Origin of the sequence: Clostridium thermosuccinogenes (assembly GCF_002896855.1) — a bacterium.
GTDB classification, from domain to species: domain Bacteria; phylum Bacillota; class Clostridia; order Acetivibrionales; family DSM-5807; genus Pseudoclostridium; species Pseudoclostridium thermosuccinogenes.
The window spans coordinates 692,058-807,400 of record NZ_CP021850.1; the positions used below are offsets into that span (position 1 = coordinate 692,058).

Genomic DNA, 115,343 nt, shown 5'->3' on the forward strand with positions numbered 1-115,343 from the left:
AAAATCCGGGTTTAATAATACACACGGCAGCATATGATATATTATCTGTAGGAAAATAATAAAAGGTTATAATTATTAACCAATGGGAGTGTTTATCATTGAAGAGAAACAGAGGACTTTTGCTGGCTGCCATAATTTTGGTGGTTGTTACATCCATGGCAACCTTTGCTGTTTCAGCGCTTATCTTTCTGGGTTGGGGCAACATAAACCAGGGTGTGATATATTTTAACCCGGATACCGTTGATCAAAGCATAGTTGCCAAATTTAATAAAGTTCGCAGCATTTTGAAAAATGAATATTATGAAAATGTAGACGAAAACAAGCTTCTGGAAGGTGCCATCGCCGGTATGGCCGATTCTCTGGGAGATCCGTATACCGCATATTATACAAAGGAAGAATGGAAAATGTATTCCGAAAGCATAACCGGAAGCTATGTGGGTATCGGAGTGAGCATATCCTTAGGTGAAGATAACCTTGTCACCATTGTGGAGCCTTTTGAAGGTTCTCCGGCCGAAGAGGTAGGAATGAAGAAAGGAGACAAGATTATCAGGGTTGACGGCAAGGATGTAAGAGGCGTAAAGGACGGAGACGCGGTAGTCAACATGATAAGAGGACCGGAGAATACAAAGGTCAAAATTACCGTATACAGGCCTTCCAATGGCGAAATGCTGGAATTCGACCTGGCCCGCAAAAAAATAAAGATTGCCAACATAAAGAGCAGAATGCTGGAGGACAATATCGGATATATAAGGATTGTGAAATTCGATAGTGAAATTAACAGGTATTTCAACGAGCATCTGAACAAGCTCATAAGCAATGGAATGAAAGCCCTGGTGATTGATGTGAGGGATAATCCGGGAGGTTATTACGACCAGGTGGTAGCCATCTGCGATCGGCTGCTTCCGGAGGGTACCATTGTCTATACGGAGGACAAATATAAGAGGCAGGATGTTAAAAAATCGGATGCAAAAGAACTGGGCATGCCAATAGCTGTATTGATAAACAGCAACAGCGCCAGCGCTTCGGAAATTTTGGCCGGGGCCATAAAGGACCACAAGAAGGGCACGCTGGTGGGTACAAAGACCTTCGGCAAGGGTTTGGTGCAGGCATCCTCCACCCTGGATGACGGTTCGGGATTAAAGGTTACCATAGCCAGGTATTTTACACCGTCGGGCGTATGCATCCATGGTGCGGGAATTATGCCGGATATAGAAATCGATGTTCCGGAGGAATACAAGGACAGCCCGATATCTGACATACCTCCGGAGAAGGACATACAGCTAAAGGCAGCTGTGGAGAATCTGAAAGGAAAGATAAAATAATAAATTAGTGAATAAAAATTCCCCATCTCCATAAACTACCTTCTGAGGAACAGCTAGGAATGCCGGCCGGTGATCGGAGCTTAAAGCACCCTTTACCGGCATAAATACCTATCGGGAGGTGCAAATTGTGAAAATTGATGAAGAAAAGCTGAAATACGAAATTGCTGAAGAGCTCGGTCTGATTGAAAAAGTGAAGAAATATGGATGGAAGGGGTTAACTGCCAAGGAGACAGGCAAAATAGGCGGCATAATAACAAAAAAGAAAAGGCTGATGCAGGCGAAAGGCAATCAGCAGATGTAATAAAGTAGGACATATTAAAGCTGACAGCTATGATATGTCCTATTTTAATGGGCTCATTTCAATGGTATAATATCTGTATGTTTTCCCGATGCCGGTGCGGCAGTGGAAATTAAAATAATATAAAGAATTTGGTAATGCCGGCAGGATGCCGGTAACTACTGCTTTATTAATGCAGGGCACGCCGTTTAAAATTTCCTGGAGTGGAAAATCAATGCGTTCCTGTAAATTGCTGCTTGTGGGAAACTAAGGTATTTTCTTTTTGCTAAAAAGGAGCCGGACATATGGCATATACAAACTTTGCATATATCTATGACAGACTTATGTATGATATTGATTATTCAAAATGGGCAAATTATATTGAAGAGATTTTTAAAAGAAATAAAGCTGAAGTTTCGCTGCTTCTGGATTTGGGGTGCGGGACCGGAAGCTTTTGCCTTGAAATGGCCAAAAGAGGCTATGATATGATAGGTATTGATATATCTTCCGACATGCTGTGCTGCGCCAGAAAAAAGTTTGAAGACCAGGGAAAGGATATCCTTCTTCTTAACCAGGATATGACCCGTTTTGAGCTTTACGGTACGGTGGATGCCGTCGTATGTCTTATGGACAGCGTAAATTACATCACAAACAAGAGAGATTTAAAAAGAATGTTCAAGCTTGTGCAAAATTACCTAAATCCCCACGGCTTGTTCATATTTGATATTAATTCGGCTTATAAGCTTGAGAAGGTGCTGGCTGACAACGTTTTTTACGATGTGGGGGAGGATATTGCCTATATATGGCAGAACAACTATGACCGAAGGAACAGGATATGTGAGTTTGACCTGACCTTTTTTGTAAAGGAAGGAGAACATTATGAAAGATACGACGAGATTCACAGAGAAAGGGCTTATTTATCAGAGGAGATAATGGAATTAATTGACGCTTCGGGTTTGAAGCTTTTGGATATGTATGACCAACTGAGCTTTTCACCTCCTAAGGATGAGAGTGAAAGGATATTTTTTGTTTGCCGCAAAGAGTAGGGGGATGCAATCGTATGAAATTTTTTGAAGAGGTATATGAGGTTGTAAAGAGAATTCCGAAAGGGAAAGTGGCTACTTATGGCCAAATAGCGGCCATGACGGGGTATCCACGCAGGGCGAGAATGGTAGGATGGGCGCTGCATGCCAATCCATATCAAGGAATAGTGCCCTGTCATAGAGTGGTAAACAGGAAGGGTGAATTGAGCGGAGGCTTTGCTTTTGGAGGGCCTGAGGTCCAAAAAATGCTGCTTGAGAAGGAAGGAATAATATTTAATGAAGATGGTATAATAAATTTAGAAAAGTACTTATGGAAACCAGATAAAGCTTAGAAAAGGCTTTATGTAAAATTATTAATTGACAATGGGTCAAATATTGTGTTACACTTTTTATGTTTGATTCGGGCAAAGTGCTTTGAGGAGAACTAATGCAATTATTTCAGGAGGAGTGCCGTGATGGAAAGAGGAAGAGTAAAATGGTTCAATGCTGAAAAGGGATACGGGTTTATTGAAAGGGAAGATGGAAACGACGTATTCGTTCATTTTTCAGCAATAGCAATGGAAGGTTTTAAAACTTTAGAAGAAGGTGCCGAAGTAGAATTTGATGTTGTTGAAGGAGCTAAGGGACCTCAGGCTGCAAACGTTCAGAAAATACAGTAATTAAAGTTTGAATGAGCTTTAAATATAAAGTGGCCAAGTAAATTATCCCCGGTATATATTTATATATCGGGGTTTTTCAATTATATAAGATCAAGTTTCCGGTGAAAAAAATTCGCCGTAAAATGGAGCTTATGCTTCAAAATCGGATAATTTTCAAGCAAGAATGAAATATGCAGACTTTGCAAAATATACGAGAAAGTATTCAAAATAAACGATGGATGATATAAAATAGACGATAAAAGTAAATTGAGCTTTATAAGGAGTAGATTGCTATGTCGGATTACATTGTAAGAGCTACAGCTGCAGATGGAGCGATAAGGGCTTTTGCGGCAGTAACAACACGAATGGTGGGAGAAGCGGCTTCCATACATAACCTTTCCCCGGTAGCCTCGGCTGCTTTGGGTAGAACCATGACGGCGGCAGCGATTATGTCAAGAATGCGGCTTACCAGTGAGGAGGATGCCCTTACCATTCAGATAAAGGGAAATGGTCCTTTGGGGGGGATTGTTGTAGCTTCCGATTATGAATCAAATGTACGGGGATATGTGTACAATCCCGATGTGGATATTCCTCTGAATTCTATGGGTAAGCTGGATGTTGGCGGTGCCGTAGGCAAGGTAGGGTATATGAACGTTATTATGGATTTGGGATTGAAAGAGCCTTATATAGGGTATGTTGACCTGGTGACCGGAGAGATAGGGGACGATGTGGCGTACTATTTCGCAAAATCGGAACAGACCCCATCAATAGTGGCATTAGGTGTGCTTGTCGATGTGGATGGCTCCATATTGAATGCCGGAGGTTATATAGTCCAGCTGATGCCGGGAGCAGGGGATGATATCATAGACTACCTGGAAGAGAAAATCAGAACGCTGGCACCGGTCACTAAACTGCTTTCTGAAGGTAAAACTCCTGAAGATATTCTGGAAATGCTGTTTGGAGAAAAATCCCTGAAAATCGCGGAAAAATCCCCATGCAGATTTGTATGCAACTGTTCGAGGGAACGCATGGAAAGAAACCTTATCAGCCTTGGAAGAGATGAGCTGGCGGATATGATAGAGGAACAGCATGGCGCTGAGCTTCAATGCCATTTCTGCAATAAAAAATATTATTTTTCCGAGGAGGAATTGAAAAGTCTGATACATCAGGAAAATTAGCATAACCTTGTCATGACAAGCATTGGGGAGCAATAGCGAGGTTGCTAAAAATATTTTTGAAAATAGCGCATTTTATGTATTGACTTTGCTCCTTTGTTTCTGTATACTATTTATTGTCTTTCGGAAAGACAGCTAATTCGGGCGCTTAGCTCAGCTGGGAGAGCACCTGCCTTACAAGCAGGGGGTCATAGGTTCGAGCCCTATAGTGCCCACCAAAACTGATAAATTCATTAAGAAAAATTGATGTTTATAGTTGACAATTCAACGTTAAACACTTATAATAGTAAAGCAGCTTGTGATTTATCAGTTGATGAAATGGCCCGGTAGTTCAGTTGGTTAGAACGCTAGCCTGTCACGCTAGAGGTCGAGGGTTCGAGCCCCTTCCGGGTCGCCACTAAAATCAAAAGCTAGGATGGAAATATCCGGGGCGGTATAAAATCCGGTTCCGGTAAAGGAATTCTAACTTTTGAAAATGCCCAGATAGCTCAGTCGGTAGAGCAAGGGACTGAAAATCCCTGTGTCGCTGGTTCGATTCCGGCTCTGGGCACCATATGCGGGTTTAACTCAGCGGTAGAGTGTCACCTTGCCAAGGTGAAAGTCGCGAGTTCAAATCTCGTAACCCGCTCCAATTTTAGAAGCTAGAGGTGAAAATGAGAGGTTGGAGTTAAGATAATGCTTAAATCCAACTTTTCACATCTCACCTTCGGCTTCCGGAATGGCGCCATAGCCAAGTGGTAAGGCAGAGGTCTGCAAAACCTTTATTCTCCAGTTCAAATCTGGATGGCGCCTCCAGTAACCGTAGAATCGATGATTCTACGGTTTTTTATTTTTAGTTAAATTCTTTATTGAATCCTAGATTGTTCAAAACAGTTTAGCTTTAAAAAGAGAGGCATTGAAAGCTGCCTTTGCTGTTTTGAACTGTTCATTGACACCCCAATGTCCATATTTTAATATGTAAGTGAAGACTCTGACCGTGCTTGGCATACTCCTCTATAGCATCGCTTTGCCATCATGACCGAGAGGAGCTTTTTATCCCGGGAATTAAAATGTCGGAAAAAAGCATGCAAGGGATATGCACTCGATGCGTATAATGTAAAGAAATAATTGCAAAATGGAGAGCTGCTTATGATAAAGGGTAAAATGATAGGAAAAGGTATGACCGCAGAGGTATATGAGTGGGGACAGGATAAAGTATTAAAACTGTTTTTTGATAACGTCACCATGGAGCGGGTAGATTATGAAGCAAGCATTGGGAAAACCGTACATGAAGCGGGGGTGCCTTCTCCGGCAGTATTCGGAGTAATCGACGCCGAGGACCGTAGAGGTATCATATATGAACGTATTGAAGGCAAAACTATGTTTTTGCATATTCAGAAGGAACCCTGGATGGTATACCACTACGCTCAGCATTTGGCAAGGCTGCAATATGAAGTGCACAAATGCAAATTAAAAAATCTTCCTGCCCAAAAAGACAAGTTTACAGACAGGATAAAGAGCTCATCGCAAATATTGGGTGACCGGTTGGGAAAAATCCTAGACTATATGGAAAGCCTTCCCGACGGCAACAGTGTGTGCCATGGAGATTTTCACTTTAACAATATAATGGTTTCCGGGAACAGGTTAGTGCCTATAGACTGGACAAACGCCTACTGTGGAAATCCACTGGGTGATGTGGCCAGGACCTGCCTTATAATGCGATCACCTTTAAAGTACCCGGAATTTCCCGATATCATGATGCCTATAATCCAATATACAAAATGGCTGATCTGCTGGACTTACCTGAATGAGTACATGAGACTTTCAAAGGCAGGATACAAGGATATATATGCATGGATTCTCCCTGTGGCTGCCGCCAGGCTGAGGGACAAGGTACCCGGCGAGGAAAAGTGGTTGATGAGCGTAATCGACAAGCACTTGAGGGAGTAATCTATGGGTTAAAGCAAACCATTCCTGCTGCGATGAATCTTCTCAAAAGAGGAGGGTTCAACGTATTTCTGGAGAAGCAGATGACCCTCCTTTATATCCATATATTTTGAAGCACTGCTCTTAATGGGCAGACTATCCTCCATCCACCACCAAAGATGTGCCGGTAATAAGCCTGGAGGCATCGCTTAGAAGGAAAGCGACCGCACAAGCGATATATTCAGCATTTCCGATATCCATAATGTGGCTTTTTTTAAGTTCTGCTTCAAAATTCTTATTATTGACCGGCTCTTTTAAATCTTCAAAAATCCGGGTTTCCATAGTACCCGGAGCAACAGAATTTATCCTTATCTTCTTTGGTGCAAGCTCCAAGGCCATAACCCGTATTGCGCTTTCAAGAGCCCCTTTGCTGGCGCAGTATGCCGTAAGGCCTCGGGCAACCACTTTTTTAGATATGGAGGAAATAGCGACGATACTTCCGCCGTTATCATTATACTCCTTTTTTGAGAACTGCTTAACCATCTCCACAAAAGAAAAAAAGTTGACCGACATTACGTTTTTTATATCGCTCATTTTCAGGTATTTCAAGGGTATTGAGATTGATGTCCCGGCTGAATGAACCAATCCATTAAGTTTTAACCCGTTCCGGCAGACTTTCTCCATTAAATGCTCGATTTCGTCCAGGTTATTAAGGTCCATCGGATAATAGGAGTGATTGCCGGGTTTAAGCTCATCGCAGGTTTTCTTCAGGCGTTCTTCATTTTGTGCTATCAATATAATATTAGCCCCAAGCTTGCTTAAGTATAGGGCGATTTCTTTTCCGATGCCGGAGGAGGCTCCGGTGACCATTATATTTTTTCCGTTCAGATTTATCGGGTTAATCATTTATGCTCAGCTCCTACTAAAAAAGTCGTTGGTACATATCGTTGGAAGACATGCCGACTGCCCGGACTGAAACCTTCAGTTGTATAAAATGATCAGCGTAGTAATACACTTTACATAATAAAATATGCAGTTTGTGGAAAATGTGTGAAACCTCCGTCGGAGAGCATGGGGAGTTAAATGGCCAACGTTTTGGAATAGCAATCCCCAGTCGGTATGCTTCTTGAAAAGCTTATGATATCGAGAAGTTCATGGCGGAGGTTTATACCGGAGGCAAAAAGGGTAAATTATTAGAGACATTTATTGTTGCGAAATCCATATGTGACAGATGATTATATATTGAAATAGTCATAATTACTGGCGTTTTGAAAAGGATAATAATATCAAAGGCCGGCAGAGGTTATAGGAAGGACGTGCTATAAAAGCCATGAAAGGGGGAGGGATATGGAAAAAACAATAGACCTGTCAAAGACAGTATATGAACTTTGCAAGGATAACCCTGAAATTATAGAAATAATGAAGGAGTTAGGCTTTGAAAGCATTGGAAATCCGGCAATGCTAAATACTGCAGGACGCTTCATGACTATCCCCAAAGGAGCGGAAATGAAAAACATAAGTCTTGATAAAATCAAAGAAGTACTAATAAGCAAAGGATACGAAGTGATCGGATAGGAGTGGTTATATGAGTGAAATGATAAACAACCGTGAATACAGGCAGAAGGTGCTGAAAGAACTTATAATGGAGCTGCACCATGGAAAGACCGTCGATGAGGTGAAACCCAGGTTTGAAAAGCTTATACAGGGAATTTCAACCAAGGAAATATCTGAAATGGAGCAGTCCTTAATCATGGAAGGAATGCCGGTGGAAGAAATTCAAAGGCTTTGCGATGTGCATGCATCTGTGTTCAAAGGGTCCATAGAGGAAATCCACCGGCCTCAGAAGCCGGAGGATACACCGGGGCATCCTGTGTACATTTTTAAGCTTGAAAACCGGAAGCTGGAAAAGCTGATAAATGAGAGGATAAAACCGCATATTGATAATTTTAAGGCATCCGGCAGTCGGGAAAATGTCAATCAGCTGCTGGAGGATTTCAACGCTTTGTGGGAGGTGGATAAACACTATTCCAGAAAAGAAAACCTCCTGTTCCCTTTCATGGAGAAGTACGGCATCGTAGCTCCGCCTAAAGTCATGTGGGGTGTGGATGATGAAGTGAGGGATGAAATCAAGGAAGTCCTGGGGCTGCTTTCCGATTATCAGGGAGACAGGGATAAGCTGCTGGAAAAAGCAAACGGAGCGATAAACAAGGTTACAGAGATGATATTTAAGGAGGAAAATATCCTTTTCCCCATGGTTCTGGAGACTCTGGCCGAGGATGAATGGTTAAAGATCGCCGAAGAAAGCGGAGAAATCGGCTATTGCTTGATCGAAGCTCCAAAAGCAGCATGGAAGCCATCAAGGGTGAATGTGGAGGATAAGACAAAAGAACAAGTGAAAGAGGAGGGAGTAAAAAATTCTGGGGATGGCTACATACGGTTCGACACAGGTGTCCTTTCGCCCAAAGAAATAAACGCCATGCTCAATACCTTGCCTCTGGATATTACTTTTGTAGACAAGGATGGAATAGTTAAGTACTTTTCTCAGGGAAAAGAGAGGATATTTGCCAGAACCAAGGCTGTTATCGGAAGGCAGGTGCAAAATTGCCACCCGCCGGCCAGCGTGCATATTGTTGAGAAGATAGTGGAGGATCTTAAGGCCGGGAGAAAGGATCATGAAGACTTCTGGATCAAAATGGGCGATAAGTATGTGTTCATCAGGTACTTTGCAGTAAGAGACGAAAAGGGTGAATACCTGGGCGTTTTGGAAGTTACTCAGGATATAAAGCCTATTCAGGAGATTACAGGAGAAAAGAGGCTGGTATCGGAATAACCCGGTGCAGGCATAGGTTAAGACCATTTGAGGTGAAATGACAGAAATTTTACTCCGGAAAAATTCGGAAAAGATTTGATGAAAATCCGAAGATAGATTCTTGAATTACGAATTAAAATCCGAACATGAAAAGAAGACTGAAATACAGTCTTCCATAAGAGTAAATCCATAAAAGAAAAGAAACAGCTAAAGGTATTAGCAGTGGCTAATACCTTTAGCTGTTTATCCCAATGTTTATACCTTGAATTTGGATACCAGTTCGGTCAGTTTTTGCGAACTGTTTTTGGAGATCATGCAGTGCTTTATGACCTCGCTTGCTTTTTTAACCACCACCGATGTCTTTTGAGCTATGTTCGATGTTCCGTTTGCACCGTCATTGGTTGCCACGGTTATCTCGTTGATTGCCTTAATCATGTTCTGGACGGAAGCCGACAGCTGTTCCGAGGTGGCGCTGAAATCTGTTGCAATACCGTTTATAAGCTCGGCATCCCTGTTATACTGGTCGCTTATATCCACCATCGAGGCATAATCTCCGATCACCGTCTTGTCAATGAAGCTAAGGATTTCCTGCGAGCTTTGGGAGAGGTTTTCCACCGATAACACTACATTTTCGGTGACTTTTTGTATTTCATTAACAGCATTTTTTGAATTTTCAGCCAATGCCCTGATCTCGTCCGCTACCACGGCGAAACCTTTGCCTGCTTCACCGGCTCTTGCTGCTTCTATGGCTGCATTCAGGGCTAAAAGATTGGTACGGGAAGCTATATCCAGAATCGCATCCGACAGGACTTTGATCTGTTCCACAGCCTTTGACTGTTCAATGGCATTTATCAGCTTCCCATGGGTATTTGTATAGATTTCGGTTGCGCTTCTCTGCGATGCTACAGCCTTTGCCTTGAGATCATTAGCCCTTTTGCTTATTTCATCGGCAGCTATTGCGCTGTCCTGAGCCTTTGATGCTATGGAATCGATGGCATTTTCGATTTCTGAAGCTGTGGCGTTCATTTCCTGCGTAGAGGCGGCGGTTTCTTCCATGCCGGCGGACAGCTCTTCCGTTGTGGCGGATACCTCCTCTATTTGTGAATTGAGATCCTCCATGCTCCTGGTTGTAGCTGCAACAGCACCGGAAACATTGCCTGCTTCCTTGATGACGCCAGATACAACTTCCTTTATGGAGCTCTGCATTTTTTCAATGGATTTTGTCAACAGACCTATCTCATCTTTTCTCTTCATATCATTATAAGGTATTGCCTGGGTAAAATCTCCGGCCGCCGTTTGGCTAAGCAGCTTGGAAGCCCGTATAATCGGTTTTGTGATGCCGGATGCAACTAAATATGCTATGACTGCTCCTAATAGCAGAAATGAGGCTGATGTGATGAGAACATAAATCTGAAGCTTTTTTAAGCCTTCCAGGACTTCATCTTCATAAGCCTCTACGGTAAGATACCAGTCCATATCCTTAACAGGAGAAAATCCCATAATTATCGAAGTGCCTTGGGTTTCATATTTTCCGGACCCCTCTTTTTCTTCGATTACCCGCTGATGAAGCCGGGCGAGAGATGTAAGCGACAGATCATCTTTAGAGCTCTCGATTGCATTAAACATATTCAGCACCAGCTCTTTATTTTGGTGAGCTATGGTGACGCCTGACTTGTTTATAAGACTTGCCTTTCCGGATTGACCGAAAGTGATGTCATTGGTTATATTGCATAAAGAGGTACCGTCCCTGACAGCAACCAACACACCTACGATCTCGTCCTTGTCATTCTTTATCGGAACACCAAAAGACAATATTATAGAACCGTTTTGCTTGCTTATTATCGGATCGGAAACGGCCCTTTCCCCATTAATCGGTTTGGTGAAATGGATTCTGTCGCTGATATCTGTGGTTGTGTCGTTGGTCGCTTTCATCATGCCGTTAGTATCAGCTATACCCATTCTCAGATATCCTTCCAGTTCTACCTCTCTGCTTAGAAATTCCAATTTTTCCTCTATAGGAATGGTCATATCAGATATTTCGCGCATTGAGGCTATTACTTCAAGACTGTTGAGAGTGTCGTCAATATAACTTTTTACAACTTTTGCTCCTTGGGAGGCGATTTTTATAAGGGAGCTTTCCGCCTCTTGCCTGACTGCTTCTGCCGAAGTTGCGTACATAATTCCGCTTAGTCCCAGACATGTTACTACTATCAGTGGCAGATAGATTAGAACAATTTTTGTTTTCAGACTTTTCATAGAAATCCCTCACTTTTCTAATGCTGAGATTCGGATCATATAAACTGAAATCTTATCTTGAAAATTAAAGAAATCATATTTACATAATCCGGAAAGAAGATGCTTTGAACGTTGTAACTTTTTTGCAAAATCATTAAGTACGGCTTTTCTACATACCTTTCCTGCTGGTTTTCTTTACATCATTTAGAAAGAATTATGTATACATAAAAAATTATAGTACAAGGAAACTGATGATACAAGTAAAATAATGTCTAAATTTATCGTAGTTGTTAATAGTTGATAATTGTCTCCTAATGGCATATAATTTACTGATAATAGTATCAGGAGGTGTAAAAATTTTGCTTTTTAAGAAATCTCTTTTTGTGATTTTGCTTTTGCTGTTGCTGTTGGTAGCAGCCATTGCTCCCGTATGCTATGCCAATTCGGCAGAACCGCCGTCAATTGTGATTATTGTACCAGGCGTAAAAAAAGATCTTGAAATAAGCATAGGATCAGGCGATATCTTTTCTAAAGCCAGTAAGACGGTTAAAGCTTTTGAAAGCTATTATGTTTTTTATAACAGAGACTTAAAGGCGGATGGCGACTACACATTAAAAATCACTACCGAAGGCACTACCTACGAGATTGAGATGAATGACAAGCCATTGAAAAATTACAACAATATATATACTCTGAATTTGAAAAATAAAACTCTGACACGTGGAAAATCAACGTTAAGATCTATTCTCCTGGTGTCTTTCAGATTAATCCTTACCCTTTTCATAGAAGCTGGTGTCTTCACGTTGTTTAAATATAAGGAAAAGAGATCTTGGATTGCTTTCCTTATTATCAATTTGATCAGCCAGGGAGTTTTGAATATTTGGCTTAACACTGCCAGCCCCTTGGGTTCTTATTTGATCCTGCTCCTGATATTTGGAGAGATATTTGTTTTCATTTTTGAGATATTTGCTTTCCTGCTAACAGTAAAGGAGAGTAAAGCCGCAATTACGGCTTCATATGTAATAGTGGCAAATCTGTTCAGCCTGGTGGCAGGAGGTTATATTATCACATATCTTCCGATTTAAATGAGTCGACATTTTATATTTTTGATCTTTTATAAACTGTCAAAAAAATATAGTGTTCTGGACATGATATGATATAATTTTATATGTATATCATATTCCGGTATGCTTTTGCTTTTTGAAACACAGAAACAGCGGTACTGGTCTGTTTCATAGGAAGAAATCACAATTTTGTTATGGGAATGGTGCGTTATAGTTATGAAAGGTTCAGGTTTTTTATACCAAAAAGTTTATGAAGATATAAAAGAAGAAATTGAAAATGGAACACTGGCTCCGGGCACAAAAATCAGTTCCGAAAAGCAGCTGGCATCTAAATATGGTATCAGCACCATTACTGTAAAGACTGCTTTGGGACTGCTTACTGAGGAAGGCCTGGTAAAGAGGGTTCCGGGCAAGGGAACTTTCGTGGCTGGACACGAAAGCAATGCTGCTCCAAAGGATAAACATCATGCCGGAGATGCGGAGCACAGGCCCATCATCGGAGTGGTGCTGGAGCATGTCTCATCAACTTTCGGCCTCGATATGATGTATCATATGGACAGGATAGCCATGGAAAAAGGATATCGCTTGTGCATCCGTTTTTCTTATACAGATCAGGAAAAGGAGACGGAAGAAATAGATTTTTTGCTGTCCCTTGGGGTTTGCGGACTAATCATAATGCCTTCCCACGGCAGCCATTATAATACAAAAATACTCAAGCTGGTAGTGGATAAATTTCCGGTGGTGCTGATAGATAAAAGCCTGGAAGGTATACCTGTACCGTCGGTATGCACAGACAATGATCAGTGCTCAAGGGCCCTTGTGGATTTTTTGGTTGGCAGGGGATACAGGAATATAGGGATTGTAACGTCACAGAATGATGGAATAAGTTCCATAAAGGAACGAAAAAAGGGGTTTTATGACAGTCTGGCAGCTAATTCACTGCCGGTGAACGACGAATGCGTTATTCAATTAAAGGTGGACTCAATACAGGTAACCGGAAAGTCTATAGAAGAACAGAATATAAAGCATATTTCCAATTATTTAAAAAGACATCCTGATATTGATTCCTTGATATGTCTGGAAGGTGGATTTCTTCTTGATATATATAAAGCATGTGAAAATTTAGGGAAGAGGATCCCTGAAGATATCGCTGTGTGCAGCATTGATGAGGACAGCAATGCTTCTACAGGATTCTTTTTCACCCATGTCAAGCAGGATGAACTGGCTATTGCTGAAAAGGCTATGGAACTGATTGTTGCCATGTTAAACGGGGAAAATAATATAGAAATTACGAATTATAAGATCCCGGGAATATTTAAAACCGGCAGGTCTACCGGTACGAAAAATACCAAAGAACATGATCCGGTGAAAGACTAACCCATGCACAGGCTTAAAAATCGGAATGAGGCTTCTGCGCAAGCTTATTGGAGCCGGAAAAGACCGGGTAAGTGATAAAAATTTAGCAGTGGTAATAAAGGCTAGGCAAGAGAGTACTGATTGAGAGAGTAAAGGTATTGCGGCCGGGTATCGGGGTTTAATGCGATAAAAAACAGGTGGTATATGCCACCTGTTTTTTATATTTATATTTAATATACACATTATATGCGGAAAACATAGAGAGTATAATAATTATAGTAAATATAATGTATATAATAAATATAATGATTATATTTTTTTAACGAGTTTGAAATAATTCTTTGTTAAAAAAATATCGGAAATCCGATGAAAAATCATGAGTTTTTAAGAAGGGGTCTTTGCTGTCAAACATAGGAGAAAATTCAAATTTTATATCAGAAATTGATGCAAGCTTAAAATATGAGTGTACTGTAAGCCAGACAAGAAGCTGGTTTGACAGCTCTGGAAGTGATACATGGGACACATTTTGCTGGCTAATGCTGTCAGGTACTTTCGAGGTTTGTTTATTAAATTCAAAAATTTTTTTAATAATAAAAAATTATAGTTGAACATATGTGCAATACATGGTAATATATTAATATAATTTAACAACTGTTGCGTATTATATGTAATAGTTGTGCAACATCTTAAGTTCTAACCCGGGTTATACTTATTCTTACGCAAGATCTATCAGAATTTTCACAGCATTGGTGTGTCATTCAAGAAAAGACAAGTCAAAATGTAATTTTAAGGAGGTCTATTAAATGAAAAAGGTACTATCCATCCTTCTTGTTCTGGCGTTAGGTTTGAGTCTTTTTGCCGGTTGTGCAAAGAAAGAATCCAACTCTTCAGACACCGGATCAAGCACAACTCAATCCAATCAAACTGCTGACCAAACTCAAAAGACTGAAGAAACACCAAAGGCCGATGAAACATCGGAAGTAGGTGGAGAAATAAGAATGTTGACTAGTGTCACCGGCGGTAAAGATGATGAAGAGATGAAGTTGTTCGCAGAAGCTTTAGGTAAAGCTACCGGTATGAAAGTTACCATGGAAAAGCCCGCATCGGACTATACCAATGTAGTTATGCAGAAGCTTCAGGGCGGAGAAAAATATGACCTTATTTATGTCAACATGCAGCAGTATCTGAATCTGGTAGAACAGGGAGCTCTCCTGGATCTCACCGATTTTATCAAGTCCTCAAAGATCTTTTCTGATCCGGCATCTATAAATCCTCAGGAATTAAAGGACATCGAAGTGGATGGAAAGATTTATGCCGGCTTCAACAAAAAGGAAATTCACAGGGTAGTAGGTATGAACAAGATTCATCTCCAATCTGCACAAATTGATTATAAGCAGATTGATCCTACCTTGGACGGTTATTATGATGTATTTAAGAAACTGAAAGCAGCTATAAATACACCCAATTATTACCCCTTTAATGCTGTGGTCAGCGAAGTTTATGACCTCCAGCCATGGTTTGCATCATTAGGACTCAAGAGTGGCGTCGTAATTGACAGCGATGGAAAGAAATATGTACCGTTTTCAACAGATGCAGCAGCTCCGGTTTGGGAGTGGTTTGCAAAACTCTATAAGGAAGGTCTCATAGATCCTGCTTCCGCGGTAGATAAAACGAAGGATCTGAGAGCGAAGATGGGAGCATCATCTCAGCTTACCAGTGTGACCGTTGACTGGGCCGCATGGATTGGACTGCACAATGCCAATGCTTTGGCTGAAAACATAGGTCCGGATAAATATGAGATTGTTTCCCTTCCCGGAACCAAAACACCGGACGGCAACTACATGCTGACAAAAGGAAGCGCCAGCTTGTGGGTAATCCCGGCTAATGCTCCAAATCCTGAAGGGGCTAAAAAGATGCTTGAATTCTTTGCTTCCCAGGAAGGCGGAGAGCTTCTCTCAGTAGGTATTGAAGGACACGACTATACTGTCGAAAATGGAAAATATGTGCTGACAGAAATAGGTAAAGCTCACGGTAATGACCATGGAGCTCCTGTTCCGATATTTGAAAAATTCCAGCATCCGATAGGATTCAACCCTGGATTTGAAGAAGCTATGTCCTACGGAAAGTATGCTTCCATAGAGCTGCCCATATCTAATGAGGGAGACTACAAGGAAATTGTAGGCAAATGGGGTGTGCAGATTATGAAGGGTGAAGTTTCTGCCGCCGAAGGTCTGGCTTCCATGAGGGAAGAGCTTATAAGCAGGAAAGTAACTGATAAATAATGCTCTTAGCGCATAAGCAAATTTAAAGGAACATATATTTTGCTCAGAGGCTGGAAGCCTATGACTGATAGCTTCCAGCCTTAGTGCTTCTCAAATCTGCCGATGCAACAGTTCAACTTATCTTTACTGAAAGTGAGGTTAAAGGATGACCACAAGAAAGTTATGGAAGCAGGTTAAAAAATACAAATTGATTTATGCCATGCTTTTTCCAATAGCACTTTATTTCATAGTGTTTTCCTATTACCCCTTGGCTCTTGGAATCCTCAACAGCTTCAGGAAGTCAAAGCTCATAGGTCCTCCCGAATTTGTAGGCCTTGACAACTACAAGGAGGTTTTGGCCAATCCCTTATATTTGAATGCTTTGGAAAACACAGTCGTAGTAGGACTTTTTACATTTATTGTTCAGTTTGCTTTTGGGCTTTTAATAGCCTTGTCGTTAAATGAAGTAAGGATTAAGTTTGTCAAATCCGCCATCCAATCGGTCACTTACCTGCCCAATCTGCTTTCATGGGCAATAGTAGGAGGTATGTGGATTACAATTCTATCACCGTCAGGGATGGTGAATGCCATTCGACAGATAATGTATGGGGACGGAATAAATCCGATTATCTATATGTCTGAGCCCAAGTTTGCGAGGACAATAATGGTGCTTACCGGTGCATGGAAAGGAGCGGGATACTTTGCTGTCCTGTTTATAGCTGCAATAGTGAGCATCAACCAATCTATTTATGAATCGGCAAGAATAGACGGCGCTTCCAGATTCAAGCAGATCGTATATATAACCATTCCCAGTCTGGTTTCTACCATGAAGGTTATAGTTGTACTGGGTTCCATGAGTATCCTGAGAAATTTTGACCAGATTTTTGTAATGGGTAATTCAATGATTTATGATAAAGTCAGAAATCTTCTGTATCTCATATACACCGATGGTATAGTCAATTTTAAAGTTGGATTGGCTACAGCAGCGGCAACAATAGTGCTCATCGCCACCTTCTTGCTTTCAACTTTTGTGCGCAAGCTGACCAGATATGATGAAACATATAGCTGATAAGGCGGTTCAGGAGGTTAAAATGTTTAGAAATCGCAGTCTTAAAAATGAGTTATCATTCCCTCAGAAGATTATAAATTGGATATTCCTGGCTTTCATTTTTATAATAATGGTAATTCCGATGCTCAATGTCTTGGTCATATCCACATCTACCGCACTGGATGCAAGTCAGGCAGGCCTCAAGCTTTGGTGGACCAAATTCAGCATCGAGGGATATGAATATGTGTTTAGGGTTACAAAACTGGGAAGACCTTTTTTGAATTCCCTGTTCGTTTCCTTTACTTCTACAATAATACAGGTTATCATTTCTTCCCTGGCGGGATATATCCTTGTTCAAAGAGAGCTTCCTTTCCGGAAAGCCATAACTTCCTTCATTCTGCTTACAATGATGATTCCGGGGGATCTTACGCTTATTTCCATATATCAGGTAAACAAGCAGCTTCATCTGCTTAATTCATATACAGGACTGATTATAAATGGCCTTGTTTCAGGCTTTTGCATACTGCTCATGAGGAATTATTTCCTGTCGGTGCCCGAATCCCTGGCAGAATCAGCAAGGCTTGACGGTGCCAGTGAGCTGAGAATCTTTAGCGTCATTTATCTTCCACTGTCCATTCCCGGACTGGCCACCATTTTCTTCCTTGAATTTGTAGGCAAATGGAATTCCATGATGATACCGGCAACATTGATAACCGATCAGAGTTTATTTACTCTTCCCCTGATGTTGAAGAGCATGATCATCAATAATGCCTCCGTATCGGGAGCTCCACCGGCTCCGGAAAATGCGGTGATGGCTGCCATTGTTATTGCTACCGTACCGCTGATATTGATATATGTATTTGCCCAGAGATTTTTGCTTTCTGGAATGACGCTGGGTGCAAGCAAGGAGTAGTTGCTTTTATATAACCATTTGTGGAGGGGAAGTATGCAAACAAAGCAGAAAATTCAACTTTTCATTGATAAGGAAAAAGAGGGGCAGTATTTTGAACTCCCCTTTGATGTGCCGGAAAACATATCCAGAATAGATGTAAGGTACTCCTATCCAAGGCATGTGGAGGTCACGAAGGATGGAGAAACACAGCGCATAGAAAAAAATATAATCGATCTGGCGCTGAAAAATGCTGACGGGCAATTTATCGGGGCTTCCGGTTCAAACAGGGACCATATCTGGATAAGCGAGTACAACTCCAGCCTGGGATATGCCGAAACAGAGGTGAAAAAAGGCCGGTGGGCTGTTATTGTAGGAGCCTACAAGATTATGGATGAGGGTGTCACGGTTGAATATGAATTTACTTTCACCCATAAAGAGAGGGTTTTGCTAAAAGGTGACCTTCACATGCATTCTCTGGGCTCCGACGGCATACTTTCTGTGGATGAAATCGTAGATGTTGCAAAGAAAACCGGATTACAGTTCATATTTATAACCGACCACAACAATTATTTTCACAACAATCTGCTAAAGAGCGATGCGGATATAACTGTGATGCCCGGTGTGGAATGGACGCATTACAAAGGGCATGTAAACATGCTGGGAATTAAAGAGCCTTATGAGGGAGCTTGCTTTGCAAATACCATAGAGGAAACCCGTGAATTGATACAGACTGCCCGCCGGAAAGGGGCGATAATTTCAATAAATCACCCATTCTGTCCCAACTGCGGTTTTGCCTGGGGTCTTGAAAATGTGGAATATGATTGTATAGAAATCTGGAATGGCCCTATGAAAAAAGCAGAAATGGATTGCATCAAGTGGTGGCATGAACAGCTTTGCGCCGGCAAAAAAATACCTGTTGTGGGCGGCAGCGATTTTCATAAGTTTGAAATGGGGAGAGCAATAGGCATGCCTACCACTTGCCTTTATGCCTTGTCAAAAGCTCCATCAGATATATATGCTGCCATATTGGAGGGAAATGGATACGTCACCTATCAACCGGACGGCCCAGGGGTTTTAATAGAATGTGACGGAAAAATAATGGGACAGACTGTGGAAAGCAAACCGGACTTAAAAATAAGCTTTACCTTTTCACGGCTTAAGAGAGGCGATGCTATCAAGATTATCTCAGATTTGCAGGAGGAAGTGATAAAGTGCGATTCTGACAAGCAGCAGGTTGTAATAGAGAGACCGGTCGGAAATGCCATGTTTTACAGAACGGAAGTTCATAGAAGCTACGAAGAAAACTTTCCTGGCATACCTGTCATGATTTCCAATCCTGTATATATAAAAGAAGCAAAGGGATGATCAATTTTATATAAGCAGCATGCTGCAAACTATACAGGTGAAGGCAGAAGGATCAGCAATGAAAATGATACTTGTATCTTCATGTTAACAGATAGACTTAATAAGTTTATATAATTGAAACAAACCGATGCAGGCTTGACACAAGTGCTATAGAAGCAAGGAGTTTCAACTGAATTATATATGCTTATCCTTATGGCTGCTACACAATACGTTTATATTCCAACAACTGAAAGGAAGCAAGTACATGAGAAAAACTGAAACAATTTATGTAGTTTTTAAAACACATTTTGATATTGGATTTACAGGGCTTGCCAGCGAGGTAATCGATTCCTATCAGAAAAGCATGTTAAAAAGTGTGTTGGAAACCTGCGAAGCGACCTCATCCAATGATCAAAATCATCGGTATGTATGGACAATGTCATCATGGCCATTAAAGAAATCGTTGGAAACACCGGACATGGAAATTCGGAAGCAGGCAATGGATTTAGCACGGGACGGCAGACTTGCATGGCATGCGCTGCCCTTTACCACTCACACCGAATTTGCCGGTACCGAAGAATTTATCCGCAGCCTGGAAATCGGTAAAAAATTGAATAGAGAGTTTAATAAAAAATATAGCACGGCAAAAATGACCGATGTACCCGGACACACCCGTATGCTGCCATCGCTGTTGGCTAAAGCAGGAGTCAGGTTTCTGCATCTGGGCTGCAATTCATGCGCCAACCCTCCGGAAGTCCCAAGGTGCTTTTTCTGGAAAGGCCCTGACGGAAACGGTGTGGTAACCTTTTATACGAAAGGCGGATATGGTACCGACCTTGTACCTCCGGACGACTGGGATTATCCTGTGTGGCTTGCCCTTATGAATACCAGTGATAATTCAGGACCCCATTCTGCGGATGTCATCCGTGATATATTATCCACCGTCGAGGAAAAACTGCCCGGAGCTAAGGTTATCATCGGTACAATGGATGATTTTGCCGATGCTTTTCTGGCATGCAAACCTCAATTGCCGGTGATTGAAACGGATTTGGCAGATTCCTGGATCCATGGGGTTGCAACCTATCCCGATGAAGTTTCCCGGATACGGTCTCTTAGGAAGACTGCGATGAACGTAGAGGGGATTCTTGCGCTTAAAAAAATGTCGGAGGGTTATCGTATAAGTGATAGTGTCAAGGAGCTTATAGACAAGGCTTATGAAAATATGATACTGTTTGACGAGCATACCTGGGGTCTTGACACCAAGATAACCATATGTAATATGCCTGATAAAAAATCGAGGGTATACGAAAAGAAGCTGTTCCTGGAGGACAAAAAAACTCCTGAATATAAAAGGATTGAGCAATCCTGGCGGGAGAAGTCTCAATATGTGAAAAACGCAGAAGAAGCGGTATCAGGCATAATAAATGAGTTCCCAGTTAAAGAGGATAATCACGTTTCTGTTTATAATATATTGCCATGGCAGCGGGATGGAGAGGTGGATGTCACCGGTCTGGCTGCAGAGGGAGAAGTATTTGTGGACCGGGAAGGAAAAGCTTTCCCGATATATGAAAGGGATGGCCGGTGCATAGCCCAGTTGGAAAACCTGCCGCCTGTTGGTTGTAAAAATTATCGGATTGAAACGAAAGCCATCGAAAGCGATAAATGCCCTGTTGCATCCGGCGATGGCCACGGTGGAGCCGTACTTGAAAACTCCAGAATATCGGTTTCCATTGATGGGAAGACCGGCTGCATAAGAAGCTTTTATGATAAAATTAACAAAAAAGAATGGGTGGCATCCGGTGGTGGCTTTGGTGGATATGCTTATGATATACATGGAAAAGAGCGCATCATCCAATATCTGAAGGATTTTGCCTATGACTTGGAAGATTGGTTCCTTTTTGACAATGGACGACCAGGCTATCCATGGGTGAAAGACAAGACCTACCAGGCTGAGGATACCCGCATAGAGATCAGCAACTCCCATGGCTTAGGATCGGTTGAGGTTATATGGAAAATGCCTTCGGAAAGTGTAGAGAAGTATGGAAATGCGCCGGAAGTAAGGATGAAAATAGAAATGGGAGAAGATTCCGAATATGTTGATATCCAATACAGCATCCGGGGAAAGGAGGAGACTCCTTTCGTAGAGTCAGGGCATTTCATTTTCCCATTGAATGCGGAAGCGCCTCGATATGCTATACAAAAGATGGGCGCGGTGATAGACCCGGAAAAGGATATCCAATACGGCGCCAACACATCCCTGTATTGCTGTGACCGATGGGTAAATGTTTCGGATGGCGATCATAGTATAGCATTCTTTCCTAAGGATACACCACTGCTTTCCATAGGTGAAAACCGGGTATATATATATTCCAAGGATTATAAGCCCAAAAAGCCTGTGCTTTACTGGAATGCTTTCAACAACCAGTGGGCGACCAACTTCCCTCAGTGGATAGGGGGCGATTTTGGCTTCAGGTTCAGAATATATCCCTACGCAGGTGCGTGGAACGATGGTGACATGCCAAAAAGGGCAGAGGAATATGCAACGTCATTGCATCCATTAAAGGAAGCGGTTGAGTGCCGTCTGCTGGAGCAGGACATAGAAAATGCCAATATTCTCATCTTTAAAAATGCTGATGATGGAAATGGGTATATTTTGAGGCTTCAGGAAAACAGGGGCAAAGCCGGGGTAATAACCATAAAGCTCACCGATGGCATGGGCATTTACTCCACATGTATCCTTCCGGAAGAGGATGAGGAAATCTATAGCGATATTCCAGGCGTACTGGAGGTAAAAACCGCTCCTTTTGAAATTCATACTTTCAGAATAGTAGAAAGGAAATAAAGCCGAATCAATCCCATAGCTTTTAATATAAAGTGCTAGTGGTGCCACCACTAGCACATTTAGTTTAAGGAAAAACACCCTTCATTACAGCATGCAGCACTTGGTCTCATTGATTCTCATATTATAATCTGATACAATTCTATACATAAAACAGATGGATTCTTTCTGTTATAGCATATATAGCTAAGGAATGAATTCAGCCAATAATGGATGTATTGATTGATATGTGCTTTGAATCCTTTCGAAGCAGCAATCATCCATTTCAACAGCTGAATTCAAACCGGTTTTATATAGCCTGGAAAAACACGCGGCAGGCCTCATCCGGAGGATTCCCTGTGGTTTATCATAAAATGAAGGTTGGTGGATTGGCTTTAAATGGTTTTGATTGTGACGGCCCTTATGATAGAGGCCGCTCCCATTATAGAGCATTTCAGGTTAAAAAAGGACATGGCAATTCATGAGTTTCCTGTGTATAGAAATTCTGACATTGCCCTGATTGTCAGCGGTATAGGAAAAGTAAAAAGCGCCATGGCATCCGTGTACCTGTATTCGATTTATGGAAAAAAGGAAGAGGATATCCTGGTGAACATAGGTTTTTGCGGCGCCGGAAGCAGCCGTTACTCTCCCGGAACCATGCTGTTGATAAACAAGGTTACTGATATGGACACCGGAAGGGATTATTATCCTGATGTTTTTTTCGGACAGGATATGCCAAAGGAAAGCGTACGGTGTTATTCCAAACCGGTGATGAGGGAAGATGTAGGGGAAAATATTGATATCTTCTGCGACATGGAATCATCGGGCATAATGGAGGCTGCCAATAAGTTTGTCTATTCGCATAATGTGGCAATACTTAAGATAGTATCCGATTATCTCAATCCGCAAAATCTGGATAAAGAGCAACTGAAAAGCTTGGTTAGAGATCAGATGCCTCAGGTGGAGAGGATAATCGGCCAACTGAAGCAGCTTAATGAAAGCTCCGGTGATTTATCCCTTTCTTCTGAGGAGAGGGAGGGAGTGGAAGCCTTTTCAGACAGGATGAAGTTTTCAAAAGCCATGAAGCAGATGCTTTTAAAGGAAATGAAATATGCAAAACTAAGAGGAAAAGAACCCTTGAAGGTTCTTGAATCTTTCATGGACATAAAGGTTGAGTCCAGGGTTGAAGGGAAGAAGGTACTTGAGCAAATCAGACAAAAGATCAAATAACAGCATGTTCACTACAATATATGTTGAAGAGAAAGCGCTGGAATACCCGATCACCCGGCAGCTTTTGCAAAAATATGCTGATTGCCCGGTGGTTACCATAAGGCATTACAAGGATGTATTCAACCGTCCCAAGCAGCATTTTGCCCTCCAAAAGCAGAATCAATCCCTGATACTGGCTGTAAAAGAAGGACAGTTTTTATATAAAGGCCCGGAGGTTTGCCAGAACTTTGGGCATCCTAACTTTTATTACACATCTTTTGTGCTGAATTGTGTTTTCGATTGTGAATATTGCTATCTTCAGGGCATGTATCCATCAGCAAACATGGTGGCTTTTGTAAATGTCGAGGATTTTAAAAAGTCTATGGAGGAAGTATTGGTTGAAAAGCAGGCCTTTTTGGCTGCTTCCTATGATACTGATCTTATAGCGTTTCACAATATTGTGCCATATGTGGACTATTTTTATGATTTCTTTAGAGAGAATCCGGATCTATTGGTGGAAATCCGCACGAAAAGCACCAATCAATCTTTCTATAGAAATCATGAACCGCTGGAGAATATCATCATAGCTTTCACCCTCACTCCTGCTGAGGTAATAGAGAAGTATGAAAGGCATACTCCATCACTGGAAGCGAGAATAAAGGCGGTGAACACAGCCATATCGCAGGGGTTTAAGGTCAGGATATGCTTTGATCCCATATTTATCGACCCTGAAATTGATCATGCTTATGAGCCTTTTTATCGTTATATCTTTACCCGGATTGACCCCGGAAGCATTTTGGATGTCGGATATGGCTTTTTCCGGATGTCGGAGGATTTTTTCAAAAGGATAGAAAAGATCCGGAGCAGTTCCCTGCTTTATGCGGAGGATTACTGTAAGGACAACGGAGTCATATCCTATCCTTCGCATGTCATGGAAAAGATACAAAAGGAACATATGAGCATTTTATATGATTATATCGGCAAGGAGAAGATATTTACTTTATGAAGACTGCTATTTTAACCGGAGCATCCAGAGGAATAGGGCTAGAAATAGTTAAAAGGCTTATTGCCATGGACTATAGGGTTTATGGCTTGGCCCGGTCTTTTGAGTCTACAGATTTTTCCCATGAGAATTTTGTGCCGGTCCAATGTGATGTGCAGGATACGGAGAAACTGATAAAAGCTGTTGGGGATATTGAAGAAAAGGAGCCGGAAATTCACCTGCTGGTTAATAATGCAGGGTTGGGTTATTTTGGGCCCCATGAGCAAATACCGGTTAAGGGTATCCAGGCGATGGTGCGCACCAACCTGGAGGCTCCTCTGATACTGTGCCGGCTGCTGCTGCGATCGCTGAAAAAGAGCCGGGGAACGATTATCTCCATTTCCTCAGTGACGGCAAAAAAGATCAGCACCCATGGCTGTGCCTATGCGGCAACAAAAGCCGGACTGTCCCATTTCTTAAACAGCTTGTTCGAAGAGGTAAGAAAATATGGCGTAAAGGTTACAACCATCCATCCGGATATGACTAAAACCGGCTTTTATGATAATCTGGATTTTACTTATGAAGAAGAAGCCGATGCGGTTTTGATGGCAGAGCAGGTAGCCGATGCAGTGGAATATGTGCTAAGAGGCGGGGACAATCTTGTGATAAATGATATCACCCTGCGCCCGCAAAAGAACAGGATAAGAAGAAAGACGGCAAAGAGGGATGATGGCGTGTAGCCTCGAAGTTTTATATGAAAATGCTGGAGGAGTTCAAAAAATTATGCGTGATTATATTCGTGACATCCGGTATTTTTAAGGTTGCGAGTTGAAAACCTTTTTTTAATCCACCTTGTCACCAATATGAAAAATGGGTTGAATGCAGTTTTTAAAATGTATGATTGCCGCTAAAAGGATTCAAGGCATATAACAACCAGTAACACCTATTATTGGGCGAATTCATTCCAAAACCATATAATGCTGACTCCATTAATATCATGCGCTGCAGGCCTGAGCCTGCAGGGAGTTGATTGACCATGCCTGTTTCAACACAGGTTCAAGTGTTATATAATATTAATGCAACCTTATTATGTAGCGAGGAGAGAATGGAATGGAAAAGAATGAGGCAGCCAAAAAGGAATCAAAAGAAGACCTCCTAAAGCGCTTAAGGCGTATTGAGGGACAGGTAAAAGGCATACAAAGAATGATTGAGGAAGAAAAATATTGTGTTGATATATTGACGCAGGTGGCAGCGGTGCGTGCCGCCATAAACAAGGTAGGGACTCTCATTCTGGAAAAACACTCAATGGATTGCATTGAGAACATAGTCTCTTCGGAGGACAAGGAAAAAGCCCTCAATGAGCTTACAAAAACGATAAAAAGCTTTATGAAGTATTCGGAGTGATTGCTTTTGGCAGTTTGCCACAAAAAGCGCATCTGACAGGCTGGGCATCTTTTCAAATTTTCCAGTCTGTAAAAATCAAAATACCCAGCCTGCAGAAATATACTCATATTCGAAAACTCCTCCGGCGGATGAATTATGGAGCTAGTTCCTGTTATTACGTTTCCATGTTATCATGGAAGCTTTCTCTGGAGGATACGTTATCAGGCCGGCTCCCGTAATTTCGTTCCTATGTTCTTACGGAAGCTTTCCCCCTGGAGGATGAATTATCGGGCGGGTTCCCCTTTTTTTACTTTATCTATGATTTTTTCCAATATCTCTTTATTTGTAGCTCCCGGAATGTAACCGTACACAGTGCCATCCTTGTTTATTATAAAGGTATTGGGCAGCCCTGATATGCCATAGGTTTGGGCTACAGTGCCGTCTTCATCCATGAGGACGTTAAGACTGATATTTTCCGATTTCAGGTATTTGGTAACGGTTTCTCTGGATTCCTCAACGTTTACAGTCAGTATGACTACTTCGTCGTCTTTCTCCAGTTCCTTATTCAGTTCATTAAAGTCAGGCATTTCAACTTTGCACCATTTGCACCAGACAGCCCAGAAATTGAGAATGACTATTTTGCTCCTGTAATCGGAAAGCTTTACTGTTTCACCGTCCAGATTTTTCAGACTGAAATCCGGAGCCATTATTTTATTTTCATCCGATGCGGTATCCGTATTTCCTGACCCGGAACCATCCTCTCCGGAATCAGGCTTATCGGTTTTCCGGGAATCAGATGCCTGGGAATCGGAACTGCCTGCGTCCGGAGTATAGGAATCGTCAGCTTCTGTTTGCTGAGACTGTCTGGCAAAAGCTATATCCTTGTTCTTTGAGTAAAAGACATATGCTCCTGCCAAGAGGGCACATATCAGTATTGCCAAAAGGACTACGCCAGCTTTTTTACTCATTGAAAAACCTCCTCTTCTTTTGCTGTATAGCTCAGGATGGACACCAGCTGATATCAAAACCTAAAGGGTGATAGCCTGACAGATACTATCAGCAAATTCAGCATATTCTTACAAACACTATATTCTTATTTTAAATCATATTGTCTTATAGGCTTCATCCGATAAATTTTCGCTCTTTCAAAACAGTGCAGCTTTGCTTCTATTTGTAATACTAGTTATTAATAGTGCTGTACTTGGATAATACTTCTTATAATACTAACTATGATACTTCCTATAAATGCTTCACTGAAGAATCCTGTCTTACCTGGCACACAGATATGCATTCAAAGCGCTCTTGCACGCATTGTTTAAGTATTTTGTTCTTTCTTTGCTTCCTTTACCTGTTTGTCAAAGCTATTGAAAACTCATATATTTCAAACTGTCGGTGAAAACCAAAATACCTGCGATAACCAGCAATATCCCGGATACAATGCTTATTGTCCGGCTGTGTTTTTGGATCAGTTTGAAAGCTCCTTTTACTTTTTCAAATAAAACTGATGTGAGAATAAACGGTATGCCGAGACCTATGGAGTAAACCAAAAGTAAAAGCACTCCCTGGGTTATTGTCTTCGAACTGCTGGCCAGAGCAAGGGCGGAACCCAAAAAAGTACCCAGGCAGGGAGTCCAGCCGAAACCAAAAACCATGCCAAATAAAATCGAGCTGAAAAAGCGCAGCTTTTCGAATTTGAAATCCAGTCTTTTTTCCATATTTAAAAACTTTAAATTTAATATTCCCATAAAGCTCAATCCGAATACCATCATGATCAGCCCGCTGATTTTCTGCAGGAGACTGCGGTTATTTATAAGAAAATGTCCCAGTGTAGTAACAGTTGCTCCAAGAGCAACAAAAACCAGAGTGAAGCCCAGCACAAAAGCGAAGGAATTTGCAAGAAGATTGCTTTTACCAGCAGCATTTTGCGTCTTATCATTCCCTGAGGTTCCAGCCAGATATGAAAAATATATCGGAAGCATGGGCAAAATGCATGGAGAAATGAATGTAAGAACTCCTTCGGTAAAAGTAAGCAAATAGTAAACTGAGTTCAAGAAAACCCCTTCTTTCTTATAAAATAGCCGTATATCAACTCATATCTGCTATCTATTTATATACCCTATGTGGGTATATAATAACAAAAATTATAGAAAAGTCAATGCATTAATTTAACCCGTTATACTGGTATTTTCCAGGAGCAGGTACCGATTTGAAAATATTTGATCGACTATCCCCGATAACTTTCCGCAAGCGCCATCTCCAATTACTGGCACCGGAAAAATTTCTGGATTTATTTCAAATAAAATTATATCATAAAAATAAAAAATCTTGTTAATATATACCCATGGGGGGTATATATTATATTGAACAACAAATAAAAAAAGTAAGGAGTGCATATAACATGTCAGTTAAGGTTTATTCCACACCTACATGCCCATGGTGTACCGTGGCTAAGAATTATCTCAAGTCAAAGAATATCGAGTTTGACGATATTGACGTATCACGAGACAGAGAAGCAGCAGTAGAAATGATACAGAAATCCGGTCAAAGGGGTGTCCCCGTAATTGACATAGACGGGAATATAATTGTCGGTTTCAATCAGGCAGCTATTGACAAGTTCTTGAATATATAGAGGAAATTGATTTAACATCTGAGCAATGGATTATTTATAACAGGGGCAGCAACAGAAATGTATGCACTGGTGCAGCGCTATATTTCAAGAAAACAAGCTGCCCCCGGGCACATGCCCGGTTTCGGAGAAAGGATTGCTGCTGTTTGATGCTGTGGCTCTAAGCAGAGCTTCTTTTTTATTGTCCATTTTCGAGCATAACCATAGAATAAGCGAGAAGGATTGATACCATCTTTCGTTCATTTTATTTTAATAATTAGTGTTGTGCATTTAAAAGTAAATAATTGTATTACCAAATTAATGGTAAAACAAAAGCATAAGTTGACGTAATGTGGTAGCTTTGAATTGACCAAAAACAAAACTATTTCCACGGAGGTCAAACTTATGCCTGAGATAATAATAGAACAAAGTCAAGAAGTTATCAATTATATAAATATGCTAGATTTACCTTATTCTGAAGCCATACAAAATCACATGGTCCTTATGGTCTCAGGCATTATTACCACCGAGGGAAGCAAAAATGTTTCCAGGATCTATTCAAAGCATACCTGTAACCGGGATAGAAGCTGTGGTTCAAGATTCCTCGGACAGTATAAATGGAGTAACGATTATGTGGACCACAAGAGAATTAACCATTCTCTAAATGTTGTCCGTAATAGCGTGAATGAAGATACTTCAGGCTTTCTCATCATAGACGACTCTTTGAGTAAAAAAGATAAGTCTACCAAAAAGATTGAAGGCCTTGATTTCCACCATTCACACAGTGACGGAAAACCCATGTGGTCTCATTGCGTAGTTACTTCTCATTATAAAATTTCCGAATACTCACTGCCACAAAATTTCAGGCTCTATCTTAGAAAGCAGTTCTTTGGCAATAAAGCAAAGAAGCATTTTAAGAATAAACAAGAGCTTGCAATGCAGCTTATTGATGAATTTATACCGGTTACAGAAACAACGTACTTGTTGTTGGATGCTTGGTATACATCGGGTAAAGTGATGCTCCATGCCTTAAAGAGAGGATATCACACCATTGGAAGAATAAAATCCAATAGAGTGATTTACCCAGGAGGCATTAAAACAAGTGTTAGAGAATTTTCAACCTTTATCAGTAAGGACGAAACCAGCCCAGTTACAGCAGGTGACGATACTTACTATGTTTATAGGTATGAGGGTAAAATCAATGATCTTGAAAATGCCGTTATTCTGTTTTGTTGGAGCAAGCCCGATTTATCCGATAAACCAGCATTTATACTAAGTACGGATGTTAGCCTTACCACCTCCGAAATCCTTATATATTACCAGAACCGCTGGGATATTGAGGTAAGTTACCGGTATCAAAAAAACTCACTTGGTTTTGATAAATACCAGGTAGAATCCTTAACTTCAATAAAGCGCTTCTGGAGCATGGTCTTTATGGCCTACACTTTCCTGGAGCTTTTCAGGGTTTCAAACAAGAAATCCTTAAAGCTTGATACTTTGGGAGATACCATAGGGTATTTCCGCAAACAATACTTGGTTTCAATTGCCAAGTTTGCATATACTTGTGCAGTAAAAGGGGTAACTGTCGATGCTGTTATTACCAAATTAGGGATAGCCGCATAAACATTTACAATTTACTGCACGACACTAATTAATAAGCAAGTTTATACAAGTAAGTCTGCAGATGTATTTCAGCATAGATATTTTGAAAATAAATTTGAATATTGTCCTGATGTTTCATATAATACTCTTGTTATGATACTTAAGAGGTGAATACATTGAGGATTATTGATGTCATTATTATAGGAAAAGGACCGGCCGGGATTTCGGCTGCTTTATATACCCAGAGAGCCAACCTTGCAACATTGATTATAAGCAGGGATGGAAGCTCTCTGGATAAAGCGGCTAAAATCGAAAATTATTATGGCCTGGAGGAGCCCATCAGTGGCAAAGAACTTCTGGAAATAGGAGAAAAGCAGGCGCGGAGGTTGGGAGTAGAAATTCTGAAGGAAGAAGTTATAGGCATTACGTATCTGTATGATGAAAAATGCTTTAAAGTCTCCACAGAAAAGAGCGAACACTACTCTCGGACAGTCCTGATTGCTACAGGGCAACCGCAGAAAAGAATCGCCATTGACGGTTTGGAGGATTTTGAGGGAAAAGGAGTAAGCTATTGTACCACCTGCGATGGCTTCTTCTACAGAGATATGTCTGTGGGAGTGATAGGAAACGGTGCTTATGCAGTTCATGAGGCAATGGAGCTGGAGGCATTTACCAAGGATATCACTCTGTTTACCCACGGTGCGGACCTGGATATCACAGGAGAACTGGCGGATAAGGCAGGCAGATTTAAGATAAACACCCGTCCGATACTGAAGTTATCCGGGGATGAATTCTTACAGGAAATTCACTTTAAGGATGGGACAAGTCAGAAGATTGACGGGCTGTTTGTTGCATACGGCACTGCTTCCAGTGTGGATTTTGCGCAAAAACTCGGTATTATAACAGAAAACAATGCTATTGTGGTGGATAATGGGCAAAGTACAAACATAGAGGGGGTTTTTGCTGCCGGGGATTGCACCGGAGGTTTTAAGCAGATATCAGTGGCTGTAGGGCAGGGAGCAGTTGCAGGAAAGAGCATCATCGAATTTGTGAGGCATATGAAAAAGTAGAGTGTGCAGTATAAAAGGGAGGAAATGTCATTCGACATTTTCTCCCTTTTTATCCAGGTCGTACAAATTATAAGTTATACATTTGGACGCCCTTCGTGAGGAACTGCTTCTCGCAGTTTTCGTCACCTTCTCTGCTTTGTTGGTTTTTCTTGCGGGTTTGCTTGTGGTGGAATTAGCTGCTTTATTTTTGCAATTTTTATTGGTGCAGCTTCCGCCGATGATCAACGATCCGCAAATACAAAATTCCGCCAATATGAATCATCCTTTCTTCACATTTATTAATTATATCACAATCAAGGCGGAATAATTACCGGTAATTTAAATTCTTTTAAGAAGATATTGCCCGCCGCTTACTTTCGGCTTTTCAAAACCCAGTTTTTGATATATAATTCTTTCTGATAGTTAATAATATTAACTAAGCAAACCATATCAGAAAAGTAGTTTATGAAATCTAAAGGGAGTAATGGCATATGGATTATTTAAAAAAATCTTTAAGGGTTCTCGCGGATTATGCAATTTCACTGCTTATTTTTTCACTTTTTATACTGAATTTTTATGATTACAGGGTAGTTTACTCCTTTGTAATATTTGTAATAATGGCTTCTATTATTTATGCAGACCTAAAACAGCTGGCGATGAAAGAAAAAAGACCTCAGTACAATCTCAAGCCTTATCCCCTGAAAGGATTGGTGCTGGGATTGATAGGCTTTTCTCCCTTTATAATATTGACACTGGTTTATCCTCTTATCAATTTTAATAATGAAATATATGATAATGTAAAAAGGCTGATATTTAACGCGATACTGGGGCCGGTCTATTTTATTGCAAAGATGGGCAAAGGCTCATACGCGGCTTATATTGTAGCATCACTGGTAGTGCCGATAATATCGATGCTGTCGTATATGGCAGGGTATTATGGCTTTAATTTCCCAAAATTAAAGAAGTTTGACAAAAACAAAAAAACAGGCAATAAAACACCTGCCGGAAAATAAAGATATCGGGCGGCAGTAGAGAATTTGACGGAGGGAAGGCAATTGACAAGTTCAGAAATTATTTTTGAGAGCTACAACCGAGTGGTGGAGAGAAGCTATGACAGGGCATTTGAGGAAAGCGGCAAGGATGACCCTTTGAAGGTTAGGGAATCCAATGTTTCAAGGTTTTTAGATGAGGAGATAGGCACCTGGGAAACCACTCCCCTGGCAGAAATGGAAGGACTAACCCCGAAAGAATATTTTGGCAGGTTGGCGGATTTCGATGATGTGGTGGATCATGTGAAAATTGGGGCAAAGATGTGCGACAGGGGATTGCCTGAGCTTCTTGTGGACAAGCTTATGTCTTACGGGAGCCGGGCGGTGGATACTTTGCTTCAAATGGCTTCTGACAGGAATATGCTGGAAAATGAGGATGATATATACATACCCCTGATAGCCGTGAGGATTCTCGGGGAGAGAAGGGTAAGCACCGCTAATAATTTTCTCGTCGAGTTGATAAAGACGCTAAATGAGGACAAGGAACTGATGGTGGAGGAGATTACCGACGCTCTGATAAATATTGGAGAACCCTGTGTGGGAGTACTGATCTCTGAGCTCGATAATACCGACGAAATAGGCTATATCCATGAGTATCTGCTGACTGCCCTGGTTAAAATCGGAAAGGAAAGAAAGACGGATGAAATCTATCGCTGCATCAAAAATACCTTCTTAAAAATGGATGACAAGATCCTGGGGGCCATGTGCGTTGGCGATTATGGCGACGGACGAGCCATACCGGCATTAAAAGGCTATGTCAAGAAGAACGCTAGTAAGCTGGATAAGCAGACATTCCTGGAAATAAAGGCCGCTGTAAAGCGCCTGGGCGGCATAGTGGAGGATATGGATGGGGATTTTGCATGAACATACTGATTGTTGACGATCACCCTTTGGTATGCATCGGCATCCGGAACATACTTATTTCCGAAAAGGATATCGATAATGTGAGTTCCGCCAATGATGTAAAATCTGCATTGAGGCTGATGGCTGAAAACAGCTATGACCTGGCGCTGGTAGATGTCAGGCTGAAGGGTGAGAGCGGCATTGATTTTATACGCACCGCCAAGAATAAGTTTCCTGGGTGCAAATATGTAATTCTGTCGTCCTCATCGGCCTTCGACGATTTTGACAAGGCGATGCAGCTCAATGTCGATGGTTATATACTAAAAGATGCTTTTACTGAGGATATTGTATATGCAGTAAAGTCTGTTCTCAGGGGAAGGAAGTACTTTGATCCTGTTTTTTTGGAGAGAATGAAACCTTCCCAGCCAATACCGCAATCCGGCAAAAATGACGAGGAACAGTTGTCTCCCAGGGAGGCTGAAATTTTGGACTGCCTGGGAAAGGGCATGTCAAATAAAAGCATCGCAGATAAATTATGCATAAGTGAAAATACCGTCAAGAAACATGTGAGCAGCATTCTGGCAAAACTAAAATTAAGCGACAGGATACAGGCAGCACTTTATGCAAACAAAACCCAAAATGACAAAGGGGAATAACCTCCCTATCATTTTGGGTTTACTTTGGTACGGTTTTAATTCGCATGATGCCAGTTTTTGCATAATTTTAGATTACATATGATTTCAGTTTTCGTATGTTTTAGCTTTCGTGTGATTTTTGCTTTTGTATGTTTTTATTTTTCGTATGGTTCTACTTTTGCATGGCTTTAACTTCGTATCTTGCCCTTTGCTTTTATCTGTCATTTATCTTTATTGTAATCTATTTTCTTTTCTCCGGCGGCCCAGACGGCATTTACTGCCGTATAAAGCTCATTGTGCTTGGACCAGAGCTGAGTGTGCAGGCTCCATAAATTGCTGTGCTGGCTCCAGAAGTCAGGGACCTGCTGCTTTTCCTCTTCTGTGGAATTCTGGTAAAAGGCATTCAGATTCCTTATGCAATCGGCGTAAGTGTTAATGCAATTAACAAAGGCTTGTATGTCCACATCTCTGTACTGGTCAACTTCCGCTTTCAGCTCATCATAGGTGATGCCTCCGAAGGGGAGATTTTCCAACTCTTTTGCCCGCGCATTCAACTGGCCTTTAAACAAGTCCATATTGCCGTATATCTTTGGAAACTGTACATGCTTAAGAAGGTCAATACCTTCCTGTATGGTTGTGTATTTGCCGCAAATGCAGCAGCCGTTTTCCTGGGGAGGCTGCGAAATTGTAAGCGTGAATTTCACTTCGGCATTTTGCCTCCATAAGGCATAGCTTTTATTGATAACGGCGGCAGTCAATATTAAAATAAACGCAGTTAAAACCGCAATAAATCTTTTTATATATACCACTCCAATCTTTACGCAAGATAAAGATCATCCACTGTACCTCCAAGCCTGTTACCTGAGCTGAAATCAAACAGCCTGTACAAATCTTAGAAAAGTACTGAACTCAAAATTTTCAACATAACCTTTTGTTATTTTTACTTTGACGGGAGCGCTTTGGCCCGGTTCTATCCTGTCGGGGGCTGCAACCAACTCCACCCCAAGGCTGTCAGGTACGCTGGAATCTATCCCTTCACATATCACGGGAACAGTTCCGTTATTTTCCACAGTGAATACCAGTATGGAGTTAAAAGGGTTTGCTCTTGACACTACCCTCATATTGACTTCATCCACAACATTGCCGGCTCTATTGGTGTCGAAAGATAGGGATTCATAGCTGTCGGAGCTTTCCAGTGCCACATTCGTTATAATTATGCTTACTTCTCCCGTGGATATGGAGCCGAATAGGTTAAAAGACTGGTTCCAGGAAGCGTAGGTTGCACCGAGAAGGCCCAGCGATACAATAAGGGCAGCGCAAATGGTCCCTGTATGAAGAAGGTTTCCGAATCTTCTTTTTTTTCTGTATTTATAATGCTTAAATGCTCTCATATAATCAATCATTGCCCTTCAACCTAAATATCGTCTTTTCTTGGAAAATATTGTATAAACACCGGCACCAGCTTATAGGACAGACCGGCTTTTCCAGTGAGCTTGACCGGACCATCATCCAGCTGCTGGTTTAATTCCAGTACTAGTTTTTCGCCTGAATCAATTTTCCTATACTTCGTCAGAGATGTCAAATTGCCTGCCAGCTCTGAGAGCGTTATATTTCTGAAGGTTCCCAGGACATCATAATAGGTTCCGTTGTCCCTGTAAATTTTTACGCTCCCGGAAAAGTATATAAGTTCAGATATAGCGCTTTTATTGCCGTCAACATGCAGCACAAATTCATCCACCGATATGGGAATGTCGGCTATGTTCTGGGCTGTGATGCAAAAACCCGCGTTTGCGCCTGCATAGATATTCTTGGTATAAAGATTGACATAAGTTTTATCCGTAATATTGCCGAACTTGTCCCGTCTGAACGAAACTCCGGCTGTGACACCCTCACTTATGCTCATCACCCTGCACTCTTCCGGCAATAATTCCATAAATGTGGCATTGGTGAGGGAATTGTTTGCAAAGCCTTGCTGCATTGCTATGGAATAGCTTATACCAATAAGTATCAACGTTATTACTGAGATGATTAGAAGATGCCTGGTTTTGTCCATTTCTACCACCTAAATTCTGCAGCATGATATGTTTATTTCAAAGAATGGCACAAGCCTTTTGACAGACCTGTGCCATTCAATAACTTTTGCCTTTTACTCATAAATTATTTTTCTTAATTGTTATACTGTTGGAAAATGAAACTCATTGTCCACTGCAGATTGAGTTTTTCGGTTTCATTGGTGCTGGAAAGAGGCAATTCCTGGACGATTGTCACTGTTTTAGTTGCGCCCGGCTCCATTGCACCTATTTCGTTCATAATTGCATTGGCTATGCTTGTTTTTGCTGTTGCAGCATCGCTGACTATAACAGGTGTACCGTTTACTGTGAATACCAGGTCTTTCCACAATTCATTACCCGCATTGGTTATTTGGCTGGCAGCTTCGTTAAAAGCTATTTTTGTCCTCATTGTTCCCATATTGGTGAAGGTAAGAGTGGTGGTAAGCCTTGTGCCTGGGTAAACCTTGTCTATATCGTAAGAGAGCGTAGAAAGAGTTTCCTGAGTTCCGTCTGCGTTTCTGGCAGTTGTGTAATTGACCAAATTGCTTAGATCCAGATAGCTGTTTCCTGCAGTTGTATAACTGCCTTTGCCGTCATCTACTTCTACCTTGTTTACTTCAGATATTTTTACAAACAATTCACCGGTATCAACAGTGCTGCTGATGGTAAATGTCTGTGTCCAGGCCGCATATGCAGCACCCATGAGAACCATCGCTGCTACAGTTACCAGCAAGATAAATCTCGTTTTATTCATATCAATGACCCCCTATTTAAAAGCAAGTTGATATTTAATGTTAATTTTACATGTACAATTGTAACAGCTTGTCCCTGCTTTGCGAAACACCCATGATGATAATTTTGCTACACTGCGGGGATTACTTCTTGATACCTCCAGGGTAGTATGCCATACCACTTTAGTGTTATTATGCTGCTTTAGCGTTGCTGCTGGGACAGTTCTGTTGCCTCCGGATTGATTTCACCAAATATGGCCATGTAGTAGACCCTTCCGCTGTCAAACACAAAAAATTCGATTTTCCGCTCCATCGCGGTATCCACCTTGTAATAGAAGACAGGCTGCCCCACTTCATCGGCTATCTTTATCATATCCTCGATGGAATTGATGGATATGACATCGGAAAACTGGTATGATATGGTGTGGCTCATACCTGCCAGCCTTTCCGAATACTCCTTGAATATGCTGGCGATGGTCTTCTCGAAGGGATCCGGAGGAGGTACCTTTTTGGCAAAGGCAATATAAATGACAATAACAAGCAGTATGAAGGCTGCTCCGAACAATATGAAAATCTTTACGTAATTTATGGGTATGGGGGTTTTTATGTTTTCAGCAATTCGGTTTTCACCTTTAGCTTCCGGCTCTCCTTCCATTTTAAATACGCTGCTTCCTATGGGAATGACGAGATTTGGGCTCATGCTGTCTTCCAGGGTGCCATTCTTTGAAGCTGCCGATGTATTTACTGAGAAGACAACATTCAATACCACCGGAGCATTTACTTCCGAGTCCAGATAAATTGATTCCTTCAGTTGGAAATAGCTGTCCAGGTAAACCTGCTTGCTCAATTCAATAGATACCTTTGAGTCCTGCCTTTTTATGGTGCTCTCCGGAATCAAACTATATTCCTTGCTCCAGAGGACCTCATTTTCATCTCCATGAAGCCCTTGAAGATACGCGGTTACTCTGTATTTGGTATTGAGGTCTGCAACCTCCGTAGATGCAAAGTCATATTTCAATTTCAGATCCACATAATCTATATATTTAAATACATAATACCTATCCTTTCCGAGAAATTCCCCGTCATACATTATATTAGGCCTCAGGTGCACTTTATAATCTATGTATCCATTGCTGGTATAGGCATAATGCACTTTTTCTTCTTCCTTATATCTGGGGATCAGCAGTTCTGAAAGGGCATAAGCGCAGAGAGCAAGAATCAGTATAATTCCTGTTATTATGAGTATTCTTTTTTTGGCTGCACTTATCTTCAATGATTTCACCCTCCGATATTTAAATGTAAATTGGCAGCTTAGGCATAAGTCGAACACTGCTTGGTTTTTCAATAAACATTATCAATAAAAGTTTGCCGCAAAGTTCTGCATTATAATATCAACACTATAAAAATATTTTAAAACTCCACTTCTTCTCTAGGTATCTGCCTGCCTGAACGGAATAATACACTTATCATGCCGATCTTAGGCACCACCCCCACCATTTTGCCCCTTATTTGTCCTGCGTCCACCAGCCTCAAGTCAGGTGCGCTGTTATTATCACCCTTTGTCTGGTATCTTCCGGTTTTTTCGTCTATTGAAATGATACGGTGCACTATAAAGATATCACCAGTCCAGTACTGTATGACATCTCCGATGTTGAGATCCTTTCCATTGGTCTTTACCATAAGGGCGACATCCCCCGGATAAATAGTAGGCTCCATACTTCCTGTAAGAATTATGGTGGGGAAGATGGGAAATACTCCGGCGGCAAACCATATCAAGGCAATGCTGAATATGCTTACAGCTATCCAGGCAGCTGGTTTTTCCCGCTTTTGATCCCTGAGTTTCAGCTCCCTGGCCTGTTTCCTGTAAACCTGATGTATTGTAATGATAAAAACCGTAGGCATCATAATGCCTATAAAGGCTTTAGTAATCCACCTCAGGTTTGGAAGCACGGGGGATATCCATATTGGCAGGGTTGTCAAGGCTATATATATTATAGCAGGGTATGCACCGCCTATGTATACCATATATGTGAGCAGTATGTTTGTCATTATCTCCGGACCTGCAAATTCAGCAACATACTGCACCGCCTGCTGCCATGTCTCAATGCTCATCATGATTTTAAGATTCAGCCGGTACAGGCTGAAGACCAACACCACTAAGATGAAAAACAGGGGCACATACTTTTTCTTAACGCGGTTAATAATGTAGTTTCTCACCAATTCCATCATGAGCAGTACGCTTCCGAAGCTCAGTACATTGATCAGGATTCCGGTCAATTTTCTGGAATACGGACTTGCTCCGATGCCGTCCATAAAGCCTCCGGCAAAATAGACCGACATGTATGTGATCCCGCATATCGCAGACCATATGAGTATGAAACTATAAAGCTTTAGCTTGCCTTTGAACCTGATTCTAGGCTGCTTCCATATATAGATGGACATAGCAAGCCAGAAAACCGGCTTAAAAACGTTAATGTATATGGAAGACCCGAGGAGTACCGGTAAAACCGTATTGCCAAGAATTAATGACAACAGTATGATTGCAATTATTATCAGCGCTTCGTATTCTCTTTTGCCCATATCCTACATTGCATCCTTTGCCTTTTTGATATATGTTGTCCCTGCTTATGCATCTTCCGGTTTTTTTATAATATCTATATTTCTGAATACAATGTTAAAGGTCGTACCGGAATCTTTTTCCGAAAGAATTTCTAACTTGCCGTTATAAATCCTGACAAGGCTTCTGATGTTGTACAGCCCGAGGCCGTTATTGCTGCTCTGGCCGTCTTTCTGTTGCCCAAGCCCTATACCGTCATCCTTTATGACAAGCTTTGTCATTTCATCCCCCATATGCAATGTGACCCATATGTTCCTGCATTTGGAGTGCCTTACAGCATTCCCGGTGCATTCGGTTATTATTCTGTAAATAGCCTTCCGGGCATTGAGGGAAAGGCTATCCAGCTCTCCTTCTGCGTCCAGGCTTATATTTATGCCGCTGAGCCGTTCCATTTGTGACAGGTAGGAAGCTATGTTTTCTTTAAATAAGACTATGTTCTGCTTCTTGCTGCTGAGGTTGTATATGGTAGAGCGCAAGTCCCTCAGGGAGTCCTGGACGGTTTCCATTATAAGGCTTAGCTGCTCCTTCCTGCTGTCATCGGACAAATTATCCCATTTTTTCAAGGTATCATAAGCAAAGCAGGACGCAGCGAAAAGTCTTTGCATTATGCTGTCATGTATGTCATCGGCTATACGGTTTTGCTCATCTGCAACAGCCAGTTCGCATTCAATCTCTTCCGACTCTGCTTTTTCAAAAAAAGTCGATCCAAGCTGTGACATTAAGTGCAGAGTTGCTTCGTATTCTTCCTTGCCCTTGGCATATTGATCTTCAGGTATTATAAGGCCTATTACACCATAATTTTTTATATCGGATACTTTCGTTTGGATCACCCTAAGACCGGGCTCAAGAAGATTTGATATTACATAGGAGCTGCCGGCAGTGCCGTGCTTGTCCTTTTCAAAGCTTCTTATAACAGAAATCAGAGAGCTTCTTGCAGCCTCACTTAAAGGCTTCAAGGTAATCATGCTTTCGGCTTTCTCACTTCCATCAAGGTAATAAAAGGCATTGGATTCCGGAGAAATCCTGCCTGCAAAGTCCAGCAAAATAAGGGCGATGTCCCGCTGTACCGACAAGCCTGTGATGCTTTGGACCGCTTCATACATATGAAGGATATCGTGGGTCATTCCCTTGATTCTCGCATTGTAATTCTCAAGGTCTTGGTTTGCAAGGCTCAGTTCCCGCTGCTTTATTATCAGTCGGTTGTTATAGTATAAAAGTATGTTTATCAGAATCAACAAAAGAGTGAAGCTCAATATAATATTGGATTTGGACAATAAATACTGCCTGACCTCCGGTATCCCTTCAACAAAATATCCTATTATGCACAGGAGGACGATGCCGGCGGCAAGGGAGGGATACTTCTTCCTGGGAGGCAAGTAATAGGAAATAACCAGCAGGGGATTTAGGAAGCACCATATGAAAGGACTTTCCAGCCCACCTGTCAGCAGTATCAGCAAGGATATGCCGGTGATATCCATTATGAGCAGAAGGCTCATCCTCTTTCCGCTATCGAAGCTTATTTTGTAAAGATAATCAAACAAGAATGCGTATATGACAACACAGGATATCAGAATAAGCATCATGGGCACGGCATAACGCTCGAATATACCGTGAAAAATGTATATTGACAAAGTTAGAAAAATCGATATAAACCTGTATAATTCAAGCAAGCCTTCGATATTGCTTTTTATTGCTTTGGGCAACCTAAATTTCATCATTCCAGCCTTCTGTTTCTTAATGTTGTTCATCGCGCTCCACCGAAGAAGCTCTTTCTGTTTGCCATATAGTTCAATGCGCTTTGCTTTGTTATCTTACCGGCTGTATAAAGATCGTTGATGGAATCCTCCATTGTTATCATTCCTAGGGATTTGCTGGCTTTTATCATTGCCGGTATCTGGTGGATCTTGTTTTCCACTATCAGGTTTTTAATTGCCTGGTTGGCCAGCATTACTTCCACAGCGAGCTTGCTGCCATTGCCGTCGGCAGCGGGTATGAGGCACTGGGATACGATCGCCAGAAGTGCATTGCTGAGCTGTATCTTTATATAATTGCTCTTATCTGCAGGATACATTCCGACTATATATTCTATCGTGGATATGGAATCGTCCGTCTGCAATGTGGTAATAACCAGATGACCGTTTTCTGCAGCTGCCAGAGCGGCAGAAAATGTAGCCGGGTCTGTGGCAGAGCTTATCATAATTACGTCCGGGTCCTGTGTCAGGGCGGAGTAAACGCCTTCCTTGAAACTGTTTACATCCATGCCTACTTCTTTTTGGTTTACAATAGCCTTGTCATGCTTATATAAATACTCAATGGGGTCTTCAATTGTTATTATATGGCATTCCCTGGATGTGCTTATCTTCTTTACCAATGATGCCACAGTTGTGGATTTGCCGCTGTTCTTATTGCCACATACGAGTATAAGCCCGCTTTCCTGGCGGTGAAGATTGATAACTGCATCGGGTATGCCAAGCTCCTCGGGAGTTTTTAACAGCCTGTCCAACAGTTTGATGTTGATGGAATAGGAACCCCTTTGCATGAAAATATTTACCCTCAGTCTTCCGATATCATGCAGCGCAATAGGAAGGCTGATATAATGGGTGCTTTTTAATACATTTTTACGCTCTTGGTCCAAAATGTCGCTTATCAAGGCTTCTGTATCCTTGGGGAGCACCATGTCGAAGGGCATATACGAAAGACGCCCTTCAATGCGCATAGCCGGAACAGCGCCTGCGGCAACATGTATGTCAGTGGCATTGGCTTCTTTGGCATATTTAATTATTTTTATAAAATCGTCATGCGTGTACATACCAATCCCTGCTACATCAATAAATTTAACTGCCTATTTATAATGATCGCAGTTATATTCAAAAATTATACCCTAAAACATGATGCAATACAATTGGTTAAACTAAAGAATCACGGCAATTTCAGGAACTTACGATAGGATGAACACCACTTGATGATAAAAATAAAATTAAAACTTATGGGATTTCCTGCCATTATATGATCAGGCATTAAAACTTTCGCGAATATGACCAACCTGTTGCTGAATATCTTTATTATAGATTGAAAATCGGGGATGGGATAATATGATAGTGATAGTGAGAAAAAATAACATAGCTCTGATATTGTTGATTTTCCTGCTGTCGATAGTTATATATAGCCTTAACATCTGGAGCACGGATGCTGCCGTTACAGCCAATGACAGCAGCGTGCAGAGAGTGGTAATACTAGATCCCGGCCATGGCGGTGAAGATCCTGGGATGGTGAGTCCAGGTGGATTGAAGGAAAAGGACATAAATCTCATTATTGCTTTCAAGGCGAAGGAGCTGCTGGAGAATGACAACTACAAGGTCATAATGACCAGAACGGAGGATAAGCTGGAGTATCCTGAAGGCACTAAAGGTTATACTGCCAAGAGAAAGGCAGACCTGTTGAGAAGAAAAAATATAATGGACACTTCGGGTGCCGATATCGTAGTCAGCATACACCTTAACAGCTTTGTAAACGATACGAGCCAGAGGGGAGCCCAGGCCTTCTACCCGCATAATTCGCCGGAAAGCCAAAAATTGGCATTGTGCCTGCAAAAAGCCGTCAAGGAAATAGTGGACCCCAACAATAAACGAAATGCACTGGTAAGAGGCAAACCCAATGAAACACCTATAATAATCCTTCGGGACTTGAAAACGCCTACTGCCATTCTGGAATGCGGTTTTTTGTCAAACCCTGAGGATGAAAAACTTCTGGCCACTGATGAGCATCAGACCAAGCTGGCCATGGCGATTAAGGCGGCAGTAGACAGCTATTTTTCCGGAACTTGATTCGAGACAGTTGTAGTTACGCTCTCAACTCCCATTAAAAAATCACTTCTCGCTCCTTGGAACGGGAAGTGATTTTTAATGGAAAAATATTGCATCGTTTTCGTACCGGTGCTCCCGGCTTTGAACTCCGGCTAAGGAGAACCTGTAAGTTTACTGAGGAGCCATGTAACCTCATTTCGAGGTGAATTTGTAGTCCAACCCTACATTATGTCTTGCCTTATCAAGGTAATAGGATGCAATCTCTCTGGCCTTTTCCGCGCCCTTTTTCAAGACATCATATACATACTGCATATCATTTTCATATTTTTTTCTGTTGTTCCTGGCTTGTGAGAAATAATTCCAGATAACCTCAAAAAGCTCCTTCTTGACGTCCCCGTACCTGAGTCCGGGAGTCTCAAACCTTTGTCTCAGTTCTTCCTTGCCCTCGCTGTCAAGGAACAGAGAATATATTTCAAACAGCGGGTTGCCGTCGGTAGGCTTTGGTTCATCCACCGGGGTTGAATCGGTTTTTATGGACATTACCGATTGGCGAAGCTTCTTTTCATCGGCAAATATGTCAATGGTATTCCCATAGGATTTGGACATTTTCTGACCGTCGGTACCCGGAATTGTGGCAATGGTGCTTTCAATATCAGCCTCAGGTATTACGAAGGTTTCACCATAAGTGCTGTTGAAGCGCAAAGCCAAATCCCTGGCTATCTCCACATGCTGCTTCTGATCCTTGCCTACCGGAACCTTGTCGCAGCCGTATAAAAGTATGTCGGCAGCCATAAGAACAGGATATGCGAATAATCCATGGTTGGGAGATATACCTTTTGCAATTTTGTCCTTGTAAGAGTGGGCGCGTTCCAGCAATCCCATGCCTGTTACATTGGATAATAACCAGGCAAGCTCCTGAACCTCAGGTATATCCGACTGTACCCAGAAAATTGCTTTGTCCGGGTCAAGTCCCAGGGCAAGAAAATCCATGGCAGCGTCAAGGGTTCTGCTTCTTAAAGTGGAAGCATCATACACTGTTGTCAATGCATGATAATTGGCAATGAAGCACAGCAGTTCATTATCGTTTTGGAATTCAATCATTCTCTTTATCATGGCAAAATAATTGCCTATATGAAGAGAGCCTGACGGCTGGATTCCGGATAGTATCCTCAAATTAAACACTCCTTTAAAGTAATTCTGTTTATAGAAAACAAAGCTGCAGGTAGAAATTGCTCCCATCAAGCTTTGTGGGTATAATCGATAACCGCTTTTATATCTATCATGTTTAAATGGATTATCGATACTATTTTACATCATATTGCAATATAAATACAATATACTGAGCCTTTTTTGGCAGGATGCGCAAAAGCTCGCTCCGGCACCGAAGGGCAGTATGATACACGCTAAATCACATTATCATCATATAACGGTTATGAGCCGGAAGTTACAGCTTCTTTCTCAGAGGCGAGCTTTTCCCAAAGAGGGTAGAGCTCTTCCAGCTTTTTCTCCAGGAGGTTCTTTTCGTCATTGAGCTGCATAAGCTTCACATGGTCGGTGCACACTTCTTCCAGCAGCATTTCCGCCTTTATCTCTTCGAGCCTTTTCTCCGCATCGCTTATGGCCTGCTCGGTTTCTCTCAGGCGCTTTTCCAGCTTTCTTTGATAGGCTCTTTCCTCCTTGCTGGCGATATGCTCCTGTTTGGAGGCGGACATTTTGACCTCTCTGGCATTATCCGTATTGGAAACCCTGTTATTTGCCTTGTATTCCAGGAAGCTTGTATAGTTGCCCGGATAATCGAACAGGGAAGTACCCCTGAACTCAAGAATGCGGGTGGACAACTTGTTTATGAAATACCGGTCATGGGATACCGCCAGTATTGTCCCTTCAAATTTCTGCAGGGCATCCTCCAGCACTTCCCTGGAGTTTATATCAAGGTGGTTGGTGGGTTCGTCCAATATCAGGAAATTTGCCTGAGACAGCATGATTTTCGTCAAGGCAACCCTGCTTTTCTCACCGCCGCTTAAAACCGAAATAGGCTTAAAAACATCCTCACCGGTAAAAAGGAAGGAAGCGAGGGCATTCCTTATCTCCGTGTGGGTAAGATCATCATTCTCATCCCATACTTCTTCCAATACGGTGTTGTTTTCATCCAGGTCATTCAGTTCCTGGTCATAATAAGCCAGCAGTACATTATGGCCGAACTCATATGCGCCTGAGCTCTGCTCCACCTTTCCAACCAATATTTTGAGCAGAGTTGACTTTCCGCATCCGTTCGGTCCTAAAAGGAAAACATTCTCCTTCTTGCGAAGCTTGAAGCTTATGTCCTTGAAAAGTGGCTTGCCGGGGTATTCCTTGCTGAGATTTTCCACCGAAAGCACATCGTTTCCGCTTTCAATTCCTGCCCTCAGCTTCATTTTGATCTTTCCCGGCAAATCTTTGGGTTTTTCCACCTTTTGCATCCTGTCAATAGCTTTTTGCCGGCTTTCTGCCGCAATTATATTTCTCTCTCTGTTCCATCGCCTCTGCTGTTCAATAAATGCTTCCAAGCGGGCTATTTCTTTCTGCTGAAGTTCATAATGCTTTTGCTGAATTTCCCTGTCCAAAGCTTTTTGTCGGACATATTCCGTATAATTGCCGTTATATACTTTGCATCCATGGTTTTCTATCTCAATGGTCTTGCTGGTGACAGAATCAAGGAAATATCTGTCATGGGAAATGACCAGTACGCTGTTTCCGTAATTTTTCAAAAAATTCTCAAGCCACTCCAAGGCATCAATGTCCAGGTGGTTTGTAGGCTCATCCAGAAGCAGAATGTCCGGCTGCTCCAGAAGCAATTTTGCCAGAGCCATCCTGGTTTTCTGTCCGCCGCTTAAAGAGCTTATTTTCAAATCAAACTGGTCCTCGGTGAAGCCAAGACCCTTCAATATGCCCTTAACCCTGCTGTTATACTCAAATCCGCCGGAGCGGGAGAAATTATCGGCAAGGTCGGAGTACTCTTTCACCAGGGACTCAAGCCTTAATTCATCCTTTTCCCTGCTGATGGATTCTTCCAGCGCTTTCATACGGCTTTCCATCTCTATGAGGTGCGAATAAGCAGACATTACCTCATCCCAAATCGTATTGGATGAATCGAGCCCTGAATTCTGCTCCAGAAACCCTATTTTTCTGGATTTGGCAACAAATACCTCGCCGTCGTCAGGCTGCAGTGTCCCGGCGATGATTTTAAAGAGGGTGGACTTACCGGCGCCATTTACACCTACTATGCCAACTTTTTCTGATTCCTGAAGGTTGAAAGAAATATTTTCCAGTATTTTGTTTGTGCCGAAAGACAGCGATATATTGCTGCAGCTTAGTACAATCATAAGACATCTCCTCTTTATGACTATCAGTGCAATTTTATCAAAAAACTTGATTAGCGGCAACAGCTCTTTTTTTAATCAATATCGATTATTGACAATAAAATAACAATAATGATATAATCCATTTATAGTAAATGCTTATGTGTATTATGATTCCAAATTTTGTTTAATTATACCAGGTATTTACATGCAAATGAACTGCTATAGGTTTATTGCATGAATTTGCCAATTCTAACAGGGACATTTTGCTGTAAATTATGGTTTACAGCTTTTTGGTGCCTTTAAGGAGGAAGAGTTTTGGATTTGAATAAGAAGAAGATATCCATTGCCGTAATCAAACGTTTGCCAAGGTATTACAGGTATCTCTATGATTTGCTCAAACTGGGCATTACCAGGATTTCCTCGAAGGAACTGAGTGAAAGGATGAATATCACTGCCTCACAAATACGCCAGGATTTAAATTGCTTTGGTGGATTCGGTCAGCAGGGTTATGGTTACAATGTGGAATCCCTGTTCAATGAAATCAGCAATATTCTGGGAGTTAATGAAACCTTTCATACCATAATAGTTGGTGCAGGGCATATGGGGCAGGCTTTGGCTAATTATGGGAATTTTGAAAAAAGAGGATTCAAGGTTGTGGGTATTTTCGATGTGAATCCTGCTGTCGTGGGAACCGCTATAAATGGAATCGAGGTATTGCATATAGATAAATTGGATGAGTTTATTAAGCAAAACAAGGTAGATATAGGAATTCTCACCGTACCGTACGACCAGACTCCTGCAGTAGCTGACAGGCTGGCAAGGCTCGGAGTAAAGGGGTTGTGGAATTTCTCTCCTATGGATCTTGAACTGGAGCATGATGTAGTTATTGAAAACGTGCATTTAAGTGACAGCCTTATGGTATTGGGTTACAAGCTGAATGAGATGAGAAACAGAAACAAGTCTAAAAATTAGGAAAATACAGAGTACTAAATATCGACAAATAATTTTTGCGAAAAACATAAAATAAGGCATATTCAAATACAAGGTATATATAAAGTATGAATAATTCACATAAATAAAAGTTGGCTAAGCCAACTTTTATTTGTATACTCTATAACCTTTGTCGGCCAGCAGTTTGCCGGCGGCATCGACGCTGGCCGGGTCCGGCAGGGTAATTTTGAGGCATCCCTGCTCAAACTCCCTGCTGTTGGACACATTGATATTTTTAATATTGATGCCGCTATCTCCCAAGATGGTGGCAATTTCTCCGATTATGCCGGGTTTGTCCACCACATCCACTATCAGCTCATAAATTGGAGCTATAAGACCGGGCTTGCCGGCAGGGATGGAATCCCGGAAATGCTTCGCATCTTCGAAAAAGTGGTATAGTCCTGCAGAATTTTTTTGCTCCATGAGCCCGCTGAACCTGTTCAAAATCTCTATATAGTGCTCCAGTATCCTTTTTATTTCCATCCGGTTGCTTAAGACGATGCTTTCCCAAACTTCCGGGCTGGAGGAGGCTATCCTTGTAATGTCCCTGAAACCACCGGCAGCGAGCATCTGCATTTTACCATCTGGCGTTTCCATATCCTTTACCAGATTGACGAGGGCTGACGCTATTATATGAGGTACGTGGCTTATGCCTCCTGTTATTCTGTCATGTTCTTTTGCATCCAGTACTACGGGTATGGCACCTATTCCCTCAATGATCCCTTTCAAAACGGACATTGCCTGCGGTGTGGTGCTTCTGGATGGTGACAGAATGTAATAAGCATTTTCAAAAAGGTGTGCAGCACCGGAGGAATAGCCGTTTTTCTCTTTTCCCGCCATGGGATGACCACCGATAAAGCATGGGGGAGAGGCCATGCTGTTTACCTGGTCTATTATATCTGATTTGGTACTTCCCACATCTGTTATGATGCAATCCGCTTTTACTTTTCCTGCAATGCAGCTTATATACTCAAAAGTGTATTTAACCGGGGTGCATATGAATATGATGTCTGAATTATATACATGGTCATTCAGCTGCGTAAATCCCCGGCATATGACCTGGTCTTTAATGGCCGCGTCAATATCCTGCCGGTTGGGAGTAACTGCGGTAATATCCCGTATGCCCAGACGTTCTTTCAGGGCTCTTGCCAGGGAACCTCCGATAAGTCCCAGGCCAATTATTGTGACTTTCATATTATCCATATTCATATTATTCATGTTTGAATTCTCTCCCGACTATGTCAGCAATTTTACTGATGTCTGCGCACAGTTCATCAAAGCTCTCCGGGGTGAGCTGCTGCGAAGCATCGGACAAGGCACACCTTGGATTTGGGTGCACTTCGATTATGAGCCCGTCGGCTCCGGCGGCTATTGCAGCTTTTGACAGGGGGAGCACAAACTGGGTTTTCCCTGCAGCATGGCTGGGGTCTACGATTATCGGCAGGTGGCTTGTGCTTTTTACCACAGGCACCGCGCTGATGTCCAGCGTATTTCTGGTAGCGGTTTCAAAGGTTCTTATTCCTCTTTCGCAAAGAACTACATTGTAGTTGCCCTCACTCATGATATATTCGGCGGCATTCAGCCATTCTTCGATGGTGGTGGCTGAACCGCGCTTGTAAAGCACAGGCTTGCCGGAACGCCCGATCTCCCTCAAAAGATGGAAATTCTGAGCATTCCGTGCTCCTATCTGAAACATATCCACATATTTATAAGCTATCTCTACAGCTTTTTCGCTGGTTACTTCGGTTATCACCTGAAGACCGGTGGCATCCTTCGCTTCCTTCAGGAGCTTGAGGCCTTCTTCCTCCAGACCCTGGAAGGAATAGGGAGAAGTTCTGGGTTTAAAGGCACCACCTCTTAAAAATTGTGCTCCGGCTTTTTTAACAGCAAAGGCGGCATCCATTATCTGCTGATAGTTTTCGACCGCACAGGGACCGGCCATTATCACCAGCTCCTTACCGCCTATTTTCACACCATTCACATCTACTATGCTGGGCTCCGGTTTGAAAGTTCTGCTCGCCAGTTTGTAGGATTCCATTATCGGAACCAGCTTTTCTACTCCCGGCATGAGCTCCAGGGGGACATCGCTCAATACTCTCTTATCCCCGATAACACCGATAATAGTTCTTTCAGTCCCTTTTGAAATGTGTACTCCAAGCCCAAGGGACGACAGGGTCTTGGAAATTTCAGCTACATCCTTTTCCTGAGAGTCAGGTTTCATAACAATGATCATTGGCTATACTTCCTTTCTACACGATTATTTACAACAGGCGCGGCTGCCATAATAAATCCTGCATGAAACTGCGCACCCTTCACCGGCAACTGCCTTGTTCAATCTATCCTTGCTGTGTTGGTTATTCCAAGCACAAGTCCTGAGCTTATTAGCCTTTGAACTTTCCACAGCACCGTCTTATATTAACCGTCACAATCCTTCATGCTTGCAAAGAGCAAACAATGATGGAGAGGACATTAATATTTTTGCGTTGATAGATTAATTTTAAAGCACATTACCGGTATTGTTTTCCATACTACCGTATTACACTAATTACCCGGGATCCGACAGGGCTAAACCCTTTTGCTCCTGCATCGGTCCAGGACCTACGGCAATTCCCCGGGTTTATTCTAAATTTACATCTCCCCTGCCTAAAAGTCAAGGGAAACTAATTTCTGCCTATCTATTGTAATATATGATATGACCCACAAAAAATGAAAGCTCGAGTTTGTCGGATTTCGTTTGATTATCTTTGTAATCCACTTTTTTACTTGAAATTTATCCTTAGAAAATGATGGCAAAAAGAGTTAATTGCCCCACGGAAAAAAATATAAGTTAAATTATTATAATTAGTGTTGTGCATTTAAAAGTAAATAATTGTATTACCAAATTAATGGTAAAACAAAAGCATAAGTTGACGTAATGTGGTAGCTTTGAATTGACCAAAAACAAAACTATTTCCACGGAGGTCAAACTTATGCCTGAGATAATAATAGAACAAAGTCAAGAAGTTATCAATTATATAAATATGCTAGATTTACCTTATTCTGAAGCCATACAAAATCACATGGTCCTTATGGTCTCAGGCATTATTACCACCGAGGGAAGCAAAAATGTTTCCAGGATCTATTCAAAGCATACCTGTAACCGGGATAGAAGCTGTGGTTCAAGATTCCTCGGACAGTATAAATGGAGTAACGATTATGTGGACCACAAGAGAATTAACCATTCTCTAAATGTTGTCCGTAATAGCGTGAATGAAGATACTTCAGGCTTTCTCATCATAGACGACTCTTTGAGTAAAAAAGATAAGTCTACCAAAAAGATTGAAGGCCTTGATTTCCACCATTCACACAGTGACGGAAAACCCATGTGGTCTCATTGCGTAGTTACTTCTCATTATAAAATTTCCGAATACTCACTGCCACAAAATTTCAGGCTCTATCTTAGAAAGCAGTTCTTTGGCAATAAAGCAAAGAAGCATTTTAAGAATAAACAAGAGCTTGCAATGCAGCTTATTGATGAATTTATACCGGTTACAGAAACAACGTACTTGTTGTTGGATGCTTGGTATACATCGGGTAAAGTGATGCTCCATGCCTTAAAGAGAGGATATCACACCATTGGAAGAATAAAATCCAATAGAGTGATTTACCCAGGAGGCATTAAAACAAGTGTTAGAGAATTTTCAACCTTTATCAGTAAGGACGAAACCAGCCCAGTTACAGCAGGTGACGATACTTACTATGTTTATAGGTATGAGGGTAAAATCAATGACCTTGAAAATGCCGTTATTCTGTTTTGTTGGAGCAAGCCCGATTTATCCGATAAACCAGCATTTATACTAAGTACGGATGTTAGCCTTACCACCTCCGAAATCCTTATATATTACCAGAACCGCTGGGATATTGAGGTAAGTTACCGGTATCAAAAAAACTCACTTGGTTTTGATAAATACCAGGTAGAATCCTTAACTTCAATAAAGCGCTTCTGGAGCATGGTCTTTATGGCCTACACTTTCCTGGAGCTTTTCAGGGTTTCAAACAAGAAATCCTTAAAGCTTGATACTTTGGGAGATACCATAGGGTATTTCCGCAAACAATACTTGGTTTCAATTGCCAAGTTTGCATATACTTGTGCAGTAAAAGGGGTAACTGTCGATGCTGTTATTACCAAATTAGGGATAGCCGCATAAACATTTACAATTTACTGCACGACACTAATTATTATAATAAAAAAGAGGAAAAATTCAAAATTAATAGAATATAAAATAATATTGGTATGAGTTCTAAACAAGTGAAAAGATGAATATATAGGAAGTTCTGCAAATTTACGGCAACAGACATTTTTACTTCGCTCACAAAAAATTTCACAGTACCCCGACATTTTAACTTAATGCTGAATTTGATTTGATTATTAGAATTATTTTCCTAGAATTTAGGTAATATAATAACGATATAAATTAATTGGCAGCTAAGGAAAATTAAAATAAACTAAGGGGGAATTTCTATGAAAGATTATACCGGTGAAAGAATCCGGAATGTCTGCCTGATGTCCCATGGAGGGGCGGGTAAGACCACTCTGGCAGAGGCGATGCTGTATAACACCGGAGTTCTTGACAGGCTGGGAAAAGTAGTTGACGGAAACACAACCACCGACTTTGATCCAGAGGAAATCAAGAGGAAGATCTCCATAAGTACGGCAATAGCGCCCTGTGAGTGGAAGGATCATAAAATCAATGTAATTGATACTCCCGGATATTTTGATTTCGTGGGTGAAGTAAAGCAAGGCATACGTGTGGCGGACAGCGCCATAATACTGGTCTCTGCCAAGAGCGGAGTGGCTGTGGGAACAGAAAAGTCCTGGGCTTATGCCGGAGAACACAAGTTGCCCGTTGTCTTCTTCATCAATAAAATGGATGAGGAAAATGCCGATTTTTTCAAAGTTGTTGATCAGCTTATCAATACTTTCGGTAAAAAAGTAATTCCATTTCAGGTACCCATAATCGAGGGTGAAAAGTTTACCGGTTTTGTTGATATTATAACCATGAGTGCGAAAAAGTTCGACAAGGATAAGCTGGTAGATACAGCTATTCCTGCCGATTTAGATAATAAAGTCGCCGAGATCAGGGGAGTTTTGGCTGAAGCTATCGCGGAAACGGATGAGGAACTGATGGAGAAGTTCTTCGCCGATGAGGAATTTACCCCGGAAGATATTAACCGAGGCATTTGCAGCGGAGTGGCAGATGGCTCAATCGTTCCTGTATTATGCGGTTCTGCAGCAAACAACCTGGGAGTGCAGCCCCTCATGGATATGATAATTGGATGCCTGCCGTCGGCGGCTGCTGCTCAGACGGTTAAAGGAAAATTGCCCGAAAGCGATAAAGTGGTAGAATTTAAAACAGCTCCCGATGCTCCTCTTTCAGCTCTAGTCTTTAAAACGATCGCAGACCCATTCGTAGGTAAAATTTCGCTTTTCAGAGTGTACTCAGGTACTTTAAAATCGGATTCGGTAGTATTCAATTCAACAACCCAGAAAACTGAAAAGATCGGTTCTCTTTTTATAATGAGAGGCAAGAAACAGATTCCTACAGATAAGCTTGTAGCAGGCGACATCGGAGGTATTTCAAAGCTTCAGAACACAAACACCAATGATACCCTTTGCGAGCAGGCAAAACCCATCGTTCTTGACAAAATAGAATACCCCGAACCTTCGATATCCCTTGCAGTTGAGCCCAAGGCAAAAGGAGACGAGGAGAAAATCAGTGCAGGGCTTCAAAAGCTGCAGGATGAAGATTTGACTTTCAAGGTAACCACAAATACGGAGACAAAGCAAACCCTCATCTCAGGCATTGGAGAACAGCATCTTGACGTGATTACCAGCAAGCTCAAATCCAAATTTGGTGTTTCTGTTAACCTGACAGATCCGAAAGTTCCTTACAGAGAAACCATTAAGAAAAAAGTTAAAGTTGAAGGCAAGCATAAGAAGCAATCCGGTGGTCACGGCCAGTATGGTCATGTATGGATTGAATTTGAGCCCGGCGAGACGGAAGATCTGACCTTTGAAGAAAAAATATTCGGTGGTGCGGTACCCAAGCAGTATCATCCGGCTGTTGAAAAAGGTTTAAGAGAAGCCATCCAGCATGGTGTACTAGCCGGATATCCTGTTGTTAATCTCAAGGCTACGCTGGTAGATGGATCATACCATGATGTCGACTCATCGGAAATGGCCTTTAAGATTGCAGCAAAGCTTGCATATAAGAAAGGCCTGGCAGAAGCTTCTCCTGTGCTTCTCGAGCCTATAGCCCATGTGGAGGTTTATGTGCCCGACAGCTATATGGGAGATGTGATTGGAGATCTCAATAAGCGCCGTGGCAGGATTTTGGGAATGAATCCTCAGGAAGGGGGCATACAGCAGGTGGTAGCGGAAGTACCTCAGGCTGAGATGTTCAAATATGCCACCGAACTGAGATCCATGACTCAAGGCAGGGGATATTTCAAACTGTGGTTTGAAAGGTATGAGGAAGCTCCCGCCATGATAAGCCAGAAGGTTATTGAGGAAGCTAAGAGGAACATGGCTGAAGATAATATGGATGAATAAAATTAAAATAAGAGGTGCTGCCTTAAGTTTAAGGCAGCACTTTTTCATTTTGCTCACCAGATCCAAAGTATACCACGGTAAATACCATGGTTTTTGCTGGAACAAATTTTAAAGTGCTTAAGTCTAAAGTTACAGAATGATAATTTTGCTTTTAAACAGCGGCCAAAGCAAGGGTTTTACGCTGACACTGCCGATATATTTATACTCTGATCTCTTTGCAGCATTGAATCAAATCACAGCTTCCCTTACAGTTTTACTGATGCAAAATAAATGCACTAATAGCCTGGCCTTTAATGCCAAAGGAGTTGGAAACATAGAGATTATATAAATATTAAAAGGGGGACATGAAATGCTTAAAAGAGTGCTTTGCTTATTAATTGCAGCGGTTCTTGTCTTTTCATCCATGGCGGGATGTGGCAGTAAGAGCAGCAAAAAGACTGCTTCTTCCGTTGCATACGATAAGAGCTTAATGTCGAATTCGAAAGCTGACTACAATTCTGCAGGTTCCGATGGTGATGCAGGTAAAGCGGAAAATGAAACAGCGGAGGCTGATCAGGCTGCAAATGCTGATTCCATCAGTGGCGCGGGTATTTCTACTGCTTCTCTTTCCAATGCCATCTTATCCGAAAGAAAACTCATCAGGAGCGCTAATGTCACAGTGGAAGTGGATGATTTTGAAAAGGCATACGGGCAGCTTAAGACGCTTATCAACGCCATTGGCTTTATCCAGGAGTCAAGCATCAGGAAGGACAAAAGATATATTGATTCCCAAGAGGTGTTATTGACAAGGGCAGTAATCATACTGAGGGTGGACAAGGACAAGTTCGAGCAGGTGGTGGACGGGATAAGCGGATTGGGAACTCTTATCGATCAAAGCATTTATGGTGAGGACGTAACGGACAAATATTTCGACAAGGAAGCAAGGCTGAGGCTTTTAAGATTTGAGGAAAGCCGCATTGAGGAATACCTTAAGAAGCTTACCGACCTGGATGCGATCTTTCGGGTAGAACGCCAGCTTACCGAAATACGTCATGAGATTGAAAGCCTCACAGGCACGTTGAAAAAGTGGGATAACCTCGTGGAGCTTTCAACCATCACCGTCAACATGAACGAGAAAGAACCGGAAGCAAATGCTGGGGACAGTAAAGGTAAATCATATCTGACAAGGCTGAAGGAAAGATTTGAGGGAGGCATTAGAGGCTTGATTTCCTTCTGCGGCGATGTGGTGCTGTTCCTGGTAGGTATACTTCCGACCTTATTGCTTCTGGCAGTTTTGGGATTAATAGCTTATAAGGTTTACAGGGCATTTTCCAAAAAAACGCCCAAAGCTCCGGCAGATAAATCATCAGAGGAGAATACCCAATAAATGCGGTTAGGTATAGGCTGTAATCATCAGCAAAGACCTTATGAAGGGATTGAATCCATCCGGTTTCCAGTAAACCTGGTGGATTCTTTTATTTCTCTAAATTCTTATATCAAATTTATGCTTTATGTTTCCCTTGCTGTTTATATTAAAAAACTATGGATTGAAAAATATCTACAGGAATTGGAAATTATGGATTGAAACTCAGGTGCCAATTTTATATTTTTTTTCGAAAAAGAGTTGCAAAATATCCAGAACGTAGTACAATATAATTAACGGATGAAGAGAGCATTAATTATGAAACGCTATGCTGTGTTCAGTCATAAAAGCGCATAACATATCCACACCATGGGAATATTCAGATTAAGACGACGGAAGTTTTACTTGTCAGATACTATTTTCACAAAGGTTTTACAGCAGTTTTTGGTTGGCGTTAGCAAGCACAAGCAGGGATGGTGAGAGCAGCGGGTGGAGACTGCCGCAAGACGTCATCAAAAGGCGGGACTATTAAGTTTTGCATAAAAGCGTGATTCTCAACAATAAAAATTGATAAGGGGGATACCATGAAAATTTTAAAGTTTGAAGACAGGTATGTGCCGGAAGTTGTGTCACTGTGGAATACTCATCTCAGCGGACAGACACAGTATAAACCGCTTACCGAAAAGGAATTCGAAGCCAAGTTTTTAAAAGATCCTAATTTTTCTTATGATGGCACTTTTGTAGCTGTGGAAGACGGAAAAGTCATCGGTTTTGCCAATGGAGTTGTAAAAAAGCAGTTTCTGCCGGGAGAGAACCATGAAAACACTCCGGGGTACCTTACCATGGTGGTGGTGGATACGGAGTACAGGGGAAAGGGCTATGGCTCGGCACTGCTTCACGAACTGGAGGAATTCTTCAGAAAAAACGGAAAAAAGAAATCCCAGTCCATTTTCTTTAATCCCATAAAGCTGGAATGGTACATACCGGGTACCGACGGACATGACCATAACAATTCTCCCGGAGTGGATGCGGATACTCCGGCGGTAAAATTTATGGAGAAAAACGGATATCGCATATTGACAAGGGAGGTCTCCTATTATCTGAATCTTTCCGACTTCAAGATGAGTGAGAAATGCATCAAGAGGCGCCAGGAGCTTATGGAAAAGGGGATATACACCGGATTCTATGATCCTGAAAAGCATTATGGCTTCGATGAACTGTTTGATGATTTGGGAAGCGAGGACTGGAGGAAGGGCATCATGGATAACCTGGCGAAGGATAAACCTGATCCGGTTATCGTGGCGGCAGATCATGGCAAGATCTGCGGATTTACAGGACCGATAAGGGTGCAGGAAAGCGGCAGAGGATTTTTTGTCGGGATAGGAACCCATTCACAGTATAGAGGCGAAGGAATTATGACGGTGCTGTTTGAATTGCTGATGGATGGTTTTAAAAACGCGGGGGCAAAATTCAGCAGCCTTTTTACAGGAGCGGATAACCCTGCCGGGAAAACCTATGAACGTACAGGTTTTAAAGCGGTTAGAAACTGGGCAGTTATGGGAAAGGAGATATAAATTATGGAAGGTAAAAGAAAGCATATCATGGCAATAGGAGCTCATATTGGGGATGCGGAGCTGACATGCGGAAAAACACTGGCAAAGCATGCCATATTAGGGGACAAGATAACTATCGTAGGTGTGACGGCGGGTGAAAGAGGTGCGCCGCCCACCATGAGTGTAGAGGATTTCAAGCAGATGAACATCAATTCTGCCGCCGAATTTGCAAAAATGCTGAACGGAAAATCCATAGTTCTGAATTACAGGGACGGTGAAGTTCCGGAGAATGAAGAGATAAAATTTGAAATAGCCGATCTGATCAGAAGGGAAAAGCCCGATGTAATACTTACCCACTGGTGCCACAGCATGCACAAGGACCATATGACTGTTCACCGGGTAGTAAAAGATGCCATGTTCTATGGCGCTTTGAGCACCATGGAAAGGGATCTCCCGGCCCATTACGCCAGTGGACCGTATTTTGCTGATAACTGGGAGGACTCTCACGGTTTTGTTCCATATATATATGTGGATGTGACGGAAGGATATGATCTTTGGTATGAGGCTGTTCAAAAGCTCTGGCTGACCAATAATTCTCCGTGGTTTAAATACCTGGAGTATTATGATGCACTGAGCAGGGCAAGAGGAGCCATCATACACAGGAAAAGGGCTGAATGCTTTGCGGCAGGTCCGTATGACATGAAGAAGGTAATAGATTCCTTTTAGGGCATGATACCGGACTTTTGCCATATTGACTGTGTTTTCAGGGTGATGCCATGATTTTCAACGTGAATGATGATTCTAATGCAAATTTTGATACCGCCTTTAATTTGCTTGCCCGGTCAGCTGATGCGGGCGTTTTCCCAGGTGCGGTGGCTGCCATCGGACATTCGGACGGACTTCTGAGGGTCGGAGCCTATGGCAGCCGGTGCCTGGTGCCGGAAAAGCTTCCGGTGCTGCCGGACACTCTGTATGATCTGGCTTCCTTGACCAAGGTTGTCGCCACCACACCCTTGTTCTTAATTTTTCAGGAAAAGGGCTGGCTGTCGGCTATGGATAAGGTGTCCTACTATATTGATGGATTTGATGAAGGCAACAAAAAGCATATCACCCTTCTAAACCTGCTTACCCATACCTCCGGCATGAAGGCCCATGTGCGGCTGGATCAAATGTGCCGAGATCGCCGGGATGCGGTGCGTTATATTACGGAACTCCCGCTTTTGCATGATCCCGGTGAAAGGGTTGTCTACAGCTGCCTGGGATACATATTGCTGGGGCATATACTTGAAAAGGTGGGAGATGACAGGTTGGATGCCCTTTGCAAAAGGTATGTTTTCGACCCTTTGGACATGCATAATACGTCTTTCAACCCTGAGCCGGGGAATATTGCCGCTACTGAGTACGATGAGAAAGAAGGAAGGCCGCTGGTGGGACTCTGCCATGATGAAAACGCGAGGTTTTTGGGAGGAGTCTCCGGAAATGCCGGCCTCTTTTCTAATATTTATGATCTGGCCATATTCGGGCAAATGCTCATCAATAACGGCCTGCATAAGGGCAGGAGGTTCTTGTCCGGAGCAAGCATAAAAGCGATGACAAGGAATTACACTTCCCACTTAAATGAAGACAGAGGTTTGGGTTGGTGCATAAGGGGCAGCAGATTGGGCGGTATGGAGGAGGTATACATCTCTGCCGGAGATCTCATGCCTCCGGAAGCCTATGGGCATACCGGTTTTACCGGCACTTCCCTGTGGATTGACCCTGAGGACGACCTGTTTATAATCCTGCTCAGCAACCGCGTCCATCCCAGCAGGGACAATACGGAATTTTTACGGTTCAGGCTTCTCTTCCATAATGCAGTAATGGCAGGTATGGAAAAGTGAGTCATGTAAATTAAGGGAGGCATAGCATTGATGGAACAGGAAAAAGCTTGTGTCAAGAATGGAATAGATTGCATAGACAAGTATGATTATTTATTTGAAGGAAAGAGGCTTGGATTGATAACAGGGCCCACCGGGCTGAACAGGCAGTTGGAATCCACCATAGATATATTGAAGGATAGATACAATCTGAAAGCCCTTTATTCTCCTGAACACGGTGTAAGGGGGAATTTACAGGCCGGAGTCCACGTGGATACATATGTGGACGAGAAAACCGGTGTCCCTGTATTCAGCCTTTATGGCGACCACAGGAAGCCTTCGCCCGAAATGCTGAAGGATATAGATGTTCTTGTCATGGATATACAGGATATAGGCTCGCGCTATTATACATATCTTTATACCATGTCCTATTGCATGGAAGCCTGCGCGGAAAATAAAAAGACTTTTGTGTTGATGGACCGCATAAATCCCATAGGAGGCATTGAAGTGGAGGGAAATGTCCTGGACCCGGAATACTCCTCCTTTGTGGGCATGTACCCGATAACAAACCGCTACGGCCTTACCGCCGGAGAGCTGGCCATGCTATTCAACAAGGAGTTCGGCATCGGCTGTGACCTGGCTGTGGTCGGGCTGGAAGGCTGGAAAAGAGATATGTATCAAAAGGATACCGATCTTTTATGGGTAAGTCCCAGCCCCAATATTCCTACTATGGATACGGCAGTGCTCTACAATGGCACCTGCTTGTTTGAAGGCACCAACATATCCGAGGGCAGGGGTACCACCAAGCCTTTTGAAATGATTGGCGCCCCCTGGCTCGATCCGTACAAGCTGGCGGACAAAATGAACAGCAAGTCCCTTCCTGGGGTTTTGTTCAGGCCTGTATACTTTGAGCCGACCTTTTCCAAGCACAAAGGGCAGCAGTGCAAGGGAGTCCAGATACATGTGACGGATTACAAGGCTGTAAAGCCTGTGGAAGTGGGGATAAAGCTTTTATATGAGATTATGGACCAATCTTCCGATAATTTTGAATGGCTGCCGCCCAGCACAGAAAAAGGCAGGTACTTTATAGATCTTCTTGCAGGCTGTGAGGATGTGAGACTGAGGCGATATGAGGCCGACGAGTTGCTATACAGGTGGAAAGCGGAAAGCCTCCGTTTCAAAAATTGCAAAGAGCAATATCATCTCTATTGAAGGATGGTTGAAATACCTTTACAATTAGGATGAAAGGATGATACATAACAGGTATTGACGGGGAAGGATGTCAACGTGGCTTTGGAGCTTGCAAGCATTCTCAGGATTTGCATAAGGGGGTAGCAAAATGCCCGGACTGATGTTGAAAATTAAGGAATCACTAAAGGATATGAGCCTTTCTGAAAGAAAGGTTGCCAACTATATTCTTAATAATACCGAAGAGGCGGTGGGGCTCTTTATAGGCGAGCTTGCCGAAAGGTGTGGCACCAGCAAGGCATCGGTTATAAGGATGTGCAGGACGCTCAATTATGACGGATACAGGGAGTTTGCCCTTGCCCTGGCATCGGATGTCGCATCGGAAAAGGAGGATGACGGTGCATATACTGATATAAGAGCCGGGGACGACCTTGAAACTATAATAAAAAATGTGTGCCATAACAGTAAAAAATCCATAGATGACACATATAAGGTTCTGAACAGCAAGGATGTGGAAAGGGCAATCAATATCATACATAAAGCCAGGAGAATTCTGTTTTTCGGAGCAGGCGCTTCCGGACTGATCGCCCTCGATGCCCAGCAGAAATTCATAAGGATAAATAAATGCGCATGGGCATATACCGACCAGCATATGCAAGCCACTTCAGCCGCAAATCTTTCAAAAAATGATGTGGTGGTGGTAATATCCTATTCGGGGGAAACCGCCGACATAATTGAAAGCGTTAAAATTGCAAAGGAGTCAGGAGCGACCATAATATCCATAACCAAATATGGTAACAGCACCCTGAGCGAAATATCCGATATCAATTTGTTCCTCTCATCGCCTGAAACGATGATGAGAAGCGGAGCGATGGGATCACGAATCGCACAGCTCACAATAATTGACATTATCTTTACAGGCGTGGCAAGCCTCGAATATCCATACATCAAAAAGTATCTCGACAGGACTAAATTAGTAACCTCAAAAAAGAGGAGCAAGAAGTAAAGAGGATTTTTCACGGAGAAAAATGAATGAAACAATAGCATAGAGTGGGAGAAAATCGCGAGATGCTCATGAATGTAGATGTTCATGATTATATAAAATGAAGCTCGCGGTTTTTTTATGAGTGCATATTATCACACGGAGGAGAAAAAATATATTAAGACAACAAATCATCCGGAATTGGCCGGATGGAATGGGAAGATCACAGTTTTAGGTGCAAAGAAAAATTATTATTCAAACTCCTTTCTATGCATGAATGTGCCAATAAAAAATATCAGGCACCGATCGGTAGAAATGGAGCTTATTATCTTCCTGCCTGGATATTTGAGAATTCATCACGACGGACAAAGCCGGTGGAAAATATAGCAAACCGGCGTTACGATGAGAAAATTCCAAGAAAACGTCCTGTGGGAAAGATATAATAGAATATTTGCCTTTTATTAAAAATAAACATACCTTGAAGGAGATGCAGGGGCCTCTTATAATATTATTGAAGGTCAAAGAAAGTCAAAATCAATTAATAAAATGACTGGTTATCCCTGCCAGTAAAATGAGTAAGGGGTGATTATAGTGGCAAGATTGAGTGATTTGATTGAAGCTTTTATAAAGCAGTTGATCAATGATACCGACGGAGTGGTGGAGATTCAGAGGAATGAGCTGGCAAACCAGTTTAACTGCGTTCCCTCTCAGATCAATTATGTAATAGATACGAGATTTACCACGGATAAAGGCTATTATGTGGAAAGCCGCAGAGGTGGTGGAGGGTACATCAGCATTAGAAGGGTAAACATAACGAGACCAGGCAGTTATCTGATGCACATTGTCAACTCCATGGGAAACAGCATTTCCCAGCAATCTGCCAACATTTTTATAAACAATTTCATTGACTATGAAGTCATTTCGGAAAACGAGAGCCTGCTTTTGAAAGCAGCAACAAGTGATAAGGCTCTGGGGATTGTCCAGATGCCGGAACGGGATATGGTAAGGGCGGCTATACTGAAAAATATGCTGGTGAGCCTTATTGCCAAAAAAGAGAAATAAACGGTTAAATGCGATAAACAATGGGTAACTCTGGAATATACTAAAATTAGAATTAAAGCTTTGGCGCTTGTGCGAGAGGAGTGGGATATATGCTGTGTCAGAACTGTCAGAAGAGGGTTGCCAATGTGCATTATACACAGATAGTGAATAATAAAAAGATAGAGTTGTATTTATGCGAGCAATGTGCGAGGGAAAAGGGACAGCTGGGAATGGAAGAAGCTTTTAACCTGAATGATTTTTTTTCAGGCTTTTTGGGATTTGGGGGCTCTCCAGGATACATGCAGCCTGCAGCCCCAAAATCATCAGTGTGCAGTGAATGCGGAATGAGCTTTGAGGAATTTCAAAAGACCGGAAAGCTGGGATGTGCAAATTGCTACGCAACTTTTTCCGATAGACTTAAGCCTCTGGTAAAAAGGCTGCATGGTGGGATAAAGCATACCGGCAAGGCGCCTTTGAAAGTTTCCCAAAGTGCAAATACGTCCACTAAGCTGGAAAAGCTGAAGGATATGCTGGCAAAAGCCATACAGAATGAGGAATATGAAAAGGCCGCAGAGATCAGGGACCAAATAAAGGCGCTGGAAAACAGCGGCAAGCAATAAATGAGCATATTGGACGGATTGTTTGATTTTATAAAGTATGGAGGATACAGGATATGGCAGGTTGGTACATTGAGAAAGGTCCGGAATCGGATGTTGCGGTAAGCAGCAGGGTCAGGCTTGCCCGGAATTTAAAGAATTTTCCGTTTCCGCCCAGGATGAGCAGGGAACAGGAGGAAATGCTGATTCGTGATATCAGGAATGCAGCATTGGATAAGGACAATAATTTTGCAAGCAACTTGGCATTTATAGATATCACAGGCTTAAGTCCGATTGACAGACAAGCGCTGATGGAAAAACATATAATCAGCCGTGATATGGCTGAATCCCAGAACAGGTGCGGAGTGCTGGTAGGCAATGATGAAAAGATAAGCATAATGATAAATGAAGAGGATCATCTGAGGATACAGTGCATGTTTCCCGGGATGCAGATGGATAAGGCATGGAAATTGTGCAACGATATGGATACTTACTTAGAAGGAAAGGTCGAATATGCCTACAACGACGATTATGGCTACCTTACCTGCTGTCCTACCAATATAGGCACAGGAATGAGAGCTTCGGTAATGCTTCATTTGCCTGCACTGACCATGACAGGCTATATAAAAAATGTACTGGAAGCATGCGGAAAGATCAGCGTTGCAGTAAGGGGCTTGTATGGAGAGAACAGCGAGGCTTCCGGAAACATGTTCCAGATATCCAATCAGATAAGCCTTGGACAGACAGAAGGGGAGATTATTAACAACATAACCGGCATCGCTTCACAGCTTATAGAGCAGGAGAGGCTGCTGAGAAAAGAGTTATACAATCAAAATCCTTACAGGTTTGAGGACAGGATATACCGGTCGCTGGGGGTATTTTCCAACGCAAGGATAATGACATCGGAGGAAGCCCATAAATTATTGTCGGATGTTCGCCTTGGCGTTAATATGGGAATAATTAAGGATATTAAAATCGAGATGCTCAATGAGCTTATGATACTTATTCAACCCGGAAATCTTCAGAAGTATGCCGCAAGGCCCCTGAATCCGGGCGAAAGGGACATAATAAGGGCTGAGATAATTAGAAAAATGTTTGGGAATAGTAATACTTAGAAATTGGAAGTTTACTGGAATGTAACAAAGGAGAGTGATAATCGTGTATGGAAGATTTACGGAAAAAGCGGAAAAAGCCATAGCATATTCCCAGGAAAGTGCTATGATGATGGGACATAATTATGTTGGAACCGAGCACCTTTTGCTCGGCCTTCTGAAGGAAGGAAGCGGCATTGCCGCCCGGGTGCTTCAGGATCAGAAGGTGACGGAGGAAAAGGTGGTAAAGGAAATAGAAGAATTGATAGGCAGAGGGGAGCAGACCGGAGAGCAGCCTTTGGGATTTACCCCGAGGACCAAGAGGGTTTTGGAACTGGCTTTCAGGGAAGCCCGGCGCATGGGCCACAATTATATAGGTACTGAGCATTTGCTTCTGGGCATTATGAAAGAAGGCGAAAGTGTAGCCGTAAGAATTTTGATGGAGCTGGGTGTGGATCCTCAAAGACTGTTCAATGAAATAATCCGGATGCTGAATGATGAAGCTCCCGGAGCAAACGGCGAGCCCAAAGGCAGCTCCAGCAGCTCCAATACCCCAACGCTCAATCAGTTTGGCAGAGACCTGACCGATATGGCGAGGGATGGAAAGATCGACCCGGTTATCGGAAGGGACAAGGAAATTGAAAGGGTTATACAGATACTCAGCAGAAGGACAAAGAACAATCCCTGCCTTATAGGAGAGCCTGGTGTGGGTAAAACCGCCATAGCAGAGGGATTGGCTCAGAAAATAATCGAGGGAAACATCCCGGAAATATTGAAGAACAAAAGGGTTGTAACCCTGGATTTATCATCGATGGTGGCCGGAGCCAAGTACAGGGGAGAGTTTGAGGAAAGGCTGAAGAAGGCCATGGACGAAATAAGGAAGTCCGGAGATGTGATTCTCTTTATTGACGAGATGCATACGATTATTGGAGCCGGTGCCGCGGAAGGAGCCATCGATGCATCCAATATATTGAAGCCGTCTCTTGCCAGAGGTGAAATTCAGGTCATAGGTGCTACCACTTTGGACGAATACAGGAAGCATATTGAGAAGGACGCCGCTCTGGAAAGAAGGTTCCAGCCTATCATAGTGGGTGAACCGTCTAAGGAGGAGGCTTTGGAAATACTCAAAGGGGTTAGGGACAAATATGAAGCTCATCACAGAGTAAAAATAACCGATGAAGCCCTCGAGGCGGCTGTAAGGCTGTCGGACAGGTATATAACCGACAGATACCTTCCGGACAAGGCGATAGACCTGATTGATGAGGCTGCATCCAGGGTGAGGCTGAAAGCTTTTACTGCTCCTCCCGACATTAAAAAATTGGAAGAAAAGGTGGAAAAGCTGAAAAAGGAAAAGGAAGATGCAGTGAGGTCCCAGGAGTTTGAAAAAGCCGCCCGGATCAGGGATGAGGAGCAGAAGGCCAAGAATGAACTGGAAAGGGTTAAGAATGAATGGCAGCAGCAGCACCAGACCAGGACGGATACAGTACTGGAGGATGATATCGCTGAAATAGTATCCTCCTGGACAGGGATTCCTGTAAAAAGGCTGGCAGAAGAGGAGTCGGAAAGGCTTCTTAAAATGGAAGATGTGCTGCATAAGAGGGTAATAGGCCAGGAAGAGGCTGTCAAGGCAGTTTCGAAGGCTATCAGAAGAGGAAGAGTAGGACTCAAGGACCCCAAGCGTCCTGTAGGTTCCTTCATTTTCCTGGGTCCCACAGGAGTCGGAAAAACGGAGTTGACCAAAGCTCTTGCGGAGGCAATGTTTGGTGATGAAAATGCCATGATTCGCATAGATATGTCGGAATACATGGAAAAACATACGGTTTCAAGACTTGTAGGATCTCCTCCGGGATATGTAGGTTACGAAGAAGGTGGACAGCTTACGGAGAAGGTGAGAAGAAAGCCTTATTCGGTGGTGCTGTTTGATGAAATTGAGAAGGCTCATCCGGATGTTTTCAACATTCTGCTGCAGATCCTGGAAGACGGCAGGCTGACGGATGCCCAGGGGAGGACGGTGGATTTCAGAAATACGATTATAATAATGACTTCAAACGTTGGAGCCCGCCTTATTACGGAGCCAAAACGCCTTGGTTTTTCAACAGGGGGAGATGAAAAGGCTAAAAGCTATGAGGATATGAAAAACAATGTCATGGGTGAGCTGAAAAGGACATTCCGTCCGGAATTCCTCAATAGGATCGACGAGATTATCGTATTCCATCCGTTGACGGAAGAAAACATTAAGGACATTGTAAGCCTGATGCTGGATACTCTTGCAAAACGTTTGAAGCAGAATGGAATCACCATCGAAATCACTGATGAGGCGAAAAATCTGCTGGCTAAAAAAGGCTACGATCCCGTCTATGGGGCAAGGCCTCTGCGCAGGGCTATCCAAAGCATGGTTGAAGACAAGCTTGCGGAAGAAATGCTGGAAGGAAGGGTGTCTAAAGGTGATACGGTATTGATAGAGGTTAAGAACGGGGACCTATCATTTACCAGAAAAGGCGAACTTTCATACAGCAAAAAGTGAGTTAAACATGTTAGGCCTCGGTTCTAAACCGAGGCCTTTTTAATGCAAAGCATTTATAAAGCCAATAATTGGTTAATAAGCCTAGCTAACTTCAAAAATATGCATATATTCTTCTTTGATTGGTTAAATCAGCCCAAAATCTTAAATAACCATACGAATATTATATTTGCCAGACATTTCAAAATAGTATATCTTTAATAACTGTGCCCAAGAACATACCAGTATTTTTGCCAAATTTACATAATAGAAGGAGCTATAAGAAGATGAACCTTATCAATGATATTGATGTTTTTGAAGCCATATTTGATATGATCGCTATGCTTAACCAATATACACTGTTGGCATTGTCCATATACCAGCTGGTTATATCGGCATTTGGTTTTTTGAAAAGGAAGGATGTTCCAGGAGAGAAATTTGCTCCTGTAAACAGGTTTGCCCTGGTGGTGGCAGCTCATAATGAGGAGACGGTTGTCGGAAATATAGTACGCAACTTGAACAAGCTGAAATACCCCAGAGATATGTACGATATTTTTGTAATAGCGGACAATTGTGAGGATAACACGGCAGCTATAGCCCGGAAAAACGGAGCAATCGTATATGAGCGTTTTGATAATGAGAAGAAAGGCAAAGGCTTCGCCCTGGAATGGATGTTTGAAAAGCTGCTTAAAATGAGGCCCCAATACGATGCTGTATGCATATTTGACGCTGACAACCTGGTATCTCTTAATTTTCTGGCGGAGATGAACAAGCAGCTTTCCAGGGGATATGAGGTGGTGCAGGGATATCTGGACAGTAAGAATCCGAAGGATTCCATTGTGGCAGGAAGCTATGCCATAACCTACTGGATGACCAACCGGCTGTTCCAGCTGGCAAGGTATAATCTGGGCCTCAGCTGTGCTGTCGGCGGTACCGGTTTTGCAATATCCACCAAGGTTTTGAAGGAGATAGGCTGGGGCGCAACCTGCCTTACCGAGGACCTCGAATTTTCAATGAGACTCGTTCTTAAAGGGAAAAAGGTTTATTGGGCGCATGATGCGGTAGTGTATGATGAGAAGCCTTTAACCCTGAAGCAGTCATTGAGGCAGAGAAAACGCTGGATGCAAGGCCATGCGGATTGTGCCGTCAGGTATTTTAAGCCTCTGTTAAAAATAGCATTTAAGAAAAGAAGCATGGTGGCCTTTGATGCGGCGCTGTACGTTATTCAGCCGCTGATCGTAGTAATATGCGCTATTGGAATGCTGGCGGGAGTACTCAGATATCTGCAGCTTTTTGATCCTTCCGAGCTTTTTACCACAAAAACCCTGCTGTCCGCCTTTTTACTGTTTGCTTCAACATATGGGCTCAGTGCCGTAGCCTTCATCGATGGAAAGCTGTCCTTAAAAGCCATAGGATATGTGCTGCTTCTTCCATTTTATAATCTCACTTGGGTACCGGTAATAATTCTAGGCTTTAAGGATAGAAACAAGAAGGAGTGGATGCATACGATCCACACAAGAGCCATGGATATCAATGATATTAAAGACTTAAAAGGTGCGGCATAGCCTAATGGTATAAGATTGTTCATTTTATCAGAAAAGGAGCTGTCTCAAAATAAGATAAATATTTTGGGACAGCTCCTTTTTATCTTTTTAAATGAAAGCTATGCCTTTTCCAGTTCATTGATACTGATTTCCCGGGTGTGCACCGTATGGCTCCATACTTTGTTGTCTTTGCTGATGAAGCCTTGGATGGTGATGGGCACCCAGGTCAGACAATAAAAGGGATATATCAAAAAGCCCAGCAGCACTTTTAAATTCATCTTTTTCTCCGCAAGAATGACCAGTGGACCGTAGAAGGTCTGGAATAAAACAAGCAATGTCCAAACCTCCGCAGGGAACACATATTTCAGGCTATAAAATGGAGATTCGGGGAACACGGTCTGTATCCACATCATGACGGTAATCAGCCCTATGAATATGTATCTAATCGGCTGAAAAAGATAGACGGCGCAGTCGAAAGCTCTCAAATCACTATCGGTAAAAGCTTTCTTGAAAAGGGGTTTCAGGAATCTGGCGGCACAATCGGCGTGACCCTGCATCCAGCGCTTGCGCTGATTCCATGATTGCTTCAGCGTAAGGGGCTTTTCATCATATACAACGGCATTCTGTGCCCAGGCGACTTTCATGCCATTTAATGCGAGCTTCATGGTGAATTCCAGATCTTCCGTCAGGCATGTGGCTCCCCATCCTATTTTTTTAAGTACCTCTATATCTATGCAGAAACCTGTGCCGCAAAGTCCGCAGCTGAGGCCAAGGTAATACCTCGGCAGCTGGAATATCCTGTTGGACAGCCAGAAGGCTATGGAGTAGGAGCAGGTGATCCACGAATCAAAAGGATTTTTGCTGTCCAGGTATCCCTGAACTACCTTATGACCCTTGCACAGCTGTTTGTTCATCTCCAAGAGGTAATTTGAAGACACCAGGTTATCGGCGTCAAAAACGCTTATCACATCATATTTATCCCCCATGGCAAAGATATGCTTGAACATCCATTCCAGGGCAAATCCCTTGCCCCTTTCCACATCATTGTTTCTTACATACACTATCGCACCGTTTTCCTCAGCGATTTCGGCTGTCCTGTCAGTGCAGTTATCGGCTATCACATAAATGTCATACATATCCTTTGGGTAATTCTGACGGGAAAGGCTGTTTATAATATGGGCAATAACACGCTCTTCGTTATGGGCGGCTATTAATATGGCAAATCTCTTTTGCGGAGGGTAATTGGAGGCGTCCTCCTCTTTTTTTTTAACCCAACCGAATATGGATATGCCTAAAAAATAGCAGCCTGCTATAAATATAATTATTTGGATGATCTGGGTTGTATATAGCAAGATGTTTTTGATCTGAAGCAACATTTCAATCCTCCGTAGGCCCTTCTTTTTTTGTATGGTCTTTTTTCACAATAAATCTTTTCCTTTGCAGTTATATAATTTATAGTACTTACGCAAAAGTAACATAAACAAGTCATATCAGCACTTTGAAAACAGAATATAGCTTAAAAGGTTGTTGCATTGAGGTTTCCATATATTACAGCTATTCACCAGTTTTCGAATTATGCTATTCTTTTGGCAGGGGTTCCATGAGGTCTACCAAAAATTGCATTTCCGACATAACCGTTGCCAAGCACGGCATTCACGATATTATTACTGAACTGGTGAGAAAGTTCAATTTGGATAAGTTTTTGTTCCCTGAGAAGTATACACTGGTCTTCGTTGCAGCATGTATGGGTATAATCCTGTTTAATAATCCTACAGCAACATATATTGCGCAGAAGCTGTACTGGGTATCCCATGATGCCATAACAAGGCTGCTGCCGTTGCTTTCTATTAATAACACAAATATCATGATCCTGTTCATCCAGGCAATACAGTCACAAACGGCTGGTCTTGGATATTTGATCATCGATGATGTGATTATCAGGAAGCCTTTCGGCAAGAGCATTTTCCCGACATCTTATGTATACGATCACACAAATAATCGGTATGTCTGGGGAATGCACATTGTAGTCCTTCTATGGTCTAATGGTTGGATTAAAATCCCCGTGGCGTTTCGGATATGGAAACCGGAAGAAAAGTGTGAAGAATATCATACCAAGGTTGAACTAGCCATACGTATGATATCCTTCGCCCACAAATTTGGTTTGGCTGCCGAATACGTCACATTCGACACCTGGTATTCCTGTAAAGAGCTCCTGCAAAAGCTCTCAGAGTGCGGTTACCACTATGTCTGCATGATAAAGAATAACCGCAAAGTGCTGTACAACAACAGGGTTAACTTTAACGTTAAGACCATAAGCCTGCTGTTTAGCAAGAAACAGTACAGGTACTACCCCGGTACAGGCTTCTACATCAAGGCTTTATCGGTAATCTTACCTGGTGTGGGTAACACCATGATGGCAATAGTCAAAAACGGCTATAACGCATCTATCCAAAACACCAGATTTATCATTACTGACTTGCCCGGTGTAGCTGCTCAAGACATCCTCAAGAAATACCTTTGCCGTTGGGACATTGAAGTATTCTTCAGAGACATCAAGCAGTTTCTGAACTTTGAAAAAGTTCAAGTCCGGTCTATTAGAAAACTTGAGGGTCACTTCTCCTTGGTGTTCATAACTTCTGTATTCGTGCAGATTTTGCAGATACAGAATAATTTGAATACCATGGGTGAAACCATCAGCTTCCTGCAGGACATTGTCCAGGTTAAAGTCAACGGTATTGTGTACATTATTAATGTAACATCCAAAGACCGGACAGGTAAAGAGGTAAATACTGTCTCAAATCCTCTCGCAACAACCATTTGGGACAAATTAAGTGCGTGAAATCTTTATTTTTCAAGGATCATTTTGTTTTGCGTAAGTACTGTAATTTATATATTATTTTGCGCTTGCCAAGGAAAAATATTTATACTGGCAATATTTGAGGAAATAAAAACATTTCCCGAACTCTTTGCAAGACGGGTATTTTGCCCCGGCATTTTATTGTATTTTGTCCCGGATGTCCACAGTATGATATAATCTTTTTAACGGATGCAAAAATAAATCCGGCTTTTAAAACAACGGAAGAAATTGCGCAGCAATTTCAACACACCGTTTCAACGAGGCGGGAGATTTCAACTCACCGTCTATTGTAAAATTAGGTACACGCCATCTTTGAGAGGTGGGGGATATCTTTAGCCTCGTTATATTTTCCGGACAGATGCAATACATTGCGGAAATAACTGCAAATTAATTTCATACGGCCTATGGGGTGGGATGATAACATTATGGCAAAAAGCAAATCAGTATTCGTATGCCAGGAGTGTGGATACGAATCTTCAAAGTGGTTGGGAAAATGCCCTGCCTGCGATCAGTGGAATACTTTTGTGGAACAGATTCAGGAGGTACGGAGCAGAAGCACGCAGCCGGCAGCCGGCAATGCAAAGGTTTTCAATATTAATGATATTCAGCTGGAGGAAGAGGAGCGCTATTCCACAGGTATCAAGGAGATGGACAGGGTCTTGGGAGGCGGAATAGTAAGAGGTTCCCTCATACTGGTGGGAGGTGACCCGGGGATAGGTAAATCCACCCTTTTGCTTCAGGTTTGCGAGAGGCTTCAAATGAACGGAAAAGTGCTTTATGTTTCAGGAGAAGAATCGGTTAAACAGATAAAACTCAGAGCCGACAGACTCGGCATCAAGAACGGCAGGCTGCTGATGGTGTCCGAGACGAACTTCAGGGCAATTGAGGGTATTATAGACAGGGAAAAACCGGAAGTGGTCATAATAGATTCCATACAAACCGTTTTTGATGATGAATTGACTTCAGCTCCCGGCAGTGTCAGCCAGGTGAGAGAAGTTACGGGAGGTTTGCTGAGGATCGGAAAAGGGAATAACATCACAATAATTATAGTGGGCCATGTGACCAAGGAAGGGGCCATTGCCGGTCCGAGGGTGCTGGAACATATGGTGGACACTGTTTTGTATTTTGAGGGGGAGAGGCACCTCAGCTACAGAGTGTTGAGAGCCGTAAAAAACAGGTTTGGTTCCACCAATGAAATAGGCATATTTGAAATGAGGGATATAGGCCTGGTGGAAGTGCAAAATCCTTCCATGACTATGCTTTCCGGCAGACCGGTAAATGTGCCGGGATCAGTGGTCATTGCAAGCGTTGAGGGCACGAGGCCGATGCTGATTGAAATACAGGCCCTGGTGTGCGCTACCAGTTTCGGTATGCCTAGAAGAATGGCTACCGGCGTTGACTATAACAGGGTTACGCTTTTGATGGCAGTGCTCGAAAAGCGCGTTGGAATGCAGCTCCATAATTATGATGCTTATATAAACGTTGTAGGAGGACTGAAAATAGATGAGCCTGCCTGTGATCTTGGAATCACGGCTTCGATAGCTTCCAGCTACAGGGACAGTGCCGTGGATGCAAATACTGTGCTTATAGGCGAAGTCGGGCTTACCGGTGAGGTAAGAGCGGTAAGTCAGATAGAAAAGCGTTTGATGGAAGCATATAGAATAGGTTTCAAAAGCTGCATAATACCTTCCGGTAACATGAAGATGGTAAAGCAGCTTAAAAGTCTTGAGGGCATGGATATTAAAGGCGTTGAAAATGTTCATCAGGCGTTGGATCTCATATTATGATATCAAACTCGTCCAAACTTGCTATAGACAGAAAAGAACCGGAAAGGCACAAGTAGCACACATTTAAGATTTTATCATCTTAAGCTGTATTTTCCGAGCACTTTTATCCTTTCCAGTTCTTTTATTATAATATCATAGAGGTTTAAATCAAGGGTATTGCATATCGATGCAAGGTAAAACAGGTTTCTTCCTATTTCTTTTTCTATCATATCCCGGCAGTTGTCGCACAAGCTGCCTTCTACATGGGTTTCCATGGCGTTGAGCACTTCTTCAAAATCCTCGCCTTCCAGAAAGGGCTGTTTTTCTGCATTAATTTTAATGCAGCCGCACTGAGTTGCAGACTTCACAACTGCACGATTAACCCTGGCATTGGTATCCTGGAACTTTGTAATCAGATCAAGGATGCTTTTATTTCTGATGAGGATCTCATTTGCTGTATACTGGAATTCATCTATTATTATATCCTTCAAAACAGTTCACCTCTTGGTTGATATACTTGTCATGTCAAAATAATTAACCATCATTTAATGGTATCTTTTGCGGAAAATCAAGAATGCTACATGCAATCATTAAGAAGTAATCCTTCCTATAGCTTAATTATAATTGTTAGTACTATCCTTTGTCAATTATAAAACGTAATGGGAGAAATTACAAAAAAATACAAAGAAATATAAACCTGCTAAAGAAACAAGAAGCCTTAAACCCACTTCTTTCCAGTCTGATATTTAGTGTTGCTAAAATAAAGCGTTGACATAAGGCTGTATGAATGGTAGAATAAATAATTTTTGACATATTTATTTTTTTGTAGTATACTTAAATATAATAGGTGTTGGTGGTTATTGGTATTGTCTGTAAACTTCCAGAAGCATTTCGGTGGAAGTTTTATTTATCGGAGGATTACTTATGCTATGAACTGCTTTTTTGCTTGACTGATGCAGCACTTCCTTGTTTAGCCTTGTTTACGTTATACGTCATCACTTAGTTCGCATAACTGATATTAATACTTCTTTACGGAGGCGTAGGTATGTTTAATGTTGGGGATAAAATAGTTTACCCAATGCATGGAGCGGGAATAATAGAGTCGATAGAGGAGAAGGAAATACTTGGAGAAAAAAGGAATTATTATGTAATGAAAATGCCCTTGGGCGAAATGAAAGTGATGATTCCAACCCATAGCGTGGATGAAATCGGAATCAGGGAGATAATAAGCGAGAGCGATGCGGACAAGGTGCTGGATATCCTAAGTGAAGAGAATGTCAATGTAAACACCAACTGGAATAAACGTTACAGGGAAAATATGGTGAAAATTAAAGGCGGTAACATTTTTGAAGTGGCAGAGGTAGTGAGAACCCTAATGCAGAGAGAACATGAGAAGGGACTTTCTACAGGGGAGAGAAAAATGCTTAACAGTGCACGGCAAATCCTTATAAGTGAGCTTGTACTGGTGAAAGGCATGGACCAGTGTGAAATTGAAAACATTATAAATAAACGTGTAAGCTGCAGCCGGTGATTTTGGTAAAAACATAATCTTAAGAACTTTAAATTATACAGCTCATATACTGGCTATTAGATTTAATAATTTATTTACAGGGGAGTTAGGTATTGTGCTGAATGTAATTATTAAATTGTCATTTGCGGTTGTAGGTGCCGTTACCGGATTTACTATGACCAGAACTTTATTTTCCTTAAGTAACATTCCTCTTGATCCGGGTTTGTCCCTTATCGTTATTAGCGTTATATCCTTGCTTTTCTCAGCAGTGTTTTATTTTTTTTCGGTACAAATAATTATCTATGTTCAAAAGGCTTTGGACAAGGTAGAGTATATTTTGCAGAGCATGACGCTTTATGAGCTGGCCCTCGGATCAGCAGGTTTGATTGCAGGACTTGTAGTGGCCAACCTGATTACAATACCGATAAACAATATATATGTTGTAGGATTACCCTTGTCGATTATCGCAAATGTGCTGTTCGGCTGCGTCGGTATAGCTATAGCGACGGGCAAATCCAATGAGTTGTCCGGTGGAAAAGGTTTTACCTCAAACGGAAAGCATTCTCCCAAAGCTAAGATTCTGGACACAAGCGTCATAATCGACGGAAGGATAGTTGATATTTGCAGAAGCGGATTTCTGGAGGGAGAAATCATCGTGCCCGGCTTTGTTCTGGAGGAACTGAGGCATATTGCGGATTCCCCCGATGCGGTCAAAAGGAACCGCGGCAGACGAGGACTGGATGTATTGAACATGCTGCAGAAGGATCTGAAATATCCTGTCAGGATAGAGAATTATCCTGATGTAGAAGGAGCGGAAGTGGACGACAAGCTCCTCAAGATTGCCAAAAAGCTTAACTGCAAGATCATCACCAATGATTACAACCTTAATAAGGTGGCAAGCTTCCATGAAGTGCCGGTTTTGAATATCAATGAGCTGGCCAATGCCATGAAGCCCATAGCCATACCAGGGGAAGAAATGATGGTTCAGGTTATAAAGGATGGAAAGGAAAACGGCCAGGGAATAGGCTACCTGGAAGATGGGACTATGATAGTTGTAGAGGGAGGAAGGCGGCACATGGGAGAGTCTGTAAGCGTGGTGGTAACCAGCATAATACAGACTGCGGCCGGAAGGATGATTTTTGCCAAGCCCAAGTGCATGATGGAACGGACTATATAGGTTCATTTATTAAGTATCAAATAAATATCAAACTGCCATTAAAGGCAGTTTTTTTGTTTTAATTAGCTTAAGAGATAATATTAAAATCATGTTGACAATTGAAAGGAAGTAATATATTATAAAACAAACTAAAATGATTGGAATAATAGGGTATGATGATAAGGCTTGAATTAACATAAGTCAGCATACCGAATCCATCAAACAGAAAATTTTTATCAGGGTGAACTGCTATGAATATTAACACACTTTGCATACATGGAAGTGAAGACAAGTCCCACTGTACGGGTTCAGTGTCGGTACCCATATATCAGACGGCCACCTATGTGCATCCTGCTGTTGGACAGAGCACCGGGTATGACTATTCCCGTGTGCAAAATCCTACCAGGGAGCAGCTGGAAATCACACTGGCAAAGCTTGAAAACGGTGTGGATGCTATGGCCTTTTCCAGCGGTATGGCTGCGGTCACAGCAATGATGGAGCTTTTTAAGATTGGTGATCACATTATAGCTTCGGATGACTTGTATGGAGGAACTCACAGGCTTTTTTGCAGCATTTCGGAAAAAAACGGTATCTCCTTTGATTTCGTGAATACCTCCGAAGCATCCAAGATTGCTGAGCACATAAGGCCGGAGACCAAAGCCATATTTATTGAGACGCCCACCAACCCATTGATGAAGGTGTCGGATATTGCCGCTATATCTGCGATAGCAAAGCAGCATGGCCTTTTTCTGATAGTGGATAACACTTTCCTGACGCCATATTTTCAGAATCCTATCGATCTGGGGGCTGATATTGTGGTGCACAGCGGCACAAAATATCTTGCAGGTCACAATGATACCCTCGCGGGATTTCTTGTCACCCGCACCGCCGAGATTTCGGAAAAGCTGAGGTATATATATAAAACCACCGGTGCCTGCCTTGCTCCCTTTGACAGCTGGCTTGTGATGCGCGGAATTAAAACTCTTGCCGTCAGGATGGAAAAACAGCAGGAGAATGCCATCAGGCTGGCAAACTGGCTTTGCCAACATCCTAAGGTGAGATCGGTATATTATGTGGGATTGCCGACCCATCCGGATTTCGAAGTGTCCCTGAAGCAATCAAGGGGTTTTGGCGCTATGATTTCCTTTAAGGTGGACAGTGAACAGACCGCGATACAACTGCTGCAGAGGGTAAAGCTTGTGCTGTATGCCGAAAGTCTCGGGGGAGTAGAATCACTGATAACCTATCCTATGCTGCAGACCCATGCGGACATCCCAAAAGAAGAGAGGGAAGCAAAGGGCATTGATGAGACTCTGCTGCGTTTGTCTGTAGGGCTTGAGCATATAGACGATATAATTGCCGATTTGGAGCAGGCATTGGCGTAGCTGTTTTACAGCTAAATGATATCTTGCCCGAGGGCATGGTTATATGCATGGAAAGCTCCGGCACACCAGGATTATACAGGTGTTGCAGATGTATTATTATATGATGCATTATTATATTATAAAACAATGGCTGTTAAGTTTTCAGGAATTAAACCGATCACTAATATGTGGTTTTGAAGGTACTTATTATTTTAATGCCGGATTTGTGTGAGGAGATGAAATATGAAGTTCAATTTTGATGAAATTATAGATAGAAGGGGCACCAACTCGATAAAATATGATTTTTGTGCCGAAAGGGGTAAACCGGAGGATGTTATTCCCCTTTGGGTTGCAGATATGGATTTCAGGACGCCGCCTGCTGTGACGGAAGCCCTTGTTAAAACGGTACAGCATGGGATTTTCGGCTATTCCGAAAGCAAGCAGGAGTATTTTGATGCAGTGCACAATTGGTTCAAATCCAGGTTTGGCTGGGAAACCGATCAATCCTGGCTTGTAAAGGTACCGGGAGTGGTATATGCGATAGCTACCGCCATACGTGCCTTAACTGAAAAAGGAGATGCGGTCTTAATACAGCAGCCGGTGTACCATCCTTTTGCCTCTACAGTTCTTGTGAACGGAAGAAAGCTGGTAAATAACCCCCTTGTATACGAAAAGGGGGAATACCATATAGATTTTGACGATTTTGAAGAGAAAATCATCAAAAACGATGTCAAGCTCTTTTTGCTGTGCAGCCCGCATAACCCGGTGGGAAGAGTTTGGACCAGGGAAGAGCTTGTGCGCATGGGAGATATATGCTTGAAGCATAATGTCATAGTTATATCGGATGAGATTCATGCCGATTTCGTTTATAAGGGCTATTTGCATTTCATATTCGCAAGCCTGAAGCCTGAATTCTTAAACAATACCATCATATGCACGGCACCCAGCAAAACCTTTAATCTTGCGGGATTGCAGGTTTCCAACATATTTATTGCCAATGATGAAATAAGAAAGAAGTTCAGGGAGGAATTAATGCGGAGCGGGTACAGCCAGCCAAACACCATGGGACTGGTCGCGTGCCAGGCCGCCTATGAGCATGGAGCCCAGTGGCTTGATGAGCTTATTGAATATCTGGAAGGGAATATCAGCTATATAAGAAAATTCCTGGCTGAACGCCTGCCGCAGATTAAGCTGGTAGAGCCTCAGGGAACCTATCTTCTTTGGCTGGACTTCAATCAGCTCAATCTCAGCGAAAAGGAGCTCAATGATTTAATTGTCAACAAGGCTAAGCTCTGGCTGAATGAAGGAACAACCTTCGGGAGCGAAGGTAAAGGCTTTCAACGTCTTAACATTGCCTGCCCGCGCGCTACATTGGAAAAGGCTTTACTACAGCTGGAAAAGGCCATCGCATCAATAAAATAGGTGCGGAACGGGACAATATATGAAAGAGTGCTTTGTTAAAATCATATGAATAAGTTGTGACCAATTCGTATAGAACATAAAAACTAAAAAACTGTTTTAGTAAAATATATTAAAATACCTGCCAAAGTCAGCAGGTATTTTATTTTATGATTTCCGTGCTTATGGAGAAGCAAGTTTTCCGGTAGTTTTTCATAGTATCACAATACCGCAATATAACCAACCAGACCCGATGCAGGATAGCAAACAGTTCTAACTTGTTGATTTAAACACCAAGTCATGATACATTATTTTGTATAAGCCTGCAAAAATAAAAGGATGGAGGTTGTGATGAAAAAGAGCAAAGAGGTTTTGGTGAGCGCAGTGGTGGTTGCTGCCGGAAAAGGTACCCGCATGCACATGGATAAGAACAAGCAGTATATTGAGATCGGAGAAGTGCCTGTTCTTGCCCGGACTTTGCTGACGCTGCAGAAGTGTGGCAGGGTAAGCGAAATCATCGTGGTTGTTAACTCCCAGGATATTGTTTACTGCAAACAGGAAATAATAGACGGCTATGGTCTTTATAAGGTGAAAAAAATTGTGGCTGGCGGAGAAACAAGACAGAATTCTGTGTATAACGGGCTTCTCGATGTAAGCCAGAACTGTGAAATTGTGCTTATACATGATGGGGCAAGACCTTTCGTCCGGGAAGAGAGCATTGAGGAAAGCATAACTGCGGCATTGGAGCATGGTGCCTCATGTGTTGCGGTACCTTCCAAGGATACAATAAAAAGTGCGGATGAGAATGGTTTTGTTAGCGGAACCCTGGACAGGAAAGCCCTATGGATGACTCAAACGCCGCAGACATTTAGATACCAGCTGATAATGGATGCCCATAAAAAAGCTATAGATGATGGATTTGATGGCACGGATGATGCCGTACTTGTTGAAAGGCTGGGATTTCCTATCAAACTCGTGATGGGAAGCTACGACAACATTAAAATCACAACCCAGGAAGACTTGATATTGGGAGAGGCTATTGCCGACAGCAGGGAGTACTATGGATAAACGGGAATTATATCTCTCTGTAAATTTTCATAGTGTATTGCATGTTTTCATAAATCCATAGTCAACAGCCACATATAACGAGGTTGAAAATGTCCACCACCCCATATAGGTGGAGAGTATCTAATTCCACAATGGACAGTGAGTTAAAATCTCCCGCCTCGTTGAAACGGTGTGTTGAAATTGCTACGCAATTTTTCCGTTGTTTAAAGCTGCCGGCTATTTTCAAAACTCTTTTCTCAATATCGTGTTTGCCAATTCTTGCTGAAAGGTTGTCAGCTTTATCTTACAAGCTGACCGGCTTATCATATGCTTAACCATGCCCTTCATACAGGCTTTTAATATCGGGGTTTGTCTCATTTAAATCCGAATTTGGAGTAAAGCCTAAACTACCATTACGCAGCTGAATACCTGTATACCCAAGCCCTGACCGAACTGTGTCAGACCTTCGCCTGTTGTGGCTGTTATTCCGATGCAGTTTTCCGGAATGCCCAGCAGATTTGAAAGACTAGCCCGTATTTCGGGTATTTTGGGAGTTATCTTTGGAGTAAGGCATTCTATCGATATTGAGACATGAACGATTTTGCTTTCCCCCAGATATTTCATCGCTTCCGCCAGGTATGCCTTGCTGTCGGTTATGCCATGTTTCAGGCACATTTCATCGCTGACGGGGCCTAGTATGTTGACACAGGTTACCCCGGAAATGGCATTTGTTAAAGAATGCAATATGACATCAGCATCGCTGTTGCCCTGGAGGGGAGCATGACCTTCAAACACAACACCGCCGAGGATAAGCTTTTTTGTCTTGTCATTAAAATCAAATCTGTGACTGTCCTGACCAATGCCTACTTTCATAGCTGTTTACTCCTTCTATGTATTTACAACGATTATATATCACTATTATACGACAAGCAAGCGTATTGACATAGGGATTTTGGTATATTATTATAAATGATAAGAATCCGACCCCATTGGGCCCTAATGGCTTGAAATTAAATAGCTATATTGGTTTTTGATTAATATGGTTTCCCACTGACAACAGTGGACTGTCGGTTTGTAAACAACAGCTAATAGCTGAAAGCTAACAACTGAAAATAAATCTATGACGGGACTGCGAAAAGTGTAGCATGAAGAGAAAAGCCGGTTGGTGCGAGGCTTTATGGCAAAGCTTTTCTTCCCACCCCTGAGATGCAGCTGATGAAGCTGCCGGTTCGGCTCCGATAAAGGCCCAAGAGACGGGTTACTCCAATTTGGGTGGTACCGCGGGAAAGTATTTCCGCCCCTTACTTTTAGGGCGGATTTTTTGTTATATAAAAGATTATATTTAAGACTATATATAAAGCTATATGCAAAACCATTCATAAAACCATTTATAAAACTTATTTATAAAACTATTTATAAGGTCTTGCCAAGGCTTGTAAATATTAAATCTAAAATAGAATTGAAATTTAAAGGAGTTGATTATATGGCACAGGAAAAAAAACTGGTAGAAGCTATAACCCCTATGAATGAGGATTTTGCCCAATGGTATACGGATGTAATCAAAAAGGCGGATCTTGTAGAGTATTCCAGCGTAAAGGGCTGTATGATAATCCGCCCCTATGGTTATGCGATATGGGAGAACATACAGAAAAATCTGGATGAGAGATTTAAGGAAACAGGGCATGAAAACGTATATATGCCCATGTTCATCCCGGAAAGCCTGCTGCAGAAAGAGAAGGACCATGTGGAAGGATTTGCTCCGGAAGTGGCATGGGTTACCCATGGAGGACAGGAAAAGCTGACAGAAAGGCTTTGCGTGCGTCCTACATCAGAGACTTTGTTCTGTGAGCATTTTGCCAACATAGTACATTCCTACAGGGATCTTCCCAAGCTTTACAACCAGTGGTGCTCCGTCGTTAGATGGGAGAAGACTACAAGACCGTTCTTGAGAACTGCAGAATTCCTGTGGCAGGAAGGCCATACAGTGCATGCTACGGCGGAGGAAGCCCAGGAAGAGACTATAAGGATGCTGAACGTGTATGCGGATTTTTGCGAACAGGTTCTCGCAATTCCCGTCATCAAAGGCAAAAAAACCGATAAAGAAAAGTTTGCCGGAGCAAAGGAAACCTATACTATAGAAAGCATGATGCATGACGGTAAAGCATTGCAGTCGGGAACATCCCACAATTTCGGAGATGGGTTTGCAAGAGCCTTTGGAATTCAATACACCGATAAAAATAACGAGCTTCAGTATGTGCATGAAACTTCCTGGGGCATGAGCACAAGAATAATAGGCGCTATTATAATGGTTCACGGGGACGACAGCGGGCTTGTGCTGCCTCCGAGAATTGCCCCGGTGCAACTGGTGATCATACCTATCGCACAGCACAAGGAAGGCGTGCTGGAAAAAGCTGAAGAATTGAGAGACAGACTCTCCAAGGTAGTCCGGGTGAAGATGGATGACAGTGATAAAAATCCGGGATGGAAGTTCAGCGAGTATGAAATGAGGGGAGTGCCCATCCGTCTTGAGGTAGGTCCGAAGGATATTGAGAAGAACCAGGTGGTACTGGTAAGAAGGGACAACAGGGAGAAGATATTTGTTCCGATGGATGAGCTGGAAGACAGGGTGCTCCGGTTGCTGGACGAAGTGCACGAAGGAATGCTGGAGAAAGCCAGAAACATGAGGGACTCCAAAACATATACAGCGGTAACACCGGAGGAGTTTGAAAAAATAGCTGCAGAGAAATCCGGCTTTATAAAAGCCATGTGGTGCGGCGACAGAGCATGTGAGGATATGATAAAGGAAAAGACCGGAGTTACCAGCCGGTGCATGCCTTTTGAGCAGGAGAAGATCTCCGACAGCTGCGTATGCTGCGGTAAACCGGCCGACAAAATGGTTATCTGGGGTAAGGCATACTAATTGGACAAATAGTGCTGGAATATAGATCATACCGGGAGGGAGATCATGCGGATTTCAAAGATGTTTATACCGACATTGAGGGAAGTGCCGGCTGAGGCGGAAATTGCAAGCCATAAGCTGATGCTCAGAGCAGGCCTTATCAGGAAGCAGGCCTCAGGCATATATTCTTTCCTGCCCTTAGGCTACAGGATTTTCAGAAAAATCGAGCAGATAATAAGGGAGGAGATGGATAGGAGCGGGGCTCAAGAGCTCATGATGTCAGCACTGCTTCCTGCGGAAGTCTATCAGCCCTCAGGCAGATGGGAGGTTTTCGGCCCTGAGATGTTCAGGTTGAAGGACAGGAATGAAAGGGATTTCTGCCTTGGACCTGCCCATGAGGAGGTATTTACCGAAATCGTCAGGAATGAGATCCGTTCCTACAAATCTCTACCGATGATGCTTTATCAGATACAGACAAAGTACAGGGATGAGATAAGGCCGCGGTTTGGATTCATGCGTTGCCGGGAGTTTGTGATGAAGGATGCTTACAGCTTTGATAGGGACGAGGCAGGCCTCGATATGTCCTATAGTAAGATGTATGAGGCATACTGCAGGATATTTGACCGCTGCGGCCTGGATTATATTGTGGTGGATGCGGACAGTGGTGCTATGGGCGGTTCCGGCTCCCAGGAATTTATGGTCAAATCCGAAATAGGGGAAGCAGAGGTTGTCTTTTGTGAAAGCTGTGGCTATGCTGCCAACAGGGAGAAAGCCCAGTGTGTGCCTGAGATGTGTTGCCCCGGGGAGGAGCAACGCTGCTGCGATGAGCTTCCTTTGGAAAAGGTTGCTACCCCGGATGCAAGGACTATAGAAGAACTTATGAAGTTTTTCAACTGTTCGCCAAAGGAATTTGCCAAGACCCTAATTTTTCAGGCTGATGACAGGGTGGTTGCCGCGATGGTCAGAGGAGACCGGGAGATCAATGAGACAAAACTCCGAAACCACTTGGGATGCAACGAACTTAATATGGCAGATCCCGAAACAGTAAAAAGAGTAACCCATGCTGATGTTGGATTTGCCGGACCGGTGGGCCTGGGAATTGAGCTCATTGTTGATCCGGAAGTGGCAGCCATGAAAAACTTCGTTGTGGGAGCCAATGAGACGGGATACCATCTTAAAAATGTCAATATGGGCAGAGATTTTAAAGCTATGGCTGTGATTGATATCAGGAATATGGAAGAAGGGGACGGATGCCCCAAATGCGGCAGTCCGGTGAAAGTTGCCCATGGCATAGAGGTGGGACATATATTCAAGCTGGGAACAAAGTACAGCAAAGCTTTTAACTGCACATATCTGGATGAGGCCGGTAAGGAGCATCCCATGGTGATGGGAAGCTACGGAATAGGCGTAAACAGGCTCATGGCAGCCATAATAGAGCAGAACAACGATGAAAACGGCATTATCTGGCCTGTGTCAATTGCGCCTTATCATGTAGTAATCATTCCTGTAAATGCTACCATCGAAGAGCAGATGAAAACAGCTGAACGGATTTACTCTGAGCTTCAGTCGGCAGGAGTGGAAGTGATACTGGATGACAGGAATGAGAGAGCAGGGGTTAAATTCAAGGATGCGGATCTTATCGGTATTCCAATCAGGATCACCGTCGGAAAGAAGGCAGAAAAAGGCATTGTGGAGTACAAGCTCAGAAAATCTTCGGAAGTAAAAGAGCTCAAAATAGAGGATGCCATCGCTCAAGCGAGGCAGGAGGTAATGAGTGCGCTGAATTAAATTACAAACTTTATGAGAAATGGATATGTAAGGGAAATATATTAATGAGGGAAATATAATAACGATGAAGCTCCGGAAAAAGAATGTCCGGAGCTTTTTTATGGATTTGAAATATGTTCTTTGAATCTTTTGGAACAGCAATCACCATTTCAATTAGCGAAATTAAAGCAATTTATATAAAAACGGCTCGTTTTTGGCAAATCCTTTCTATTGTATCGGCAACACATCCTTTTTTTCATAAAATAAAAAACTTTTACCTTTAGAAGCATCCATGTAAATATTTCGATATTTTCTGTTAATAATAATAGAAGCATACTTTTTAAAAAATAAATAACAGAAGTGATGTTTTGGAGGGATTTTATGAAAAAAAAGCTAGTATATTTGATCGTACTTGTGCTTGCTTGTACGTCGCTTTTGAATATTGGTGGGCCTGATGTACAAAAGGTGACAGCAGCTCCATCATTTCAAAAAGTTAATTTTACGGATGCGGTAGTTACTGCTAATTCTTTGAACGTAAGGCAGGGCCCGTCTACAAAGTATCCTGTAGTATGTGTGCTTAAAAAAGGGCAGAAAGTAAAGGTATTCGGTAAAATAGACAGCTGGTATGCGGTATATGATGTGAGCAGCGGATGTGTTGGAGCGGTGTCTGCACAATACATAAAGACATCCGGATCAACTACTGCCAAGACACCAACAACCAAAACTCCGACAACCAAGACTCCTACGACTAAGACTCCGACTACGCAGACTCCTGCACCTCAGACGCCTACTACCCAGACTCCACAGACAAGTGATAAGACTCCTTCTACCACTCCTCCGGAAGGAATATCCCAGGATGAGCAGAAGTTGCTGGATCTGGTTAATGAAGCCAGGGCAGATGCCGGGGTAGGTCCTCTTGCTTTTGATATGGAGCTGGTGAAGGTTGCTAGGTTGAAAGCTCAGGATATGGTAAACAACAACTACTTTGCTCATCAATCACCGACATATGGTTCACCTTTTGACATGATGAGAAAGTTTGATATTGAGTTCAAAACAGCCGGTGAAAACATAGCCGGAAATCAGACGGTAGAGGCGGCATTTAAAGCATGGATGAATTCCGAAGGCCACAGGAAGAATATACTGAACGGAAGCTTTAATTATACGGGCATAGGCATAGTGGACAGCCCGACTTACGGAAAGGTGCTTGTACAGCAGTTCATAGGAAAGTAAAGTAAAGAGGAGCCGGTGGTAATCTGAAATACACCTCCAAATATTAGTATATGTCTAACATTTGAGGTGCACTTCAATCCACCGGCTCTTTTTTTATTAACCGCGATGAAGAAAAGCTTTTATCAATGCTGTTCTTTCAGATTGATATTAAATATGGGTTCCACTTCGAACTTCATACCTTTGAGATAGTTTAACATTCCGGCATCCTTGAAGTCAAAAACCAGTTTATATGCCCACAGCATCTGGCGTTTGGCCTTCAGAGGGCGGTTGAAAGCGTTGGTTCCATATTTTCCGTCCCCAACTATCGGATGGCCGATATGGGCAAGGTGAGCCCTTATCTGATGGGTTTTCCCTGTTATGAGTTCCACTTCCAGGCGGCTTATATCCTTATCCATATCATAGGATAGAACCCGGTATTTTGTAATAATTTCCGAAGCTCCTTTAACCGGCTCATCGCTGATAAAAACCCTGCTTTTCCTCTCATCCTTGATAAGAAAGCTCCTGAGCTCGGCTGATTGCTTCTTAACCTTGCCCACTACCAGACATTGATAGAATTTGCGCACTTCCTTGTTTTTGATCTTGTCCAGCATTATCCTTAAGGATTCGGCGTTTTTGGCTATTATGACCAGACCTCCCGTATTTCTGTCCAGCCTGTGGCAGAGGCACGGGGTAAAGGAGTTGGTGTCATTGGGATTATATTCTCCCTTGTGCTCAAGATATTCAAGAATGAAGTCTATAAGGGTGTTGTTTGACTGCTCCCTGTCGGGGTGCACCGGTATCCCCTGATCCTTATTTACTATCATTATATTGCTGTCCTCATATACTACTGAAAAACCCCTGGCAAAAGGTGTGCTGCCGGCTTGGGGCACTCCGTCGAGAATTTCATCCACTATGTATATTTCCAGCCGGTCACCCTGGGAGACGACATAATCATCTTTGACCCGCACTCCGTTGACCTTTATGTCCTTCTTTCTGAAGGCTTTGTACATAGCGCCTGACGGCATATTTCTGAAGGTATCCCGAAGGTATTTATCTATACGTTTGCCTGCATTTTCTTTTGTGACTATTATTTCCCTCATATATACTCCTTTTATTATTAATACTTTGCAGTTCTGCATCTTTAGAGATTATTGGCTGTATATTCGATATTTGAAGCAAAAACTCCTTTAATTGTATATATGTCCGTAGCTTTTGTATTTAGTCTGCCCTCGTGAGGGAGGTGATAATGCATTAAATTATGGAAGGGAGCGATAAAGAGATGGATTATAGGTATCAGTTTGATGGAAGATTTATGCAAACTCACGTTTGTTTTCTTTTCCCTAGTTCAAAACTTCCTCAAGATATCCATGTTTTGCCACTATCTTATGTAAACTAATTATGTTATAATATACAACCGTAATTCAAGAAGCCAATTTACAAATATATACTGCCGAATTCCCTTATTAGGGAAACGGGGGATACAACACAAGGGGGTTAATTCCGGAACAGCCGGAAAGGGTGCTCTTCTACCTAACCCGACAACTAACCTCGTAAGCAAAGAGAGGAGAAAACTAATGCAATACAGAAGATATGTTTTTGGTTCTGTTTTGGCAGCAGCCATTACATCTGTTTTTTATTTTGCCAGTCTCACTACGTCACCTGTTGATAACATAACGGAATCTAATAAGGCTGTGGAGAGCAGCGCAGCGGATGCCGGGACGGAAACCGGGCAGCCTTTGCAGTTGTTTTCTGCGGATGCGGGTGATAGCGCTGCAAACAGCATAACAGGCGATACTGCAAACAGTGCTGCAGACGATACAACAAAAAGTACTGCAGACAGCATTACAAACAACACTGCAGAAAGTGCCACAAAAAGAGCATCAGATATTATTACAGATAGCACAGAGGGTGCCGGCAGTGTTTCTATCATGGCGGAAAACGGGACCCGCTCTGATGCGCATAGCCAGAATCCGAAAAAGGCAGAGGACCAGGCAGGTTCTGCATCCAAATCCATGAAGCAGGCAAATAGCAATTCCTCTATGGTATCCCGAGGAACGGCAAGAGCTTCCGACGTATACCTCATGAAAGGGGATGAAAATTCCAAGGTTATCAAGCTTCAAAAGGATTTGAAAACCCTTGGGTATTTTACCGTAACACCTACCGGCTACTATGGAGACATCACCTATGAAGCGGTAAAAAAGCTGCAAGCTGCGCATAATCTGAAACAGGACGGTATAGTGCATACCAGCACCCTGAAGCTTATTGAAAAGCTGGTAAAGGAAAAAGAGGAAGCGGATAAAGCTGCAGCAAAACAGGCCCAAAGCGATAAGGCTTCAAAACCGGCAGAAGTGGCTAAACCATCCGAAACCGCAAACAGCGGGAAAAAAGCCGAAGATTACATGATGCCATGGTTTGGCGGTGTAGAGAGCTTCTTTGCTCGTGGAGAGACAGCTACGGTATATGATATTAAATCGGGTAAAAGCTTTAAAATAAAAAGGACCTACGGTACCAATCATGCAGATTGTGAGACTCTGACGGCGGAAGATACAAAAATCATGAAGCAGATATACGGCGGCCAGTGGAGCTGGGAAAGAAGGCCGGTAATAGTGACGGTGAATGGGAAAAAGATTGCCGCATCCATGGCCGGAATGCCTCATGCAGGGGTGGACAGTGAACCGGCAAATGCATATGTCAGCAAAAGAAGCGGAGATTATGGAGCTGGTACCAACCTTGATACAGTAAAAGGCAACGGCATGGACGGCCACTTTGATATTCACTTTTTAAACAGCAAGACTCATGGTACGGGTAAAGTGAATGCAGATCACCAGAATGCTGTAAAGGAAGCTGCAAAATGGGCAGCAAGTAATTATTAAACCATATAGGAAAGCAATTGCCGCACAGGCTGCGGTTAAAATATCATAACGGCAAGGGAAAGGGAGATTCATCAATACTAAACCAAAGTATTCATGGGTCTCCCTTTTTTTATGCATAGGATGCTGTTTCCATGTAACATGATTGGGTTCGTTTATTGTTGATCTATCAGATTTCGGGATGATGAGAAAAATCACAGCAGTACTTTCAAAAAAGCTTACAGGCAAGTTGGATTTATATGGACTAAAAATATTATTGAATAAAGAAGTGAATAAAGAACAACCTGTATAGTATTCGACAGCAGGGATTTAGGCTTTGTGAAGCATAACATTATATGGTATACTTACTATAAAATTAGAAAATTGACTATGGAGGTGGAATCATGTCAATTAAGACAGTTAATACCAATAAAGCTCCGGCGGCCATAGGCCCTTATTCTCAGGCAATAATTTCAGGGAACACCGTATTTACATCCGGACAGATACCCATAGACCCCGCTACCGGTGAGGTGGTCAACGGAGGGATAGAAGCCCAGACAAGGAGGGTGCTGGAAAACCTGAAAGCTGTGTTGGAGGCGGCGGGTACCAGCATGTCCAATGTGATAAAAACCACAGTTTTTATCAATGATATGGGAAACTTTGCTGTTGTAAACAGTATATATGGTGAGTATTTTTCTGCTCCCTATCCTGCCAGGTCCTGTGTCGAAGTATCAAAGCTGCCAAAGGGCGTTGAAATCGAGATTGAAGCGGTTGCGGTTATAGACTGATGCAGTATTGATATGTAACCTGCAATTTCATGGCATATGTCATGGGGTATGGACATGATTAAAGAAAGTGAAAAGTGACCTTATCAGCGCCTGTGAATGCCTGTGGCTACTGCAGGTTATCATGCCGATGAAGCAGGAAGCTTGCGGTTTTGGCCTTGGTAGACGACTACATAATTTTGATGCAATTGATGAATATTATTTGTGACAGACACCGTTAAACGGTAAAACCTTGATATTCAATGAAGAGATGCATTATATCTGGTTTACAAGGAGAAGAATATGGGTTTTTACGAGCAAATAAGCAAATATTACGATTATATTTTTCCTGTAGGACAGTCACAGCTGAATTTTATCAAGAAGGCGGCCGGGACTCCCCCCGCGAGGGTTCTTGATGTGGCATGCGGTTCCGGAGGCTATACCGCAGAGCTGTCGAAAAGCGGATATGAGCTTACAGCGGTGGACATTGATGCGGAAATGGTGAACAGGGCAAAGCAAAAGCTGCAGTCGGAGAAGCTTTCAGCCGATGTATTGAGATGCGACATGAAAGAGCTGGAAGAGAAGCTGTCCCCTGGGTTTGACTGCATATTCTGCATAGGGAACTCCATTGTACACCTGGAAAGCTGCGATGCGATTCTGAAGGTTCTCAAGCAGATGAATAAGCTCCTGTCAGATAAAGGGGCCCTGGTGCTGCAGATTATCAATTATGACAGGATTATAAAGTATAACGTTGATGAGCTGCCTCCCATCATCAATGAGGATATTGGCTTGGAGTTCCTGAGGAAATATGAATTTACGGATGACCGGAAATATATAAATTTTAACACCACCTTGACTATAAGGAATGGAAGGGAACCTTTAAAGTATAAAAACTCCGTTAAGCTTTTGCCTCTCATGAGCGGGACCATGCGTGAGCTTTTAAATAAGGCGGGTTTTGAAAAAGTTGAGTTTTTCGGGGATTTTAATTATTCTCTCTATGATGAAGATTCTTTCATGTTGGTAGTCAAGGCTGGAAAATAGGCTGTACGAAATCTCACGGCAGGCGGCAATTTTTGCCGCCTGCGATTTTACTCCGATTGCCTGAAAAAGCATAGCGCTGCTGATTCTGTGTTAATGCGTCTGCAGCGTCTGCTGACAGTTATGACACCTCATTCCTAAGAGCCGATGTGGTACCAACATCATGCAGCCGTATTCTACCAGTAACTCCATAGTACATTTCACAGGTACAACAGCCAACTTTACATCTTGTTCCAATGCTTTTTGCTTTTAGCAGTTTATTTATTTTCTATCCTCGGTATGCCAAATCCTGTATTCTTTCTATGGTATCCTCTGCTGTCATATCGGAATTATCTATAATGTCAAATTGATGCTGATCAAAAACCAAAACATCGTAAAAATGCTTTATCCATTTTTCCGGTGTAATGCTGGTATGGCAAGTTCTTGTCTGACACCGTTCTACGGCAACCTGATATTGGGGTTTAAGAAGAATTAACTTGTATTTAAGATTTCGGGATTCAAATATTTCTACAAACTTTTTATAATCTTCTGGCAAAATAACATGGGACAAGACAATGTTTTTACAGAATAATGATAGGATATCAATTTCGCATATGATTTCCTCAGTCAATTCGTTCCATTCATACTGTTTGGTTCCTTTTTTATGTCGGAGCGATTGTATAGCACAATCGCCGTCAACGGTAAGCCAACCCTTATCGGCAAAAAGCTCTGCAATGGTAGTCTTACCGCTGCCACAGGTGCCATTGAGAACAATGATATTGCCTCCGTTACAAGTGTGAGTGACTGCCACTTCTGCTCCACAGAGTTTACAAGTGGGCAGTATGGGCGAAATACTTATGTTCTGCTTCCTCAAGCTTTCATTATATATTTTTACATTATCTTTTGTAATATTTCCACAATTCGGGCAATCAATCATAATTATCACTCACTTCGAAAATCGGTTAGCCATCAAGTTCACATCAATAGTATAATAAATAATAAAACATTGACGGATACTTATTGTATATCATCGCATATTATGGAATATATTTCAATATGAAGTTTAAAGATGTTATTATCCTCCATTTGTACTGAAAGGTGTGGCCTAAATGCTAATAAGCGCTTTCTGCATATGTTCATAACAGGTTTTAAATTGTTGATTAGCACCTGCTGTTCCCCATATATTACCATAAAAGAACTGTAAAATAAGAGCTTTGTTTTAATATGAGGATTCACCGCAGATAAGAGCTGTTTTTGGCAGTTCTTATTTTTTTGCCGCATGTGGTTATACTAATAAAATAATGCCGGTTTTAAGTAAACAAGCCGGAAAACAAAAGCGTTTGCCGGGATACATCGATTAAGATCAGTCGGTATACAGGCATGAGTAACTTCAACAAGCCTGTCATTGAAATAACCTACAACAAGCGGGAGTTATCATATGATTATCAGACTTGGCTATGTAGCAATGACTCTAAACCTGCATGACTGCTCACCGTCCAGCACGGTGACGGTAACAGCATTTAAAAAGCTGGATGAGGAAGCCGGAAAATTCAGGTTAAAAAAGCTTACGCTGAAAAACCTGGAGAATACCAGGCGAATATTGCTTTACAACCAGGCTATGAATATAAAATTATACAGGTTCACATCCAAGCTGGTCCCCCTTGCAACGCACCCGCTGATTGAGGGCTGGGACTATGCGGAGGATTTTCGTGAAGAGTTCAGGAAAATAGGTGATTTGGTCAAGGTAAATGATTTCAGGGTAAGCGCTCACCCGGACCACTTTACCATCATCAATTCGCCTTCGGAGGATGTTTTTAATGATGCGGTAAAGGATCTGGACTATCATGTAAAGATCTATGAAGCTATGGGGCTTGAGGATTATAAATATAAACTGGTTCTCCATGTGGGAGGGCTGTATAAAGATAAAAAATCATCCCTGGAAAGGTTTAAAAAGAATTTTGAAAGCCTTCCGGACAGGATTCGCAGGAGGATAATCATCGAAAATGACGACAAGTCCTATTCGGCATACGACGTCCTTGAGCTTTGCAGGGAGTTGAAGACTCCCATGGTGCTTGATGTTCATCATCATAAATGTGTAAACAACGGAGAGAAGCTGGAGGATATGCTGGAGGAAATTTTCGGCACCTGGGACAATGAAGCTTTTCCACCCAAGATACATTTTTCAAGCCCTAAGAGCGAAAAAGACTTCAGAAGCCATGCCGACAACATCGATTTAAATGAGTTTACGGAATTTCTGGAGATTGCAAAAAAGACAGGCCGGGATTTTGATGTTATGCTGGAGGCAAAAAACAAGGATTCGGCGCTTTTAAAGCTTTCAGAGGAACTGGAGGGCTGTCCTGGTATAAGAAGAATAAATAATGGTGAATTTGAGATAATATAAAAGGGAGAGTGATCCTTTATATGAATGGAAGGGAAAAGAAGGTGAAAAGCGGAAAATCAAAAGAGCCAAAGGTGGCTCCGGGTTTCAGTGATGCCAAGTTTGGAGAGAAGGCTACGGAGGATGAAATCCGAAGGGGAGAGTCCACGCGGGTAACAAGGCTTTACCTGGATGAGAATGATCCCAGTTGACGTGGGCAATAAGGATGAGAACACCAGGAGCAGTGAATAAACAGCCTCGGAAAGTTAATTAATAGTGAGAAGTTTTCCTGCTCAATGCATTTTTATCTCTCCTGGTTATAAATAATTGGAGAAGCTTTGTGGAAAAAATATCAAAGTATGTTTTAGCCCTTAATATCCATAATATCAATTAGGGAGGGAGTTAATTTAATGGGCGACAAAATGAAAAAGAAAAACAATACCAAGCAGGAACCCACTTTTGACAACGATCAATTAGGAGAAAACGCTTCTGAGGAATTTGCCCAGGATTATATGCAAAAGGGTAGAACTGCAAAGAAAAAGAAGAAATAAGTTTTTTCCCCATTCTAATTAATGGAGTGGGGATATTTAATTATGTACTGAAAAAGGTGTAAAAGGAGAGAAAGCATATGACGGATAATATGAAAAGAGTTAAGATGAATCAATCCGACGAGCTTATCGAAACCATACGCAATGCCAGCAGCAATATGAACTTTGATGATTATGTAAGAGCTACCGGCCTGGAGAAGGAATTCATATTCAGCATCCTTAAAGGTGAGATTGAGGAAGTCGACGAGGCCACCAGGAGCAAGCTGTCGCTAAAGCACTAATTACGTTGTTTAAAAGGGAGCGTAAGCATTTACATGTAATAGATGATCCTGCCTGCATATCGGCAGATGCTTAAAAATCCGTCGTTTTCCTGCCTGTGGCTTAATTCTAATGGAACCATGTTTGAGTGTTATATCCGGATTTTTATATCCATGACCTCAGCTTTTCTTCATTTATGATCACTATCCGGTCATTCTTTTCGGTAATGGCCTTTTCCTTCTTAAACCGGCTTATCACTCTTGATACGGTTTCCCTTGTGGAACCGATCATATCTGCCAGTTCCTGCCGGGACAGCTGTATGCCGATCTCGAGCCCTATATCCTTTTTATTTCCGTAATCCTTTGACAATTTTATCAGCTGGGAAGCTGTCCTGGAGAATACATCATTGAAGGTCAGTTCCCTTATTTTCTGTTGGGCAAACACCAGCTTGCTCACAAGAATTTTAATGATCTTTAGGGAAAGCTCGGAATTTTCCTTTACAAGCCGTTCAAGATCCCTGTTTTTTATAATCCCAATCACCGCATCCTCATACACGACAGCTGAAGCCGGATAGGGTATGTTGTTGAAAAGAGTCGCCTCTCCGAAAACGTCGCCCTCTCCGAAGATATAAAGTATGTGCTCATGACCGTCTTCATAGGTAGTGAAAACCTTTACTTTGCCGGATTTTATATAATAAAAGGCTTCGCCCGGCTCACCTTCCATAAAAACCACCATGTTCTTTTTATAATTTCTCTCTATAGCTATGGCTGCAATTTTGGCCAGGTCGTCTTCCTGAAGGTCTGAAAAAAATGTGAATTTTTTTATGTAATCCGTGTTTTTCATCCGGTTTTGCTCCTCACCTATAAAATTTTCAAATAGTATTATAGCAGATATATTAACAAAAGCATAGTAATATGATAGGAATTCTGATAATATATTTTGAATGCAGTGCCCGTATAAAGGGGAAAATTGCTTGTTAATATTCTTGCCAATATTTTTACAGTATCATTTCCCTATCCCATTCAACTATCCACTGCAAATCTGTAGATAATCTCAAAGGATTAATAGTTTGATGCCTATAGGGGGAATAATGACTGCCATTTTCCTCTATTTGCGCTCCAGTCCGTTTTTAACAGGCCCTTACCAACCATCTCGAATTTACCCATCGGCAATTCCGATTTTAATATATAATAGTAAGGTGATATAATTTTATGTTAAACTAAGAAAGGCTTTTTGATCCGGATGCAGGAAGGACCGATGACCCGGAAGATAAAAGAGCTGGAAATAGATTCAGAGTCTATTGCCTGACGGATAACAGGGGGATGAGGAAATGATTACAACGATATCGCTCAGTCCGGCCGTGGATAAAATATACTTCGTGGAGAATTTTGAGGCCGGCAAGCTGTACAGGGTACGGAATGTGAAAACATCGGCAGGCGGCAAGGGCATAAATGTGGCCAGAGTTGCGGCAATACTGGGAGAAGATGTGTGCACCGCAGGTTTTAAAGCCGGAGGGACGGGTGAGTGGCTGGAGGCCAGGCTGAAAGAAATGAAGGTTAAAACGAATTTTGTTCAGGTGGAAGGTGAATCCCGTACAAACAACAACATAATTGACAGGGCAAAAGGTACCGAAACGGAGATTCTTGAAATAGGACCACATATAACCCAACAGAAGGCTGACGAGTTTCTCGCGCTGTATAAGACCCTACTGCCCGGTACGGATGTGCTGGTTTGTTCCGGAGGCCTTCCCGATGGCGTCCCGACGGATTTTTATGCTAAAATGATAGAGTTGGCCAGACCTTATGATATAAAAATAATACTGGATACCAGCGGTGAGACCTTAAAGTCAGGCATTAAGGCAAAGCCCTATATGATCAAGCCTAATCTCAGGGAGTTGGGCGAGTATGCAGGAAGGCAGCTTGTGGATTTGGATGATGTGATTGCGGCATGCAGGGATATACTAAAAGAGGGCATTAGTCTGGTGGCGGCTTCCATGGGGAGCAGGGGTGTGCTGCTGGTGTCGGAGGATAAAGTGCTCTATTCCCGGACACCGGAAATAGAGGTTGTAAATACTATAGGCTCCGGGGATTCCATGGTGGCAGGTCTGGCTGCAGCGCTATCCCAAGGTCGGGGACCGGAAGACATGCTGAGGCTGGGAACCGCGTGTGCGTTGGCCAACACGCAGTTTGACGAGATCGGTTTTGTTACCCGGGGAATGGTCGAAAAGTTTATGGAAGAGATAATAATAGAAGAATTTTAGATAAACTTATAGCGGGAGGTAAACTATATGGGAGATATTATCAATCAATTAATCCATGAGTTCAATCTTAAGCCCTTTCAGGTTCAAAATGCAGTGAAGCTGATAGATGAAGGCAATACCATACCCTTTATAGCAAGATACAGGAAGGAAGCTACCGGGGAACTTAACGACCAGGTATTGAGAGAGCTTCACGAAAGGCTGGTATATCTGAGGAATCTCGAAGAGAGAAGAGAGGACGTAAGGAGGCTGATTGACGAGCAGGGTAAGCTGTCTCCGGAAGTTTCCGAGGCCCTGGACAAAGCTGTCAGCCTTCAGGAGATAGAGGATATATACCGACCGTACAAACCAAAACGCAGAACCCGGGCAACAGTGGCAAAAGAAAAGGGCTTGGAGCCTCTCGCCCAGATAATTTATGCCCAGAAACTAAAGAGCGGAAGCATTGATGATATTGCCGCTCCCTACATAAACCCCGAAAAAGGTGTAAACACTGTTGAAGACGCTTTAAACGGAGCTATGGACATTATTGCCGAGGATATATCCGATAATGCGGAATACAGAAAAGCCATAAGGGATATGTTTTTTAAATCAGGTGTGATCGTATCCAAGGCTAAAAAGGAAGAGGATTCGGTATACAGGATGTATTATGATTTCAAGGAACCGGTGTCCAGAATCGCAAAGCACAGGATACTGGCCTTAAACCGGGGTGAAAAGGAGGAATTCCTTCAGGTAAAAATAGATGTTCCCACAGAGCAGATAATCAATTATCTGAAAGCTCGGGTTGTCGGTAAAAACGTGTCCGTCACATCGGAATATGTTGCCCGGGCGGCAGAGGATTCTTACGAGCGCCTGATCGCGCCTTCCATCGAGAGGGAAGTGAGAAATGAGCTGACGGAAGCTGCTGAGGAACAGGCTATGAAGGTTTTTGCCGAGAATTTAAGAAACCTCCTGCTGCAGCCTCCTGTAAAGGGACATGTTGTCATGGGGCTGGACCCGGCCTACAGGACGGGCTGCAAGATCGCCGTAATAGACGAAACCGGAAAGGTGCTGGATACCACGGTAGTGTATCCTACACCACCGCAAAACAAGGTGGAGGAAGCTAAAAAAATATTAAAGCATCTGATAGAAAAGCATAAGGTGGACCTGATATCCATTGGAAACGGTACCGCATCAAAAGAGTCGGAGATATTTATCGCCGATATGCTCAAGGAGATAGACAGAAAGATTTATTACATGGTGGTAAGCGAAGCAGGAGCGTCGGTTTATTCGGCGTCCAAATTAGGCGCTGAGGAGTTTCCCGATTTTGATGTGGCGCAGAGAAGTGCTGTTTCTATAGCAAGAAGGCTTCAGGACCCCCTTGCGGAATTGGTCAAGATAGATCCTAAAGCGATCGGAGTAGGCCAGTATCAGCATGATATGAATCAAAAAAGGCTGGGTGAGACATTGGGCGGAGTTGTGGAGGATTGTGTCAATAATGTGGGAGTGGATCTCAATACCGCTTCCCCTTCACTTTTGTCCTATGTTTCGGGCATCAACGCCACCCTTGCCAAAAACATTGTGGAGTACAGGGAGAAGAACGGAAAGTTCAGAAACAGGAAAGAACTGAAAAATGTGAAAAAGCTGGGGGAAAAGGCCTTTGAACAGTGCGCCGGTTTCTTAAGAATACCGGACGGCGATAATATCCTGGACAATACTTCAGTCCATCCGGAATCCTATGAAGCGGCACGAAAGCTCCTCGAGATAATGGGATACACCTTGGAGGATGTAAAAAACAAAAATCTCGGCGACCTGAAGCAAAAGGTTGAGAAAAAAGGCATCGCAGTTGTAGCGGAAGAGGTGGGCGTCGGTGTACCTACCCTTACGGATATAATCAATGAACTCCTGAAGCCGGGCAGAGACCCCAGGGATGAACTGCCCAAGCCGATACTGCTGACGGATGTAATGCATATCGAGGATTTAAAACCCGGCATGGTGGTGACAGGCACGGTCAGAAATGTTGCCGATTTCGGAGCGTTCGTGGATATCGGTGTCCATCAGGACGGCCTGGTGCACATATCGGAGCTTAGCGACAGGTATGTAAGAAATCCCATGGAAGTGGTGTCGGTGGGCGATATTGTTAAAGTCAGAATCCTGGATGTGGATGTGCAGAGAAAGAGAATATCCCTGAGCATGAAAGGAGTATAAAATTAGGGAACAAAAAGCATTAAAAATCAGTCTATATAATACGTATACTTAAAATCTGCTATCAGGAGTTGAAATTTACATGAGAAGAATTGCAGCCTTATCTTTAGCAGCAGTACTGGCATTAACCGCAGCAGGATGCAGTTTTAAAGATGATATTGCAAACAACGGTTCCGCCGGAAAAAGCATCACAGGAGAGAGCAGTCCGGGAGAAACAAGCAATAAAGGAAAATCAGGCAGTGCTGCGGAAACGGGCAATGCTGGAGGGAGCAATACTTCGGTATCCGAAAATACCGGGAAGGAAAGCAATGAGAGCGAAGACAGCGCGGCTGTGAAGCCAAGCCTGGCAGGTATAAGCTTGGGGGATTCAAAGGAACAAGTTGTGGAAGTCTTGGGGAAGGATTACAAGGAAACGTATTATGAAGAGCCAGGACATTTCCCTGAAACCTATTATCACTGGAAATATGATACAGGGATTTCCGTATATATAGGAAAGGATTCATCGGAAGTTCTTGAAATAAGGGCTACCTCCCCTGAGGCGGAAACCAATCTTGGAGTAAAGGTTGGTGACGCCGCAAAGACCGTTTTTGAGACCTATAGGCCTAAATACATTGAGCCGGAAAGCATTCATGGAGGTAAGCTTATAGGATGGTTTAAGGTGGAGGGAGGCGCTGCCATGGCCTTTAACTTCGATATCGATGACGGCATGACCAATCCGGCGGAGATAAAAGATGATGATAAAGTTAAGGAAATAATACTGACATATCCGGCACATGTGGATGACAGTTTTTAAAAACAATGATGTAACCAATTGGCTTCCTTATAAGGTGAATTGGTGCTGCTTGGAAAATAGGGACGGGTATTTTACCTATCCCTATTTTTCTGCAAATATTTGGACTGCAGTGGTTGATGCGATGATGGAATACGGTCAAAGCCATGATAAAAATTCACATTGACATCATATCATGAATATGATAATATGAACTAAAATCTTGAAACCTATGAAGGGGAAGTAAAACCGCAAACCAGCCTCACAGAGAGTCGGGGTAGCTGGGATCCCGGCAGGAAACGGAGCGGACAAATGGGCCCCTGAGGGCGGGGCGAAAGGGCGTTGCTCCCAAGTAGCTTTCGACGCGCAGCCGGCGTTAATGGCAAGGGGTGTGTTGGCACCCTGCAAGAGGGGATGCTTTGAGGCGACTCAATGCATCAATTAAGGTGGCACCGCAGGTTATTACACCTGTCCTTGTATTAGGACAGGTGTTTTTTGATTTATATGCGTTGATACCGACTCGAACCTTTTACCCATAACTGCAGGTGGGTAAAAGGCTTGCAGGGAAGATCCCTATTTTATCGAAACTTCGCTGAAACGGAGCCGTTCATGGCTGCCAGAAGGGAAGTTTTATGGACCACGGCCATACCAAAAGCTCCAATCTGATTTATGGCCGGTTCAAATACGATTTATAAATATTTAGGGAGGTATCTTCAATGAAAAAAATCAAAGTATTATTAACTGTAGTTTTGTCAATTTGCTTACTGGCAGGAACTTTATTAACCCTGTCGGCGTGTTCTTCAAAAGAAAAGGATGATTCATCGGCTTCCAAAGATGGCAAAAAGAAAATAGGCATTATTCAAATAGTTGAGCATCCTTCTCTTAATACTATTAGAGAGACCTTTATCGAGCAATTGGAGAAGAATGGCTTCAAAGATGGTGAAAACATAACCATAGACTACCAGAATGCGCAGAATGACCAGACAAACTTAAAAACCATAGCGAAGAAGTTTGCTACCAATAAATATGACCTTATTGTTGCTATAGCTACACCGTCAGCTCTGGCGGCTGCAGGAGAGACAAAGGATATACCGGTGCTTTTCTCAGCGGTAACAGATCCTGTTTCCGCACAACTGGTGAAGAGCCTGGAAAAACCGGGCGGCAATGTTACCGGTACGTCCGATGCCGTATCGGCTGCAAAGATAATGGAACTGGCAATGCGTATAACTCCGGAAATAAAAACGATTGGAGCTTTATATAATTCCAGTGAGATAAATTCGATTTCTGTCATCAATGATTTGAAGGAATTTGCAAAAAGCAATGGCTTGACGGTTGTGGAAGCGACGGTTACAAGCTCATCCGAAGTGCAGCAGGCTGTACAGTCCCTGGTGGGGAAAACTGATGCCATATTCTCTCCTATTGATAACACCGTAGCTTCGGCCATGCCTGTGGTGGCTCAGATTGCCAACAAGGCGAAAATACCGGTATATGTAGGAGCTGATTCCATGGTGAAGGACGGCGGACTGGCGACTTACGGCATTAATTATCCTGTCCTGGGAAGGGAAACAGCCGATATGGCCGCAGAAATATTAAAGGGCAAAAACCCTGGGGATATGCCGGTGCGGATAATGACCGAAGTGGATATATATATAAACAAAGCCACGGCCGATGAGATAGGACTTACAATTCCCGAAGATGTGCTCAATGAAGCGGCAGAGATTTTTGGTGAATAAGCCGGATGTATATATACTATATAAATTTGCTTGAATTCAGCTAATAATGGATGCATTGATTGTTATGTGCCTTGAATCCTTTCGGAATAACAATCATCCATTTCAGAGTTAGCTGAATTCATTCCTAAGCTGTATAAATAATATCCAAAAGAGGTTATGTCAATGACATTAGAGGCGCTAATTGCTATTTTACATGGATCTATAGAGATGGGCATCATATATGCGATAATGACGCTGGGAGTTTTCATCTCCTTCAGAACTCTCAATATGCCCGATATGACAGTGGACGGGAGCTTTGTACTGGGGGCCGCCATATCGGCGGTCTTGTGCACAGGCGGTTATCCCGTCCTGGGCTTGATTATTGCATTTATTGCCGGAGCCGGGGCAGGCAGTATTACTGCGCTTCTTCACACGAAGCTCAAAATACAGCCGCTGCTGGCAGGTATACTTATGATGCTGGCGCTGTACTCAATAAATATAAAGGTGATGGGAAAAAAATCGAACATCCCGCTCAACAACAAGCCTACAATTTTTACACCCTTCGAAGGCACCGCTTTGGAGGATAACATTTACCTGATAATATGCACCGGAATATTGCTGGTATTGCTTATCTCCCTTTTCCTGTTTCTGAGGACGAGGCTGGGTTTTGTCTTACGGGCAACCGGAGATAATGAAGATATGGTGAGAGCCCTTGGGGTGAATACCGACACCACCAAGCTCATAGGACTGGCTATCGCTAACGGCCTTACGGCGCTATCCGGAGCTATCATAGCTCAATACCAGTCTTTTGCAGATGTGGGTATGGGCATAGGCATGGTGACCATAGGCCTGGCTTCCGTAATCATAGGGGAAGTGATATGGGAAGCGATTTTCGGTATAAAATCATTGCTCCGCAGGCTTTTAGCGGTGGTACTGGGAGCTATTATCTACAGGCTTGTAATAGCCTTAGCGCTGGAAATTGGCATGCCTGCGACGGATTTGAAGCTGATTTCAGCCATAATAGTTGCATCAGCATTATCAATCCCTGCAGTAAGAGATCGTCTGAATCTGATGAGAAAAAGGATAGCGGCTGCGAGCAAAAATAAGGGGGTATGATTCGGATGCTGAGAATAGAGCAAGTCAGCAAAATCTTCGGCAAAGGCAGCATAAATGAGAAGCTGGCGTTGGACAATGTGAGCCTCACTCTGGACGAAGGGGAGTTTATAACCGTGATCGGGGGCAATGGTGCAGGTAAATCCACCTTGCTCAATTGCATATCCGGAGTGTATGACATAGATAAGGGCAGGATACTGCTGGATTCGGAGGATATCACCTTCAGCCCGGAATATAAGAGGTCAAGGTATATCGGCAGGGTTTTTCAGGACCCGATGAAGGGAACTGCTTATGACATGACCATAGCAGAAAACTTGGCCATAGCTTATGCAAAAGGCAAGCCAAAGGATTTAAGCGCAGGGATAAAAAAATCCGATTATAATATGTTCAGAGAGCGGTTATCCCTTCTGGGATTAGGATTGGAAGACAGGATGACCCAGAAAGTCAGACTGCTTTCCGGAGGGCAGCGCCAGGCTCTTACCCTTCTTATGGCCACCATAGTAAAGCCGAAGCTCCTTCTGCTGGACGAGCATACCGCAGCCCTTGATCCGTCTGCAGCAGCCAAGGTATTGGAGCTTACCCGCCGGATTGTTGCCGAGGAAAAGCTATGTACCATTATGATAACCCACAATATGCGGGATGCGCTTGATTACGGCACAAGAACGGTAATGATGCACGAAGGCCGCATTATACTTGACATATCGGGCAAGGAGAGGGAAGAGATGACTGTGGAGCGGCTGATAGAGCAATTTGGCAGCAAGAGCGGCACGAAACTGGACAATGACAGAATGCTGCTGGGATGAACATGATTTGCCCTGGCAGGTAAAATATATTGCATATTTCAATGATTTCAGCTTTTAAATATGAAAATCAGCTTGAGAGATTTTGAATGAGACTGAATATTTGGACCGGACTTAATAAAAAAGACTTAATACTTTAGAGACTTAATTATTTTAGGAATATCGACTGCAAAGGATGCTTGGAAGCAGTTACCCACAGGATTTTTGATCAAGGAAGAACTTGCTGGTTTGATGAATGCTTATTCCAACAATAATTTTGCATTTTCTCATTGCCGCCGGGCAGGAAATGGTTTCCTGCTCTTTTGTTTTGAAGACACCGGGCTTTCTATCTTTTGTTTTGCTGTCCTGTTAACGCAAATTCTTAAATATGCAGCAGAATCATTCTTTGTTGTAAATAATTGTTTTGCTTTAAATTTATGATGGTGTAAAAAACTATAATGTGATAACATTATGTAGGTGGGTCATTTTACTAAAAATGTTGATAAAGGAGTCGAAATGAAAGAGCAAATATTAACTAAACTCAAAAAATACAATCATGCGCTTATACTTTTGTATTACATTGTAATTTTAGCGTGGTTTAGGCTTTTGGAGTATTTTAATACCGCGCCCAGACATATTATGTATTCCAAACTTGATGACTATATTCCTTTTGTAAGCATATTCGTCATTCCGTATTTTTTGTGGTTTGCTTATATAGCCGCAGCCATGGTATATTTCTGCCTCAGGTCCAGGGAGGATTTCCTTAAGTTGAGCATTTTTATGTTTTCCGGAATGACCATCTGCCTTATCATTTATACGCTGTTTCCCAATGGTCAGAACCTTAGACCTGAAGTTGTTGGAAATGACATCTTTTCGTTGGTGATAAAATGGCTGTATGATTTTGATACACCGACCAATTCTGCTCCCAGCATGCACGTGTTGAACTCAGTGGCTGTTCATATTTCAATCGCGCGATATAACGGATTTAAAAAGAGCAGGCTTCTGAAATCCGGTTCGTTCATTCTCATGGTGCTTATCATATTGTCGACGGTATTTTTAAAGCAGCATTCAGTCATGGACGTCATGTATGGCCTGCTGCTCAGCGCAATCTTATATGTGCTGGTGTATAAAACAAAGTTCAAAGGGCTGCAGAATTTATGGAAGTCCTACGAAGAGTCGGACTCAGTATAAAAATAAAAACGGATTCATGCATCAAAAGAAGCATAGCAAAATCGCTATGCTTCTTTTTTGACATATTTGGATAGATACATTCTGTATACATTCAAAGCAACAGCCTTCACTGCCGCATAGGAAGGTATTATTATAATCAGGCCGAGAAGCCCGAACAATGAGCTTCCTCCCAACAGCAGAAGAATTACGGTTACGGGGTGGATGTTCAGGTTTTTACCCATTATCTGGGGTGATATGAAATTGTTATCGATCTGTTGGACTACCAGCATAACGATAATCACCTTAAGCAGCATAACAGGCCCTTCCGACAAGCTTACAAAGGCAGCCGGAATAATTCCGATCCAAGGGCCGAAGTAGGGGATTATGCATGCTACAGCGGCGAAAATTGCCATTACCAGAGGATATTTCAGCCGGATGATGCTAAAGCCTATGAACATCATCACTCCTATGGCTGAGGCCACAATCAGCTGGCCGGTTATGTAGGATGAAAGAGCTGTATCCACATCTTTCAATATAGTCCTGATATTTTGAGCATGCTTATCCGGAACCAGCTTCAGTATGTATTCCTTAAACTGGAGATCATCTTTTAAAAAATAATACAGCATGAAGGGAACTGTAAAAAGCGCTGTGCCGAAATTCGCCAGCCGTGATAAAAAGTTGAAGGTGATGGACGTCAGACTGCGGGTGAAGTTTTGAGCAAAGGATATTAACTTGTTCTGCAAGTCTTCAAAATTGATATATTGATGCCATGGACTGTCCATCAAATCCCTGGTAGCCTGTTTAATCCATTCGTAACTCTTTGGGAAATCCCTCACCAGCTGATTAAGCTGGCTTGTCAGAATGCTGCTTGTATAAGTACTGGTGAACACGATGAAGGCGATCACTATGACAAAAGTTGCCAAAATGGCGGCCCATTTCGGAAGGCGTATTTTCATAAAAAGCTTTACCAAGGGGCGGCATATATAATATAAAAACACAGTTGCCAGAATTGGATAAAAAATCGTCGCTAAAAACCTTCTGAAGGGGGACAGGAAGAAGTCTATTTTACTTAACATAAATATGATAACCAGTATCATGATGATTGCAGTCGCATACTTGTAAAATTTGCCCTTATACCACATGCACATATCCTCCTGTTTTACAACACGTTTTTTGCCGGCAAAGCTATCTCCGAAAAGGATGCAGCTTTGCCGGCGGAATAGTTTGGGTTCCTGAAATTGTCACCCCAAAAAAGGGAGAGTTATACATACCTGCCCCAGAAGGGAGTATCCCAGCAACCGGTAAATCGCCAATCCGCATACAAGCAACAGAACTTCCAATGTTTTATAGTCCGATTATAGCATGATGCGTTTAATGTTTCTATCACGATTTAATCATGATGGCTCCTTTTATATCACAAATCCAGAATAATGTCCTCCAGTTTTCTTTTGGGAACATGGTGCACCTGGTTTTCATCCCTCCAGTATTTTATATCCCCTGAGGCGTCTATCTCTTCTAAAACCACGATTTCCTTCGGTTTTCCCAGTGCTATGACCAGCAGGATTTCATATTTTTCCGGTATATTCAATGCCTCGGCCAGGTTCTTTCTGTCTACAGAGCCGAAAATGCATCCCCCGAGACCTTTTTCACAGGCTCCCAAAAGAATGCTCTGGCATGCGATTCCCGGATCCCACATGTAGTTTTTGGAGATATCCTTGTCCCCAAGCATTACTATGTATGCCGACGGCCTTTCCCCTTCTACAGGACCATCCCAGTCCTTCAAGTAACCAGCCCACCTTAAATGGGGGAATATAAGGCTGTTTTTTTCCTCATCCCAGGAAAGCACATATTTAAGAGGCTGCAAATTGGCACCGGAGGAGGATAAGCGAGCCAGATCGATCAATTCCTCCAGGGTCCTTCTTTCGATCCTAACATCCTGATAAAACCGTCTGTAGCTGCGGTTCTTTTTAACCAAATCACGTATCATTAATTACACCATCCTTTTAAAATTACATGAATGAATATATTTTATTCAAAAATGCAATCGTAGTACTTGAACTCTAAAGGCTTATCACAGTCCAAACCTGTGGAAAAAGAACGGTTGCCGATGATATCCACGGCTTTTTCCGGCGAAATGTTCCCGATGACACAGTTGTATATTGCATCACACAAATGAGCAGCTTCAGAGGAGGCACTGTCGAACATCTCAATAAAAGAGGAGTCGCTTTTGGCATCTATATCCCAGGGAAGGCTCCACACAGCTTTCTGCCTGTTCAGGTAATCACGGCTGTCGTTTAGCTTAAGGGGATGTACCATGCTTGATACAGGGTGGTATTTTCCGATCACTGATTCAACGGCATAAACCAGCTTTCTTTTCAGGCCGGTTCTGTCGCGGAACAGCGACATGGCGATACCTATCTCTTTTGCAGCCCTTTGAACCTGCTCAACGCTGATATCTATACCCATAACATCTTTAAGCAAGCTTCTGTACATGCATCCAACGGTATAATATTCGCTGCTGTCCAGCCGGATGAGAGAGCTGCCGTTGATTTCAGCCGGCTTGCATCCGAGTTTTTCGCTTACCATCAAAAAGTCTATCGTTGTTTCAAACTGCCTGTGATAGCAGACATATTTGGAAGTATGCTTCTCTCCTTTTCGGACAAAGCCTGTTTTATAAAATATATAGGGGTGGGTACTGCAGTCAAGGGAGTAGTGGCAGGCATATCCGCATAAATATGAGAGCAGGGCTTCCCTTTCGGAAGTCTCCCTTTCCGATATATATTTTAACGCGCAGGAGAAAAAGCTTGCTACCTTCTTTGCATGCATTTTACTGCCTGTGCCTTTGACCTTTTTTGTTTCAGCCGATGGCAGATAAAAGTAAAAGAAAAATATATCCGGGCCTTGTAAACCGAGATTATATAGCTGCCTATGCCTGACGATGATGTTTGCAATTTCCTGGCTGTTAATTTTTTCAAGAGCTTCGCGACCACACAAATAGTGAGTGTAAAAGCCGGGCATGTTCATCCCTTCTTCCTGTCATATTGATGGACTAGTGGTCAATATAGTTTAACAAAGTGCCAAAATGTTTCATGCTTCTTCCGGTGGAGGCTTAATTGACACTTTGTCGAGGCTACTTTAATTAATATTATTATTCTACCATCAGAATTATATTTCAACAATATAAAAGAGATGTAGAGTGGAAAATATGCCTATTGCATTGGTATCAGATAAGGCAGGTTTGTGGTAAAATAGCTTTAAAGGAGAAAATTTGATATTGGAGGTTGAATATAAAATGTTTCTATTGCCGATACCGAAAGAAATACACATTCAAGAAGGGCGTTTTTCATTAAAGCCGGGCGCAAAGATTGTTCTGGATGCAGGCTGCAATTTCAACGATCTCGATGCGGCCAGGATTTTGCAGGAGGAAATCTTCAAGACGCTTAAGTTCAAGGTTGATGTTACAAAATCGTACAGCAGCGAAGATGGCTGTATTTATTTAAAAAAATCCAAGGGAAAGGCAGAGTCGTATAAGCTGTACATATCCGGGAAGGGAATTGAGCTTATCGGAGCCGATGATGCGGGATTGTTTTATGGTGTGCAGACATTAAGACAGATAATCCGCAATAACGGAGCGGATATTCAGTGCTTGGAAATCAATGATGAGCCATATTTCCCTAACAGGGGATTCTATCATGATGCTACAAGGGGAAAGGTTCCCACCTTGGAAACATTAAAGGAACTGGCCGACAGGGCATCCTCGGTAAAGATCAACCAAATACAGCTTTATATAGAGCATACCTTCGCCTTCGAAGGCTTCAGCGAGGTGTGGACAGGGGCAGATCCCCTTACGGCAGAGGAGATACTGCTGTTTGATGAATATTGCAGGAAAAAGCATATAGAGCTGGTGCCCTCTCTCTCGACCTTCGGACACCTTTACATGGCTTTGTCCACCAGAAGCTTCAGCCATTTGTGTGAGCTGGAAAACAGCCAGGATATGCCTTATTCATGGGTGGGACGCATGGAGCACCATACCCTCGATGTGTCAAATCCCGGAAGCCTGGAATTTGTTGAAAATATGCTAAATCAATTTATTCCTTTATTCTCATCCAACAAATTCAACATATGCTGTGACGAGACCTTTGACCTGGGCGAAGGCAAGAACAAGGAGCTGGCGAAAAAGCTGGGTAAGGGCAAGCTTTATGTGGATTTCCTGAACAAGATCATCGATATTGTAAAGAAGCATGGCAAGGAGGTCATGTTCTGGGGAGACATCATATTGAGCCATCCGGAGTATTTTGACCAGATTCCTAAGGACACTATATGCCTGAATTGGGATTACAGCGCCAACCCCAGCGAGGAAAAGGTAAAGGCCTTTGCAGAAAGCGGCATCAGCCAGTATGTTTGTCCTGGCGTAGGGGGATGGAATCAATTGATGAATGCGCTGGATTCATCCTTCTCAAATATAAGAAAAATGGTGGACTATGGTGTGAAATATAACGCCTCGGGAGTTCTGAACACAGACTGGGGAGACTATGGGCATATCAACCTTTTCGGAAATTCAATACCCGGAATGATTTATGGCGGCGCCCTTTCATGGAATCCGGAATACAGGGAAGAAGTTTCAGCGGTGGATGAAGCCATTTCCAGGCTCGAATACGGCGATGCTACAGGAAGAATCACAGGGCTGCTGAGAGAACTGTCGAGGCAGTATGTTGTAGGCCACTCTTTAATCACTTACTGGAGGGAAAATAAGTTTATTGGATATCCCAACTTAAGCGCCGATCAAAAGGAAAGGCTTTTGAACCTGCCGGAGAAGGAAGTGATTGAAGCTCATGACAAGGCTTTGAAGATCGCGGAGGAAATAGCAGGCATAGCTCCTCATATCAACGCTGAACGCAGCCTTGATATGAGGGAATTCTATGTATCTGCCAGAGGAATCGCCCTTTACAATGCTCTGGGGCTTGTCATCAAAAAATATGACTTCAATAATGGGGCCGGGCAGCTCATCTATCCTCCAAAGCAGCTGGCAGGCCTTCTGGAATGCTGGTTGGCAGATTATATGCAGGTTTGGAGGGCACGGAACAAGGAAAGTGAACTGTACCGCATAAGGGAGTCCATCGTACAGATATGCAAGTACCTGAGGGATATAAAATAGTGTAAAGAAAGACTTTGACTCCGGGTATATGGTTTATATAAGGCCGCTGCTAAGGATGAACACATCCGAAGCAGGCGGCCTTTATCATAATGGGAAGCTGGGCTTTAGCCGCCGGTGCGAGGCATCTTAAATCAGCTCAAATTCTACAACAGTATCTGTTTCGTCGGGCAGAGGATAGGTAGCTGTAGGGTTGGGTCCAAAATTGATGAAGGCATAATCCGGAAATTCCTTAATGTTCCAGGTATCGATCAGGTTCATCTCCGAACCGTCCGACAGAAGGCGCACCTTTTTCACCTTGCCTTTTATGCCGGGAACGGGCAGAGCTCCTATATTTCCATCAAATACATGGGCATAGAGGAATTTTCCGTTTTGCGTGAAATATCCCCATTCAGGTTTTTCAATGGAAGCCTTGCCGCAGTTGTAAATGCTCTTGCTGTTTTTCTTCATCCATTTTCCTATTTCGGACAGGATGTGGAGGGATTCATCGGGAATCCTGCCGTTAGCATCGGGACCGACATTGAGAAGAAGATTTCCGTTTTTGCTGACGCATTCCACAAGCTTTCTTATGATGAGCTTGGGAGATTTGAACATCTTGTCGGATGCGCAGTAGCCCCAGTTGTTGTTCATTGTGATGCAGGCTTCCCATGGGATGGGATCTCCGTCAACATCAGTGATGCCCTGCGGGGGTATGATTTGCTCCGGAGATGCAAAATCCCCGGAATAGACGCTGGGATTTTTTGTTTTGATAGAGCCGGAGCTTTCTCCGCTGGCTTCCAGCCTATTGTCAATAATTATGCCCGGCTGCAGTTCCCTTACCATGTTTACCAGTTCGGTAGCGCGCCACTTCTCTCCGCGCATATCATCATAGGAAAAGTCGAACCAGATGATATCTATCTTCCCGTAGTTGGTGCACAACTCCCGAACCTGTCCGTGCATGTATTCGAGATACCTGTCAAAGTTATGCTGCTTGTTTTTGAATTCCTCATTGTCGCGCATGGGGTGGTTGCGGTCGCCGTAAGCCGGGTAGTCCTCATGATGCCAATCGATGAGAGAATAATATAAACCGACTTTTAAGCCTTCGGACCTGAAAGCGTCGATATACTCCCTTATGAGATCCCTGCCAGCTTTGGTATTGGTGGATTTATAATCCGTCAGCTTTGAATCAAAAAGGCAGAAACCGTCATGATGCTTGGCAGTCATAACCGCATATTTCATGCCTGCTTCCTTTGCGGCCTTTGCCCAGCTTTTGGGATCGTAATCCGTGGGATTGAATTCCTCAAAATACTTGTCATATTCTTCAACAGTGATTCTCTCCACGCTCCTCACCCATTCTCCCCGGGCAGGTATCGCATATAGCCCCCAATGGATGAACATGCCAAATCTTGCGTCCATAAACCATTTTGTGCGCTTTGCTCTTTCTTCAATAATACTCATTCTATGTACGCCTCCTTACGACAAGGTTTTGTTTAGGATTATATAGGATATTAATATATGTTCTGATTTATATTTTATATCTTTTCATGTATAATATCGATGTACGATGATAACTTCCTTTTGTAGTAAATTAACCTGGCGGCATAATATATTCTTACTGGTATCGGGGTAAATATGGAGGATAACAGAAAAGTTCTTATAAAGGAGTTCTTTGCAAATCTTAAGGTGGAAGTAACCCAGGCTGAGTATTCAAAGGTATGGCCTGGCTGGCGCGACATGGATTATATCCCTGGCTACAATAAATTCTACTTTATCTGCGACGGAGAAGGATGGCTTAAAATCGGAGATGAGGAGTATTATCCCAAACGCGGGCAGATGTTTTTGATGCCTGAAGGGGTGATGCAATCATATTCGACCATAAATTCCAATACTTTTACCAAGTATTGGTGCCATTTTACGGCAAAGATAGGGGACCTCAACCTGTTCGATATCATCAAGGTTCAGGATTATATTGAAGTCAAGGATTATGTGTATGTTGAGAATCTCTTTAAAAAAATGATATCCAGCGGCAAAGGGTATGGAATAGCATCGGTTTTAAAAGAGAATTCTGCACTCCTGGAGCTTATCATTTACTTTATAGAGAACTCCACCGTAGAGAGAAAAGTTCCGGTAAAATCGGAATCTCTCATGCGCCTGAAAGCTATAACGGATTATATAGAAAAAAAGCTGAAGGAAAATATTACAATTGAGGAATTAGCCCAGGTAGTGCATCTTCATCCCAATTATCTGATAAGGTTTTTCAGAAAGCATCTGGGCATGCCGCCAATTCACTATATCAACCGAAGAAGGATAGAGGAGGCAAAGAGGCTCATCATTGCCAGCAGTGATGAAACCCTGGCGGATATTTCCTCTAAAGTCGGCATTAATGATATTTATTATTTTTCTAAGCTTTTTAAGGAATATACAGGCTTTTCCCCCACCCAGTTCAAAAAAATGGTGAACAGCCAACCCGGGCGTATTCAAAACACTTAACCGAAAGCTTATGGCTTTAGTCGTTGGAGTGAAGGCTTTTCCTGACCAAAGATAATTGGATATTTGATGTAGAAAAATGCTTGTATTGTATGACCTTCTTATTTTAGCGTTGATTTTTGCATAAAATGTGGTATACTATAAATATAAAGATATGTTAAAAAATAAACAATGAGTTATGATCGTGCTGATGCACAAGGGTTCGTCCCGAGTGGGAAGGCGATAGAATAGCGTTGATATCAAGAATGCATCCTTAGCCGTATTAAGGCTGTGAATTCTGCATGCTGTCCTTATGCCCGCCGGGCATAAGGATTTTTTAATGCCCAAATAGACTTTTATCCCGCTTGTCAACATGGCGGCGGTATCTCATAAGTTTGGCGCAGGGTTTAAAGCCGGGAAGGATGTAGAACTTAATATCCGATGGATTTATAAGGCTGCTTGAGCATTACACAAGGCAGCAAATGAGCAGCCCCATATCTCTCAATCTGCTTATCCGGAAAGGACGGGCGGAAGAACGGCCCCCAGTTCCCGTGCAAAGTCAAAAACGCTATCATCCATGCTTTCCCCAATATTGATGGAAAATTGATGGAAAAAGGTGTGCTGTTATGAAAAATCTGATTGACAAACTGCAAAAGCAAAGAGCTTTGAGCAAGGAAGAGTTTGTACTGCTGCTTGGCAATATAACCGAAGAGGCAAGCGAGTACCTGTTTGATATTGCCCGGGCAACCGCTCAAAAATATTTCGGCAACAGAATTTATGTGCGTGGACTTATCGAGTTTACCAACTATTGCAAAAATGACTGTTACTACTGCGGCATACGAAGAAGCAATCATAAAGTGGAACGGTACAGGTTAAGCCGGGAGGATATTCTGGCCTGCTGCAGCCAAGGATACAAGCTGGGCTTTCGTACCTTTGTGCTTCAGGGCGGTGAGGACCTCAAGTATACCGATGATGATATATGCGGCATTATAGCCGATATAAAGAAAAATTATCCGGATTGCGCCGTTACGCTGTCCATAGGGGAAAAAAGCTATGAATCCTATTTGAAATATCATGAAGCGGGAGCCGACCGGTATCTCCTGCGCCACGAAACCGCTTCCCCACAGCATTATGCCAGGCTTCATCCCAAGGGTTTGTCAGCCCTTGAAAGGCAGCAGTGCCTGTATAACCTGAAGCAGATAGGTTATCAGGTAGGAGCAGGCTTCATGGTGGGTTCACCTTACCAGACAGTGGAAGATATAGCGGAGGATCTGCTCTTTTTAAAAAGGCTGGAGCCCCATATGGTTGGCATAGGGCCTTTTATTCCCCACAAGGAAACTCCCTTTGCGGATTTCCCGGCAGGGAGCTTGGAGCTTACCTTATTCTTGATAGGTATAATAAGACTCATGCTTCCTAATGCTCTGATACCGGCGACGACAGCTCTCGGCACCATCCATCCTAAAGGGAGGGAGATGGGCATTTTGGCAGGTGCCAACGTTGTTATGCCCAACCTGTCACCGGTCAACGTGCGGAAAAAATATGAGCTGTATGATAACAAAATCTGTACCGGAGAAGAGGCGGCAGAATGCAAAATGTGCCTGCAAAACCGCATCAATAGCATAGGATACCAGATTGTAGTTGACAGAGGCGACTTTTGCCCCGTTGAAATAAATGTGTAAAGGAGATATCGACAATGTATAATTGTAAGTCAAAGGTGGCAACAGAGTTCATCAGCCATGAGGAAATTTTAGATACCCTTGCTTATGCCGAGGCCAACCGAAGCAATCGGGCGCTGATAGACAGCCTGATTGAGAGGGCAAGGGACTGCAGGGGTCTGACCCATCGTGAGGCTGCGGTGCTTTTGGAGTGCAGTCTGGAAGACGAGAATGAAAAAATGTTCAAGGTAGCAATGGAAATAAAGCAAAAATTGTACGGTAACCGCATTGTGATGTTTGCTCCGCTGTACCTTTCCAATTATTGTGTAAACGGGTGCGTATACTGCCCATATCATCATTCCAATAAGCACATTCCCAGGAAAAAGCTCAGTCAGGACGATATCCGCCGGGAAGTGATAGCGCTTCAGGATATGGGCCATAAGAGGCTTGCTATAGAATCCGGTGAAGACCCGGTAAACAATCCCATCGAGTATATTCTGGAGAGCATAAAGACTATTTATGATGTCAAACACAAAAACGGATCGATCCGGAGAGTGAATGTAAATATAGCGGCCACCACCGTTGAAAATTACAGGAAGCTTAAGGAGGCTGGCATCGGCACCTATATTTTATTCCAGGAAACCTACAACAAGGAAAATTACGAGAAGCTTCACCCTACAGGACCAAAGCATGATTATGCGTATCATACGGAGGCTATGGACCGGGCGATGGAAGGCGGAATTGACGATGTAGGGCTGGGAGTTTTATTCGGACTCAGCACATACAAATATGAGCTGGTAGGCTTACTGATGCACGCTGAGCATCTGGAAGCCACCATGGGAGTAGGTCCTCATACCATAAGCGTTCCCCGCATCCGTCCGGCTGATGACATAAACCTGGAAAGCTTTAAGGATTCCGTTCCCGATGACATTTTCGAAAAAATAGTGGCAGTGATCCGCATTGCGGTACCATATACGGGCATAATTGTATCCACCAGGGAATCGGCGAAAATGCGCCGGCGTTTGCTGCAGGTGGGTGTTACGCAAATCAGCGGCGGCTCCAAAACCAGTGTTGGCGGATATGCCGAACACGAATCGGAAGATGACGGCTCGGCACAGTTTGACGTCAATGACACCCGCACCCTCGATGAGGTGGTCAACTGGCTGGTGGATTTGGGATATATACCCAGCTTCTGTACAGCCTGCTATCGTGAGGGCCGCACCGGAGACCGCTTCATGAGCCTTGTGAAATCAGGTCAGATTGCCAACTGCTGCCAGCCCAATGCCCTTATGACCCTTAAGGAGTATCTGGAGGATTATGCTTCACCGGATACGAGATTAAAGGGAGAAGCCTTGATAGCCCGGGAAATGAGCAAAGTTCCCAATGAAAAGGTTCGCAGAATCGCATTGGAGAATCTGAAAGCCATCGAAAAAGGAAAGAGGGACTTTCGTTTTTAGAGCGAAGGATTGGCGGCATAAAAATGCCGGATATAATGATGTGGCCGTTGTGTATAGCATTGTGTATAGTAATTGTCTTTAAAGTCAAAAACGGCATATCACAAACAGTAATCCTGCGCTCCCAGGCATGTAAAAAACAGTCATAATATTGTTTATGTAAAGTTGATATAACCTTTAAAATTTAATTATATTTAACGGAGGTAATATATGAGTTTAATAGACACTCCCAGAGCCAACCGGCTGCATATCGGGATTTTCGGAAAACGAAACAGCGGAAAGTCCTCCCTGTTAAATGCGCTGACAGGCCAAGACATCGCACTGGTTTCCGATGTGGCGGGTACGACAACCGATCCGGTCTATAAAGCCATGGAGATTTACGGAATAGGCCCGTGTGTATTTATAGACACAGCCGGGTTTGACGATGTGGGCGAATTGGGGAAGATGAGGGTAGAAAAAACAAAAATGGCCGCTGAAAAAACGGACATAGCGCTGGTGGTTTTCAGCGGAGATGATTTGGATGAGGAAAAGAAATGGATTGACATGCTGAAAAGCCGTGGCACCCCTGTTGTACTAGTGTTGAATAAGGTTGACATCCTCGCCGGCGCAGAGGAGATTGCCGAAAAAATTGAGAAGGAATACGGACTTAAGCCCATATTAGTCAGCACCAGGGAGAAAGTTGGAATTGAAAAAGTACGCGCAGCAATCATTGAACTGCTGCCGGAGGGCTATGAAGTAAAGAGTATCACAGGAAGGCTTGCCGGTGAAGGGGATCTCGTATTACTAGTGATGCCCCAGGATATACAAGCACCGAAAGGCCGTCTTATCCTTCCCCAGATGCAGACATTGAGGGATTTGCTGGATAAAAAGTGCGTAGTGGTAAGCGCCACCACCGATATGCTGGATCAGGCACTAAAAGGACTGGTTAAGCCACCTGAACTCATAATAACCGACTCTCAGGTGTTTAAGACTGTTTATGACAAAAAGCCTGAAGAAAGCAAGCTTACATCCTTTTCCATCCTGTTTGCCAATTATAAAGGGGATTTGGATTACTATGTGAAAAGTGTCGAAGCTATCGATAATCTGACGGAAGATTCAAAAGTGCTTATTGCCGAAGCATGCACCCACGTACCGCTGGAGGAGGATATCGGCAGGGAAAAACTCCCGAGGATGCTGCGAAAGAGGATAGGGGAAAAGCTCACGGTGGAAGTGGTAAGCGGCCAGGATTTCCCTGAGGATCTGTCGGGCTATGATCTGGTAATACAGTGCGGAGCCTGCATGTTCAACAGAAAACATGTGCTGTCACGGATTGAACGCGCCCGCTCTCAGGGTGTTCCCATGTCCAACTACGGCGTTGTTATTGCATACCTGACCGGGATATTGGATAAAATTGATGTGCAGATTTGAGCTCCTTATCAAGGCTTGCTTCTGGAATCGCAGAGCTGAATGGCAGGATAGAATGCAAAAAACCGACGCTGGCTGCCTTATAAGCGCTGCCTGATTTATAGACGAAAATGACAGTGGATGACCGTACCATTATGACAGGGAATTCCGGTTCCTGAGGTTGCATTTTTGGATAGGCTGACTGAATGCGACAACGAGCTTAATCTGATATGTTTGCAAGTTTTTTCCTCAAATGGAGGAAATTATTGTTAACTCATGTTAAACAGTTGAAAAGCGGGTGTTCGCAAAATAGAACAAGCAGAATTATTGACTTTCAGGTGAAAATCAGATATTTTATTATTGTAATGAATTCGACAACTTTTCAGATACCAGTTTTGCCCGCAGCTTGACAACTGCGGGAACTTTTTTTCTATGGATTATTGAAAAACCCAGCTTTCAAGCGCATTTAAGCACAAAGCTTTTCATTGTATCTTTCCGGTTCTATCATGGCTGTAAATTGGATTTTTCCATCTTCATGTATATTATATGAATAAAAGCGTCAATATATGTAATATTTTTGTAGTTTACATAATACTAATCAGCTTTTAAAGCAAAACATGAAGATGGGCATCACCGACAAAATTAGACAATAATGTTAAGCACTAATATCAGGCAGTAAACAATGCAATCATATAATTGCATAACTGATATATTACCAAGGTATTACCGCGATTTTCACTGCTGCCGAGTATTTCTTACCCCATTTTCAAAAAACTCAAATATCCGGTAGCATTCTGCCTTTTCTTCTGAGTCGCATATGTTCGTCTTAAGCCTTTGGCAAATTCTTATGGCCTATATCTGGAGATTATTTCAGAGCGTTTCCTTTCCACTCCACACCTCTTACGTTCAGCCATCTATTCAGTTAACCATTCAGTCATGAAATTATCCCTTGGTACGCTGTTCCCTCATACTTTTACCGGGACTTTTGAGCTCCAACAAATATATTTACTTTTTTATAATTCTAAGATAATATACAAGTAGAATGGAATGGGTACGGCGGGAGGATATAAAATGGAATTCAAGCTTATTTCTGAACATCTAACGAAATATTACTGTGATAGAATA

Annotated in this window: 102 protein-coding genes, 5 tRNA genes and 1 riboswitch (1 of these 108 only partly in view); of the genes, 79 read left to right on the forward strand and 28 right to left on the reverse strand. The window is 42.7% G+C overall.

The window, feature by feature from the left end:
• The first annotated feature begins 98 nt into the window (after window positions 1-98).
• From CDO33_RS03105 to CDO33_RS03160, 12 genes are all read left to right on the forward strand, one after another.
• Window positions 99-1,322: a S41 family peptidase gene (locus CDO33_RS03105; RefSeq protein WP_242973910.1), complete on the forward strand. Its 1,224-nt coding sequence runs from the start codon at window positions 99-101 to the stop codon at window positions 1,320-1,322.
• 127 nt (window positions 1,323-1,449) lie between these two features.
• A complete protein-coding gene (locus tag CDO33_RS03110) occupies window positions 1,450-1,623 on the forward strand; it encodes an alpha/beta-type small acid-soluble spore protein (RefSeq protein WP_103081881.1) in 174 nt (57 codons plus the stop codon).
• 281 nt (window positions 1,624-1,904) lie between these two features.
• Complete coding sequence (locus CDO33_RS03115; protein ID WP_242973909.1) at window positions 1,905-2,645, forward strand: class I SAM-dependent DNA methyltransferase; 741 nt, start codon at window positions 1,905-1,907, stop codon at window positions 2,643-2,645.
• Window positions 2,646-2,659: 14 nt separating this feature from the next.
• On the forward strand, window positions 2,660-2,974 hold the full coding sequence (locus CDO33_RS03120) for an MGMT family protein (protein WP_103081880.1): 315 nt from the start codon (window positions 2,660-2,662) through the stop codon (window positions 2,972-2,974).
• A 123-nt stretch (window positions 2,975-3,097) separates the two neighbouring features.
• A complete protein-coding gene (locus CDO33_RS03125) occupies window positions 3,098-3,301 on the forward strand; it encodes a cold-shock protein (protein WP_103081879.1) in 204 nt (67 codons plus the stop codon).
• A 272-nt stretch (window positions 3,302-3,573) separates the two neighbouring features.
• Window positions 3,574-4,458, forward strand: a complete 885-nt coding sequence (gene hslO, locus CDO33_RS03130) for an Hsp33 family molecular chaperone HslO (protein ID WP_103081878.1) — start codon at window positions 3,574-3,576, stop codon at window positions 4,456-4,458.
• 139 nt (window positions 4,459-4,597) lie between these two features.
• Window positions 4,598-4,673: transfer RNA gene (locus CDO33_RS03135), tRNA-Val, on the forward strand.
• Between the two features lie 102 nt (window positions 4,674-4,775).
• Window positions 4,776-4,852: transfer RNA gene (locus CDO33_RS03140), tRNA-Asp, on the forward strand.
• Between the two features lie 80 nt (window positions 4,853-4,932).
• Window positions 4,933-5,008: transfer RNA gene (locus tag CDO33_RS03145), tRNA-Phe, on the forward strand.
• Between the two features lie 3 nt (window positions 5,009-5,011).
• Window positions 5,012-5,086: transfer RNA gene (locus CDO33_RS03150), tRNA-Gly, on the forward strand.
• Window positions 5,087-5,175: 89 nt separating this feature from the next.
• Window positions 5,176-5,250, forward strand: a tRNA-Cys gene (locus tag CDO33_RS03155).
• Between the two features lie 333 nt (window positions 5,251-5,583).
• Window positions 5,584-6,384: a phosphotransferase family protein gene (locus CDO33_RS03160; protein ID WP_103081877.1), complete on the forward strand. Its 801-nt coding sequence runs from the start codon at window positions 5,584-5,586 to the stop codon at window positions 6,382-6,384.
• 132 nt (window positions 6,385-6,516) lie between these two features.
• On the opposite strand, the gene CDO33_RS03165 is transcribed toward CDO33_RS03160, so the two are convergent.
• On the reverse strand, window positions 6,517-7,266 hold the full coding sequence (locus tag CDO33_RS03165; RefSeq protein WP_103081876.1) for an SDR family NAD(P)-dependent oxidoreductase: 750 nt from the start codon (window positions 7,264-7,266) through the stop codon (window positions 6,517-6,519).
• Between the two features lie 441 nt (window positions 7,267-7,707).
• Here CDO33_RS03165 and CDO33_RS03170 point away from each other — a divergent pair, with 441 nt between their 5' ends.
• Both CDO33_RS03170 and CDO33_RS03175 read left to right on the forward strand, forming a co-directional pair.
• Window positions 7,708-7,935: a DUF1858 domain-containing protein gene (locus CDO33_RS03170; RefSeq protein ID WP_103081875.1), complete on the forward strand. Its 228-nt coding sequence runs from the start codon at window positions 7,708-7,710 to the stop codon at window positions 7,933-7,935.
• Between the two features lie 10 nt (window positions 7,936-7,945).
• The gene (locus CDO33_RS03175) at window positions 7,946-9,190 is read left to right on the forward strand and encodes a DUF438 domain-containing protein (protein ID WP_103081874.1); all 1,245 of its coding nucleotides are present in this window, start codon (window positions 7,946-7,948) and stop codon (window positions 9,188-9,190) included.
• A gap of 234 nt (window positions 9,191-9,424) precedes the next feature.
• On the opposite strand, the gene CDO33_RS03180 is transcribed toward CDO33_RS03175, so the two are convergent.
• Complete coding sequence (locus CDO33_RS03180; protein WP_103081873.1) at window positions 9,425-11,425, reverse strand: methyl-accepting chemotaxis protein; 2,001 nt, start codon at window positions 11,423-11,425, stop codon at window positions 9,425-9,427.
• A gap of 338 nt (window positions 11,426-11,763) precedes the next feature.
• On the opposite strand from CDO33_RS03180, the gene CDO33_RS03185 reads away from it, so the two are divergent.
• The 11 genes from CDO33_RS03185 to CDO33_RS03240 all read left to right on the forward strand — a co-directional run bounded on the left by CDO33_RS03185 (window position 11,764) and on the right by CDO33_RS03240 (window position 25,782).
• Window positions 11,764-12,489, forward strand: coding sequence for a hypothetical protein (locus tag CDO33_RS03185; RefSeq protein WP_242973908.1), 726 nt, complete (start codon window positions 11,764-11,766; stop codon window positions 12,487-12,489).
• A 195-nt stretch (window positions 12,490-12,684) separates the two neighbouring features.
• Window positions 12,685-13,845: a GntR family transcriptional regulator gene (locus CDO33_RS03190; protein ID WP_133158695.1), complete on the forward strand. Its 1,161-nt coding sequence runs from the start codon at window positions 12,685-12,687 to the stop codon at window positions 13,843-13,845.
• 782 nt (window positions 13,846-14,627) lie between these two features.
• Window positions 14,628-16,106, forward strand: a complete 1,479-nt coding sequence (locus CDO33_RS03200) for an ABC transporter substrate-binding protein (RefSeq protein ID WP_103081869.1) — start codon at window positions 14,628-14,630, stop codon at window positions 16,104-16,106.
• A gap of 145 nt (window positions 16,107-16,251) precedes the next feature.
• Window positions 16,252-17,154 carry an ABC transporter permease subunit gene (locus CDO33_RS03205; RefSeq protein ID WP_103081868.1) on the forward strand — a complete coding sequence of 301 codons (903 nt, stop codon included), beginning with the start codon at window positions 16,252-16,254 and terminating at the stop codon, window positions 17,152-17,154.
• Between the two features lie 22 nt (window positions 17,155-17,176).
• Window positions 17,177-18,046 carry a carbohydrate ABC transporter permease gene (locus CDO33_RS03210; RefSeq protein WP_103081867.1) on the forward strand — a complete coding sequence of 290 codons (870 nt, stop codon included), beginning with the start codon at window positions 17,177-17,179 and terminating at the stop codon, window positions 18,044-18,046.
• A gap of 33 nt (window positions 18,047-18,079) precedes the next feature.
• On the forward strand, window positions 18,080-19,390 hold the full coding sequence (locus CDO33_RS03215; RefSeq protein WP_103081866.1) for a CehA/McbA family metallohydrolase: 1,311 nt from the start codon (window positions 18,080-18,082) through the stop codon (window positions 19,388-19,390).
• A 244-nt stretch (window positions 19,391-19,634) separates the two neighbouring features.
• Window positions 19,635-22,211: a glycoside hydrolase family 38 N-terminal domain-containing protein gene (locus CDO33_RS03220; RefSeq protein ID WP_103081865.1), complete on the forward strand. Its 2,577-nt coding sequence runs from the start codon at window positions 19,635-19,637 to the stop codon at window positions 22,209-22,211.
• Window positions 22,212-22,586: 375 nt separating this feature from the next.
• A complete protein-coding gene (locus CDO33_RS03225; RefSeq protein WP_103081864.1) occupies window positions 22,587-23,417 on the forward strand; it encodes a 5'-methylthioadenosine/S-adenosylhomocysteine nucleosidase family protein in 831 nt (276 codons plus the stop codon).
• 4 nt (window positions 23,418-23,421) lie between these two features.
• Window positions 23,422-24,402: an SPL family radical SAM protein gene (locus CDO33_RS03230; RefSeq protein WP_242974840.1), complete on the forward strand. Its 981-nt coding sequence runs from the start codon at window positions 23,422-23,424 to the stop codon at window positions 24,400-24,402.
• Window positions 24,399-25,118 (forward strand): SDR family oxidoreductase, encoded by a 720-nt coding sequence (locus tag CDO33_RS03235; protein WP_103081862.1) that lies wholly within the window; start codon window positions 24,399-24,401, stop codon window positions 25,116-25,118. Before CDO33_RS03230 ends, CDO33_RS03235 begins: the two co-directional genes overlap by 4 nt.
• Before the next feature lie 370 nt (window positions 25,119-25,488).
• A complete protein-coding gene (locus tag CDO33_RS03240; RefSeq protein ID WP_103081861.1) occupies window positions 25,489-25,782 on the forward strand; it encodes a metal-sensitive transcriptional regulator in 294 nt (97 codons plus the stop codon).
• Window positions 25,783-26,045: 263 nt separating this feature from the next.
• Here CDO33_RS03240 and CDO33_RS03245 read toward each other — a convergent pair whose 3' ends face one another.
• A complete protein-coding gene (locus CDO33_RS03245; protein ID WP_103081860.1) occupies window positions 26,046-26,729 on the reverse strand; it encodes a TlpA family protein disulfide reductase in 684 nt (227 codons plus the stop codon).
• Window positions 26,730-27,122: 393 nt separating this feature from the next.
• Window positions 27,123-27,812, reverse strand: coding sequence for a cytochrome c biogenesis CcdA family protein (locus CDO33_RS03250; protein WP_103081859.1), 690 nt, complete (start codon window positions 27,810-27,812; stop codon window positions 27,123-27,125).
• Between the two features lie 347 nt (window positions 27,813-28,159).
• Here CDO33_RS03250 and CDO33_RS03260 point away from each other — a divergent pair, with 347 nt between their 5' ends.
• The 3 genes from CDO33_RS03260 to CDO33_RS03270 all read left to right on the forward strand — a co-directional run bounded on the left by CDO33_RS03260 (window position 28,160) and on the right by CDO33_RS03270 (window position 31,038).
• A complete protein-coding gene (locus CDO33_RS03260) occupies window positions 28,160-28,390 on the forward strand; it encodes a glutaredoxin family protein (protein WP_103081858.1) in 231 nt (76 codons plus the stop codon).
• Between the two features lie 381 nt (window positions 28,391-28,771).
• A complete protein-coding gene (locus tag CDO33_RS03265) occupies window positions 28,772-29,989 on the forward strand; it encodes an IS701 family transposase (RefSeq protein ID WP_103102768.1) in 1,218 nt (405 codons plus the stop codon).
• 155 nt (window positions 29,990-30,144) lie between these two features.
• Window positions 30,145-31,038, forward strand: coding sequence for an NAD(P)/FAD-dependent oxidoreductase (locus CDO33_RS03270; RefSeq protein ID WP_479690691.1), 894 nt, complete (start codon window positions 30,145-30,147; stop codon window positions 31,036-31,038).
• A gap of 27 nt (window positions 31,039-31,065) precedes the next feature.
• Here the strand turns inward: CDO33_RS03270 and CDO33_RS03275 are convergent, their stop codons facing one another.
• Complete coding sequence (locus CDO33_RS03275) at window positions 31,066-31,290, reverse strand: hypothetical protein (protein WP_103082874.1); 225 nt, start codon at window positions 31,288-31,290, stop codon at window positions 31,066-31,068.
• A gap of 218 nt (window positions 31,291-31,508) precedes the next feature.
• Between CDO33_RS03275 and CDO33_RS03280 the strand changes: the two genes are divergently transcribed.
• The 3 genes from CDO33_RS03280 to CDO33_RS03290 are packed head-to-tail and all read left to right on the forward strand — an operon-like array spanning window position 31,509 to window position 33,565.
• On the forward strand, window positions 31,509-32,030 hold the full coding sequence (locus CDO33_RS03280; RefSeq protein WP_103082875.1) for a hypothetical protein: 522 nt from the start codon (window positions 31,509-31,511) through the stop codon (window positions 32,028-32,030).
• Window positions 32,031-32,072: 42 nt separating this feature from the next.
• Window positions 32,073-32,930, forward strand: a complete 858-nt coding sequence (locus tag CDO33_RS03285; protein WP_103082876.1) for a hypothetical protein — start codon at window positions 32,073-32,075, stop codon at window positions 32,928-32,930.
• On the forward strand, window positions 32,927-33,565 hold the full coding sequence (locus CDO33_RS03290; RefSeq protein ID WP_103082877.1) for a response regulator: 639 nt from the start codon (window positions 32,927-32,929) through the stop codon (window positions 33,563-33,565). The genes CDO33_RS03285 and CDO33_RS03290 overlap by 4 nt, the downstream gene beginning before the upstream one ends.
• Before the next feature lie 200 nt (window positions 33,566-33,765).
• On the opposite strand, the gene CDO33_RS03295 is transcribed toward CDO33_RS03290, so the two are convergent.
• The 8 genes from CDO33_RS03295 to CDO33_RS03330 form a co-directional block, all read right to left on the reverse strand.
• On the reverse strand, window positions 33,766-34,248 hold the full coding sequence (locus CDO33_RS03295; protein WP_133158704.1) for a hypothetical protein: 483 nt from the start codon (window positions 34,246-34,248) through the stop codon (window positions 33,766-33,768).
• A gap of 168 nt (window positions 34,249-34,416) precedes the next feature.
• Window positions 34,417-34,947 carry a hypothetical protein gene (locus CDO33_RS03300; RefSeq protein WP_103082879.1) on the reverse strand — a complete coding sequence of 177 codons (531 nt, stop codon included), beginning with the start codon at window positions 34,945-34,947 and terminating at the stop codon, window positions 34,417-34,419.
• Between the two features lie 11 nt (window positions 34,948-34,958).
• A complete protein-coding gene (locus CDO33_RS03305) occupies window positions 34,959-35,597 on the reverse strand; it encodes a hypothetical protein (RefSeq protein ID WP_103082880.1) in 639 nt (212 codons plus the stop codon).
• Between the two features lie 113 nt (window positions 35,598-35,710).
• A complete protein-coding gene (locus CDO33_RS03310) occupies window positions 35,711-36,349 on the reverse strand; it encodes a hypothetical protein (RefSeq protein ID WP_103082881.1) in 639 nt (212 codons plus the stop codon).
• A gap of 179 nt (window positions 36,350-36,528) precedes the next feature.
• The gene (locus CDO33_RS03315; protein WP_103082882.1) at window positions 36,529-37,599 is read right to left on the reverse strand and encodes a DUF5305 family protein; all 1,071 of its coding nucleotides are present in this window, start codon (window positions 37,597-37,599) and stop codon (window positions 36,529-36,531) included.
• 137 nt (window positions 37,600-37,736) lie between these two features.
• The gene (locus CDO33_RS03320) at window positions 37,737-38,906 is read right to left on the reverse strand and encodes a signal peptidase I (protein ID WP_103082883.1); all 1,170 of its coding nucleotides are present in this window, start codon (window positions 38,904-38,906) and stop codon (window positions 37,737-37,739) included.
• 45 nt (window positions 38,907-38,951) lie between these two features.
• The gene (locus tag CDO33_RS03325) at window positions 38,952-40,691 is read right to left on the reverse strand and encodes a sensor histidine kinase (RefSeq protein ID WP_103082884.1); all 1,740 of its coding nucleotides are present in this window, start codon (window positions 40,689-40,691) and stop codon (window positions 38,952-38,954) included.
• Complete coding sequence (locus CDO33_RS03330) at window positions 40,688-41,752, reverse strand: type IV pilus twitching motility protein PilT (RefSeq protein ID WP_103082885.1); 1,065 nt, start codon at window positions 41,750-41,752, stop codon at window positions 40,688-40,690. Before CDO33_RS03330 ends, CDO33_RS03325 begins: the two co-directional genes overlap by 4 nt.
• A 283-nt stretch (window positions 41,753-42,035) precedes the next feature.
• Between CDO33_RS03330 and CDO33_RS03335 the strand changes: the two genes are divergently transcribed.
• The gene (locus CDO33_RS03335; protein WP_103082886.1) at window positions 42,036-42,767 is read left to right on the forward strand and encodes an N-acetylmuramoyl-L-alanine amidase; all 732 of its coding nucleotides are present in this window, start codon (window positions 42,036-42,038) and stop codon (window positions 42,765-42,767) included.
• A 171-nt stretch (window positions 42,768-42,938) separates the two neighbouring features.
• On the opposite strand, the gene trpS is transcribed toward CDO33_RS03335, so the two are convergent.
• Window positions 42,939-43,919, reverse strand: a complete 981-nt coding sequence (gene trpS / locus CDO33_RS03340; RefSeq protein WP_103082887.1) for a tryptophan--tRNA ligase — start codon at window positions 43,917-43,919, stop codon at window positions 42,939-42,941.
• Between the two features lie 257 nt (window positions 43,920-44,176).
• Window positions 44,177-46,108, reverse strand: a complete 1,932-nt coding sequence (locus CDO33_RS03345; protein ID WP_103082888.1) for an ABC-F family ATP-binding cassette domain-containing protein — start codon at window positions 46,106-46,108, stop codon at window positions 44,177-44,179.
• 300 nt (window positions 46,109-46,408) lie between these two features.
• Here CDO33_RS03345 and CDO33_RS03350 point away from each other — a divergent pair, with 300 nt between their 5' ends.
• On the forward strand, window positions 46,409-47,059 hold the full coding sequence (locus CDO33_RS03350; protein WP_103082891.1) for a redox-sensing transcriptional repressor Rex: 651 nt from the start codon (window positions 46,409-46,411) through the stop codon (window positions 47,057-47,059).
• A gap of 126 nt (window positions 47,060-47,185) precedes the next feature.
• Here the strand turns inward: CDO33_RS03350 and CDO33_RS03355 are convergent, their stop codons facing one another.
• A complete protein-coding gene (locus tag CDO33_RS03355) occupies window positions 47,186-48,295 on the reverse strand; it encodes a prephenate dehydrogenase (RefSeq protein WP_242973963.1) in 1,110 nt (369 codons plus the stop codon).
• On the reverse strand, window positions 48,288-49,310 hold the full coding sequence (gene aroF / locus CDO33_RS03360) for a 3-deoxy-7-phosphoheptulonate synthase (protein ID WP_103082889.1): 1,023 nt from the start codon (window positions 49,308-49,310) through the stop codon (window positions 48,288-48,290). Before aroF ends, CDO33_RS03355 begins: the two co-directional genes overlap by 8 nt.
• Window positions 49,311-50,046: 736 nt before the next feature.
• On the opposite strand from aroF, the gene CDO33_RS03365 reads away from it, so the two are divergent.
• The 15 genes from CDO33_RS03365 (at window position 50,047) to CDO33_RS03440 (ending at window position 67,383) form a co-directional block, all read left to right on the forward strand.
• A complete protein-coding gene (locus CDO33_RS03365) occupies window positions 50,047-51,264 on the forward strand; it encodes an IS701 family transposase (protein WP_103102768.1) in 1,218 nt (405 codons plus the stop codon).
• A gap of 314 nt (window positions 51,265-51,578) precedes the next feature.
• Complete coding sequence (fusA, locus tag CDO33_RS03370) at window positions 51,579-53,669, forward strand: elongation factor G (protein WP_103082968.1); 2,091 nt, start codon at window positions 51,579-51,581, stop codon at window positions 53,667-53,669.
• Window positions 53,670-53,805: 136 nt separating this feature from the next.
• A complete protein-coding gene (locus CDO33_RS20720; protein WP_103082967.1) occupies window positions 53,806-53,997 on the forward strand; it encodes a hypothetical protein in 192 nt (63 codons plus the stop codon).
• 21 nt (window positions 53,998-54,018) lie between these two features.
• Window positions 54,019-55,035, forward strand: a complete 1,017-nt coding sequence (locus CDO33_RS03380) for a DUF4349 domain-containing protein (protein WP_103082966.1) — start codon at window positions 54,019-54,021, stop codon at window positions 55,033-55,035.
• 560 nt (window positions 55,036-55,595) lie between these two features.
• Window positions 55,596-56,585, forward strand: coding sequence for a GNAT family N-acetyltransferase (locus CDO33_RS03390; RefSeq protein WP_103082964.1), 990 nt, complete (start codon window positions 55,596-55,598; stop codon window positions 56,583-56,585).
• A 3-nt stretch (window positions 56,586-56,588) separates the two neighbouring features.
• Window positions 56,589-57,290, forward strand: a complete 702-nt coding sequence (locus CDO33_RS03395; protein ID WP_103082963.1) for a PIG-L deacetylase family protein — start codon at window positions 56,589-56,591, stop codon at window positions 57,288-57,290.
• A gap of 50 nt (window positions 57,291-57,340) precedes the next feature.
• Window positions 57,341-58,444 carry a serine hydrolase domain-containing protein gene (locus tag CDO33_RS03400; protein ID WP_103082962.1) on the forward strand — a complete coding sequence of 368 codons (1,104 nt, stop codon included), beginning with the start codon at window positions 57,341-57,343 and terminating at the stop codon, window positions 58,442-58,444.
• Between the two features lie 30 nt (window positions 58,445-58,474).
• Window positions 58,475-59,632, forward strand: coding sequence for an exo-beta-N-acetylmuramidase NamZ family protein (locus CDO33_RS03405; RefSeq protein WP_103082961.1), 1,158 nt, complete (start codon window positions 58,475-58,477; stop codon window positions 59,630-59,632).
• A 127-nt stretch (window positions 59,633-59,759) separates the two neighbouring features.
• Window positions 59,760-60,614, forward strand: coding sequence for a MurR/RpiR family transcriptional regulator (locus tag CDO33_RS03410; RefSeq protein ID WP_103082960.1), 855 nt, complete (start codon window positions 59,760-59,762; stop codon window positions 60,612-60,614).
• 245 nt (window positions 60,615-60,859) lie between these two features.
• Window positions 60,860-61,033, forward strand: coding sequence for a hypothetical protein (locus tag CDO33_RS20725; protein ID WP_161496682.1), 174 nt, complete (start codon window positions 60,860-60,862; stop codon window positions 61,031-61,033).
• Window positions 61,034-61,181: 148 nt separating this feature from the next.
• Entirely contained in the window at window positions 61,182-61,652 is a 471-nt protein-coding gene (locus CDO33_RS03420; RefSeq protein ID WP_103082958.1) for a CtsR family transcriptional regulator, read from the forward strand.
• 89 nt (window positions 61,653-61,741) lie between these two features.
• Entirely contained in the window at window positions 61,742-62,251 is a 510-nt protein-coding gene (locus CDO33_RS03425) for a UvrB/UvrC motif-containing protein (protein ID WP_103082957.1), read from the forward strand.
• A gap of 53 nt (window positions 62,252-62,304) precedes the next feature.
• On the forward strand, window positions 62,305-63,342 hold the full coding sequence (locus CDO33_RS03430) for a protein arginine kinase (RefSeq protein WP_103082956.1): 1,038 nt from the start codon (window positions 62,305-62,307) through the stop codon (window positions 63,340-63,342).
• Between the two features lie 43 nt (window positions 63,343-63,385).
• The gene (locus CDO33_RS03435) at window positions 63,386-65,842 is read left to right on the forward strand and encodes an ATP-dependent Clp protease ATP-binding subunit (RefSeq protein ID WP_103082955.1); all 2,457 of its coding nucleotides are present in this window, start codon (window positions 63,386-63,388) and stop codon (window positions 65,840-65,842) included.
• Between the two features lie 263 nt (window positions 65,843-66,105).
• Window positions 66,106-67,383, forward strand: a complete 1,278-nt coding sequence (locus CDO33_RS03440) for a glycosyltransferase family 2 protein (RefSeq protein ID WP_103082954.1) — start codon at window positions 66,106-66,108, stop codon at window positions 67,381-67,383.
• A gap of 98 nt (window positions 67,384-67,481) precedes the next feature.
• Here the strand turns inward: CDO33_RS03440 and CDO33_RS03445 are convergent, their stop codons facing one another.
• On the reverse strand, window positions 67,482-68,738 hold the full coding sequence (locus CDO33_RS03445) for a glycosyltransferase family 2 protein (RefSeq protein ID WP_103082953.1): 1,257 nt from the start codon (window positions 68,736-68,738) through the stop codon (window positions 67,482-67,484).
• A gap of 224 nt (window positions 68,739-68,962) precedes the next feature.
• Between CDO33_RS03445 and CDO33_RS03450 the strand changes: the two genes are divergently transcribed.
• Both CDO33_RS03450 and radA read left to right on the forward strand, forming a co-directional pair.
• Window positions 68,963-70,201, forward strand: a complete 1,239-nt coding sequence (locus CDO33_RS03450) for a transposase (RefSeq protein WP_103083335.1) — start codon at window positions 68,963-68,965, stop codon at window positions 70,199-70,201.
• 443 nt (window positions 70,202-70,644) lie between these two features.
• Complete coding sequence (gene radA, locus CDO33_RS03455; protein WP_103080791.1) at window positions 70,645-72,006, forward strand: DNA repair protein RadA; 1,362 nt, start codon at window positions 70,645-70,647, stop codon at window positions 72,004-72,006.
• Window positions 72,007-72,080: 74 nt separating this feature from the next.
• Here radA and CDO33_RS03460 read toward each other — a convergent pair whose 3' ends face one another.
• Window positions 72,081-72,476 (reverse strand): nucleoside triphosphate pyrophosphohydrolase family protein, encoded by a 396-nt coding sequence (locus CDO33_RS03460; protein ID WP_103080792.1) that lies wholly within the window; start codon window positions 72,474-72,476, stop codon window positions 72,081-72,083.
• Window positions 72,477-73,030: 554 nt separating this feature from the next.
• On the opposite strand from CDO33_RS03460, the gene CDO33_RS03465 reads away from it, so the two are divergent.
• The 5 genes from CDO33_RS03465 (at window position 73,031) to ispD (ending at window position 78,481) form a co-directional block, all read left to right on the forward strand.
• Window positions 73,031-73,516 carry a CarD family transcriptional regulator gene (locus tag CDO33_RS03465; RefSeq protein ID WP_103080793.1) on the forward strand — a complete coding sequence of 162 codons (486 nt, stop codon included), beginning with the start codon at window positions 73,031-73,033 and terminating at the stop codon, window positions 73,514-73,516.
• A 94-nt stretch (window positions 73,517-73,610) separates the two neighbouring features.
• Window positions 73,611-74,672: a PIN/TRAM domain-containing protein gene (locus CDO33_RS03470; protein ID WP_103080794.1), complete on the forward strand. Its 1,062-nt coding sequence runs from the start codon at window positions 73,611-73,613 to the stop codon at window positions 74,670-74,672.
• 230 nt (window positions 74,673-74,902) lie between these two features.
• Entirely contained in the window at window positions 74,903-76,036 is a 1,134-nt protein-coding gene (locus CDO33_RS03475; protein ID WP_103080795.1) for a trans-sulfuration enzyme family protein, read from the forward strand.
• A 222-nt stretch (window positions 76,037-76,258) separates the two neighbouring features.
• Window positions 76,259-77,437, forward strand: a complete 1,179-nt coding sequence (locus tag CDO33_RS03480) for a MalY/PatB family protein (protein WP_103080796.1) — start codon at window positions 76,259-76,261, stop codon at window positions 77,435-77,437.
• Window positions 77,438-77,764: 327 nt separating this feature from the next.
• Window positions 77,765-78,481: a 2-C-methyl-D-erythritol 4-phosphate cytidylyltransferase gene (gene ispD, locus CDO33_RS03485; RefSeq protein WP_103080797.1), complete on the forward strand. Its 717-nt coding sequence runs from the start codon at window positions 77,765-77,767 to the stop codon at window positions 78,479-78,481.
• Window positions 78,482-78,862: 381 nt separating this feature from the next.
• Here the strand turns inward: ispD and ispF are convergent, their stop codons facing one another.
• The gene (ispF, locus tag CDO33_RS03490; RefSeq protein WP_103080798.1) at window positions 78,863-79,333 is read right to left on the reverse strand and encodes a 2-C-methyl-D-erythritol 2,4-cyclodiphosphate synthase; all 471 of its coding nucleotides are present in this window, start codon (window positions 79,331-79,333) and stop codon (window positions 78,863-78,865) included.
• A gap of 610 nt (window positions 79,334-79,943) precedes the next feature.
• Here ispF and proS point away from each other — a divergent pair.
• From proS to CDO33_RS03505, 3 genes are all read left to right on the forward strand, one after another.
• Window positions 79,944-81,380, forward strand: a complete 1,437-nt coding sequence (gene proS / locus CDO33_RS03495; RefSeq protein ID WP_103080799.1) for a proline--tRNA ligase — start codon at window positions 79,944-79,946, stop codon at window positions 81,378-81,380.
• Between the two features lie 45 nt (window positions 81,381-81,425).
• A complete protein-coding gene (locus tag CDO33_RS03500; protein WP_103080800.1) occupies window positions 81,426-83,147 on the forward strand; it encodes a proline--tRNA ligase in 1,722 nt (573 codons plus the stop codon).
• A gap of 360 nt (window positions 83,148-83,507) precedes the next feature.
• Window positions 83,508-84,356, forward strand: a complete 849-nt coding sequence (locus tag CDO33_RS03505; protein ID WP_103080801.1) for a CAP domain-containing protein — start codon at window positions 83,508-83,510, stop codon at window positions 84,354-84,356.
• Between the two features lie 122 nt (window positions 84,357-84,478).
• Here the strand turns inward: CDO33_RS03505 and CDO33_RS03510 are convergent, their stop codons facing one another.
• The gene (locus CDO33_RS03510; protein WP_103080802.1) at window positions 84,479-85,435 is read right to left on the reverse strand and encodes an RluA family pseudouridine synthase; all 957 of its coding nucleotides are present in this window, start codon (window positions 85,433-85,435) and stop codon (window positions 84,479-84,481) included.
• Window positions 85,436-85,773: 338 nt separating this feature from the next.
• Window positions 85,774-85,907: riboswitch (cyclic di-AMP (ydaO/yuaA leader) on the forward strand.
• Window positions 85,908-85,909: 2 nt separating this feature from the next.
• Between CDO33_RS03510 and CDO33_RS03515 the strand changes: the two genes are divergently transcribed.
• The 3 genes from CDO33_RS03515 to CDO33_RS03525 all read left to right on the forward strand — a co-directional run bounded on the left by CDO33_RS03515 (window position 85,910) and on the right by CDO33_RS03525 (window position 88,989).
• The gene (locus CDO33_RS03515) at window positions 85,910-87,208 is read left to right on the forward strand and encodes a peptidoglycan-binding domain-containing protein (RefSeq protein WP_242973861.1); all 1,299 of its coding nucleotides are present in this window, start codon (window positions 85,910-85,912) and stop codon (window positions 87,206-87,208) included.
• A gap of 380 nt (window positions 87,209-87,588) precedes the next feature.
• Window positions 87,589-87,972 carry a RidA family protein gene (locus CDO33_RS03520; RefSeq protein ID WP_103080803.1) on the forward strand — a complete coding sequence of 128 codons (384 nt, stop codon included), beginning with the start codon at window positions 87,589-87,591 and terminating at the stop codon, window positions 87,970-87,972.
• A 279-nt stretch (window positions 87,973-88,251) separates the two neighbouring features.
• Complete coding sequence (locus CDO33_RS03525) at window positions 88,252-88,989, forward strand: class I SAM-dependent methyltransferase (protein ID WP_103080804.1); 738 nt, start codon at window positions 88,252-88,254, stop codon at window positions 88,987-88,989.
• 265 nt (window positions 88,990-89,254) lie between these two features.
• Here the strand turns inward: CDO33_RS03525 and CDO33_RS03530 are convergent, their stop codons facing one another.
• Window positions 89,255-89,902, reverse strand: a complete 648-nt coding sequence (locus tag CDO33_RS03530) for a dephospho-CoA kinase (RefSeq protein WP_103080805.1) — start codon at window positions 89,900-89,902, stop codon at window positions 89,255-89,257.
• Window positions 89,903-90,403: 501 nt separating this feature from the next.
• Here CDO33_RS03530 and uvsE point away from each other — a divergent pair.
• The 4 genes from uvsE (at window position 90,404) to CDO33_RS03540 (ending at window position 92,171) form a co-directional block, all read left to right on the forward strand.
• The gene (gene uvsE / locus CDO33_RS03535; RefSeq protein WP_103080806.1) at window positions 90,404-91,366 is read left to right on the forward strand and encodes a UV DNA damage repair endonuclease UvsE; all 963 of its coding nucleotides are present in this window, start codon (window positions 90,404-90,406) and stop codon (window positions 91,364-91,366) included.
• A gap of 20 nt (window positions 91,367-91,386) precedes the next feature.
• Window positions 91,387-91,554 carry a hypothetical protein gene (locus CDO33_RS21050; RefSeq protein ID WP_170045771.1) on the forward strand — a complete coding sequence of 56 codons (168 nt, stop codon included), beginning with the start codon at window positions 91,387-91,389 and terminating at the stop codon, window positions 91,552-91,554.
• Between the two features lie 198 nt (window positions 91,555-91,752).
• Window positions 91,753-91,893, forward strand: a complete 141-nt coding sequence (locus tag CDO33_RS20730; protein WP_161496452.1) for a hypothetical protein — start codon at window positions 91,753-91,755, stop codon at window positions 91,891-91,893.
• 77 nt (window positions 91,894-91,970) lie between these two features.
• Complete coding sequence (locus CDO33_RS03540) at window positions 91,971-92,171, forward strand: hypothetical protein (protein ID WP_242973527.1); 201 nt, start codon at window positions 91,971-91,973, stop codon at window positions 92,169-92,171.
• Between the two features lie 142 nt (window positions 92,172-92,313).
• On the opposite strand, the gene CDO33_RS03545 is transcribed toward CDO33_RS03540, so the two are convergent.
• A complete protein-coding gene (locus CDO33_RS03545; protein ID WP_103080807.1) occupies window positions 92,314-92,991 on the reverse strand; it encodes a Crp/Fnr family transcriptional regulator in 678 nt (225 codons plus the stop codon).
• A 487-nt stretch (window positions 92,992-93,478) separates the two neighbouring features.
• Here CDO33_RS03545 and pfkB point away from each other — a divergent pair, with 487 nt between their 5' ends.
• The 8 genes from pfkB to CDO33_RS03585 all read left to right on the forward strand — a co-directional run bounded on the left by pfkB (window position 93,479) and on the right by CDO33_RS03585 (window position 102,150).
• A complete protein-coding gene (gene pfkB, locus CDO33_RS03550; protein WP_103080808.1) occupies window positions 93,479-94,408 on the forward strand; it encodes a 1-phosphofructokinase in 930 nt (309 codons plus the stop codon).
• A gap of 27 nt (window positions 94,409-94,435) precedes the next feature.
• Window positions 94,436-96,589: a Tex family protein gene (locus CDO33_RS03555; RefSeq protein WP_103080809.1), complete on the forward strand. Its 2,154-nt coding sequence runs from the start codon at window positions 94,436-94,438 to the stop codon at window positions 96,587-96,589.
• Window positions 96,590-96,668: 79 nt separating this feature from the next.
• Window positions 96,669-97,379 (forward strand): hypothetical protein, encoded by a 711-nt coding sequence (locus CDO33_RS03560; RefSeq protein WP_103080810.1) that lies wholly within the window; start codon window positions 96,669-96,671, stop codon window positions 97,377-97,379.
• 692 nt (window positions 97,380-98,071) lie between these two features.
• Window positions 98,072-99,088, forward strand: coding sequence for an ABC transporter substrate-binding protein (locus CDO33_RS03565; protein WP_103080811.1), 1,017 nt, complete (start codon window positions 98,072-98,074; stop codon window positions 99,086-99,088).
• Between the two features lie 162 nt (window positions 99,089-99,250).
• A complete protein-coding gene (locus CDO33_RS03570) occupies window positions 99,251-100,183 on the forward strand; it encodes an ABC transporter permease (protein ID WP_103080812.1) in 933 nt (310 codons plus the stop codon).
• Between the two features lie 5 nt (window positions 100,184-100,188).
• Window positions 100,189-100,983, forward strand: coding sequence for an ABC transporter ATP-binding protein (locus CDO33_RS03575; protein WP_103080813.1), 795 nt, complete (start codon window positions 100,189-100,191; stop codon window positions 100,981-100,983).
• Between the two features lie 201 nt (window positions 100,984-101,184).
• Window positions 101,185-101,400, forward strand: coding sequence for a hypothetical protein (locus tag CDO33_RS03580; protein ID WP_103102769.1), 216 nt, complete (start codon window positions 101,185-101,187; stop codon window positions 101,398-101,400).
• 75 nt (window positions 101,401-101,475) lie between these two features.
• The gene (locus tag CDO33_RS03585) at window positions 101,476-102,150 is read left to right on the forward strand and encodes a phosphatase PAP2 family protein (RefSeq protein ID WP_103080814.1); all 675 of its coding nucleotides are present in this window, start codon (window positions 101,476-101,478) and stop codon (window positions 102,148-102,150) included.
• 44 nt (window positions 102,151-102,194) lie between these two features.
• Here CDO33_RS03585 and CDO33_RS03590 read toward each other — a convergent pair whose 3' ends face one another.
• The 3 genes from CDO33_RS03590 to CDO33_RS03600 form a co-directional block, all read right to left on the reverse strand.
• Window positions 102,195-103,271, reverse strand: coding sequence for an AI-2E family transporter (locus CDO33_RS03590; protein ID WP_161496453.1), 1,077 nt, complete (start codon window positions 103,269-103,271; stop codon window positions 102,195-102,197).
• Window positions 103,272-103,543: 272 nt separating this feature from the next.
• Window positions 103,544-104,116, reverse strand: a complete 573-nt coding sequence (locus CDO33_RS03595) for a nitroreductase family protein (protein WP_103080816.1) — start codon at window positions 104,114-104,116, stop codon at window positions 103,544-103,546.
• A 41-nt stretch (window positions 104,117-104,157) separates the two neighbouring features.
• A complete protein-coding gene (locus tag CDO33_RS03600; RefSeq protein WP_161496454.1) occupies window positions 104,158-105,147 on the reverse strand; it encodes a zinc dependent phospholipase C family protein in 990 nt (329 codons plus the stop codon).
• Between the two features lie 274 nt (window positions 105,148-105,421).
• Here CDO33_RS03600 and CDO33_RS03605 point away from each other — a divergent pair, with 274 nt between their 5' ends.
• Window positions 105,422-107,284 carry a glycoside hydrolase family 20 zincin-like fold domain-containing protein gene (locus CDO33_RS03605; RefSeq protein WP_103080845.1) on the forward strand — a complete coding sequence of 621 codons (1,863 nt, stop codon included), beginning with the start codon at window positions 105,422-105,424 and terminating at the stop codon, window positions 107,282-107,284.
• 126 nt (window positions 107,285-107,410) lie between these two features.
• Here the strand turns inward: CDO33_RS03605 and CDO33_RS03610 are convergent, their stop codons facing one another.
• A complete protein-coding gene (locus CDO33_RS03610) occupies window positions 107,411-108,718 on the reverse strand; it encodes an alpha-L-fucosidase (RefSeq protein ID WP_103080818.1) in 1,308 nt (435 codons plus the stop codon).
• 174 nt (window positions 108,719-108,892) lie between these two features.
• Here CDO33_RS03610 and CDO33_RS03615 point away from each other — a divergent pair, with 174 nt between their 5' ends.
• Window positions 108,893-109,750 (forward strand): AraC family transcriptional regulator, encoded by an 858-nt coding sequence (locus CDO33_RS03615; RefSeq protein ID WP_103080819.1) that lies wholly within the window; start codon window positions 108,893-108,895, stop codon window positions 109,748-109,750.
• A gap of 407 nt (window positions 109,751-110,157) precedes the next feature.
• Here the strand turns inward: CDO33_RS03615 and CDO33_RS20735 are convergent, their stop codons facing one another.
• Window positions 110,158-110,301, reverse strand: coding sequence for a hypothetical protein (locus CDO33_RS20735; RefSeq protein WP_161496455.1), 144 nt, complete (start codon window positions 110,299-110,301; stop codon window positions 110,158-110,160).
• Window positions 110,302-110,352: 51 nt separating this feature from the next.
• Between CDO33_RS20735 and hydE the strand changes: the two genes are divergently transcribed.
• The 4 genes from hydE to CDO33_RS03635 all read left to right on the forward strand — a co-directional run.
• A complete protein-coding gene (hydE, locus tag CDO33_RS03620; RefSeq protein WP_103080820.1) occupies window positions 110,353-111,405 on the forward strand; it encodes a [FeFe] hydrogenase H-cluster radical SAM maturase HydE in 1,053 nt (350 codons plus the stop codon).
• 14 nt (window positions 111,406-111,419) lie between these two features.
• Window positions 111,420-112,838: a [FeFe] hydrogenase H-cluster radical SAM maturase HydG gene (hydG, locus tag CDO33_RS03625; RefSeq protein WP_103080821.1), complete on the forward strand. Its 1,419-nt coding sequence runs from the start codon at window positions 111,420-111,422 to the stop codon at window positions 112,836-112,838.
• A gap of 207 nt (window positions 112,839-113,045) precedes the next feature.
• The gene (gene hydF / locus CDO33_RS03630; RefSeq protein WP_103080822.1) at window positions 113,046-114,242 is read left to right on the forward strand and encodes a [FeFe] hydrogenase H-cluster maturation GTPase HydF; all 1,197 of its coding nucleotides are present in this window, start codon (window positions 113,046-113,048) and stop codon (window positions 114,240-114,242) included.
• 1,047 nt (window positions 114,243-115,289) lie between these two features.
• Window positions 115,290-115,343: the beginning of an acyltransferase domain-containing protein gene (locus CDO33_RS03635; protein ID WP_103080823.1), read on the forward strand. 1,155 nt of this gene lie beyond the right edge of the window; only the first 54 of its 1,209 coding nucleotides appear in the window; the start codon lies at window positions 115,290-115,292; the stop codon falls past the right edge of the window.

Bases quoted from the DNA above. Each gene is read 5' to 3' on its own strand.
- CDO33_RS03305 (WP_103082880.1), bottom strand. From the start codon at position 35,597: ATGGACAAAACCAGGCATCTTCTAATCATCTCAGTAATAACGTTGATA.
- hydG (WP_103080821.1), top strand. From the start codon at position 111,420: ATGTATAATTGTAAGTCAAAGGTGGCAACAGAGTTCATCAGCCATGAG.
- CDO33_RS21050 (WP_170045771.1), top strand. From the start codon at position 91,387: ATGAATGGAAGGGAAAAGAAGGTGAAAAGCGGAAAATCAAAAGAGCCA.
- CDO33_RS03545 (WP_103080807.1), bottom strand. From the start codon at position 92,991: ATGAAAAACACGGATTACATAAAAAAATTCACATTTTTTTCAGACCTT.
- CDO33_RS03480 (WP_103080796.1), top strand. From the start codon at position 76,259: ATGAAGTTCAATTTTGATGAAATTATAGATAGAAGGGGCACCAACTCG.
- CDO33_RS03405 (WP_103082961.1), top strand. From the start codon at position 58,475: ATGGAACAGGAAAAAGCTTGTGTCAAGAATGGAATAGATTGCATAGAC.
- CDO33_RS03180 (WP_103081873.1), bottom strand. From the start codon at position 11,425: ATGAAAAGTCTGAAAACAAAAATTGTTCTAATCTATCTGCCACTGATA.
- CDO33_RS03165 (WP_103081876.1), bottom strand. From the start codon at position 7,266: ATGATTAACCCGATAAATCTGAACGGAAAAAATATAATGGTCACCGGA.
- CDO33_RS03475 (WP_103080795.1), top strand. From the start codon at position 74,903: ATGAATATTAACACACTTTGCATACATGGAAGTGAAGACAAGTCCCAC.
- CDO33_RS03530 (WP_103080805.1), bottom strand. From the start codon at position 89,902: ATGATTGATTGCCCGAATTGTGGAAATATTACAAAAGATAATGTAAAA.
- CDO33_RS03395 (WP_103082963.1), top strand. From the start codon at position 56,589: ATGGAAGGTAAAAGAAAGCATATCATGGCAATAGGAGCTCATATTGGG.
- CDO33_RS03320 (WP_103082883.1), bottom strand. From the start codon at position 38,906: ATGGGCAAAAGAGAATACGAAGCGCTGATAATAATTGCAATCATACTG.
- CDO33_RS03235 (WP_103081862.1), top strand. From the start codon at position 24,399: ATGAAGACTGCTATTTTAACCGGAGCATCCAGAGGAATAGGGCTAGAA.
- CDO33_RS03390 (WP_103082964.1), top strand. From the start codon at position 55,596: ATGAAAATTTTAAAGTTTGAAGACAGGTATGTGCCGGAAGTTGTGTCA.
- CDO33_RS03290 (WP_103082877.1), top strand. From the start codon at position 32,927: ATGAACATACTGATTGTTGACGATCACCCTTTGGTATGCATCGGCATC.
- CDO33_RS03245 (WP_103081860.1), bottom strand. From the start codon at position 26,729: ATGAGTAAAAAAGCTGGCGTAGTCCTTTTGGCAATACTGATATGTGCC.
- CDO33_RS03465 (WP_103080793.1), top strand. From the start codon at position 73,031: ATGTTTAATGTTGGGGATAAAATAGTTTACCCAATGCATGGAGCGGGA.
- CDO33_RS20725 (WP_161496682.1), top strand. From the start codon at position 60,860: ATGCATGAATGTGCCAATAAAAAATATCAGGCACCGATCGGTAGAAAT.
- CDO33_RS03575 (WP_103080813.1), top strand. From the start codon at position 100,189: ATGCTGAGAATAGAGCAAGTCAGCAAAATCTTCGGCAAAGGCAGCATA.
- hydF (WP_103080822.1), top strand. From the start codon at position 113,046: ATGAGTTTAATAGACACTCCCAGAGCCAACCGGCTGCATATCGGGATT.
- CDO33_RS03225 (WP_103081864.1), top strand. From the start codon at position 22,587: ATGGTTTTGATTGTGACGGCCCTTATGATAGAGGCCGCTCCCATTATA.
- CDO33_RS03265 (WP_103102768.1), top strand. From the start codon at position 28,772: ATGCCTGAGATAATAATAGAACAAAGTCAAGAAGTTATCAATTATATA.
- proS (WP_103080799.1), top strand. From the start codon at position 79,944: ATGGCACAGGAAAAAAAACTGGTAGAAGCTATAACCCCTATGAATGAG.
- CDO33_RS03605 (WP_103080845.1), top strand. From the start codon at position 105,422: ATGTTTCTATTGCCGATACCGAAAGAAATACACATTCAAGAAGGGCGT.
- CDO33_RS03210 (WP_103081867.1), top strand. From the start codon at position 17,177: ATGTTTAGAAATCGCAGTCTTAAAAATGAGTTATCATTCCCTCAGAAG.
- CDO33_RS03565 (WP_103080811.1), top strand. From the start codon at position 98,072: ATGAAAAAAATCAAAGTATTATTAACTGTAGTTTTGTCAATTTGCTTA.
- CDO33_RS03120 (WP_103081880.1), top strand. From the start codon at position 2,660: ATGAAATTTTTTGAAGAGGTATATGAGGTTGTAAAGAGAATTCCGAAA.
- CDO33_RS03515 (WP_242973861.1), top strand. From the start codon at position 85,910: ATGCAATACAGAAGATATGTTTTTGGTTCTGTTTTGGCAGCAGCCATT.
- fusA (WP_103082968.1), top strand. From the start codon at position 51,579: ATGAAAGATTATACCGGTGAAAGAATCCGGAATGTCTGCCTGATGTCC.
- pfkB (WP_103080808.1), top strand. From the start codon at position 93,479: ATGATTACAACGATATCGCTCAGTCCGGCCGTGGATAAAATATACTTC.
- CDO33_RS03505 (WP_103080801.1), top strand. From the start codon at position 83,508: ATGAAAAAAAAGCTAGTATATTTGATCGTACTTGTGCTTGCTTGTACG.
- CDO33_RS03425 (WP_103082957.1), top strand. From the start codon at position 61,742: ATGCTGTGTCAGAACTGTCAGAAGAGGGTTGCCAATGTGCATTATACA.
- CDO33_RS03170 (WP_103081875.1), top strand. From the start codon at position 7,708: ATGGAAAAAACAATAGACCTGTCAAAGACAGTATATGAACTTTGCAAG.
- CDO33_RS03595 (WP_103080816.1), bottom strand. From the start codon at position 104,116: ATGATACGTGATTTGGTTAAAAAGAACCGCAGCTACAGACGGTTTTAT.
- radA (WP_103080791.1), top strand. From the start codon at position 70,645: ATGGCAAAAAGCAAATCAGTATTCGTATGCCAGGAGTGTGGATACGAA.
- CDO33_RS03335 (WP_103082886.1), top strand. From the start codon at position 42,036: ATGATAGTGATAGTGAGAAAAAATAACATAGCTCTGATATTGTTGATT.
- CDO33_RS03125 (WP_103081879.1), top strand. From the start codon at position 3,098: ATGGAAAGAGGAAGAGTAAAATGGTTCAATGCTGAAAAGGGATACGGG.
- CDO33_RS20735 (WP_161496455.1), bottom strand. From the start codon at position 110,301: ATGATAGCGTTTTTGACTTTGCACGGGAACTGGGGGCCGTTCTTCCGC.
- CDO33_RS03520 (WP_103080803.1), top strand. From the start codon at position 87,589: ATGTCAATTAAGACAGTTAATACCAATAAAGCTCCGGCGGCCATAGGC.
- CDO33_RS20720 (WP_103082967.1), top strand. From the start codon at position 53,806: ATGATAATTTTGCTTTTAAACAGCGGCCAAAGCAAGGGTTTTACGCTG.
- CDO33_RS03600 (WP_161496454.1), bottom strand. From the start codon at position 105,147: ATGCCCGGCTTTTACACTCACTATTTGTGTGGTCGCGAAGCTCTTGAA.
- CDO33_RS03440 (WP_103082954.1), top strand. From the start codon at position 66,106: ATGAACCTTATCAATGATATTGATGTTTTTGAAGCCATATTTGATATG.
- CDO33_RS03115 (WP_242973909.1), top strand. From the start codon at position 1,905: ATGGCATATACAAACTTTGCATATATCTATGACAGACTTATGTATGAT.
- CDO33_RS03355 (WP_242973963.1), bottom strand. From the start codon at position 48,295: ATGAATAATATGAATATGGATAATATGAAAGTCACAATAATTGGCCTG.
- CDO33_RS03230 (WP_242974840.1), top strand. From the start codon at position 23,422: ATGTTCACTACAATATATGTTGAAGAGAAAGCGCTGGAATACCCGATC.
- CDO33_RS03190 (WP_133158695.1), top strand. From the start codon at position 12,685: ATGAAAGGTTCAGGTTTTTTATACCAAAAAGTTTATGAAGATATAAAA.
- CDO33_RS03410 (WP_103082960.1), top strand. From the start codon at position 59,760: ATGCCCGGACTGATGTTGAAAATTAAGGAATCACTAAAGGATATGAGC.
- CDO33_RS03310 (WP_103082881.1), bottom strand. From the start codon at position 36,349: ATGAATAAAACGAGATTTATCTTGCTGGTAACTGTAGCAGCGATGGTT.
- CDO33_RS03560 (WP_103080810.1), top strand. From the start codon at position 96,669: ATGAGAAGAATTGCAGCCTTATCTTTAGCAGCAGTACTGGCATTAACC.
- CDO33_RS03585 (WP_103080814.1), top strand. From the start codon at position 101,476: ATGAAAGAGCAAATATTAACTAAACTCAAAAAATACAATCATGCGCTT.
- CDO33_RS03200 (WP_103081869.1), top strand. From the start codon at position 14,628: ATGAAAAAGGTACTATCCATCCTTCTTGTTCTGGCGTTAGGTTTGAGT.
- CDO33_RS03220 (WP_103081865.1), top strand. From the start codon at position 19,635: ATGAGAAAAACTGAAACAATTTATGTAGTTTTTAAAACACATTTTGAT.
- CDO33_RS03160 (WP_103081877.1), top strand. From the start codon at position 5,584: ATGATAAAGGGTAAAATGATAGGAAAAGGTATGACCGCAGAGGTATAT.
- uvsE (WP_103080806.1), top strand. From the start codon at position 90,404: ATGATTATCAGACTTGGCTATGTAGCAATGACTCTAAACCTGCATGAC.
- hslO (WP_103081878.1), top strand. From the start codon at position 3,574: ATGTCGGATTACATTGTAAGAGCTACAGCTGCAGATGGAGCGATAAGG.
- CDO33_RS03325 (WP_103082884.1), bottom strand. From the start codon at position 40,691: ATGAACAACATTAAGAAACAGAAGGCTGGAATGATGAAATTTAGGTTG.
- CDO33_RS03345 (WP_103082888.1), bottom strand. From the start codon at position 46,108: ATGATTGTACTAAGCTGCAGCAATATATCGCTGTCTTTCGGCACAAAC.
- CDO33_RS03610 (WP_103080818.1), bottom strand. From the start codon at position 108,718: ATGAGTATTATTGAAGAAAGAGCAAAGCGCACAAAATGGTTTATGGAC.
- CDO33_RS03525 (WP_103080804.1), top strand. From the start codon at position 88,252: ATGGGTTTTTACGAGCAAATAAGCAAATATTACGATTATATTTTTCCT.
- CDO33_RS03615 (WP_103080819.1), top strand. From the start codon at position 108,893: ATGGAGGATAACAGAAAAGTTCTTATAAAGGAGTTCTTTGCAAATCTT.
- CDO33_RS03590 (WP_161496453.1), bottom strand. From the start codon at position 103,271: ATGTGGTATAAGGGCAAATTTTACAAGTATGCGACTGCAATCATCATG.
- CDO33_RS20730 (WP_161496452.1), top strand. From the start codon at position 91,753: ATGGGCGACAAAATGAAAAAGAAAAACAATACCAAGCAGGAACCCACT.
- CDO33_RS03570 (WP_103080812.1), top strand. From the start codon at position 99,251: ATGACATTAGAGGCGCTAATTGCTATTTTACATGGATCTATAGAGATG.
- CDO33_RS03450 (WP_103083335.1), top strand. From the start codon at position 68,963: ATGAGGTCTACCAAAAATTGCATTTCCGACATAACCGTTGCCAAGCAC.
- CDO33_RS03540 (WP_242973527.1), top strand. From the start codon at position 91,971: ATGACGGATAATATGAAAAGAGTTAAGATGAATCAATCCGACGAGCTT.
- CDO33_RS03240 (WP_103081861.1), top strand. From the start codon at position 25,489: ATGGAAAAGAATGAGGCAGCCAAAAAGGAATCAAAAGAAGACCTCCTA.
- CDO33_RS03365 (WP_103102768.1), top strand. From the start codon at position 50,047: ATGCCTGAGATAATAATAGAACAAAGTCAAGAAGTTATCAATTATATA.
- CDO33_RS03175 (WP_103081874.1), top strand. From the start codon at position 7,946: ATGAGTGAAATGATAAACAACCGTGAATACAGGCAGAAGGTGCTGAAA.
- CDO33_RS03260 (WP_103081858.1), top strand. From the start codon at position 28,160: ATGTCAGTTAAGGTTTATTCCACACCTACATGCCCATGGTGTACCGTG.
- aroF (WP_103082889.1), bottom strand. From the start codon at position 49,310: ATGATCATTGTTATGAAACCTGACTCTCAGGAAAAGGATGTAGCTGAA.
- CDO33_RS03280 (WP_103082875.1), top strand. From the start codon at position 31,509: ATGGATTATTTAAAAAAATCTTTAAGGGTTCTCGCGGATTATGCAATT.
- CDO33_RS03380 (WP_103082966.1), top strand. From the start codon at position 54,019: ATGCTTAAAAGAGTGCTTTGCTTATTAATTGCAGCGGTTCTTGTCTTT.
- CDO33_RS03215 (WP_103081866.1), top strand. From the start codon at position 18,080: ATGCAAACAAAGCAGAAAATTCAACTTTTCATTGATAAGGAAAAAGAG.
- CDO33_RS03500 (WP_103080800.1), top strand. From the start codon at position 81,426: ATGCGGATTTCAAAGATGTTTATACCGACATTGAGGGAAGTGCCGGCT.
- CDO33_RS03205 (WP_103081868.1), top strand. From the start codon at position 16,252: ATGACCACAAGAAAGTTATGGAAGCAGGTTAAAAAATACAAATTGATT.
- ispF (WP_103080798.1), bottom strand. From the start codon at position 79,333: ATGAAAGTAGGCATTGGTCAGGACAGTCACAGATTTGATTTTAATGAC.
- CDO33_RS03445 (WP_103082953.1), bottom strand. From the start codon at position 68,738: ATGTTGCTTCAGATCAAAAACATCTTGCTATATACAACCCAGATCATC.
- CDO33_RS03430 (WP_103082956.1), top strand. From the start codon at position 62,305: ATGGCAGGTTGGTACATTGAGAAAGGTCCGGAATCGGATGTTGCGGTA.
- ispD (WP_103080797.1), top strand. From the start codon at position 77,765: ATGAAAAAGAGCAAAGAGGTTTTGGTGAGCGCAGTGGTGGTTGCTGCC.
- hydE (WP_103080820.1), top strand. From the start codon at position 110,353: ATGAAAAATCTGATTGACAAACTGCAAAAGCAAAGAGCTTTGAGCAAG.
- CDO33_RS03400 (WP_103082962.1), top strand. From the start codon at position 57,341: ATGATTTTCAACGTGAATGATGATTCTAATGCAAATTTTGATACCGCC.
- CDO33_RS03300 (WP_103082879.1), bottom strand. From the start codon at position 34,947: ATGATTGATTATATGAGAGCATTTAAGCATTATAAATACAGAAAAAAA.
- CDO33_RS03510 (WP_103080802.1), bottom strand. From the start codon at position 85,435: ATGAGGGAAATAATAGTCACAAAAGAAAATGCAGGCAAACGTATAGAT.
- CDO33_RS03555 (WP_103080809.1), top strand. From the start codon at position 94,436: ATGGGAGATATTATCAATCAATTAATCCATGAGTTCAATCTTAAGCCC.
- CDO33_RS03330 (WP_103082885.1), bottom strand. From the start codon at position 41,752: ATGTACACGCATGACGATTTTATAAAAATAATTAAATATGCCAAAGAA.